Source organism: Rothia sp. HMSC061E04, from assembly GCF_001813685.1.
GTDB lineage: Bacteria > Actinomycetota > Actinomycetes > Actinomycetales > Micrococcaceae > Rothia > Rothia mucilaginosa.
In genome coordinates, this window is sequence record NZ_KV813705.1 from 116,775 (window position 1) to 232,117 (window position 115,343).

Annotated in this window: 82 protein-coding genes and 4 tRNA genes (2 of these 86 cut by a window edge); 27 read left to right on the forward strand and 59 right to left on the reverse strand. The window is 60.6% G+C overall.

From position 1 onward, the window contains the following. The 4 genes from HMPREF2927_RS06340 to HMPREF2927_RS06355 form a co-directional block, all read right to left on the reverse strand. Nucleotides 1–993: the 5' portion of an NADP-dependent oxidoreductase gene (locus HMPREF2927_RS06340; RefSeq protein ID WP_070686527.1), read on the reverse strand. Its footprint begins 15 nt before the window's first position; only the first 993 of its 1,008 coding nucleotides appear in the window; it begins with the start codon at nucleotides 991–993; the stop codon falls past the left edge of the window. A gap of 211 nt (nucleotides 994–1,204) precedes the next feature. Further along, nucleotides 1,205–2,815, reverse strand: coding sequence for an LPXTG cell wall anchor domain-containing protein (locus tag HMPREF2927_RS06345; protein ID WP_070686529.1), 1,611 nt, complete (start codon nucleotides 2,813–2,815; stop codon nucleotides 1,205–1,207). A gap of 484 nt (nucleotides 2,816–3,299) precedes the next feature. Next, nucleotides 3,300–4,100, reverse strand: a complete 801-nt coding sequence (locus tag HMPREF2927_RS06350) for an SDR family oxidoreductase (RefSeq protein ID WP_070686531.1) — start codon at nucleotides 4,098–4,100, stop codon at nucleotides 3,300–3,302. 126 nt (nucleotides 4,101–4,226) lie between these two features. Then, a complete protein-coding gene (locus HMPREF2927_RS06355; protein ID WP_070686533.1) occupies nucleotides 4,227–4,541 on the reverse strand; it encodes a penicillin-binding protein in 315 nt (104 codons plus the stop codon). Between the two features lie 205 nt (nucleotides 4,542–4,746). On the opposite strand from HMPREF2927_RS06355, the gene HMPREF2927_RS06360 reads away from it, so the two are divergent. From HMPREF2927_RS06360 to HMPREF2927_RS06375, 4 genes are all read left to right on the forward strand, one after another. Continuing rightward, complete coding sequence (locus HMPREF2927_RS06360) at nucleotides 4,747–5,061, forward strand: hypothetical protein (protein WP_070686535.1); 315 nt, start codon at nucleotides 4,747–4,749, stop codon at nucleotides 5,059–5,061. 19 nt (nucleotides 5,062–5,080) lie between these two features. After that, nucleotides 5,081–7,813 (forward strand): valine--tRNA ligase, encoded by a 2,733-nt coding sequence (valS, locus tag HMPREF2927_RS06365; RefSeq protein ID WP_070686537.1) that lies wholly within the window; start codon nucleotides 5,081–5,083, stop codon nucleotides 7,811–7,813. A gap of 701 nt (nucleotides 7,814–8,514) precedes the next feature. Further along, complete coding sequence (locus HMPREF2927_RS06370; protein ID WP_049337995.1) at nucleotides 8,515–8,745, forward strand: hypothetical protein; 231 nt, start codon at nucleotides 8,515–8,517, stop codon at nucleotides 8,743–8,745. A 184-nt stretch (nucleotides 8,746–8,929) separates the two neighbouring features. Next, on the forward strand, nucleotides 8,930–10,528 hold the full coding sequence (locus HMPREF2927_RS06375) for an LssY C-terminal domain-containing protein (protein ID WP_070686539.1): 1,599 nt from the start codon (nucleotides 8,930–8,932) through the stop codon (nucleotides 10,526–10,528). A 140-nt stretch (nucleotides 10,529–10,668) separates the two neighbouring features. Here the strand turns inward: HMPREF2927_RS06375 and HMPREF2927_RS06380 are convergent, their stop codons facing one another. The 9 genes from HMPREF2927_RS06380 to HMPREF2927_RS06420 all read right to left on the reverse strand — a co-directional run bounded on the left by HMPREF2927_RS06380 (nucleotide 10,669) and on the right by HMPREF2927_RS06420 (nucleotide 18,554). Beyond that, a complete protein-coding gene (locus HMPREF2927_RS06380) occupies nucleotides 10,669–11,310 on the reverse strand; it encodes a DsbA family oxidoreductase (RefSeq protein ID WP_070686541.1) in 642 nt (213 codons plus the stop codon). Between the two features lie 192 nt (nucleotides 11,311–11,502). Then, a complete protein-coding gene (gene clpX / locus HMPREF2927_RS06385) occupies nucleotides 11,503–12,870 on the reverse strand; it encodes an ATP-dependent Clp protease ATP-binding subunit ClpX (protein WP_070686543.1) in 1,368 nt (455 codons plus the stop codon). A gap of 442 nt (nucleotides 12,871–13,312) precedes the next feature. Further along, nucleotides 13,313–14,002 (reverse strand): ATP-dependent Clp protease proteolytic subunit, encoded by a 690-nt coding sequence (locus HMPREF2927_RS06390; protein WP_012903382.1) that lies wholly within the window; start codon nucleotides 14,000–14,002, stop codon nucleotides 13,313–13,315. 5 nt (nucleotides 14,003–14,007) lie between these two features. Further along, a complete protein-coding gene (locus tag HMPREF2927_RS06395) occupies nucleotides 14,008–14,661 on the reverse strand; it encodes an ATP-dependent Clp protease proteolytic subunit (protein ID WP_005505718.1) in 654 nt (217 codons plus the stop codon). Between the two features lie 305 nt (nucleotides 14,662–14,966). After that, the gene (gene tig / locus HMPREF2927_RS06400; RefSeq protein WP_070686545.1) at nucleotides 14,967–16,268 is read right to left on the reverse strand and encodes a trigger factor; all 1,302 of its coding nucleotides are present in this window, start codon (nucleotides 16,266–16,268) and stop codon (nucleotides 14,967–14,969) included. A gap of 107 nt (nucleotides 16,269–16,375) precedes the next feature. Beyond that, nucleotides 16,376–16,450, reverse strand: a tRNA-Pro gene (locus HMPREF2927_RS06405). Between the two features lie 480 nt (nucleotides 16,451–16,930). Then, nucleotides 16,931–17,001, reverse strand: a tRNA-Gly gene (locus HMPREF2927_RS06410). A gap of 73 nt (nucleotides 17,002–17,074) precedes the next feature. Beyond that, complete coding sequence (locus tag HMPREF2927_RS06415) at nucleotides 17,075–17,959, reverse strand: Fpg/Nei family DNA glycosylase (RefSeq protein WP_070686547.1); 885 nt, start codon at nucleotides 17,957–17,959, stop codon at nucleotides 17,075–17,077. Between the two features lie 103 nt (nucleotides 17,960–18,062). Next, nucleotides 18,063–18,554, reverse strand: a complete 492-nt coding sequence (locus tag HMPREF2927_RS06420) for a ribose-5-phosphate isomerase (RefSeq protein ID WP_070686549.1) — start codon at nucleotides 18,552–18,554, stop codon at nucleotides 18,063–18,065. Nucleotides 18,555–18,931: 377 nt separating this feature from the next. Here HMPREF2927_RS06420 and pepN point away from each other — a divergent pair, with 377 nt between their 5' ends. Further along, entirely contained in the window at nucleotides 18,932–21,481 is a 2,550-nt protein-coding gene (gene pepN, locus HMPREF2927_RS06425; RefSeq protein ID WP_070686551.1) for an aminopeptidase N, read from the forward strand. A 289-nt stretch (nucleotides 21,482–21,770) separates the two neighbouring features. Next, complete coding sequence (locus tag HMPREF2927_RS06430) at nucleotides 21,771–22,928, forward strand: SGNH/GDSL hydrolase family protein (protein WP_246827376.1); 1,158 nt, start codon at nucleotides 21,771–21,773, stop codon at nucleotides 22,926–22,928. Nucleotides 22,929–23,071: 143 nt separating this feature from the next. On the opposite strand, the gene HMPREF2927_RS06435 is transcribed toward HMPREF2927_RS06430, so the two are convergent. Then, on the reverse strand, nucleotides 23,072–23,677 hold the full coding sequence (locus HMPREF2927_RS06435; protein ID WP_005508133.1) for a phosphatase domain-containing protein: 606 nt from the start codon (nucleotides 23,675–23,677) through the stop codon (nucleotides 23,072–23,074). Nucleotides 23,678–23,954: 277 nt separating this feature from the next. After that, nucleotides 23,955–24,803 (reverse strand): DUF8185 domain-containing protein, encoded by an 849-nt coding sequence (locus tag HMPREF2927_RS06440; protein WP_070686555.1) that lies wholly within the window; start codon nucleotides 24,801–24,803, stop codon nucleotides 23,955–23,957. Nucleotides 24,804–25,009: 206 nt separating this feature from the next. Between HMPREF2927_RS06440 and HMPREF2927_RS06445 the strand changes: the two genes are divergently transcribed. Beyond that, on the forward strand, nucleotides 25,010–25,918 hold the full coding sequence (locus HMPREF2927_RS06445) for an acyl-CoA thioesterase (RefSeq protein ID WP_049345634.1): 909 nt from the start codon (nucleotides 25,010–25,012) through the stop codon (nucleotides 25,916–25,918). A 106-nt stretch (nucleotides 25,919–26,024) separates the two neighbouring features. On the opposite strand, the gene HMPREF2927_RS06450 is transcribed toward HMPREF2927_RS06445, so the two are convergent. The 3 genes from HMPREF2927_RS06450 to HMPREF2927_RS06460 all read right to left on the reverse strand — a co-directional run bounded on the left by HMPREF2927_RS06450 (nucleotide 26,025) and on the right by HMPREF2927_RS06460 (nucleotide 29,253). Beyond that, entirely contained in the window at nucleotides 26,025–26,600 is a 576-nt protein-coding gene (locus HMPREF2927_RS06450) for an HdeD family acid-resistance protein (protein WP_135007788.1), read from the reverse strand. A gap of 290 nt (nucleotides 26,601–26,890) precedes the next feature. Beyond that, nucleotides 26,891–28,570 (reverse strand): energy-dependent translational throttle protein EttA, encoded by a 1,680-nt coding sequence (gene ettA, locus HMPREF2927_RS06455; RefSeq protein ID WP_070599850.1) that lies wholly within the window; start codon nucleotides 28,568–28,570, stop codon nucleotides 26,891–26,893. 77 nt (nucleotides 28,571–28,647) lie between these two features. Beyond that, complete coding sequence (locus HMPREF2927_RS06460) at nucleotides 28,648–29,253, reverse strand: CGNR zinc finger domain-containing protein (protein WP_070686557.1); 606 nt, start codon at nucleotides 29,251–29,253, stop codon at nucleotides 28,648–28,650. A gap of 90 nt (nucleotides 29,254–29,343) precedes the next feature. On the opposite strand from HMPREF2927_RS06460, the gene HMPREF2927_RS06465 reads away from it, so the two are divergent. Further along, nucleotides 29,344–30,096 carry an MBL fold metallo-hydrolase gene (locus HMPREF2927_RS06465; RefSeq protein ID WP_070686558.1) on the forward strand — a complete coding sequence of 251 codons (753 nt, stop codon included), beginning with the start codon at nucleotides 29,344–29,346 and terminating at the stop codon, nucleotides 30,094–30,096. A 127-nt stretch (nucleotides 30,097–30,223) separates the two neighbouring features. Beyond that, entirely contained in the window at nucleotides 30,224–30,640 is a 417-nt protein-coding gene (locus tag HMPREF2927_RS06470; protein ID WP_070686559.1) for an MmcQ/YjbR family DNA-binding protein, read from the forward strand. Between the two features lie 701 nt (nucleotides 30,641–31,341). Here HMPREF2927_RS06470 and HMPREF2927_RS06475 read toward each other — a convergent pair. The 8 genes from HMPREF2927_RS06475 to ffh form a co-directional block, all read right to left on the reverse strand. Further along, nucleotides 31,342–31,629, reverse strand: coding sequence for an antibiotic biosynthesis monooxygenase family protein (locus tag HMPREF2927_RS06475; protein WP_012903365.1), 288 nt, complete (start codon nucleotides 31,627–31,629; stop codon nucleotides 31,342–31,344). A gap of 209 nt (nucleotides 31,630–31,838) precedes the next feature. Next, nucleotides 31,839–32,750: a tRNA (guanosine(37)-N1)-methyltransferase TrmD gene (gene trmD / locus HMPREF2927_RS06480; RefSeq protein WP_070686560.1), complete on the reverse strand. Its 912-nt coding sequence runs from the start codon at nucleotides 32,748–32,750 to the stop codon at nucleotides 31,839–31,841. 3 nt (nucleotides 32,751–32,753) lie between these two features. Continuing rightward, entirely contained in the window at nucleotides 32,754–33,416 is a 663-nt protein-coding gene (rimM, locus tag HMPREF2927_RS06485) for a ribosome maturation factor RimM (protein ID WP_005505693.1), read from the reverse strand. A gap of 181 nt (nucleotides 33,417–33,597) precedes the next feature. Beyond that, nucleotides 33,598–33,843, reverse strand: coding sequence for an RNA-binding protein (locus tag HMPREF2927_RS06490; RefSeq protein WP_012903360.1), 246 nt, complete (start codon nucleotides 33,841–33,843; stop codon nucleotides 33,598–33,600). A 2-nt stretch (nucleotides 33,844–33,845) separates the two neighbouring features. Further along, nucleotides 33,846–34,268, reverse strand: a complete 423-nt coding sequence (gene rpsP, locus HMPREF2927_RS06495; protein WP_005505689.1) for a 30S ribosomal protein S16 — start codon at nucleotides 34,266–34,268, stop codon at nucleotides 33,846–33,848. A gap of 259 nt (nucleotides 34,269–34,527) precedes the next feature. Further along, complete coding sequence (locus HMPREF2927_RS06500) at nucleotides 34,528–35,013, reverse strand: NUDIX domain-containing protein (RefSeq protein ID WP_070686562.1); 486 nt, start codon at nucleotides 35,011–35,013, stop codon at nucleotides 34,528–34,530. Between the two features lie 12 nt (nucleotides 35,014–35,025). Further along, nucleotides 35,026–37,842, reverse strand: coding sequence for a hypothetical protein (locus HMPREF2927_RS06505; protein ID WP_070686564.1), 2,817 nt, complete (start codon nucleotides 37,840–37,842; stop codon nucleotides 35,026–35,028). 115 nt (nucleotides 37,843–37,957) lie between these two features. Continuing rightward, nucleotides 37,958–39,535 (reverse strand): signal recognition particle protein, encoded by a 1,578-nt coding sequence (gene ffh, locus HMPREF2927_RS06510; RefSeq protein WP_070634727.1) that lies wholly within the window; start codon nucleotides 39,533–39,535, stop codon nucleotides 37,958–37,960. 346 nt (nucleotides 39,536–39,881) lie between these two features. Between ffh and HMPREF2927_RS06515 the strand changes: the two genes are divergently transcribed. Then, nucleotides 39,882–39,964 (forward strand) — tRNA-Leu (locus HMPREF2927_RS06515). A gap of 218 nt (nucleotides 39,965–40,182) precedes the next feature. Here the strand turns inward: HMPREF2927_RS06515 and pyk are convergent. Then, the gene (pyk, locus tag HMPREF2927_RS06520; RefSeq protein WP_070686566.1) at nucleotides 40,183–41,646 is read right to left on the reverse strand and encodes a pyruvate kinase; all 1,464 of its coding nucleotides are present in this window, start codon (nucleotides 41,644–41,646) and stop codon (nucleotides 40,183–40,185) included. A gap of 521 nt (nucleotides 41,647–42,167) precedes the next feature. On the opposite strand from pyk, the gene HMPREF2927_RS06525 reads away from it, so the two are divergent. From HMPREF2927_RS06525 to HMPREF2927_RS09290, 3 genes are all read left to right on the forward strand, one after another. Further along, nucleotides 42,168–42,740, forward strand: a complete 573-nt coding sequence (locus HMPREF2927_RS06525; RefSeq protein ID WP_049327782.1) for a flavodoxin domain-containing protein — start codon at nucleotides 42,168–42,170, stop codon at nucleotides 42,738–42,740. A 731-nt stretch (nucleotides 42,741–43,471) separates the two neighbouring features. After that, nucleotides 43,472–44,446, forward strand: coding sequence for a GH25 family lysozyme (locus HMPREF2927_RS09285; RefSeq protein ID WP_246827377.1), 975 nt, complete (start codon nucleotides 43,472–43,474; stop codon nucleotides 44,444–44,446). 127 nt (nucleotides 44,447–44,573) lie between these two features. Next, the gene (locus HMPREF2927_RS09290; protein ID WP_233992324.1) at nucleotides 44,574–44,993 is read left to right on the forward strand and encodes an LGFP repeat-containing protein; all 420 of its coding nucleotides are present in this window, start codon (nucleotides 44,574–44,576) and stop codon (nucleotides 44,991–44,993) included. 907 nt (nucleotides 44,994–45,900) lie between these two features. On the opposite strand, the gene adhP is transcribed toward HMPREF2927_RS09290, so the two are convergent. The 6 genes from adhP to HMPREF2927_RS06560 form a co-directional block, all read right to left on the reverse strand. Next, a complete protein-coding gene (gene adhP, locus HMPREF2927_RS06535) occupies nucleotides 45,901–46,941 on the reverse strand; it encodes an alcohol dehydrogenase AdhP (protein WP_083311214.1) in 1,041 nt (346 codons plus the stop codon). A 422-nt stretch (nucleotides 46,942–47,363) separates the two neighbouring features. Further along, nucleotides 47,364–48,764 carry a phosphoenolpyruvate synthase gene (locus HMPREF2927_RS06540; RefSeq protein ID WP_070686568.1) on the reverse strand — a complete coding sequence of 467 codons (1,401 nt, stop codon included), beginning with the start codon at nucleotides 48,762–48,764 and terminating at the stop codon, nucleotides 47,364–47,366. A 505-nt stretch (nucleotides 48,765–49,269) separates the two neighbouring features. Next, on the reverse strand, nucleotides 49,270–50,274 hold the full coding sequence (lgt, locus tag HMPREF2927_RS06545; RefSeq protein ID WP_070686570.1) for a prolipoprotein diacylglyceryl transferase: 1,005 nt from the start codon (nucleotides 50,272–50,274) through the stop codon (nucleotides 49,270–49,272). Further along, complete coding sequence (gene trpA / locus HMPREF2927_RS06550; protein ID WP_070686573.1) at nucleotides 50,274–51,128, reverse strand: tryptophan synthase subunit alpha; 855 nt, start codon at nucleotides 51,126–51,128, stop codon at nucleotides 50,274–50,276. Before trpA ends, lgt begins: the two co-directional genes overlap by 1 nt. Continuing rightward, the gene (trpB, locus tag HMPREF2927_RS06555; protein ID WP_049337950.1) at nucleotides 51,128–52,462 is read right to left on the reverse strand and encodes a tryptophan synthase subunit beta; all 1,335 of its coding nucleotides are present in this window, start codon (nucleotides 52,460–52,462) and stop codon (nucleotides 51,128–51,130) included. The genes trpA and trpB overlap by 1 nt, the downstream gene beginning before the upstream one ends. Before the next feature lie 322 nt (nucleotides 52,463–52,784). Next, nucleotides 52,785–56,084 carry a chromosome segregation SMC family protein gene (locus HMPREF2927_RS06560; RefSeq protein WP_083311221.1) on the reverse strand — a complete coding sequence of 1,100 codons (3,300 nt, stop codon included), beginning with the start codon at nucleotides 56,082–56,084 and terminating at the stop codon, nucleotides 52,785–52,787. A gap of 324 nt (nucleotides 56,085–56,408) precedes the next feature. Here HMPREF2927_RS06560 and HMPREF2927_RS06565 point away from each other — a divergent pair, with 324 nt between their 5' ends. From HMPREF2927_RS06565 to HMPREF2927_RS06575, 3 genes are all read left to right on the forward strand, one after another. Beyond that, the gene (locus HMPREF2927_RS06565) at nucleotides 56,409–57,461 is read left to right on the forward strand and encodes a 3-oxoacyl-ACP synthase III (RefSeq protein ID WP_070686577.1); all 1,053 of its coding nucleotides are present in this window, start codon (nucleotides 56,409–56,411) and stop codon (nucleotides 57,459–57,461) included. Nucleotides 57,462–57,546: 85 nt separating this feature from the next. Continuing rightward, the gene (locus HMPREF2927_RS06570) at nucleotides 57,547–60,561 is read left to right on the forward strand and encodes an alpha/beta fold hydrolase (RefSeq protein ID WP_070686579.1); all 3,015 of its coding nucleotides are present in this window, start codon (nucleotides 57,547–57,549) and stop codon (nucleotides 60,559–60,561) included. A 33-nt stretch (nucleotides 60,562–60,594) separates the two neighbouring features. After that, complete coding sequence (locus HMPREF2927_RS06575) at nucleotides 60,595–61,851, forward strand: NAD-dependent epimerase/dehydratase family protein (RefSeq protein WP_070686581.1); 1,257 nt, start codon at nucleotides 60,595–60,597, stop codon at nucleotides 61,849–61,851. A 148-nt stretch (nucleotides 61,852–61,999) separates the two neighbouring features. Here the strand turns inward: HMPREF2927_RS06575 and mutM are convergent, their stop codons facing one another. The 14 genes from mutM to murA form a co-directional block, all read right to left on the reverse strand. Next, nucleotides 62,000–63,049 carry a bifunctional DNA-formamidopyrimidine glycosylase/DNA-(apurinic or apyrimidinic site) lyase gene (mutM, locus tag HMPREF2927_RS06580; RefSeq protein WP_070686583.1) on the reverse strand — a complete coding sequence of 350 codons (1,050 nt, stop codon included), beginning with the start codon at nucleotides 63,047–63,049 and terminating at the stop codon, nucleotides 62,000–62,002. A gap of 75 nt (nucleotides 63,050–63,124) precedes the next feature. Then, on the reverse strand, nucleotides 63,125–63,814 hold the full coding sequence (gene rnc, locus HMPREF2927_RS06585) for a ribonuclease III (protein WP_070686585.1): 690 nt from the start codon (nucleotides 63,812–63,814) through the stop codon (nucleotides 63,125–63,127). Nucleotides 63,815–63,830: 16 nt separating this feature from the next. Beyond that, complete coding sequence (gene rpmF / locus HMPREF2927_RS06590) at nucleotides 63,831–64,034, reverse strand: 50S ribosomal protein L32 (RefSeq protein WP_005505656.1); 204 nt, start codon at nucleotides 64,032–64,034, stop codon at nucleotides 63,831–63,833. A 30-nt stretch (nucleotides 64,035–64,064) separates the two neighbouring features. Continuing rightward, entirely contained in the window at nucleotides 64,065–64,673 is a 609-nt protein-coding gene (locus HMPREF2927_RS06595) for a YceD family protein (RefSeq protein ID WP_012903341.1), read from the reverse strand. A 240-nt stretch (nucleotides 64,674–64,913) separates the two neighbouring features. Beyond that, on the reverse strand, nucleotides 64,914–65,390 hold the full coding sequence (gene coaD / locus HMPREF2927_RS06600; protein WP_070686587.1) for a pantetheine-phosphate adenylyltransferase: 477 nt from the start codon (nucleotides 65,388–65,390) through the stop codon (nucleotides 64,914–64,916). A 106-nt stretch (nucleotides 65,391–65,496) separates the two neighbouring features. Continuing rightward, entirely contained in the window at nucleotides 65,497–66,126 is a 630-nt protein-coding gene (gene rsmD, locus HMPREF2927_RS06605; RefSeq protein ID WP_070686588.1) for a 16S rRNA (guanine(966)-N(2))-methyltransferase RsmD, read from the reverse strand. Nucleotides 66,127–66,237: 111 nt separating this feature from the next. Then, entirely contained in the window at nucleotides 66,238–69,996 is a 3,759-nt protein-coding gene (locus HMPREF2927_RS08935) for an ATP-dependent DNA helicase RecG (RefSeq protein WP_083311217.1), read from the reverse strand. After that, entirely contained in the window at nucleotides 69,993–71,348 is a 1,356-nt protein-coding gene (locus HMPREF2927_RS06615; protein WP_070686591.1) for a DAK2 domain-containing protein, read from the reverse strand. Before HMPREF2927_RS06615 ends, HMPREF2927_RS08935 begins: the two co-directional genes overlap by 4 nt. 278 nt (nucleotides 71,349–71,626) lie before the next feature. Further along, on the reverse strand, nucleotides 71,627–72,982 hold the full coding sequence (locus tag HMPREF2927_RS06620; RefSeq protein WP_070686593.1) for a thiamine-phosphate kinase: 1,356 nt from the start codon (nucleotides 72,980–72,982) through the stop codon (nucleotides 71,627–71,629). Between the two features lie 78 nt (nucleotides 72,983–73,060). After that, on the reverse strand, nucleotides 73,061–74,620 hold the full coding sequence (locus HMPREF2927_RS06625) for a hypothetical protein (RefSeq protein WP_070686595.1): 1,560 nt from the start codon (nucleotides 74,618–74,620) through the stop codon (nucleotides 73,061–73,063). 522 nt (nucleotides 74,621–75,142) lie between these two features. Then, nucleotides 75,143–76,261: a D-alanine--D-alanine ligase family protein gene (locus HMPREF2927_RS06630; RefSeq protein WP_070686598.1), complete on the reverse strand. Its 1,119-nt coding sequence runs from the start codon at nucleotides 76,259–76,261 to the stop codon at nucleotides 75,143–75,145. Between the two features lie 227 nt (nucleotides 76,262–76,488). Further along, complete coding sequence (locus HMPREF2927_RS06635; protein ID WP_070686600.1) at nucleotides 76,489–77,607, reverse strand: NAD(P)H-dependent glycerol-3-phosphate dehydrogenase; 1,119 nt, start codon at nucleotides 77,605–77,607, stop codon at nucleotides 76,489–76,491. Between the two features lie 103 nt (nucleotides 77,608–77,710). Beyond that, nucleotides 77,711–78,568 (reverse strand): lysophospholipid acyltransferase family protein, encoded by an 858-nt coding sequence (locus HMPREF2927_RS06640; protein WP_070686602.1) that lies wholly within the window; start codon nucleotides 78,566–78,568, stop codon nucleotides 77,711–77,713. Continuing rightward, complete coding sequence (gene murA / locus HMPREF2927_RS06645) at nucleotides 78,568–80,001, reverse strand: UDP-N-acetylglucosamine 1-carboxyvinyltransferase (protein ID WP_070686604.1); 1,434 nt, start codon at nucleotides 79,999–80,001, stop codon at nucleotides 78,568–78,570. Before murA ends, HMPREF2927_RS06640 begins: the two co-directional genes overlap by 1 nt. Before the next feature lie 697 nt (nucleotides 80,002–80,698). On the opposite strand from murA, the gene HMPREF2927_RS06650 reads away from it, so the two are divergent. Continuing rightward, complete coding sequence (locus tag HMPREF2927_RS06650; RefSeq protein ID WP_070686606.1) at nucleotides 80,699–82,147, forward strand: transcriptional initiation protein Tat; 1,449 nt, start codon at nucleotides 80,699–80,701, stop codon at nucleotides 82,145–82,147. A 159-nt stretch (nucleotides 82,148–82,306) separates the two neighbouring features. Here HMPREF2927_RS06650 and leuD read toward each other — a convergent pair whose 3' ends face one another. Both leuD and leuC read right to left on the reverse strand, forming a co-directional pair. Next, the gene (leuD, locus tag HMPREF2927_RS06655) at nucleotides 82,307–82,900 is read right to left on the reverse strand and encodes a 3-isopropylmalate dehydratase small subunit (RefSeq protein WP_005505627.1); all 594 of its coding nucleotides are present in this window, start codon (nucleotides 82,898–82,900) and stop codon (nucleotides 82,307–82,309) included. A gap of 26 nt (nucleotides 82,901–82,926) precedes the next feature. Next, on the reverse strand, nucleotides 82,927–84,369 hold the full coding sequence (gene leuC / locus HMPREF2927_RS06660; RefSeq protein WP_070686608.1) for a 3-isopropylmalate dehydratase large subunit: 1,443 nt from the start codon (nucleotides 84,367–84,369) through the stop codon (nucleotides 82,927–82,929). 411 nt (nucleotides 84,370–84,780) lie between these two features. Here leuC and HMPREF2927_RS06665 point away from each other — a divergent pair, with 411 nt between their 5' ends. Continuing rightward, the gene (locus tag HMPREF2927_RS06665) at nucleotides 84,781–85,668 is read left to right on the forward strand and encodes an IclR family transcriptional regulator (protein WP_371441156.1); all 888 of its coding nucleotides are present in this window, start codon (nucleotides 84,781–84,783) and stop codon (nucleotides 85,666–85,668) included. A 112-nt stretch (nucleotides 85,669–85,780) separates the two neighbouring features. Here the strand turns inward: HMPREF2927_RS06665 and HMPREF2927_RS06670 are convergent, their stop codons facing one another. Continuing rightward, on the reverse strand, nucleotides 85,781–87,661 hold the full coding sequence (locus HMPREF2927_RS06670; RefSeq protein ID WP_070686610.1) for a GTPase: 1,881 nt from the start codon (nucleotides 87,659–87,661) through the stop codon (nucleotides 85,781–85,783). A 48-nt stretch (nucleotides 87,662–87,709) separates the two neighbouring features. After that, the gene (locus tag HMPREF2927_RS06675; RefSeq protein ID WP_070686612.1) at nucleotides 87,710–89,671 is read right to left on the reverse strand and encodes a dynamin family protein; all 1,962 of its coding nucleotides are present in this window, start codon (nucleotides 89,669–89,671) and stop codon (nucleotides 87,710–87,712) included. Between the two features lie 640 nt (nucleotides 89,672–90,311). Between HMPREF2927_RS06675 and HMPREF2927_RS06680 the strand changes: the two genes are divergently transcribed. The 7 genes from HMPREF2927_RS06680 (at nucleotide 90,312) to epsC (ending at nucleotide 97,921) form a co-directional block, all read left to right on the forward strand. Continuing rightward, on the forward strand, nucleotides 90,312–91,133 hold the full coding sequence (locus tag HMPREF2927_RS06680; RefSeq protein ID WP_246827379.1) for a DUF6318 family protein: 822 nt from the start codon (nucleotides 90,312–90,314) through the stop codon (nucleotides 91,131–91,133). 268 nt (nucleotides 91,134–91,401) lie between these two features. Then, nucleotides 91,402–92,574, forward strand: coding sequence for a DUF6318 family protein (locus HMPREF2927_RS06685; RefSeq protein ID WP_070686616.1), 1,173 nt, complete (start codon nucleotides 91,402–91,404; stop codon nucleotides 92,572–92,574). Nucleotides 92,575–92,858: 284 nt separating this feature from the next. Then, nucleotides 92,859–93,716, forward strand: a complete 858-nt coding sequence (locus HMPREF2927_RS06690) for a DUF6318 family protein (protein ID WP_070686617.1) — start codon at nucleotides 92,859–92,861, stop codon at nucleotides 93,714–93,716. Between the two features lie 106 nt (nucleotides 93,717–93,822). Beyond that, complete coding sequence (locus tag HMPREF2927_RS06695) at nucleotides 93,823–94,761, forward strand: DUF6318 family protein (RefSeq protein WP_070686618.1); 939 nt, start codon at nucleotides 93,823–93,825, stop codon at nucleotides 94,759–94,761. Nucleotides 94,762–94,878: 117 nt separating this feature from the next. Next, a complete protein-coding gene (locus HMPREF2927_RS06700) occupies nucleotides 94,879–95,655 on the forward strand; it encodes a DUF6318 family protein (protein WP_070686619.1) in 777 nt (258 codons plus the stop codon). A 401-nt stretch (nucleotides 95,656–96,056) separates the two neighbouring features. After that, entirely contained in the window at nucleotides 96,057–96,992 is a 936-nt protein-coding gene (gene cysK / locus HMPREF2927_RS06705; protein ID WP_070686621.1) for a cysteine synthase A, read from the forward strand. A gap of 344 nt (nucleotides 96,993–97,336) precedes the next feature. Further along, entirely contained in the window at nucleotides 97,337–97,921 is a 585-nt protein-coding gene (gene epsC / locus HMPREF2927_RS06710) for a serine O-acetyltransferase EpsC (protein WP_005507433.1), read from the forward strand. Nucleotides 97,922–98,141: 220 nt separating this feature from the next. Here the strand turns inward: epsC and gndA are convergent, their stop codons facing one another. Next, on the reverse strand, nucleotides 98,142–99,614 hold the full coding sequence (gene gndA, locus HMPREF2927_RS06715; protein WP_070686623.1) for an NADP-dependent phosphogluconate dehydrogenase: 1,473 nt from the start codon (nucleotides 99,612–99,614) through the stop codon (nucleotides 98,142–98,144). Nucleotides 99,615–99,798: 184 nt separating this feature from the next. Then, nucleotides 99,799–99,871 (reverse strand) — tRNA-Val (locus HMPREF2927_RS06720). 480 nt (nucleotides 99,872–100,351) lie between these two features. Here HMPREF2927_RS06720 and aceE point away from each other — a divergent pair. Beyond that, nucleotides 100,352–103,084, forward strand: a complete 2,733-nt coding sequence (aceE, locus tag HMPREF2927_RS06725; protein WP_070686624.1) for a pyruvate dehydrogenase (acetyl-transferring), homodimeric type — start codon at nucleotides 100,352–100,354, stop codon at nucleotides 103,082–103,084. A 612-nt stretch (nucleotides 103,085–103,696) separates the two neighbouring features. Then, nucleotides 103,697–104,566, forward strand: a complete 870-nt coding sequence (locus HMPREF2927_RS06730) for a hypothetical protein (RefSeq protein ID WP_070686626.1) — start codon at nucleotides 103,697–103,699, stop codon at nucleotides 104,564–104,566. Between the two features lie 73 nt (nucleotides 104,567–104,639). Here the strand turns inward: HMPREF2927_RS06730 and HMPREF2927_RS06735 are convergent, their stop codons facing one another. The 6 genes from HMPREF2927_RS06735 to HMPREF2927_RS06760 all read right to left on the reverse strand — a co-directional run. After that, on the reverse strand, nucleotides 104,640–109,013 hold the full coding sequence (locus tag HMPREF2927_RS06735) for a non-ribosomal peptide synthetase (RefSeq protein ID WP_210399827.1): 4,374 nt from the start codon (nucleotides 109,011–109,013) through the stop codon (nucleotides 104,640–104,642). Nucleotides 109,014–109,255: 242 nt separating this feature from the next. After that, complete coding sequence (locus HMPREF2927_RS06740; protein ID WP_005507422.1) at nucleotides 109,256–109,483, reverse strand: phosphopantetheine-binding protein; 228 nt, start codon at nucleotides 109,481–109,483, stop codon at nucleotides 109,256–109,258. Between the two features lie 66 nt (nucleotides 109,484–109,549). Beyond that, entirely contained in the window at nucleotides 109,550–111,250 is a 1,701-nt protein-coding gene (locus tag HMPREF2927_RS06745) for a (2,3-dihydroxybenzoyl)adenylate synthase (protein WP_070686627.1), read from the reverse strand. 252 nt (nucleotides 111,251–111,502) lie between these two features. Beyond that, nucleotides 111,503–112,921, reverse strand: a complete 1,419-nt coding sequence (locus HMPREF2927_RS06750) for an enterochelin esterase domain-containing protein (protein ID WP_070686628.1) — start codon at nucleotides 112,919–112,921, stop codon at nucleotides 111,503–111,505. Between the two features lie 532 nt (nucleotides 112,922–113,453). After that, nucleotides 113,454–114,296, reverse strand: a complete 843-nt coding sequence (locus HMPREF2927_RS06755) for an ABC transporter ATP-binding protein (RefSeq protein ID WP_049327746.1) — start codon at nucleotides 114,294–114,296, stop codon at nucleotides 113,454–113,456. Next, nucleotides 114,296–115,343 carry the 3' portion of a FecCD family ABC transporter permease gene (locus tag HMPREF2927_RS06760; RefSeq protein WP_070686630.1) on the reverse strand. Its footprint extends 53 nt past the window's final position, so 1,048 of the gene's 1,101 nt are visible here — the last part of the coding sequence; the start codon falls outside the window, past its right edge — the gene reads right to left on this strand; the stop codon is at nucleotides 114,296–114,298. Before HMPREF2927_RS06760 ends, HMPREF2927_RS06755 begins: the two co-directional genes overlap by 1 nt.

The following is a 115,343-nucleotide window of genomic DNA, read 5'->3' on the forward strand; positions in this document are numbered from 1 at the left end:
ACGAACGACTCTCTTGCCACGCGTATGGCCAGCCTTCAAATCGCGGTAGGCTGCACGGACATCCTCAATCGTGAACCCGTACACGCGATCCAGCCGAATTGACACTTTTCCCTCGGTAACCAGCTCGGCTAGGGCTTCAAAATCCCCGTGTTTCGAGTGGCGGGGGCCCGTAAACTGCGCTCCCCTAATCATGACCTTGGGCGAGGGAACGAGAGTTCCAATGTCTTTACCCTTCAGACCCAGCGAGAATGCCAAGCTGACGTAGTCGCCACCATAGCAGTCCAGGAACTTCGTCACGCGGCCCTCAGCAGCCTTGAGCACACGCTCCCTAACGCCCTCACCGTAGGCAACCGGAACAGCACCCAGTGACCTAACAAATTCGGCATTCGCAGCCCCCGCGATTCCGACGACCCGTGCGCCACGAGCCACCGCATACTGCACAGCGGTGGACCCAATTCCGCCCGAGGCTGCAGAAATGGCCACAGTATCGCCCGCGCCCACGCCAATATGGCGGAAGGCGCCTCCCACAGTCAAGGCCGCGACACCCATTGCAGCGGCATGGTCAAAATCAATAGAGGCGGGCTTAAGCGCAATATCACCGGTATTCACGCAAATTTCCGTAGCTAGAGACCCCCTCTTGGTACCCAGACCGGGGGCACTAACAATGGTTCCGAAGACCTCGTCACCCACATGGTAACCCGATACGCCGGGCCCCACCTCGAGCACCGTGCCGGAGAAATCACGCCCTACTCCACGAGGGAACTGCGATTTCTTTGATTCAAACCAACGGCGGGGGTTCCTGATTTTCATGACGCGCGAGAGCATCCTGAGCTGCGGAGCGCCCTCAAAGATCTTATAGTCCACAGGGTTCAGGCCGACCGCATGCACCGCAATCTTTACCTGCCCCTCTTCGGGGTTCTCCCCCGGTACGTTCGCGAGCTTCAGATTCTCCACGGGCCCAAAGCAGTCATACTGCACCGCCTGCACGCTCATCGTTTCTCGTTCCTTTATTCCCGATTCGGGACTCCAAAACTCACAGGCTCAGGAAACCCGCAACAAACAAATCTGCACCGGCTTGTCCAAGTATCGCGATTGTTACGTTCCGCAAAATACCGCCTAAACGCCCTCGCGGTCTCCTAGGAATATTTTATTCCCAAGGAGACCGCGAGGGCGTTTCATAAGACTCTATACGAAAGGATAAACCTTAGAGGCTGCGGCGGCGCAGGAGCATCAGTGCGGCACCAGCAATCAGAGCTGCGGCGCCAACGCCTGCAATACCTGTAACACCCTCAGCACCGGTGTTAGCCAGCTGCGGCTTCGAGGAAGCCGAAGAAGAGGTCGAAGTCGAACCCTTGGTGCCGGAGAAGCCTACGGTGTGGCCCTTGGAGCTAGAGGAGGTAGCAGCAGATGCGTTGCCAACCTTAGCCTTGGGTGCCTGAGAAGAAGGTACGCGGGTCTCGCTCACCACAACCGAGCCATCTTCGCGCATCTCAGCGGTGAAGACACTGGTGGTGCCGTCGCCATTATCGCGAACGGTGGTGTTGTCACCCTCGGTAGCTGCCGGCAGGGTGGGCGCCGGGTGGTCCGCATCGCTCACAACAGCAGTGGTTACTGCTACCTGGTGTACCAGACCATTGGGGTCGCTGGTTGCCACCATTGCGTAGGCGTAACCGGGCTGCAGGCGCTCGGACAGGATGCTGACCTTCGCACGGAAGGTACCCTCCATGATTTCAGAAGCAGGCACATCGTAGGTTGCCAGAGCCTCGCCGGTGATGTTGCCGTCAGCATCCAGGCGGTAGATGTTAATCTGAACGCCCTGAGCAACAGACTCGTGGGTGAAGCCGGAGCCGTTGAAGGTCAGAACGTTGTACTGGTCGTTCGGATCCAGGGAAGCATCCTCGGTGGTGAGGGTTGCGTTCTCGGGTGCCGCGGGAGCCTCGGGTGCAGGGCTCTCTTCCTTCGGAGCTTCCGGTGCCGGGGTTAAGGGAGCGGGAGTCTCATCCTCGGGCGCCGGGGTCACGGGGGCAGGAGTCTCATCCTCGGGGACCTCCGGTGTGGGGGTAGCGCTCTCAGTAACCTTGAAGGAGGAGATAGCTACGAGCCTCTGATCGGGCTGACCCTGCGGGTTGCTTACAGCAGCCAGTGCGTAGGATGCGCCTGCGGGCAGCTTGCTTGCCTCAACAGTGAAGGCGGTCTTGAAGGAGCCGTCCTGAATCTGGTCTGCAGACACGGAGACGGTTGCGATAGCCTCGCCGGTGACCTGCTTGTTTGCATCCAGTGCGTAGATGCTGACCTGAACGCCGGGGCCAACCTTCTCGCCGTAGAAGCCGGTAGCAACAACACTCACGGTGTTGAACTGTGCATCACCGGGGAAGTGAGCGTTCTCAATAACGACGGAGGGGTCAGCCTGCTTTGCCTCGGGGGCCGGGGTTGCCGGAGTGGTGGGCTCGGGGGTTGCCGGAGCAGTGGGGTCAGGAGTCTCTGCCTTGGGAGCCTCGGTAGCGTCTGCCTTAGGAGCTTCAGCCTTAGGAGCCTCGGTTGCCTCAGCCTTAGGAGCCTCAGTAGCTTCAGCCTTGGGTGCTTCGGTTGCCTCAGCCTTGGGTGCTTCGGTCTTAGGAGCCTCAGCCTTGGGGGTCTCGGTTGCATTGCCACCAGGCAGGGAAGAAGTCTGAGAAGATGCCTTCTGATCAACAACCTGCTGCTGCTGATTGGCGGGTGCTTCTGCCGCAAAGGTTGCCGGGATTGCTGCCACAGAACCAGCGGTAAAAGCTGCCGCAGCTGCGATCTTGTAAACGCGACGGGTAGTCTTCGACATTTTTCCTCGATCTCTGAATTATCGGTGGTGAACCTACGCGGTGCGCCTCCGTCTTTGGGGGGGGGGCGCAGATTCACATATGGGTGTGCTGCTAAAAGGCTAACACCCGACTCTGAGTCTTCTACCCTCTTTAAGCAAGAGTAATGAAATCGTTATAAAACCACCCCTCAAGTTGAGAGTTAACACAGACCAATTGTGGTGTTTTTCGGTCATGTACTGACATATGAACGCCGGTAACCCTACATTTTGATTGCATTTGAGGAAAATATGATACTTTCCATGGATAATTTCACCCCAGCTATTTCACCATGGTGAACCTTAAAGTCTCACGTACCACTTTATGGTTCCATCAAGTACTCCTTGACACCTCTCCCCCGCCCATTCCCACCCCACATGACACCCGGACCCAAGCTCCACACAAGCCACAGATCTCCCGGGCACACCAGCAAAAAGCCTCGCATCAGCGAACGCAAGAGCACAAAGCTTAGCCCTCCTTGCGAATCACCTTAAACTGGCTCGGCTGTGCCACCGGGCGAATCGTAATGCGGTCAAGGTTCACGTGGTGCGGAACGTTCAGAGCAAAAGTCACCGTCTGCGCAACATCCTCGGCAGTCAAAGGCTTCTCAACTCCGGCATAAACACGGTCAGCCGCCTCTTTAGAACCCAGACGGTTCAGGGAGAACTCTTCGGTGTGCACCATGCCCGGGCAAATCTCAATCACGCGCACATTATGCTCTGCCTCTTCCAGGCGCAACGCCTCCGTCAGGCCGCGAGCGCCGAACTTCGCCGCATTGTACCCGGCACCGCCCTCGTAGCCGTGTTCCGCGGCGGTAGAGGTCAGGTTCAGGATTGTGCCGTGACCGTTCAGTCGCAGCGCCTCCGCGAAGGCGCGCACCATGTGCAGAATGCCGAGCACGTTCATCTGGTACATCTTCAGGTAGTCGACCGTCTTACCCTCCGCAACCTTATCCACGCCAATAGCGCCACCGGCAATATTAACCAGGGCGTCAATGGTGCCCTGCTCCTCGAGAATCTGCTCGGCAACGAAGCGCACGGAATGCTCGTCAGTCACGTCGCAGGTCACCGGGTGTGCACCCGTCTCTGCGTAGAGGGTGTAGAGGCGGTCAGTGCGGCGAGCCAGAGCATAGACGGTCCAGCCGCTTGCCACCAGATGCTGTACGGTGGCTCGACCAATACCGCTGGATGCGCCGGTCACCACGGCAACTTTACCAACACCGGCGTTGGGCAGGAAAGGAGATGCGGGGATGTGGGTGTTCTCAGTCATACTTTAATCCTAGTAGAGTGATGCCCGCGGGTGCTCTGTTCGAACAGACTCGCGGGCATATATTTTGAAATTTTCGATAGTGAGATAGATGCCGGTACCACAACCGCCCGGCGCTCTGTCAGGCTACTACTTGCGGCGGCGAGGCAGACCCCAACGGCTCCTTCCGCCGTCACGGAAACCGAGGCGGTGCTCAAAATACACGGGCGAGCTACTACCGGTCCTGATGGTGTCCGGAGGAACCGTACCCTCACGCGCCGACAACAGGTAAAGAACCGCGGCGCCGGGCATGAACACAAGCAGGGGCAGCACGAACCGCATGCGCGCCTCGCCGTAGCCGCTGCGCACCGTCAAATGCCAGAGGCACAACGCCACCAGCGTCAGGTGCAGTATCAGCAGAACGGTTTCAGGCGTACCCAAACCAAAAATACTCAGAGAACTCATTGGCAGCTCCTCAAAGGTCGTGTATCTTCAGTCTACGCCGCACCCGCTTTGCTGAGAAGGATTCGGGGGCTGTTGATACTGCAGATTTTCGCGCCTACACTGCTGGTAATCGAGAGCGGCATATTAGGGGGCTCTCTCCCCATTTCCGTTTTTCACTGAGCTCACCGCTGAATCGCCGATTACTCCTCATATTGGGAACCTCCACATGACAGCAATACCGCACCAGCGCATCACCGCGCTACACGAGCAGCGCCAAGCGCTCCAACAGAGGGCGCACGGCATCCGTGCCGCCACCGGAACCCCCTACAGTTCTGAGGTTCACCTGCTGCTCGGGCAGAGCTACCTCGACCCCGCCAGCTGGCAGGAACTCACCTCCTCCAGCGGGGTACGCGCCGCAGCACGCAAGGCACAATTTGCGCGCCGGTACCGGCACCTCCTGGCGCGTCTAGAAGCCGCCATTGAGCAGTACGAACAGGCAAGCACAGCGCAAAATTCCCCTGGAGCTGAGAGAATGCCGTGAATATGAGAAAATAGCCGTTATGGCTGAAAACATTTTGGGCTCAGACTCGCCCGTACAGATTAACGTTCCCGACCGCCCCGCCCTCGAAGGCCTCGAAGAGAAGCTCTCGCAGCGCTGGGCCGACGAGAAGACCTACGCATTCGATGAGAACACCACTCGCGAACAGGTCTACTCTATTGACACCCCGCCGCCGACCGCATCCGGCTCCCTGCACGTGGGTCACATGTTCTCCTACACCCAGACCGACGTCATTGCACGCTACCAGCGCATGACCGGCAAGAACGTGTTCTACCCCCTCGGCTGGGATGACAACGGCCTGCCCACCGAACGCCGCGTTCAGAACTACTACGGCGTTCTCTGCGACCCCTCCGTGGCAGACAACGATTCCTTCCGTGACCTGATCACTTGGAAGGCAGACGGCACCCCCAAGCCCGACCGTAGCCAGGCAAAGTGGCCGCGTATCTCCCGCAACAACTTCATTGAACTCTGTGAAGAGCTCGCGGTTGAAGACGAGAAGGTCTTCGAAAACCTCTTCACCACCCTGGGTCTGTCCGTTGACTGGTCGCGCACCTACCGCACCATCGACGCGCACTCCCGCAAGGTCTCCCAGCTCGCCTTCCTGAAGGACCTGGCAGCAGGCAACGCCTACATGGCTGAAGCACCGACCATGTGGGACGTCACCTTCCGCACCGCAGTGGCACAGGCTGAGCTGGAAGACAAGGAACGCCCCGGCGCGTACCACCGCATCAGCTTCCACCGCCCCAACGGCGAGAAGGTCTGGATTGAGACCACCCGCCCCGAGCTGCTGCCCTCCTGTGTAGCCCTCGTGGCGCACCCGGACGACGAGCGTTACAAGCCGCTGTTCGGCACCACCGTCACCTCCCCGCTGTTCGGCGTTGAGGTCGAGATCAAGGCGCACCCGCTGGCACAGCCCGACAAGGGTGCCGGTATCGCCATGATCTGTACCTTCGGTGACACCACCGACGTCACCTGGTGGCGTGAACTACAGCTGGACACCCGCGCCCTCATCGGTCGCGACGGCCGTTTCTCCCGCGAAACCCCCGAGTGGATTACCTCCGCCGAGGGTCGCGAGCGCTACGAGCGCATGGCAGGCACCACCGTCTTCACCGCGCAGAAGACCGTCGTGGAGATGCTGGTTGAAGCTGGCGAAATGGACGGCGACCCCAAGCCGATTACCCACCCCGTGAAGTTCTACGAGAAGGGCGACAAGCCCCTCGAAATCGTTGCTTCCCGCCAGTGGTACATCCGCAACGGTGGCCGTGACGCTGCACGCCGCGAGAAGCTCATCGAGCGCGGCCGTGAGATGAACTGGTACCCCTCTTTCATGCGTAGCCGCTACGAGAACTGGGTTGAGGGCCTGAACGGCGACTGGCTGATTTCTCGCCAGCGTTTCTTCGGCGTTCCCTTCCCCGTCTGGTACCCGCTGGACGCTGAGGGTGAGCCGGATTACGAGAACCCGATTCTGCCAGCCGAAGAGATGCTGCCGGTTGACCCCGCATCTCAGGCTGCTCCCGGTTACACCGAGGATCAGCGCGGCGTAGCGGGCGGTTTCATCGCTGACCCGGACGTTCTGGACACCTGGGCTACCTCCTCCCTGACCCCGCAGATTGCGACCGGTTGGGGTGTGAACCCGGACCTGCACGCGAAGACCTTCCCCATGGATCTGCGCCCGCAGGGTCACGACATTATCCGCACCTGGCTGTTCTCCACCGCTGTTCGCGCGGAGACCCTGGCTTCCTCCGTGCCGTGGTACAACACCGCGCTCTCCGGCTGGATTCTCGACCCGGACCGCAAGAAGATGTCCAAGTCTAAGGGCAACGTTGTGGTCCCCAACGAGGTGCTGGAGAAGTACGGTTCGGACGCTGTGCGCTACTGGGCTGCTTCCGCTCGTCTGGGCGCTGACACCGCCTACGACGAAGGCCAGATGAAGATTGGCCGCCGCCTTGCCATCAAGTTGCTGAACGCATCCAAGTTCGTGCTGAACCTGGGCGCTACCGAGAAGTCCGTCATCACTTCTCAGGCTCAGGGTCGCGTGCTGATCAACGCTCTGGACCGTTCCCTGCTGGCTCGCCTGGCGTACCTGATTGAGGAAGCAACTGCCGCATTCGAGAAGTACGAGTACGCTCGTGCCCTGCAGATTTGCGAGAGCTTCTTCTGGTCCTTCACCGACGACTTCGTTGAGCTGATTAAGGACCGTGCGTACGGTGCTCGCGGCGAGGAGGAGCAGGCTTCTGTTCTGGCTGCACTGGCAACCACCCTGGATGCTCTGCTGCGCCTGTTCGCGCCCTTCCTGCCGTTCGTGACCGAAGAGATTTGGTCCTGGTGGCGTGCAGGTAGTGTGCACCGCGCCGAGTGGCCGCAGGCACTGCCCATTCTGGAGGGTACCCTGCTGGCTGAGTACTCTGCACAGAACCCGACTGCTGGCATTTCTGCTCAGTGGGTCCTGGCGGACGCTGACCCGGCTCAGATTGAGTCGCTGAAGCAGATCCTGCCGGATGTTGCTGAGGCTCTGGGTGGCCTGCGTAAGGCTAAGAGCGACGCGAAGGTTAAGCAGCGCACCGAGGTTGAGTCCGCAACTATTGCGGCTCCCCAGGCTCAGCTGGACCGCATCGCTGCTGGCATGGCTGATCTGAAGGCTGCCGGTAACGCTCGTGAGCTGTCCCTGGTGGCGGCTGAGGGCGAGCTGGAGGTTCGCGATGTTGTGCTCGTTGTGGAAGAAGCAGCTGAGTAATCGCGTCTTAGCGTTTATCGCTTGATTGTATGACGCCACTTTGGTGTTGGTAACGGGGCGGTACCGATTGACGGTACCGCCCCGTTTTCTGTGCCTGCTGTTCGTTGTAGCTCGCCGGGTGTGAGACCCCGGCGTCTGACCTCTACGGCTCTGACTATAGGCTTTGTCCAAGCTACGCCCGTGGATGTCTGCTCCAGCTCTCTGAGAATCTTTATCAGCGATTCCCCCCACAATGTGGGTTTTAGCTTGCTGGCATGTGGGTATTCTGCAAGATTTCCAACCCATTTTTTCATTCATCAATGTGCAAAGAACATAATCAACCTTATGAGATTGACTGTTGCTTTATGTATGATTGTTGATGCGAGGGTTTTACCATCAGGAACAACCCTCTACTCAGCTTCAGCAACAGACAAATCACCGGTACGAGTAACGACATACCCCGACCAACCGCACGACAGTAAACCACCCGTCAGACGCAGCGATGCGTCCTGACTCTGACCCGTGCCAAAGTAGGCACACCCATAATTACTATGAATTCACACTCTTCATCTTCCGGATTACCGCAAGAGCCTCAGGCGAGGCAGAGCTCAACCCCGAGCACACCGCCAGGAGCGCAAACCAACATTTCCCCCAATCAACTTCAGCACTATCATACGAGCCTGAACGAGTACATCAGCCAGGCACGTGAACATGCCCAGGCGTTGCGTGCCAGCTACACCAACGAAGTGTATGAACTCTGGCTTCAGCATATTTCCACCAGCGCCGCCACCGATGAGGCGAGCATCGCCTCCGGTTCGTTGACCGCTCAGCAGCTTGAGGAGCTGACCCGCAAGTGGGTGCGCCTCATGCGTGAAAGCCGCGATATGCAGCACCACGAAAGCTCTATCGCCGCCGCACGTGCCGCGGTTGAGGCTAAGCGCCTCCCCGAGTAGGGTCACCTTATATTCTCTTTCACGCGGCAACACCAGCACTTTCACGTTGGTACCGCGTTTTTCTGCGGCGGGGCAATCGAGCCAAGCGATTAAGCCCTGCCCGGAATGCATACTTCACACGACCTGCCCCTTGCTATAGTTATGGATATTCAAAAACCCTAACTATGTTGCAGAAAGGGCGGGAATGTCCCACCAAAAACGCGTCCTGCGGCCTATACGTAGCGATGTCGCTCCCCCAGTTACCTCACCACCGGTCTACCGTGGTGATATTGACGCGCGCGGCGCGGCGCAAGACCTCGTCCCGCGTAGCTTGTGGGTCGATTTCTGGGACACTATTTTCTTCATCTTCGCCGGCGTCGCGGCCCTCGTGCTGACCTTCATGATTCTGGCGAATACGGTCGGCCACTCTTTTTGGGGTTTCCCCATCGCCTTCATTTTCTGGGCGGTCACCGCATACCTGACGCTACCGCGTTTTCACGCCATCATGACCCGCATCTACGTGCCCGACTACTTTATTGGGCGCACCCGCACCCCGGACGGTCTGCTCGGCGACCCAGTCAATATCGGTCTGATTGGTACCGAGGAGCAGATTCACCAGGTCATGCAGGACGCCGGCTGGACCCGCGCTGACGACGTCACCCTCGTCTCCTCCTGGAAGATTATTCTCTCCACCATCACCCGCCGTTCCTACGCGGAGGCGCCCGTCTCCCCGCTGAAAATTTTTGGCAAGACGCAGGCTTTCGCCTATCAGAAGGAAGTGGACGGCAACCCCGAGAAACGCCACCACGTACGCTTCTGGAAAACCCCGGACGGCTGGTTGCTGCCGGGCGGTCACCAGGTGGATTGGTTGGCGGCGGGCACGTACGACTCCGGTGTGGGTTTCAGCTTCTTCACCCTGCAGGTCACGCACCGCATTGACGCCGAAACCGACTTTGAACGTGACTACATTGTGGAGTCCATTCAGTACGCTCACCCGGAAACTCACGTTGAGATTCTGCACGATTTTTCCTCCGGTTACCACGCCCGTAACGGCGGCGGCGACGCGATCCGCACGGACGGCGCGCTCCCGGTCATCGTGCTGAACAACGAGGGCCTGGAGCCGCAGGAGCAGGAAGAAATTCACCTCTCCAGCGCGCACGACCTGGCGTACCGCATGCCGCTGAGCCTGCTGGTCGGTTCGGGTATGCTCATCGCCGTGACCCTCGCAGACATTATCAACAGCGTCATTCTGGCGCTTAACCGCCCGGCGATGCGCGCCAAGCTACTGGAGGAAGGCTCCGGCAATGACCTTGAGTTGCTGAACCTCTTCGATCAGGTGGATAGCAACATGCTGTTGACCGTTACCAGTACGGTGCTAATTGGTTTCGTGGCGATTTATTCGGTGGTGCACCTGTTCCTGCTGTGGAGCACGCTGCGCGGCTCGTCGAAGGCTCGCCGCCTGGCTCTACTGTTGACGGCTCTGAACTTCGCGGCGATTACCGGCGGCGTGCTGTGGGGGCACCAGTCCCTGCCACTGTCCACGATTTTCTTCCAGCTGGGCGTTGCGGTCTTCGCAATGCTGGCGTTCACCTCGGACGCAGCGGTTCAGTACACGGCAACCCGCACCTTCCATATGCGTGATACGAAGATCGTGCAGCGCGCAACGCACCCGAAGGTTCTCAAGCACAGGGCTCAGCGCAAGGCAAAGAAAGCACAGAAGGCGCAGGCCCAGAAAGCGCAGAAGGCCCACAATGCGCAGAAGGCACGCAAAGCTACCTCTGCAAGTAGCGCTCACCGCGCGTAGATTGCACGTTTCAGCGCAACATAGTGAATAGAAAAGTACCGCCCGGTCAGTACATGACCGGGCGGTACTTTTTTGCTCTGAACCCGCAGACTCTACAGAGCCTGCGCACATTGCAGGAATCTCAGCACATTGCAGGGTTCTTAGGCTTCGCCGTCCTCACCGTGGAAAATCGGGCCCACGTTACGGGGGCGCTTGAGCTCAAAGAAGCCGGGGTAGGAAGCCAGCGCCAGGGCGCCGTCAAAGAGCTTACCAGCCTCTTCACCGGCGGGGCTCGGGGAGATGACAGGGCCGAAGAAAGCGGTGCCGTTAATGGAAATCAGCGGAACACCCACATCGGTGCCGCCCACGGTCTCCAGTGCCAGGTCCAGGGAGGCGCGCATCTGCTCATCGTACTGATCGGTGAAGGCGACATCCGCCAGCGCTGCGGGCAGGTTGACCTCCTCCAGCGCCTTGACGATTGCGTCACGGTAGAAATCAGCCTTGTTGTCGTTGTGGTGAATCTGCTCACCCAGAGCGTCGTAGAGGGGCTTGATGACCTCGTTGCCGTGCAGCTCACGCACAGCGGTAATGAGGCGGGTCGGCGCCCAGGACTGGTCCATCATTGCCTGGTAGTCGGCGGGCAGGTCGCGGCCCTGGTTGTGCATGGACAGGGAGAAGGGGCGCCAGGTCACCTCAACGTTGCGGACCTTCTGCACCTCACCAATCCAGCGGGAGGTAATCCAGCACCAGGGGCAAATCGGGTCGAACCAAAAATCAACCTGTGCGGGTGCGTTCTCAGCCATGAGTGTTCCTCTCTCATACGGTTGCGCCAGCCGCTACTATGAGCCGGCGCTTATTCTTCGGTACACGCTCTTCAGCACATGCTCTTCAGGACACATGCCAACGAGAGCGGTACCTGCTAGTGAGCCGTCACCCCGTATAACCGGGGCGACGGCTTCTTTATTCCCCTAGCCTTATCGGCTGGAAGTATTCGGTTATGCCGCCTGACGGTCCGTTTCCTTCACGGAGGCGGCCTTCGCCTCCTCCGTCACGGTGCGAGTGGTCTCGGCTTCAGGATCGGGCGCCTGCAGCACGTAGCGGGGTTCCGTGCCGTTGAGCACGGTGTCCTCACCAATGACGATGGACACCACGTCGGTGCGGTCCGGGATGTCGAACATAATCGGCTGCAGAATCTGCTCCATCATGGAGCGCAGGCCGCGGGCGCCGGTACCGCGTTCGGCGGCGAGGCGCGCAATAGCCGCGACTGCTGCGTCGTCGATGATGAGTTCCACGCCGTCCAGGGCGAAGAGGTGACGGTACTGCTTGAGCAGCGCGTTCTTCGGTTCGGTCAGCACGCGAGCCAGCTCTTCTTCGTTGAGCTCGCTCAGGGTCGAGATGACCGGCAGGCGGCCAATCAGCTCGGGGATGATGCCGTAGTGCGCCAGGTCCTCGGGCATGATCTGGTCGAGCGGGTTCTTCACGGAACCGCCCAGTTCGGCACCGAAACCGATACCGCCGGCACCCACGCGGGCCGCGATGCGGTCGTCAATATTGTCGAAGGCACCAGCCACGATGAAGAGAATGTTCGAGGTATCAATCTCAATGTTCGCGTGTGCCGGGTGCTTGCGGCCGCCCTCCGGGGGTACAGTCGCCACGGTGCCCTCAATAATCTTCAGCAGAGCCTGCTGCACGCCCTCACCGGACACATCGCGGGTGATGGAGAGGTTCTCGCCACCCTTACGGGCGATCTTGTCGATCTCATCAATGTAGATGATGCCGCGCTGCGCCTTGGCAATATCGCCGTCAGCGGCGTTGATGAGGCGCAGCAGAATGTTCTCCACGTCGTCACCCACGTAGCCCGCCTCGGTGAGGGTGGTTGCGTCGACCAGGGCGAAGGGCACATCCAGCTTCTTCGCCAGGGTTGCCGCCAGGTAGGTTTTACCGCAACCGGTCGGGCCGAGCATCAGAATATTCGACTTACCCAGCTCCACCTGCTCCCCCGCGGTCGCCGAAAGAATGCGGGAGGTCAACACCGGGTTATCAATATCGTGGATGCGCTTGTAGTGGTTGTACACCGCCACCGCCAGGGTGTGCTTCGCCGCGTCCTGACCGATGACGTAGTCGTTGAGGTAGCTGTAAATTTCGCGCGGAGTAGCCAACTGAGATGCAGGCGCCGCCGCGGGGGCTTTCACCTTCAGACGCTCTTCAGCGAGGATCTCTTCGCACAGCTCCACGCATTCATCGCAGATGGAAACGTTCGGGCCGAGCACAATCTTGAAAACCTGCGCGCGAGTCTTCTTGCAGAAGGAGCATCGCATGCTGGCGTTGGGCTGTTCGGGAGGCACAATGATGTCTGTGGCCACGAAGATTCCCTTTCGATCGGCGTGGTGAAATCGGTGCAGAAGGGTCAGTGACCTGATGTCTGCGGTGATTTCTCAGGAGGGGCACCGGTGGGTGGTGGGTGCCGTGGTTTGAGTGAGAAACCGGTATGAAATACTCGAATTTTCTCCCTCTCTAAGGCTACCGGAGTTCACCCCGGAACCAAGAATTACGCACCGCAAATGAACGGACTTACCGGGCATATGACAAAGCGCGTCTTTTATGACGGCGGCGGGGCTGATACTCCGGCAAGAAAGCGCAGGTCAACACCAGATATCAGCTTGTCTCGCCGCCCCCACCTGGCGGGCACAAATCAGCGGGCACAAAAAGGCGGCACCGTACCGCGCACCAGCCCGAAGGCTCGCACACGGAGCGATGCCGCCCCTCCCCCGAAAAACGCTCCGGGGTATTCCTCAAAACTAAAGTTTAGGTGTGGGAAATAGCGGTGTTGGTCGCAGGCTTACGCAGCTTACGAGACTCCAGCACCTTATCGACCAGGCCGTACTCCAGGGCAGCAGCCGCAGTCAGAATGTTGTCACGCTCAATGGAGCGGTCAACTTCCTCGTAGGTCTTGCCCGAGTGCAGTGCCAAGGTCTGTGCAGTCCACTCACGCATACGCATAACCTCGTTCGCGTGAATCTCAATGTCAGAAGCCTGACCGCCCTGCTGGCCGCTCAGTGCGGGCTGGTGAATCAGCACGCGAGCGTTCGGCAGTGCCAGACGCTTGCCGGGGGTACCTGCAGCCAGCAGAACCGCCGCCGCGGATGCCGCCTGGCCCAGGCACACGGTCTGGATCTCGGGGCGGATGAACTGCATGGTGTCGTAGATAGCGGTCATCGCGGTGAAGGAACCGCCGGGCGAGTTAATGTACAGGGTGATGTCACGCTCGGGGTCCTGCGCCTCCAGAACCAGCAGCTGAGCCATGATGTCGTCAGCGGATGCGTCGTCCACCTGGGTGCCCAGGAAGATAATGCGGTCCTCGAACAGCTTTGCGTACGGGTCCTGACGCTTGTAACCGTAGGGGGTGCGCTCCTCGAAGCTGGGGAGCACGTAGCGGTTACTCGGCATAGCCGGCGCCGAGGTGGTGATATCGTTCGGCAGGTAGTTCATGTGCATCTCCCTTATGCGTTCTTCGATTCGGGCAGCTTACCGGCGGTGGTGGCAATGTGGTCGAAGAAGCCGTATTCCAGGCCTTCTTCCGCATTGAACCAGTTGTCGCGGTCGTTATCCTTCAGGATGGTTTCGAGGCTCTTACCGGTGCGCTCAGCGGTGATCTCTGCCAGGCGCTTCTTCATGTCCAGAATCAGCTCAGCCTGGGTGCGGATATCCGATGCGGTACCGCCAATACCGCCGAGGGGCTGGTGCATGAGGATGCGGGCGTTCGGGGTTGCGTAGCGCTTGCCGATAGTGCCTGCGGTGAGCAGGAACTGACCCATGGATGCTGCCATGCCGGTCACCACGGTCACCACGTCGTTCGGGATGAGCTGCATGGTGTCGTAGATGGCCATGCCGGCGGTGACGGAGCCGCCGGGAGAGTTGATGTACAGGTAGATGTCTGCCTCGGGGTCTTCAGCCGAGAGCAGCAGCATCTGGGAGCAGATGAGGTTGGCGTTGGAGTCGCGCACCTCGGAGCCGAGCCAGATAATGCGCTCCTTCAGGAGGCTGTTGTAGACGTAATCTTCCTGGGCACCAACGATGGGGGTTGCCATAGACGGCGCGGGCGCCACGCCGGCTGCCTGGGAGGCGCCGATGGGCAGAGGCATGTAGCTGGACATTCTTCCTCTTCTTCTCTAATGGGTCTTCGCTGCGTCTTTGCGCGATTTACGCGCCGGAGCGCACGCGAAAAGTTTCGTTGCTACTACCTTACCGATAGTTGCTCTCCCCCGCTTCCCTTCGGGTTGTTCGTTCGCCAGGGGGTGAAGCAGAGGCGAAAACTCGGGGGCGGAATAGATTGGGGGTGAAAAGAGCCTCAGCGGGCACCCAACCAGTAATTCGGTGGATGCCCGCTGAGGCTACACGTTTCAAGCAATCAGCTCACGCCCTCTAGCGGGGTGGCTTTTTGCAGACCGTGGCGGGGGATTTAGGCAGCTGCCTCTTCGCCCTCGCCCAGGTACTTGGACAGGTCAACAACGTTGCCCTTGGTGTCCTTGACCACTGCGGTCTTCAGCACTGCTGCGAGAGCCTTGGAGCGGCGAACCTCGCCGACCAGTGCGCCTGCCTGGCCGGAGCCGTCCAGCATCTGTGCGAACTGGTTGGGGTCCATGCCGTACTGGGAGCTCATGGTGATGATGTAGTTGATCATCTCAGCCTGGTCAACGGTCACTTCTTCCTTGTCCGCAACAGCGTCGAGAACCATCTCGTTCTTGAATGCGGTCTCGGTGTTCTCGCGAACCTCGGCGCGGTGCTCCTCGGTGTCGTGGCCTGCTTCAGCGTTGGGGTTGTTGAAGTGCTGCTCGAGCTGGTCCTCGATAACCTTCTCGGGGACGGGGATCTCAACGAGCTCAATGAGCTTTGCGAGGACCTTGTCGCGTGCCTGGGTGCCCTGCTCGGCAACCTTAGCTTCTGCAACCTGCTTCTTGATGTCTTCCTTCAGCTCGTCGATAGTGTCGAACTCGGAAGCCAGCTGTGCGAACTCGTCGTCAGCTGCGGGCAGCTCGCGCTCCTTGACTGCGGAGAGCTTGACCTTGATGACTGCCTGCTCGCCTGCGTGCTCGCCACCGGAGAGCTTGGTCTCGAAGGTTGCATCCTCGCCAGCGGACAGGCCGGTCAGAGCCTCGTCGATGCCGTCGAGCATGGTGCCGGAACCGATCTGGTAGGACAGGTCGTTTGCTGCGTCTACCTGCTCGCCGTCGATTTCTGCGGCGATGTCGATGGTCACGAAGTCCTTGTCAGCTGCGGGGCGCTCAACGGTCTTCAGGGTGCCGAAGCGCTCACGCAGAGCGTCCAGTGCCTGGACCTCGTCCTCAGCGGTGACCTCTACCTCGTCAACCTCAACCTCGAGACCCTCGTAGTTAGGCAGCTCGATTTCGGGGCGAACGGTGACGGTGATGGTCAGCTTGACGTCTGCCTCACGGTTATCGGTGGAGGGCTGGGACTGAACGTCCAGCTCGGGCTGTGCCAGGGGGGAGAGTTCGTTCTCGCCCAGTGCCTGTGCGTAGTAGTCGTTCAGAGCGTCGTTCAGGGATGCCTCGACGATGTAGTCGAAGCCCGCACGCTGCTCGATGAGCTGCTTGGGCAGCTTACCCTTGCGGAAGCCGGGAACGCTGATCTGACCCGAGAGGTTCTTGTAGGTGCGGTCCAGGTAGGGCTTGAATTCTGCGAAGGGAACCTCGACCTCAATCTTTGCGAGGGTCGGGTTGAGCTTCTCGACGGCGGTCTTCACGTCCGTGATCTCCTCATATAGTTTCGGTGCGGCACGAATCGTGTGTGCCGCGGTTGCTTAGTGGAAAGAGCGCCACGACCTTGTAGCGTCGCGGCAACCGTTTCACGTCGGGGCGACAGGATTCGAACCTGCGATCTCCTGCTCCCAAAGCAGGCGCGTTAGCCAAGCTACGCCACGCCCCGTGAAACCGACCGTGTTGCGCATTTGCGTGTTTAACACAGTCAGTGCCCTAGTTTACCTGTTTTCCCGCTAAATGCCCAACACAGCGGCTCGTGCACGGTTTATTTCCACTGAGCGCGTACTCCCCCCTGTCTCCCTTGGTTTTGTGGGGTGTTTTGTGTGGATGCGCGGTGAGGGGATGACGAGCTGGAGGGCGAAAATCCCGAGCGCGCGAGGGATTGTATTTTCGCCCGTAAGCGATTCCCGGCAACCTTAAGCGGGATTTGTGGAGGGGATGACGAGCTGGAGCGTGCGGATTCCGAGCGCGCGAGGGATTGCATTTTCGCCCGGAAGCGATTCCCTCGAGCCTTGGGTGGGATTTGTGGAGGGGATGACGAGCTGGAGTCTAAAAGTTTCGAAAGCTTTCGGAACTTTTAGACGTAAGCGATTCCCGGAATCCCCGAGCACAAAAATCCCCCCGACAACGTCGGGGGGATTGTGCGAGGGGATGACGGGAATCGAACCCGCGTAATCAGTTTGGAAGACTGAGGCTTTACCATTAAGCTACATCCCCGGAATGGAACTTGACTATAGTAGCGAGGTTCCATCTGGGCTGTCAAATATACGGGTGGTTTTTAGACCTGTTTTTAGACCTGGCAGCCGGGGCACCAGTAGAGTTTGCGGCCTGCGATTTCTTCCATGCGGATGGTGGTTCCGCAGCGGCGGCAGGGCTCGCCGTGATGCATGTACACATAGTTGGCGTGGTCGGGCCACGCTTCGGTTTCGGGCACGCCGGGGCGGTCTTCAGGCTCGGTGGTGATGATGCGCCCCACGCGCACGCCGATGACCAGCAGGTGCTTATTGTCTTCCCAGAGTCGCTCCAGCTCCTCGTCGCTGAGGCTCTTGCCGGGGCGTAGCGGGTCAATTGCCTGGCGGTACAGCGATTCGGCGCGGAAGATATTACCCACACCGGAGATTGCCGCCTGGTCCATCAGAATCACACCAATCGGGCGGGAGCTCTTGCGTGCCGCGCGGTAGAACTGTTCGGGGTCGGCATCCGGGTTGAGCGGGTCGGGGCCGAGCTTGGAGCGGACGGTGCGCACCTCCTCCGGCGTGAGGGTGCGGCAGATAGTCGGGCCCACCAGATCCGCCCAGCCGTGCTCCGAAACAATACGGCAACGCACCGTACTCTTCGGTTCGGGAGGACCGGCGTAAGGTTCCCCCTCCCCCGCGGCGTATTCTTTTTCGCCGATCTTGCGGGGCGCACCAATGCTCGAAGCACCCGTGAACGTCTCGTCCCCGCCGAAACTCCAGTTACCGTAAATACCCAGGTGCACGTTCAGGGTCAGGTCGTTCTCGAAGGTCACGAACAGGTGCTTACCGTGCGCGTATGCACCGGTGATGGTGTGCCCGTCCAGCAGGGCGGCACCCTCAGCGTAGCGGCCCTGCGGGGAGGAAACCTGCACGTGCTCGCCGGTGAAGACGTCGCTAATCTGGCGGGCGATACGGTGGATGGAGTGGCCTTCGGGCACGGGTTCTCCTCGAAAACTTGCTGGTTAGAAATAGCGTGGATTATATGGGGTGCAGAAATAACTGAGGCGTATAGCCTGCACTATACGCCTCAGATTTTAGAGCTTAGGCAGCGTCAATCTGCTTGCCGGCAATGTCGCCGGTCTGCTCGTACTCAGCCAGCTGACCGATACGGCGTGCGTGACGCTCTTCGTTGGTCCAGGGGGTAGCCAGGAAGACCTTGATGATTTCCAGTGCTTCTTCCTTGGTGTGCTGGCGGCCGCCCACAGCAACGACCTGTGCGTTGTTGTGCTCGCGAGCCAGTGCCGCGGTGTCATGGTTCCATGCCAGAGCCGCACGGATACCCTCAACCTTGTTCGCAGCCATCTGTTCGCCGTTGCCGCTACCGCCGAGCACGATACCCAGGGAGTCCAGGCCGCCCTCGCGGTCGCGCTTCACGCCAAGGGCTGCGTTAATACAGAACGAGGGGTAGTCATCCAGCGGGTCGTAGTCGGCGGGGCCATGATCAATCATTTCGTAGCCCGCAGCGGTGAGGGACTCGATCAGATAGTGGCTCAGTTCGAGGCCAGCGTGGTCGGTTGCGATGTGTACGCGCATGGGTACTCTCCTGGTGATTTTGTCTTGGTGTGACGTGCGAATGTGTGTTCGTGGGAGACGCCGGTTCTCAGTTCTGAGCACCGTTGCTAGAGTGCGCCGCGCATCCATCAGGTGGGATGCGCTTCCCCGTTTAGGTTTTTTCTGTCTTAACTGTATCGAATTCGCGTTGGTTCGGGTAATGGGATGCCTTCTAGACCCCCGCCTATGCGGTAGACTGTGGGATATGGCACTTTGAGTGTCCCGATTCACCGCGCCTGAGTTTCAAAACCTCCAGCACTACGTATGCAGCGTCGCAGGAGCCGCACCTCGGGAACCAGCGCACCATGACAGGGCGTGTCAACACGGCACGCTATTCACATCTAAGGAGAGGGAGCTGTATGCCCGGCCTGAACCTAACCCGCAATGAGGCAATCGAACGCGCATCCATTCTTAAGCGCGTGCACTCGTACCGTATTGAACTTGACCTTCCGAAGGACAAAGACGTCTTCTCCTCGAAGGTTGAAATCCGCTTCGATGCTCAGGAAGGTGCCTCCACCTTCATTGACGCCATCACCTCCTCGGTCAAGTCCATTAACCTCAACGGCGAAGAGCTGAGCACCGACCTGGCGGACGGCGAGCGCATCCAGCTGCCGAACCTGGCGGCTGAGAACACCCTGGTCATTGACGCAGAGATGTTCTACACCAACACCGGTGAGGGTCTGCACCGTTTCGTAGACCCCGCCGACGGCGAAGTGTACCTGTACTCCCAGTTTGAGGTGCCGGACTCCCGCCGTGTGTTCCCCGTCTTCGAGCAGCCCGACCTGAAGGCTGAATTCGAGTTTATTGTGCGCGTTCCCTCGCACTGGGTGGTTGTGTCTAACCAGCCCGAGGTGAAGGTTGAGGAGAAGGAGTGCGGTTGCGGCCGTGCGAAGACTTGGTTCTTCAAGCCGACCCCGCGCATGTCTTCGTACATTACCGCGATTGTGGCTGGCCCCTACGAGAAAGTCACCAGCGAGCTGACCAACTCTGAGGATCGCGTGATTCCGCTGGGCGTGTACGCCCGTAAGTCCCTCATGCCGTTCGTGGATGCTGAGGACATGTTTGAGCTGACCCGTCAGGGCTTCGAGTTCTACGAGGAGCAGTTCAAGACCCCGTACCCGTTCGAGAAATACGATCAGCTGTTCGTGCCCGAGTTCAACGCCGGTGCGATGGAGAACGCTGGCTGCGTGACCTACCTGGAGACTTACGTCTTCCGTTCCAAGGTTGCGGAGGCTCTGCGTGAGCGCCGCGCTATCACCGTTCTGCACGAGCTGGCTCACATGTGGTTCGGCGACCTGGTCACCATGAAGTGGTGGAACGACCTGTGGCTGAATGAGTCTTTCGCTGAGTTCATGTCGACCCTGGCTGCTGCGGAGAATACCCGCTACGCGAAGGAGGCGTGGGCTACCTTCGCCGCGTCGGAGAAGACCTGGGCGTACCGTCAGGATCAGCTGTCTTCGACTCACCCCATTGTGGCTGAGATTCGTGACCTTGCCGATGTTCAGGTGAACTTCGACGGCATTACGTACGCGAAGGGCGCTTCGGTGCTGCGTCAGATGGTGGCGTGGGTTGGCCAGGAGAACTTCATGGCTGCTCTGAAGGTGTACTTCGATAAGCACAGCTGGGGCAACACCGTTCTGGACGACCTGCTGGTTGAGCTGGAGCGCACCTCCGGCCGTGACGTGCGTGCGTGGAGCGCTAAGTGGCTTGAGACCGCTGGCGTGAACACTCTCGCCGTTGAGGTTGAGAATGACGAGGCGGGCAACATTTCGAACCTGGGTATCCGCCAGTCCTACGCTGAGGGCTTCGAGACCCTGCGCCCGCACCGTGCAGTAATTGGTTTCTACAACCTGGTGGACGGCAAGCTGACCCGCACCGACCGCATCGAGCTGGATATTGACGGCGAGCTGACCGTGGTTGAGGAGGCTCTCGGCAAGAAGCGCCCCGACCTGCTGCTGCTGAACGATGAGGACCTGGCGTACGCTAAGATTCGCCTGGACGAGCGTTCCATCGAGACCGCTATCAAGCACCTGGGCGACATTGATTCGTCCGTGGCTCGCGGCGTGGTCTGGGGTTCGCTCTGGGATACCGTGCGTGACGCTCAGATGCCGGCACGTAAGTACGTTGACCTGGTGCTGAACAACATCGGTAAGGAGACCAACTCCACCGCTCTACGCACCCAGATCAACAACCTGTCCGCTACCCTGCACTCCTTCGTGGCTCCTGAGGCTCGCGAGGAGACCCGCCACCGTGCCGCTGACCGTCTCTGGGAGCTGGCATGCGTTGCAGAGCCCGACTCGGATGCTCAGCTGCAGCTGCTGCAGGCGTTCATCAACCAGACCCGCACCGAGGAGCAGTACGACAATGTGCAGCGCCTCTTCGAGGGTGAGCTGACCCTTGAGGGCCTGGACATTGACGCCGACCTGCGTTGGAACCTGGTGTGCCGCCTGGCTACCGGTGGCCGTTTCTCCGCCGAGCAGATTGCTGCGGAGCTGGAGAACGACAACACCGCGAACGGTCAGCAGTACGCCGCTCAGGCATACGCATCGATTCCGACTGCGGAGGCTAAGGCTGAGTACTGGAACAAGATCATGGTGACCGGCGAGCTGTCGAACATGATTCAGCGTTACGCTATTTCCGGTTTCAAGTCCGGCAAGCCCGAGCTGATTGCCCAGTACGATGAGCCGTACTTCGAGCAGATTGAGGGTATTTGGCGTTCGCGTTCGCACGAGATTTCCATGCAGATTATTGGTGGCATGTACCCGAGCGAGCCGACTGCTGAGCTGCTGGAGCGTACCGAGGCGTACCTGGCTTCTCTGCCTGAGGATGCTGCGGCTCTGTACCGTCAGATTGCGGAGGCACGCGACGGCGTGGCTCGTGCGCTGAAGGTTCAGGCGGCTGACATTTAACAATGCTTGTGAGCTGAGGCGGGTTCGCCACCTGCTCTCATAGGTTTTTACTCATGGGTTTTTATTCGTCCCCTTCTACCCCGAGATTCGGGGTGGGAGGGGACGTTTCTATATGGGGGTTTATGCCGGTTCTATTTTGAGTTGTGCCCCAAGTTGCACACCGGTTTGCATACAGGTTTGCACACCGAATCTAATTCTTGTCACTGCGGTGCATATTTTTTGTTATTTTCATTTGAATATCCATCAAAAGCTCTCAACTTGGGGTTGCGCCTATCGTATACTGTTGTGCATGCCTTCTATCAAGTCTCCTATCGCGAAAGTTTCTCTGACCGGTGCAATCCTTGCTGTGGTTGCTGCCGGTTCCTTTGGCGTGTACTCCGCAGGAGGCTTCACCGCGCCCGGTAGCACCGCCGCTACCGCTGTTACGGGCGCCGAACCTACCCAGTCGGCGCAGGAAAACCCCAGCGAGTCCCCCTCCCCCGAGCCGACTCCGGAACCGACCACCCCGGCACAGAAGATGGAACGCACCGCGCAGAACGCCTTCGGCAAGGAGGGCGCACAGGCAACCGGTGAGATTCAGGCGCCGTTCTCCACCTCCGCTGATGCCGCCGACATGCTGGTTCAGCAGTTCAAGGGTGGCGTGGTCATGTACACCCCCAAGTACGGTCCGGTTGCGGTGGAATCCGGCGTCTACGAGCACTGGTGGAAGCAGCGCGGGTACAGCGACTTTGCCGGTTGGGAGGGTCTGCCGGTGAGCTGGCGATCCAAGAAGGGCGTTCTGTACACCAAGTTCGAGAAGGCTGAACTCTACTGGGATAAGGCAAACGGTCTGCCGCGTAACACCAACGTTCTGGGCGCTAAGGATGCCCTGGTGATTGGTGACTCACAGGTGACCGCAACCTCCTGGGTTGGTTTGGGTCTGAAGCAAGCAGGTTTCGTCCCGTACCTGTTCCGTTGCGGCGGCATCGGTTTTGTGACCGCCCGCGAGGGTGTGTGCCCCTCCTACTATCAGGGCGTGATGGGTGGCCGTTGGGCTCTGCCGAGCGGTAACCCCGGCGTGATTTACCTGGACGCTTCCGGCAATGACATTTACATTCACGAGGATGAGACGAAGGCTCGCGAGCACGTGAACGCTCACCAGACTCAGGTCATTGAGCAGCTGCGACGCATGTACCCGTCGTCGAAGATCGTGTTCGGTGGCGTGGTGTCGATGAACGAGGATGCGGCGACGGATAAGCAGGTGGCGCATAAGCGTCACGTGGCAAACGAGGTGGCAAGGCAGGGTGCCCGCGAGACCGGCGTGCTGTTCATGGACACCGCAGATTGGCAGACCATTTACCTGACTGAGGGTGACATGGCTGATGGCGTGCATCTGAAGGAGAAGGCGCACCATAAGCTGGCGGGCCCCTTTGCGACTCGTCTGCGTGAACTGCTCGGCACCGCGTAAACTAACTGTGTAATCAGCCGAGTACATCAGCTTCGATCAACGCATATAGCATTAGAATGAGGCGCCGGGAGGATTGAATCCTTCCGGCGCCTCATTCGTTTGAGTGGGTTACCCACCGCAGCTCTCAAGTTGGTGTGCGGGTTTTATGCCGCGACGTTTGCCTGGCGTTCCTTCGCCTCGGCCTTCTGGTGTGCGAGCACGCCCTCCGCAAGGCGACGCTTCTGACGCTCACGAGCGGCTTCCTTCTCACGCTGCTCGGCAGCCCAGGCGACCGGGTCAATGTCGATCGACTCGTAGTGCCATTCGCCAATGTAGTCGCGAATCGGGGCGACCCAGGTGACGGGAATGCCGCGGCGCAGGTACACCTCGTGGTCGGTGTCTTCAAAAGCGTGGATAATGCGGTTGCCGTCAGCAATCAGGGACTCAATGACGGAGTCCTTCCAAGCGGGGCTGTTGGAGCCGTCGTTGCCGGGCTTAGCGAACACGTGCTTGGGTTCCAGACCTGCGCGGGCGATGAACTGGTTCAATTCCTTCATGTAGGTGCCATCGCGGCCGGTAATTACTACGACCTCTGCGCCGGTGTCTGCCGCGATTTCGCGAACACGGTCGGCAATTTCAACATTGACCGTGGCGTTGCGGATGGCCTTGAAGAATCGGCGGTTGCTTGCGAAGAAACCGGTCAGGTACTTGTCCATCTGATCTCGGTTGCTGGCAAGGGTACCGTCAATGTCGACTGCAATCAGATCCATATAGGTCTCACTTTCGATCCGTACGGGAAGAATGCGCCTGGTGAGGGCGCGGCGGAAGAGTTCCCGTGCGGTGTGGCTGGTAATCGGTGTGTCAAAGACGCCCCGGTGAAAGGGCGTAGTCTCTCTAGAATACCCTATTTTCGTAAAGTAATGCCTTATCGAAAGTCATTATTACAAATCCCCCGATGATGTCATGAGACGCAAAAATAGCTGGCGGCGCAGGTCAGAACCCGTACCGCCAGCTGAGAAAGATCTAGCAAAGCCTAGAGAGGGGGGGTTAGAGTAGCGAACCGGAACCGCGGCGCACCAGCACCATACCGGCGGGCGCCACAATGCGCAGCCACTCCTCCGAACCTACATGCGCAGCGAAGAGCGGCAGATCGCCCGTGAAGCCTTCCGGGATGAAACCGAACACGCGCAGGGCGAATGCCGCGCCGGTCGGTACAAGCACGGTATCGAACTCAGGTAGGTACTCCAGCACCATATCGGAGGACCAAATACGCGAGCGCACCGTGGAAAGCACAGCAGCGCCGGGGTTCTCGGGCAGGGCGCGTTCTACCGCCTCCAGACCTTCTGCGGTGGCGCGGTGGAACTCTTCAACCGGGACGGTACCAACCTCGTACCAGCCGCTGAGCGGGGCTGACTTGCCAGCCCAGCTAGCGTTAACGGTCACCGGCGGCATGAACAGCACCAGCTGCGGGTTCTCTTCGTTACCCTGTTCTTCTGCCTGCTTCTGCAGACGCGCCAGACGGTCCAGCAACGCCTGCGCCTGCACGGTCATGTCCAGGGTCGAGTCAGCCAGCAGGTGCAGGGCACGCAGACCCATAATGACCGGGGTGTCCGAGGAGGCGTCCTCCGGCTCCAGGGAGCAGGCGAACACCGCCACCACGCGGCCGCGCGCAGTCAGGCGGATAGCGGCGTCCGGGTTCACCGCCAGGGCGCGAGAAATGTAGGTGGCAAGGTCCTTGACCGCTGCGGCACCCTGCGCTCCGCCGGGCAGAATCAGGTAGGGCTCCTCCACGCCTTCGTGGGGGTTGTACTTGAGCTCGATGGGTGCGGGCGCGTTGTTCTGGTCGGGAGCGTTGTCCTGTGCGGTATCAGGGGTAGTTTCAGACGGCGTAGTCATTTCTGCTCCTTTTCGGCGTTAGCCTGCCCGGTGGCAAGTTGGTGGGTGATATATGCGATGGTGTGTGAAATAGATGTTCCGGATCGATAATCCGGGTCAATATTTCCTAGTCAATGTTCCGAATCAACCTGTCGTGGTTGTCTCAGAGTATGCTCTCCCACTCTACGCCAGAAACCGGTTCATTGAAAACGTGCGAGAATAAAACCATGACCAAGCCCACTGTGACCCAAAACCTCATGCGGATGCTGGACCTCTCCCCTGTGGAGGCGGCGCCCGCCTCCTTCGGTAGTGATGAAGTGTCCACCGGTGTGACGCTCACCCGCGAACAGCCGCGTACTTTCGGTGGTCAGGTTCTTGCCCAGTCGATTATTGCCGCCGACCGCACGGTGGAGGGCAAGGACATCCACTCGATTCACGCCTACTTTCTGCGTCCCGGCGATATTGAGCGTGAACTGTTCTTCGCCACTCAGCGCCTGAATGATAGCCGTTCCTTCTCGACCCGCCGCGTGCAGGTGTTCCAGGATGAGGCGCCCATGTTCTCGGCGATTATGTCTTTTCAGTCCGATAGCCGCGGCCCGGAGCACACCGCAGTGACCATGCCGGAGGTGCCGGACCCCGAATCATTGCCGATGGTCAGCGACTACCTGGGTCAGCTCCCCCACCCCATTGCACAGGCGGTCTCGTGGGAACGTCCGATTGATATGCGACACGTGGACGCGCCCCTGTACACTCAGGCGGATGCCTCCTCGACACAGCCGCGTGCCTGTGTGTGGTTCAAGACCTTTGACCGCCTGGTGCGTGCTGATGGTTCTGAGGCATCGGAGGCGGAGCACCGCGCCGCTATCGCCTATGCTTCGGATTATCTGCCGCTGGAGCCGGCTCTGCGCCGTCACGGCAAGTTCTGGCTGGAGCCGGGCCTCAAGAGCGCCTCGCTGGATCACGCGATGTGGTTCCACCGTTCGGCGCGTGCCGATGAGTGGCTGCTGTACGTGCTGGATTCCCCGAGCGCGCAGGGTGGCAGGATGCTCGCGCAGGGTTCGATTTTCAATCGTTCCGGTGAGCTGGTGGCGACTGTGGCGCAGGAAATGATGTTCCGCCTGCCGGAATACCGCTAAAGTTCCGATACAAACGTTAGAGCATACAGAAAGACCGTGTGAGGTGGTTGTCTCACACGGTCTTTCTTATGTTCTAGTGTACGGTCTAGAAGCCGTTTGGAAGCTCTTATTTAGCTTCGCCGTCAATCACACCGTCCGGGGAAATGTGCACGGTGCTCTTGGTGCGGCGGGAAACAAAGAAGTCACCCACGAATACCAGACCGGTCACCAGAAGACCCAGTGCTGCCATCCATACTGCCGCCACGCCGTAGATTATCGGGAACAGCACCACGAGCAAGCCCAGAATAAGGGTACCAATAGCAGAGAGCTGCAGGTGGCGTCCGGCGGCGTAGCTCAGGTATTTCACGCCCTGGGCAGTCATCAGACGAATCAGCGCCCACATAATCATCCACGTACCCACAATGGTCGGGATGAAGGTTGCCTGTGCACCCACCGAGGCAGTCAGCAGAATCAGGCCAGCCACCACGGTCAAGATGCCGTCAACCAGGTCCCAGCCGGTACGTGCCTGCTTTGGCGTGCCGAAGTAACGTACCAGTTCAAACACGCCACCAAGCCACACCGAAATGGAGAACACATAACCCAGAACTACCAGCGGAATAGCGGGATTGGCGAACATGTAGATTGCCGCTGCAATCAGCAACAGACCGGTAACCAAGGACATCCAGTTATATTTTGAAAGCATAATGCTCTTCTCTTCGTAATCACATGTGTCAGTTGTACTTACGCACATACCCATTATAAACCGTAAATATGAAGTCCGCCACGATATATCGGTCGCCACTGAGCGAACTATTTCTACCGGCGAACACGCGACCCTCCCCTCGCCAGCACATACAGCAGCCAACGCGCGCAGCATCCAGTACACACAGCGCGTACGGCATCCAGCGCATATGGCATCTAGCGGGCACAGCAAAGCCCCGCCTCCCCACGCTTCAACAGTGCAGGAGGCGGGGCTCGCTACCGAACTAAACCCTATCGGGTCAGCTTGCGGTGCACCACGCGGTGCGGCTTGGCGGCCTCGGGGCCGAGGCGCTCAATCTTGTTCTTCTCGTAGGACTCGAAGTTACCCTCGAACCAGTACCACTGATCCGGGTTCTCGTCGGTGCCCTCCCACGCCAGGATATGGGTTGCCACGCGGTCCAGGAACCAACGGTCGTGAGAGACGACCACGGCGCAGCCGGGGAATTCCAGCAGCGCATTTTCCAGGGATGCGAGGGTCTCAACGTCCAGGTCGTTAGTGGGCTCATCGAGCAGCAGCAGGTTACCACCCTGCTTGAGGGTCAGCGCCAGGTTCAGGCGGTTGCGCTCACCACCGGAGAGCACACCCGCCTTCTTCTGCTGGTCCGGGCCCTTGAAGCCGAACGCGGAAACGTACGCACGCGAAGGCATTTCAACGTTGCCGACCTGGATGTAGTCCAGACCGTCAGAGACGACCTCCCAGAGGCTCTTCTCCGGGTCGATGTTCGCGCGGTTCTGGTCAACGTACGAGATCTTCACGGTCTCGCCGACCTTCAGCTCGCCGCCGTCGAGGGGCTCCAGGCCAACGATGGTCTTGAACAGGGTGGACTTACCCACACCGTTCGGACCAATCACACCCACAATGCCGTTACGGGGCAGGGAGAAGGACAGACCGTTAATCAGGGAACGGCCGTCGAAGCCCTTCTGCAGGTTCTCAGCCTCAATAACGACGTTACCCAGGCGGGGTCCCGGAGGAATCTGAATCTCTTCGAAGTCAAGCTTGCGGGTCTTCTCAGCCTCCGCAGCCATCTCCTCGTAGCGTGCCAGACGAGCCTTCGACTTAGCCTGGCGGCCCTTAGCGTTGGAGCGGACCCAGTCCAGTTCCTCGCTCAGGCGCTTAGCGAGCTTAGCGTCCTTCTTGCCCTGAACTTCGAGGCGGGCGCGCTTCTTCTCCAGGTAGGTGGAGTAGTTACCCTCGTAGGGGTACAGGTTACCGCGGTCAACCTCGGCGATCCATTCTGCCACGTGGTCGAGGAAGTAGCGGTCGTGGGTAATCGCGATGACGGCACCCTCGTAGGACTGCAGGTGCTGCTCCAGCCAGAGCACGGACTCTGCGTCCAGGTGGTTAGTGGGCTCGTCGAGCAGCAGCAGGTCAGGCTTCTGCAGCAGCAGCTTGCACAGTGCCACGCGGCGGCGCTCACCACCGGAGAGGTGGGTGACGGGCATGTCAGCGGGCGGGCAGCGCAGCGCTTCCATTGCCTGCTCCAGCTGGGAGTCCAGGTCCCATGCGTTAGCGGCGTCGATAGCTTCCTGCAGCTGACCCATTTCTTCCATGAGGGCATCGAAGTCAGCGTCAGGCTCAGCCATGAGGGCGGAGATTTCGTTGAAGCGATCCAGCTTGGACTTGATTTCGCCCACGCCTTCTTCAACGTTGCCCAGAACGGTCTTCTCTTCGTTCAGCGGCGGCTCCTGCATGAGGATACCCACGGTGTAGCCTGCGGTCAGGCGTGCCTCACCGTTGGAGGGCTGGTCAAGGCCAGCCATGATCTTCAGGATGGTCGACTTACCCGCACCGTTCGGACCAACCATACCGATCTTGGCGCCGGGGAAGAACGACATCGTCACGTCGTTAAGGATGACCTTGTCGCCCACAGTCTTGCGGGCCTTGATCATCTGATAAATAAATTCAGCCATAGTTACCTATTTTAGCGTGATTCTGCGGCGCGCTGACGACTTAGTCAGATATTCCCCATCTTCAGCATGCACGATTTTTAGTCACCTTCAGCCTGCGCGCGTTTACGTTCATAGGAGCGGGCGGCTCGGATACGGTCACCACAACGCACGCTGCACCATCTACGTCGCGCATGGGTTCGTAACATGATGCGGTCGCAGTCGGGTGCTTCGCATTCAGAGAGTTTATCTGCTTCTTCGCCAGTCAGTAATGTGATGGCATCATAAGCGATGCGAGCGATGGCGTAATCCACCTCTTGGGTGAGGGGCTCTTCAACTCGCCGCGTGTACCGCCGGTTTTCTGCATCCCACGCTAGAGCGTTCATGGTGAGCGCTTCATGTGCCGTCTTGTTAACGGCATGAAGCGCACCCGGGTAGGGAGGGCGCTGATTTAGGTACGCGTCAAACAGTTCTTTGATGACGTATCGAAAGCTGATGAATCTGCTGGCGCAATAGGCTTGTAGCTCATACGAGTTATTCACGATGTGGTGTTCGTGCGCCCATTCAGTGGCTGTTTCTGGGGTTCTGAGCAAATCGCATTGTTCGCCACCGGGTGTTATATAGAGCGTATTTGCTAACGCTATGCAGGGGTGTTCTTGGCTTCCGGGTGCAGCAGGAAGGTGGGCGGTTCGGTGAGATTTTTCCATACTTCTCATGGTATCACTTGTATTTTTCCGTGAATATACCTATTGTTAATCACGGCAAAAACATAATTTATCCATGAGAGGAACACTTTTATGCCTACGATTAACGTCATCACCGGCCCCACCGTCCTGATTGAATACGCGGGTTTGCGCTTCCTGACCGACCCCACCTTTGATGCCCCTCAGGACTACGACATGGGCATTACCGTTCTCAAGAAGACTGCCGGCGCCCCCATCACCCCCGAATCGGTTCTCCCCATCGACGCAGTCCTGCTCTCGCATGACACCCACCCCGACAACCTCGACACTAGCGGCCGCGCCCTCCTCCCCAAGGTCGGCCACGTCATCACTACCGAAGACGGCGAAAAGAACCTTCAGGCAGAAGGCCTCACTAATGTCATCGGACTGGCTCCCTGGAATACTTTCATCGTGGCAAAGGGATCCACTGAAGTTACCGTCACCGCAATGCCTGCACTCCACGGCCCGAACATCCCCGAAATTCAGGAGAAGGCCGGTCCCGTTATTGGTTTCCTCCTGCAGGCTGCAGGAGAACCGACTGTTTACATTTCTGGCGATAACTCCGAACTTCACGTTGTAGAGGAAATCGCTCAGCGCATTGCTCCCGTTGATGACGCTATCCTTTTTGCGGGTGCTGCACACCCCATCGGACCCGAATTCGACATGACCATGACCGCCGAGAATACCGCAAAGGCGGCAAAGCTTCTGGGCGCCCAGCGGGTGTACATTGCTCACACTGATTCCTGGGGCCACCTGGGTGAAGACTTGCAGGATACGGTTCAGGCTTTTACCCGCGAGGGAATTAACCACAAGCTCATGAATAAGTAGAGCGCTAAAAATTTCTGGGGTGTATGCGAACCATTGCATACGCCCCAGTTGTTGTATCAACACCTTAGACGTCAGCGCCATAGAGTCCATCAACAGAACCCATCAATGACCAGATAAACTCGAAGCTATGAGTACAAACCCCTCCCCCAAACTTCTGGCCCCCGAGGACCTCGAACGCACCGTTGACCGCCTCGCGCTCGCCATGCCGCTGGCGACGCGCGATCAGCCGTTCGGGCCCGAGCACACGGTGTACCGAGTGGGCGGCAAGATCTTCGCCATGTACACGGAGGGCATCGGCTACCCCATCGTGAACCTCAAAACCGACCCGGAAGAATCCGAGGTGTTGCAGCGCATCTACCCGAGCATCATTCCGGCATGGCATATGAATAAGCGGCACTGGATTTCCGTGGGCGCCGGCGAAGGAATCACCGAGCGGGTGCTAGAGGAGTTGGTCGAGGATGCGTACCTACGCGTCATGTACTCGCTACCCAAGGCGAAGCGACCCATCGAGTTCCGCGAGCGCCCGGTACCCGAAAAGCACTAGGTAGAAAAGTCCTAGGCCGAAAAGCACTAGGGTCTGAAGGAATCTTTTAAACAGCGGAGCGGGCGAGCACCGGTCCGGACCACCGGCTTGCTCACCCGCTTTGCAAAGCACATTCCTATCCGCGATTGGGAGGGTCATCAACCACGATGAACGCTCGAACCACCAAGCTCCATCCCATATATTGCGGGGTTCCGTACCATGCACCACTTGTGTGAATACGTGATAGTTGAGTCGGCGCCCTTGCCAGACCTTCCTATGCAGAGGAGGCGCTCACATGGGTGCACTGAATATTTCCCTTGAGTGACTCAGCTACGTCATGCGATGTAGCTGAGAGGGGATCGCTGTCTTCGCCCGAACTACCGGCACGGACGAATGTGTGCTCTCGAGAATAATAATAGCCTTTTTGCATCACGGTGTCACTTTCGGGTTGAGGTATTCCACCTGTTCCTATTGAGCGTATTTCAGGTGTTTTATAGCACCGAACCCACATATCCAATCACAGCGAATACCTGCGGATTTTAAGCCCCGAAAAATCAAGGAGGGGCCGCCCTAAACCCTCCTTATATCGCCTCCACATGGGCTAATACCTACTTAAAGCAATATTCAGAAAAGTCAGCGCGACCCCTCACTATATGAGATAAATTCTTCATCTCACATGGGCTTCAACCGTAAATCCGGTCAGACGCAGACAAACACAAATGTTAGTCGTCGAATTCCACCTTCTCGAAGCTCATGGTGCCATCAGCGTGCGAGACAACAGTGTTCGGGTCACGCTCACGACGAGCCGCCGCGTACGCATCGTGGCTTGCCTCATCAACCCAGCGGGTCACCACAAAGTAGTCGCCGCCCTCATCCAGGGGGCGCCACAGCTCAAAACCCTCAAAGCCGGGGAAAGAGTCAGCAATGTGGCGGGCAGCAGCGAAGCGCTTCTCCAGCTCAGCCTGGTTGTCGCCAACGACAGCAAGACGGTGAACCTTAACAACGGACATGTGTCCTCCTTCTGTTGAGTACGTGCTTTCAACGATGAAAGCGTATTACCACCTCGCACCACCTATAGGTAGGCTATGTTCTTAGCGAGGTTACCCTCAGAATAACGGTTTGCAGGCACAAAAAATAGGGGTCAGCGCCAACTAACAGTTATATGACGCTAACCCCCATTCAGAGGATTACGAGGCGCTCGCGAGCGCCTATTCGAGGCCTAGGAATTTGCCTCGGGCTGGGCGGTATCGGCAGGAGTTGCGGGGCTCTTCTTCGCCTTCTTCTGAGCCGCCTTCGCCGGGTTCGCAAAATGCACCCCGCGCTCAGCCAAGAAGCGGCGGTCCTTCTTATCCCACTGCTCCACCGGGTACGCCTCCAACAGGTCGGGGCGGCGCTCCAGGGTGCGCTCAATCTGACGGTCACGACGCCAACGTGCAATCGCACCGTGATTACCCGACAGCAGCACCTCCGGCACCTCACGGTCACGCCACACGGCGGGCTTCGTGTACACCGGATACTCCAGCAGACCGCCCGTATGCGACTCCTCTTCCAGGGAGGCGGGGTTACCCATCGCGCCGGGAATCAGGCGGGTGATCGCCTCAATCATTGCCATGACCGCGACCTCACCGCCGTAGAGCACGTAGTCGCCCAGGGACACGGGCATCACGCGGAAGCTCTCCTGCGCCCAGTCCAGCACGCGCTCGTCGATGCCTTCGTAGCGTGCCGGGGCGAAGACAATATGCTTCTCCTCCGCCAGCTCGTACGCCATCGCCTGATCAAAAACGGCACCCGCAGGGGACGGGACAATCAGCAGCGGACGGGTATCAGCGGCGGGTTCGGCAGCGAGACCAGTCCCCTCAGACTTGGCACCCTCAGTGGAATCTTCGGAAGCGTTCAGCGGGGAGGCGGCAAGCACCTCATCCAGCGCCAAACCCCACGGCTCCGCCTTCATCACCATGCCCGCGCCACCGCCGTACGGAGTGTCATCCACCGTGCGGTGACGGTCAAACGTGTATTCACGCAAATCATGCAGGTGCAGATCCACCAGACCCTTCTCGCGTGCCTTACCCAGCAGGGACAGCTTCAGCGGCTCCAGGTACTCGGGGAAAATCGTGACCACATCGTAGCGCACAGACTACTCCCCCGCCTGCTCGGTCGCCTGCGCAGAATCCTGCTCAGCATCCTCGACCAGGTCAATCAGACCCGCCGGAGGAGTCAACAGCACAAAGCCGGGCTCATCCTCGGTCGAGGGAACCACCTCGGGCACAATCTCCTCAACAAACGGAATCATGATCTCTTCACCCGCACCGGATGCAAGGCGCGGCGAACGAGCCAGCTTAATCAGCAGCAAATCCTGAACCGGCATGGTCTGCAGACCGGTCACCTTGCCCAGCGGCTTGCCAACAGCCGGGTTATCCACGGGGCTCTCACCCTCGGGCACGTCAGCGAGCAGGTACACGGGCAGGTTCACGAGCTCCTGCTCGTAGAAGCCCTCTTCATCGCCCTCATCCTCGGGCACCTCGTAGACCAGGCGGCTACCGCGCAGCTCCTCAGCCTGGTTGCGGGTGGTCACCTCATCAAAACGGACCACCAGAATCTTCTTGTTCCAGCGGGCACCGGCAACCGTCAGCTCACCGGTAGGCGCCACCGAAGCGGCAGCAGAGCCGGGCTTAAAATTCTCGATACCGAGCACCTCACCGCGGGCAAAACGCTCCTGCGGGGCATCAGTAAAGAGCTGAACCGTCACCTCACCACGAATACCGTGAGGCTTACCGATACGAGCCACCACAACCTGCATAATTTTCCTCCGCTGGATACAAGCTAAAAACCTACGCCGTGCACGTGCACGGCTCCCACTATTCTACCGGGCACTTAGGACGGGCGCATTCTGCCGCCCGCACTACCACCGGGACCCGGGTACGCGAAAGCCCCCGCCTTCCGGAAAAACTCCGGGAGCGGGGGCTTCAAGCGTTTACGAGCTAGCGTCGCTTTTTGTCGGTGTCGATAATGTCGATACGCATCGGCTCGCCATCAGAAATAGCCTCCATCACCAGACGGATGCTCTTGGCGGTACGACCAGACCTGCCGATAACTCGGCCCAGGTCATCCGGATGCACGCGAACCTCAAGGGTTTCACGGTGACGCTGAGTGCGCAGGCGCACCTTCACGTCCTCCGGACGATCGACAATCCCTCGAACCAGGTGTTCGAGTGCGTCAGCCAACATAATTACTCAGCTGCTTCCTCAGCCTCAGCCTCGGGTGCTGCTTCCTCAGCAGCCTCTTCAGCCTTCTCAGCCTTGGGGGTGATAGCCTCGGGCAGGATCACGGAACCCTTTTCGGGAACAACGAACTCAGCCTTAGCCTCGACGGGCAGAACCTTGGACTCTGCCTTCTCGCCCTTGAATGCAGCCCAGTCGCCCGAGAGCTTCAGCAGAGCCAGAACCTGCTCGGTCGGCTGTGCGCCGACGGAGAGCCAGTACTGAGCACGCTCAGAGTTGATCTCGATACGCGAGGGGTGCTCGGTCGGGTGGTAAATACCAATCTCTTCGATGGTCTTACCGTCGCGCTTGACGCGCGAATCAGCAATCACGACGCGGTAACGAGGATCGCGGATCTTACCCATACGCTTGAGACGAATCTTAACAGCCACTTTAGTGGTTACTCCTGTTTCATAATTTGGTGCGAGGCACACGGTTCAGCACCCGTGGGGCGGGCCATTCACGGCGCCTCTATGGACACAACGGCACGCGAAGAGAGGGGTCGCGCGTCGCCGGGTACTCAGCTAGGGTATCAGAGCCCAAGATTTTAAGCTAGCGACACGGAAAAATAATTGCCACAGGCACCGAACATCACTTTTAAACAGCGTTCTGTGCCCGGTAGCTCCCTGCGAAACCGCTCTGTAGCCGCCGCTAGTCGAGGTTGCTCATCTCCAGAGTCTCCCCCGTCTCCAGGGCGCGGTAGCACTCACGCAGACGCTCCACCATCGACGGGCGCACATAACCCTCCAGGTTCTCCGGAGCCACCCACTCGTAGGTCACCAGCTCGGCATCCTGCAGGGCAATCTTCGTATCCGCCGCAATCACGCCGCCGTCGTACATGTAGTAGGTCGAATCACCCCACACACCCAGCGACAGGCCGTGGAAAATCAGCAGCACGCGACCCAGCTTCAGGTCCAGGCCCAGCTCCTCCACAATCTCACGCTCGCAACCGGGCTTGGGGGCCTCGCCCGCCTCCACGGTACCGCCGGGAAGAATCCAGCCGTCCTTATAGTTCGGCTTCACCAGCAGCATCTCGCCGCGCTCATTACGAATCAGCGCGCCCGCCGCCAAACGGCGCGTAGGCAGGGTGGCGATAAAAGCCTTCAGCTCTTCATCGCTCAGATAGGAATCCTTCATGGCTTCTTTCCTTTAGCGGTCGGTTTTCTTCGCAGCGCGCTGCCTGATGCTACGCACTATACCCAGGGCACGCTCACGCAGTCCAGAGGGTGCCTGCTCCATGGACGGGGCGGCATCCTCCACCGTGCGGTAGTTGCCCTCACGTAGGTCATCAATGAGAGTGCGCTTGGTCGAGGGCTGCTCACCGGTGGTATCCCCCGGATGCACCAGCTCAGCATCCGCAACCGGGCGGGCATGCTTCTTCAACTGGGTCTGCTCGAAAGAACGCAGAACCGTCGGAATCAGAGCCGACTCGACCGTAGCGTTCAGCGCAAAGAGCGCGGCAGCCACCGAGAACTTACGGCTCGCCTTACCCTGCGCGCGGCGGCGGCGCGCCACATTCGCCAAGGTCAGGGCAATAGCGCTCTGAGCCGTCACATCCGCGCCCAGGACAAGACCCACGCGGCGGGTCTTCGCACGAATCTGCTCCGGGGTCAGGCGCTTGCGGCGCGAACGAGGCGCGGGGCCCTGAGTGGATGAACTCTGCGGTGCGGGGCCCTGGGATGCCGGTGCCTGATGCTCGGTATTCTGCGATGCGTTCGGCGCAGGTTCGTCGCCCGCCGCGGCATCAGATTGTGCACCCTCAGCCGAGGTCGCCTCAGCCTGCGATGCGGAAGACTGGCTGGAGTACGGTGCGAGGGCAGCCCTCAAATGGGCAAGAACAGCTTCTTCTTCCTCCGGGGTGAAATTCCTGCCCCCCGTAGGCTGCGCATCGTCCTTCTCGAAATCGCGGTCCTGCTCATAGGGACCCTCGAAGTCATCAAACGCCTCGGCGTCCAGGAAGTCTTCTTCCTCATCAAGAGCGTCTTCCGGGAAAGACATATGAGTGTACTCGAAAGGAATATGGCCTTCGCTAATGGCGTCCATCCACTCGGCGAGGGTCACGCGGCGGCCGGTCGCAACCAGTCGGTAGCTACGCTCCATGGGCGAGGGGAAGTTACCCGGGTAGGGCTCAATCTCCTCGTCATCTTCGAAGGAATCGTCCTCTACGGGGGTGCTCTCGGAGAAAGTAGCCTCGGCAGCGGAGTCATCCAGCGGGAAGGTAACGTCCAGTGCTTCAGAAGTCTGCGCTTCATCAGCAGGTTCAGCCGCAGGCTGCGCGAAGCCCTCATCCTCATTGCCGAAGATGCGCGCCGTGCTAATCGACGCCACATCAAAACCGGTGGTCGGCACCAGCGCCAGCTCCGTGGGAACATCCAGCAGCTGCAGCACCGACTCCAACGCCAGGGTATTGCTCGTATCGCGCAGGTACGCATTCAGGCGGCGACCGGCAATGGAGTCAGCCTCCACACCAAACATCGCCATGACATTAGCGATGCCCTGCTCGATTTCATCCTCATCAGAACCGAAAATCTTCGAACCCGAAAGCTCCGGGGCGCTACCGGGAAGCTCCGACAGCAGATCCTCCAACACGCCGCCAAAACGTGCAACTTCCTCACGGCTGAGGGCACGGTTCAGGCGCTTAGGCACACGCTGCCAGGTGAACTCCTCCACGAGATTCTCGTAGGGTTCACCGAACGCTTCCAGGTACCACTCCTCATCCGAGTAGGGCTCGCGGGCGGGCTCCTCATAGACCACCAGATGCTGCTGGTTCGCGTTGCCCTCAGCAATCAGGGCGTTGCAGTTCAGCAGGCCCAGCAGCGCCATCAAATCCACCGGGTCGGCAGAAATGAGGGTCCACTCCCCCGCCGGCGCGGCAACAACCTGCCGAGTACCGGCAGAAAGGTACGCCAAAAGAAGCCCCGTAATCATGTCAATGGGCAGGTCAACGAGCATGGCGGCATCGCCGTCCACCAGGAACTCCAACTCACCCTGACCACCGGGCAGCTCCTCCCACACGGTCGCCTCCCCCTCAAGGGCGGCACCGGTAACCGGCAGCTGATCCACCAGCTGCGCCACATAATCCTCAACGGGGGTACCCACGTGCAGGTGGCCGTCAGCGACCTCCAGCACGTTCATGTAGCCCTCATCATCCACGGCGCACAGCACGTAGAGCTGCACCTGATGCTCACCCATCTCGTAAGCAATCAGCTCCGGGGAGGCGGCAGTCGCCTCAATGAGGGCGGCAATCAGCTCCTCATCGGTGGTGGAACGAGCCATGATGCGGCGGCGCTGAATCTTCTCCTCCAGCTCCATGGTCTGCTCGATGCGCTCATTGCGCTGCTTCTCGGCGGTGCGCTCCTCATCCTGCGCGCGCAGGTACTCGGGGCTATCCGACTCGCCGGTTCCGGCGGGTGCGGGGGCATCGTCCCACATGCCGGTGAGCTTATCGACGGTCCACTCTTCGCTCTCCAGGGCGGCGGCGAGGCGGTCAACCTTCGTGCGGTCGTTCCAGGCGCGCTGCGTATCGGAGTCTTCCGCCTTCACCTCATCGTGCATGCTGCGGGCCTCACGAATCAGGTTCAGAATGGTTGCGGCAACGTCGTCAACGGCGGGGTCGTCGCTCTCACTGGAGTAGACGAGGTCGCCCGCCAGTTCGGCGGAGTGCTCCCCGTACTCGAGGGCGATACGCGCCCAGACGGGGGTGTACCCGGGAAGGATGTTCGAATCATTGTCGAAGCCGTCCGCAAAGTCGCCCGAAAGCTCCTCTTCACGAACCTCTGCGGGAGCATCAGAGAAGCCCAGCGAGCCCTCCTCAGTTACAGACTCAATTGTAGACTCGCCTGCAGATTCGCCGGCAGGGTCCTCTACAGAATCATCAGCGAAGGCGCGCTGAGACCACGGCGTGACCTGCTCATTCAGCTGATCATCCGCGTTCTCTCGATCCCAATTCTGCTCGTTCTGAGCCATTGATACCTTCCCTTCACACCCATTCATGCACCCAAACCGGGCACCATACCGGTACGGGTGCGCCCCGTCACCACGTGCGCACCCGTACCACCCCTTACGGGGCTCATATTTGCTCTTACTGCAGGAACTTCTCGAAGCCCTTCGGCAGGTTCATGCTGGACAGATCCATCTCCTGGTTCTGAGCCTGCTGACCGAATGCAGCACCGGCGCGAGCCTGCTGCGCCTTAGCTGCTGCCGCCTCCTGCGCCGCACGCTTCTGCGGGTTGCCGGAGCGAGCCTTCTTCTTCTTGTTGCTTTTCGCGTTCTTACGAGCGCCACCCGCCGCAGCCGCCATACCGGGCATCTGCATACCGCCGGGCATGCCGGGCATCTTGCCCGAAGCGAGCTTCTTCATCATCTTCTGAGCCTGAGCGAAACGCTCCATCAGCTGGTTCACCTCAGACACGGTCACACCAGCACCCTTAGCGATACGGGCACGGCGAGAACCGTTAATGATGCGCGGAGCCACACGCTCGTGCGGGGTCATGGAGCGAACAATTGCCTCTACGCGGTCAATCTCGCGCTCGTCAAAAGCCTCAAGCTGCTGACGCATCTGAGCCGCACCGGGCATCATCATGAGCAGCTTCTTCATGGAACCAAGCTTACGAATCTGCTGCATCTGAGCCAGGAAGTCCTCAAAAGTGAAGTCTTCCTGATCGATGAATTTCTTCGCCATGCGGTCGGCTTCAGCCTTATCCCACTGAGCCTCAGCCTGCTCAATCAGAGTCAGGATGTCACCCATATCCAGGATGCGGCTTGCCATACGGTCCGGGTGGAACTGCTCAAAGTCAGTGACGTTCTCACCGGTGGACGCAAACATAATCGGCTTGCCGGTCACCGAAGCCACCGACAGAGCCGCACCACCGCGGGCATCACCATCAAGCTTAGACAGGACCACACCGGTGAAGTCCACACCCTCGTTGAATGCGTTAGCGGTGTTCACGGCGTCCTGACCAATCATCGCATCAATGACGAACAGAACTTCGTGCGGCTCAATGGCGTCACGAATATTGCGTGCCTGCTGCATGAGCTCAGCGTCAACACCCAGACGACCCGCGGTATCGACAATCACTACGTCGTGTAGCTTAGCGCGAGCCTCAGCCACACCGTCACGTGCCACCTGCACGGGATCGCCGGTGGGGACGTCAAACTCGCTGGTCACACCGGGGTGCGGCGCGTACACGGGCACGCCCGCACGCTCACCGACGACCTTCAGCTGGGTCACCGCGTTGGGGCGCTGCAGGTCGGATGCAATCAGCATCGGGGTGTGCCCCTGGCCCTTCAGCCAGTGAGCCAGCTTGCCCGCCAGGGTGGTCTTACCGGCACCCTGCAGACCCGCCAGCATGATGATGGTCGGGCCGCTCTTCGCCATGTTGATGCGGCGGGTCGAACCGCCGAGGATGCTCACCAGCTCCTCGTTCACGATCTTGACGATCTGCTGGGAGGGGTTCAGCGCCTCGGAAACTTCCGCACCAAGAGCGCGTTCCTTCACGTGGGCGGTAAATTCGCGGACCACGGGGACGGCGACGTCAGCGTCGAGCAGGGCGCGGCGGATTTCGCGGACGGTTGCATCAATGTCTGCCTCGGAGAGGCGGCCCTTGCCGCGCAGGTTCTTAAAAGTTGCCGTCAAGCGGTCGGAGAGAGAATTGAACACGAGCCGTGATCACTTTCTTAACGTTGAGGTGGCCCCCAGCCGCGAAGGCGAACGGGGATGGTTAGTCAGTCTTTAAGGATACAGGATGCGCGCTTTCTCCCCCGCCTCCATCTGTGGATAAATGGTGCCGGTTCACCCTGAGCTCAGGATTTACACTCAACGTCCCTCCCACACCCCTCAGCAAATGCGCGGCAGGTGCCAGACTTACCCCCTCATAGAGGCGCAACAGAAACCCTCAGCAGATGTTCCGCACCCCGCCTCAGCCTGCTCAACACGTCAGATAGATTAGATTTTCTAGACAGCCTGGGTTAGAATTCTAAAGGTGTTACGCACGAATGCGTGATACGCCCGAGTGGCGGAATTGGCAGACGCGCCTGACTCAAAATCAGGTTCTTCGGAGTGTGGGTTCGAGTCCCACCTCGGGCACCAACGCAAAAGCGGCGGGAAAGTTTCAAACTTTCCCGCCGCTTTTCTGTATCCGCTTCTGTACCCCTGTACCCCACCCGCGCATCAGATGGGACAACTACACCAACACACAAAACCGCCGCCCGGCCGTGAGAATTCACGACCGGGCGGCGGTTCTATATACCTAGCGTACAGGCTGAGGATTACCCTCAGCTACGCATCGAAAAAGATTGGTGAGCGGCTTAGCGCTTGACCTCGTTCTCCTCGTAAGGACGCAGAGTCTCACGCTCGCCCTCAGCACCGTAGACGCGGTGTACCTGGACCATGTTGGTGGTACCTGCGCGGCCTGCGGGAGCGCCGGCAGCAACGACGACCAGGTCGCCAGCTTCTGCCAGACCGTTCTTCAGCAGGTACTCGTCCACGAACTGGAACAGACCTTCCTGATCGGTGATCATCTCAACCTGCTCAGCGTCAACGCCCCACAGCATGGACAGGAAGGAGCGAACCTTCGGGCTGGTGGTGAACGCGACAATCGGGGTCTCGGGGCGCAGACGTGCCAGACGACGTGCAGAGTCACCGGACTGGGTGAAAGTAACGATGAGCTTTGCGTCCAGCTGGTCAGCGATGTTCACTGCTGCGCGGGTAATTGCACCACCGCGGGTGCGGGGCTTGCGGTCCAGCTCGGGCACGCGGTACAGGCCGCCCTTTTCGGTGTCCTTGACGATCTCGGCCATAGCCTGCAGGGTCAGAATCGGGTACTTACCGACAGAGGTCTCACCGGAGAGCATTACTGCGTCTGCACCGTCGAGGATTGCGTTAGCGCAGTCAGAAACCTCTGCACGGGTGGGGACGGGGTTGTCGGTCATGGACTCGAGCACCTGGGTTGCCACGATGACGGGCTTTGCCCAACGGCGTGCCATGTCGATTGCCTTCTTCTGAACGAGGGGAACCTCGGAGAAGGGTAGCTCAACACCGAGGTCACCACGAGCGACCATGATGCCGTCGAACTTGTCGATGATGTCTTGCAGGTTCTCAACTGCCTGGGGCTTCTCAATCTTGGCGATGACGGGTACGCGGATACCCTCTTCGTCCATGATCTTGTGGACGGGCTCAACGTCTGCACCGGTACGGACGAAGGAGAGTGCAATGATGTCTGCACCCATCTTCAGTGCGAAGCGCAGGTCGTTTGCGTCCTTCTCGGTCAGTGCGGGCAGAGAGACCGCAGCGCCGGGCAGGTTGATGCCCTTGTTGTTGGAGATGGGGCCGCCCACGATGACGCGGGTGCGAACGCGGGTGGGAGTTACCTCAATAGCTTCGAGGCGGATCTTGCCATCGTCGAGCAGGAGCTTGTCGCCGAGCTTTACGTCGCCGGGCAGGCCCTTGTAGGTGGTGCCACAGATTTCTGCGGTACCTTCAATGTCTTCGGAGGTGATGGTGAAGTCTGCGCCGGGCTCAAGGTATTCCTTGCCGTTTGCGAAACGCTCGAGGCGAATCTTGGGGCCCTGCAGGTCGGCGAGGATAGCAACGTCCTTACCGAGCTTTGCAGACTGGTCACGGATGGTGTCGTAGCGTGCCTGGTGCTCGGCGTGGTCACCGTGGCTCATGTTCAGACGGGCGACGTTCAGGCCAGCCTTGATTGCCTCGGAGATCTTCTCGGGGGACTCGATTGCCGGACCGATGGTTGCAACGATTTTTGCGCGCCTCATGTACCTAACCTTTGTGTGTTGTTTCATGTGGCCCCTGAGGGCTCACACTGATTTTCCGGGGAAGACTAACGTCAAATTCCCAATTATTCCCACGCGTTCTAACAGGTAACCACATGCCGGATGCGTGGGACTCTTTCTCAATTATAGGGGTTTTGCGCCCTCTTGGGTATGTTTCTCCCAACTCTTTCCACCGAAGAAATTGTGTTTCACGTCGCATTTTGAATGTCACCCCCCTCCATCGAACACACCACAGAAAGCCGGTTTTCACCCCCACCACCTCCGCCTCTCCCAGAAAGTAAATTAGGGTACTTTTTACCCATAGATAGCCAGCACTGCACAATATTTAGTCGCACTCGAGAACGTTCGAGCATATTTCAAAAACATAGAGACACTCAGAGTGGGCTATGAGAAGATAGATAGGGCATCCAAAAGCTGGGCGATTTCACATTTTCGCGCGCCTAGCCTATATTGGAACCCATAATTAGTATTTGAAATGCGAAATATATCTGGAAGGTTCACAGATGACTACTCGCGTGCTGATTATCTTCGGCTCCACCTACGGCTACACCGAACAGTACGCCACCTGGCTGGCAGAAGATCTGCGTGCACTCCCGCAGGCCCCCGAGGTTGAGACTGTCCCCGCCTCCAAGGTCACCCCCGAGCAGGCTGAGGCATTCGACGCTTTCGTCATTGCCGGCAGCGACTACGGTGGATTCCTCAACGGTGCACCGGCACTTCGCAAGAAGATCCTGCCGATTATTGCGCCCAAGAAGAACCGCACCGCGTTCTTCACCGTCTCCTTCACCGGTGAATACTCCAAGAAGCTGCTGGACAAGGCTGTCGCCAAGAGCTACACCCCCGAACTGACCGAAGGTCGCCCCGTCTACCACCTGCGTGGCGGCATCGACTTCGACAAGATTTCGCTGGCTCACAAGACTGCCCTGAAGGGCCCGGTGCGCGCATGGCTCATGGCGAACCCGCACCCGAACGAGGGTATTCAGCAGATGCTCGAATGCTACAAGACCGGTAAGGCTGAGTACATCGATCGCGAGACCCTCAAGCCGCTGGTCGAGGACATCGCCAAGTTCCTCTAAGTCCTTCGGGAAACACAAGCTTTCACCTCTTCCCACCCGTCTCTTTCAGCCGGACATCAGAACCTGAAAGAGCGGGCGGGAAGAGCCGAGATAAACGTGCCAACAGGCACCATATACGTGGTCGATGACTCTTCATCTCTCCTGCATCGACCATGCAACTCCGGGTGCCGGTGCGAGGCCGCGCCAAATACAGTACCCGGAACATGAGGGGTGGGTCTTTGTGTGTGCGGCCCACCCCTTTCCTTATGTCCGCAAGCCAAAGCCCCGGCAGCGTAGCCTCCGACAGAGCAGTCCACAGAGTGAAATTCACAATGCCCCGGCGTGTCGCGCACCTAAAATTTTTTGCAAAAAATTGAGCCCATAAATGCACCGACAAGCCGCAAAACCAAACAGGTCCCCCAAAGACCCCAAATTACTGTGCACTCCGTGAAAATGATGCCGCCAGGATGACGCCCCAAAGCATTGCGCACAGCGGTGCAGGTACCGTAGGCTGATAGCTGTGTCAGCCGCTTGACATACCCGGCAACCGACACACATCACTTCAACTACCCCACATATTCACTCGTGCCAGAAGCCCCCACACAGGGCCGCATCGACACATCCACCTCTCAAACACAGGCAAAAATCAATAAAGAAACTCCAGACTGCCGCGCGCTCCGCGGCAGCCCGCTCCATCATGGCGTCCGCAGTCACCCTGGTCGCCGCGTCCCTCACCTCCGTTCCCGCTGCATTTGCCGCTCCCACCGCGAGCGCAGCCGCAGAGGTCAACCAACCCCAACGCATCCTACGAGGAGCTCAGCTACGCTCCCGCTCCGGATGCGTCCCTGGTCGAACGTTCCAACCCCGCCATGGGTGCGGGCGAGCGCGAACAACTGGGCACCGCGAACGCACGAACCGGTGCCACCTCCCCCGCTTCTACCGCAACTCTGAGCGGTATTTCCGCAACCCAAAGCTCGGCACAGGGTCTGGCGGCTGGTCAGGGTCTGGCATCCGGTCAAGCACTGGCGCAGGGCCGCTCCTCCTGGACTCCCTCCGGCGGCACCCTCGGTATGGATGTCTCCTCGCACCAGCAGAACGTTGACTGGGTGAGTGCCTACGCCGCAGGTTCCCGCTTCGCCTACGTGAAGGCAACCGAGGGCACCTACTACACCAACCCCTACTTCGCTCAGCAGTACAACGGCTCGCCGCAGTTCGGCACTCTGCCGCTGCACCTGGCAAGCTACTCGACCGTGGTCGGTGCAATTCCGGCGGGTTGGAGCGGCTACGACATTTGGCAGTTCACCGACTCCGGCCCGTTCGTGGGTGACTCGAATTTCTTCCCCGGCACCGTGAACGATCTGAAGGTTCTGGCAAAGAATCCCAACGCAGTGCACCGCAACTGGGCGAACGGTCAGGACCGCGTAGTTGAGGAGCGTGCGTTAGAAGACCGCGCCGCTCAGGATCCTAACCTGGTGACCACCGCGACCGGCTCCATTGATATTCGCACCGGCATTGGCAACTTCTGGAATAAGAACCGCGCCTTCTACGGCAACCCGATTGGCACCGAGTACTCCCTGGGGCAACGGCGTGTACGCCCAGAAGTTCACCAACAACAAGACCATCTACTGGACGAACTCGCACGGTTCGCGCTGGCTGGTCACCAACGGTGCCCTGGATCAGAAGTTCCGCTCGGATGTGGCTCGTTTCCGCGGCCTTGCCACCAATGAGGAGTCCCGCTCCGACACTATGGCGGTGTCCTTCGCTAACGGTGAGGGTGCCTACTGATCTGCCGCTACCGGCACCCACATTATCAACGAGCGCGGCGCATTCTACGCAGCCTGGCGCAAGGCGGGTATGAAGGGCGCTCCCACAACCGATGAGCAGAACCTGGGTAACGGCATCATCAAGCAGGAGTTCTCGGGTAGCACCACCTACGTGTGGTCCGCGCAGACCGGCGCCCACCGCCTGCACACCGGTGGCGCGTTCTACCACCGTTTCATGCAGCACCGCGGCACCTGGGGTGCTCCGGTGACCGACGAGACTAGCACCTCCATGGGTGCTCAGGTTCAGTTCGCCTCGGGCAAGGTACTGCTCTGGTCGGATGCGTACGGCGCCTATGAGACGAACGCTAACGACTCGATCTTCAAGCACTGGGCGCAGAACACCGCCCGTTACGGTGCGGCACGCGGCGACGAGTCCTATGTGAACGGCGTGTACTACATGGACTTTGAGCGCGGCACGATCCGCTGGACCGCGCAGCGTGGAATCTACTAAACAGCGCGGCAGCTACTAAACGGCGTGTAATCTAATTAACGATAAAACGCGCATATAAACGCATATAAAAACGAGGGGCACCTGGCAGAGGTGCCCCTCTTTCTTTCGCTACAGGTCGTATCTTTTGAACAACACAAAAATCAAGATGTGCTCTGTAGCGGGTGGGCTACCGAGTGAGTAGAGAACCCGGCTATGTTACCCGTGCAGGCAGGTAAATTTATGTCGAGGCGGTGCGCCGCCGCGAAGCGTTAGTGCGGAATCGTCCAAGAATTTCGGATTAGTGAGACCTCTTCCGAAGGTGTCTAGAGGGGCGCCTGACCGGAAGTAAGGACTCAACGGTGAATAACAGCACGGTACGAAGATGCTGAAATTCATCCGGGTATAACGTTCCGGGAGAAGGAATCGACATCTAGGAGGGCCTAAACCTTCACACGTTACATCCCGATACATCAAGGGTATGTGCAGGGACGTTCGAAACTATCTCTTCGGAAAATATTATGCTTCAACTATTAGTTGAATGTTTACAATGTAAGTATGCATTTTAAGGTCTATAGAGTCAAATAAGGTGGATCTATTGAACTAATTTGGTGGGAATTTTGAGATATTTCCTTGGATATTTCAAAAATAAATTCCTAGATTTATTACGTTTAGGTGTGTCACACTCACAGAGATTTTCAGATCTTTACGATAACGGCTCTCAAAAACCCGGCACTAAACATCTAGTTAGAAACGCTAGTTAAAAACACTAGGACGCACCCCCGCGTCGTATGCACAGCAGAAAGAGTACCCCTACTCCCCCCCACCACATGGGATGCGCCCTAGGCGTTATAACCATCGAAACTACCGGCAGGACCCCAGCCGAGTGAGATCTTGAAGCCCTACCGGGGGCCTCGAATCATCCGCCAGCTTAGAGGCTGGCGAAGTCCAGAACCATACGGCCGGTAATCTTACCTGCCGCCATTTCCTCGAAGACAGCCGGTGCCTCGTCAACCTCACGAAGCTGAACCACCGGAACCACGATACCGTCAGCACCGAACTGGAACGCCTCCGCCAGATCCTGACGGGTGCCCACCAGGGAGCCCACCACGCGGATGCCATCCAGAATAATCTTCACAATGGACAGCTCCATCATCTCCGAGGGCAGACCAACAGCCACCACGGAACCGCCCGCACGAACCGACTCAACAGCCTGGTTGAATGCAACCTTCGATACCGCGGTCACCACAGCAGCGTGAGCGCCACCGCCGGTCAGCTCGCGAATAAGAGCCGGAACGTCCTCAACCTCACGACCGTTGATGACGTGGTCAGCGCCGGTCTCACGAGCCAGAGCCAGCTTGTCGTCGTTAATGTCAACAGCGATAACCTTGGCGCCAAAAACCTTCTTAGCGTACTGAACAGCCAGGTTACCCAGACCACCAGCACCGTAAGCAACCAGCCACTCACCGGGGCGAACCAGCGACTCCTTGATCGCCTTGTAGGTGGTCACACCAGCGCAGGTAATGGAGCTTGCCTGTGCCGGGTCAAGGCCCTCGGGAACCTTCACGGCGTAATCAGCGGTCACCAGGGTGTACTCGCTCATGCCGCCATCAACCGAGTAGCCTGCGTTCTTCACCGAACGGCACAGGGTCTCACGGCCCGAGGTGCAGTACTCACAGTGGCCGCAGCCCTCGAAGAACCAAGCCACCGACACTCGGTCGCCTTCCTTCAGGGACTCAACACCCTCACCGACCTTGACGACACGACCGATGCCCTCGTGGCCCAGAATACGACCCGGAACCTCGCCAAAATCACCGGAAGCCACGTGCAGGTCAGTGTGGCACACGCCGGAGTACTCAATCTTCACGAGCGCCTGGCCGTGACCGACAGCCGGAACGGGAACCTCACGGACAACAACCGAACCGTCAACCTTCTCAGGGACAACAACAGCCTTCATGGTTTCCTTGCACATGACCTAAACTCCTTAGTTATTGGTGGCCGTGCTCAAGCCGCAATCTGCAATCTGCGCTGTGCAACCTAGCGGGGTGAGCGCGCGTTTTCTTTACATTTCCACCGTAAAATGATGAGCCGCCAATCTAAAGGACCTTCCCCGAATATGACAGAGGGGTTAGATAGAGGCGTTCTCACGAGCAAGGATGATCTTTCGATAAGGTCTATTCCGACCAATGCGCTAAACCGCCAAAGGTTGATATGACGCTATGACGAAACAACACAGAAGATGAGAATGCCTCCCAAAAAAGCGGTTTGGGAGGCACTCAGAAAAAATTTAAATATTAAGTTTGAGGCGCATACCACCCTAAAGAAAGGGTTCAATCTACACCTATACGATTCCTACAGGCACATAGGAACTCTTAGCCGATGAGATTTAGCTGCCTAGAAGCAGAAAGCAACCTCAATATAGCCAGCGCCGCGCTCACCCGGACCATTCGGAGCGTTCAACGCCCACCCCAGATCCATGATGCGCACCGTAGAATCCATGAACGTACCGCCGCCAGCGCCACCGCCAGCCAGCTGCACCGAACCCACCGCATAGCGGGCACGAGCCGAATCGTTATTCCACTTCTGCGACACCACACGAGCCGAAACGCTCAACGCAGCACCGGAGCCGCCGCCGCCATAACCGGCGCCACCGCCTCCAGAAACCACCGACTGGTAGCCGTTAAACAGCTCGCCAGCATTCGACGGGCGGTTATCAGCACCCTCCGGAGTCTGATCCCACTGGTACGAATAGCTCGCCACACCATCAGCGCCCTTCGCGCGGAAACCGCTCGCACCCGCCGCACCGGCAGTCGCAGTGCTCACCAGCTTCTGGGTGGAGGTGCTCGAAAAACCAATCACCGGACCATCAGCAGTCGGCGGGTTCAGCTTCTCACCGCCAGCACCGCCCACACCACCGGCAGCACCCGAACCCGGGTTCACCGTCAGAATCGGCTCAGACTGCGCCTCATACGAGGTGAAACCAACAAAACCGGGCGAACCGTCGCCGTCACCCGAACCAGCGCCACCACCGGTGCTGAACTGGTGCTCGCCACCGGAGCTATCAAGCGAATAGTGCGCGGTCGGGCGCACAGCACCCGCATTCGCGGGGTTCGGCAGAACCGTCGCATACGACGCCAGAACGCCAGCACCGCCGCCGCCACCGGCAACAATCATCGGCACGCCATCCACCTCAATAGCGGACGAACCACCGCCGGACGCCGAATACAGCACGGCACTCATGCCACCGCGACTGGTCACACCGCCAGAAATGCGGGTCAAATCATTGATCGCAGAAACAACATTCGCGGGAACCGGCGAAGAAGCCTTCGAGGAGCCGCCCACACCGTAGCCGTCGCCGCCCTCAGCGGGCTTCAGCTCACCATTACCGATACCGCCCGAACCGGCAGTCAAAGTAATAGTCTGGCCGCCGCGCACAGCCATAGAACCCTCCACCATGGCACCGGAACCGGCATCAGCCACAGTGTAGTTCGTGCCGCCAGCACCGCCCACAGCGGTAAAACGCATACGCTTAGCACCCGCAGGAACCGTCAGCACGGCAACCTTCTTCACGCCGTCACCGGCAGTGACCATCGTCGAATCCTCGTAAGGTCCGGTGCACTCGCCTTCCTCATCAGAAGCCGCATACGCCGGAATCACCGAAGAAGCCACAACAACCGGGGCAGCCCACGCCGCACCAGCCACCAGGCGGCGGCGAGACAGGGCGGAATTCAGGGGGCGAGAAGAAACAGACTGCTCAGTCTCGGAAGAATCAGCCTGGAAAGAAAAAGAGCTCACAATAAGTCCTGTGTTTCTGGAAGAGTGTTTGAGCCAAAACAAGGGGTGCCTCGCGCACATCCCGCCGGAATACGGCGTAAGAAATGATGCGTAAACTGAACCGGGTGAGTTAGTCCGGTCAGCACGGGTGCGCACCCGAGTGATTTGAGTCGGTGAATACGGTCATGCGGCAGCCTCGCAGAAGCCGCCCGTGAACACCCAACGCACAGGAAAATCAGCAGAAAAAACCCACCACGCAAAATGCGCAGGATGAATCAGCCGCTTGAAAGAAGTCCAGAAGTTGAGTGGACACAACCTAATCATTATGCCTTCTCTCCCGCCTAAATCCATAACATTCGCCGCTATCTGCAGGGCGTGGCGCAAAGATGACGGCATCAAGCCAGGAGGCGGTGCACCCGTACGTGAGCGCAGCTACAGGTGAGGCACAGCTACAGGTACAGCAAACCCGCCGTGCGGAGTGCGCCTCCACACGGCGGGTTCAACCAAGATGAAATTTAGACGAAAGCTAGGAGCCCTTCGTCGAAGACTCAGGAGAGTCAGAATCCTCGGCGGGCTCTGCCTTCTCGGGTGCCTTCTCCCCAGCGTCCTCTGCGGACTCATCTGCGGCAGGCTTCGGAGCGAACTCCGCAGGAGCCGGCTCAATACCCGCAGCAGCCTTCGCCGCAGCACGACGACCAGCCACCACAAAACCAGCAGCACCCAGCAGAACCAGCAGCAGAGCAGTCCACACGTGAATACGAACGCCCCAGAGCATCTCCGACGTATCAATACGCAAGAACATCTCAATGAAGAGGCGACCCACACCGTAGTAGAACACGTACAGCCACAGAGTCTGACCCAGCTTCAGCACGCCCTTACGGCCCAGCCACAGCAGCAACGCCACACCCAGCAGGTTCCACAGCGACTCGTACAAGAACGTCGGATGGAACAGCGTACCCGCCGGATACTGCGACGGGAAATTACCGCTCGACGCGCTAATCTCCAAGCCCCACGGCAGAGTCGTCGGTTTGCCGAACAGCTCCTGGTTGAACCAGTTACCCCAGCGGCCAAACGCCTGAGCCAGCAGAATACCCGGCGCTACCGCATCTGCAAAAGCCGGGAAATTCATCCCGTAGCGGCGGCAACCGTACCAGGCGCCCAACGCACCAACCGACACGGCACCCATAATGCCGATACCGCCCTCCCAAATCTTCAGGAAAGCCCACGGATCAGCAACATTCGGACCGAAATAGCTACCCGGGTCAGTAATCAGCACGTGGTAGGCGCGGGCACCAATAATGCCCGCCGGAATAGCCCACATCGCCACGTCAAAAACGCGTTCAGGGGTACCACCCGCCGCCTTCCAACGGCGAGCGCCCAGCCACAAGCACACCGCCATGCCCGCAAGAATACACAGGGCATAGAAATGCACACGGAACGGGCCCAGCTGCAGGTACGAAATGTTCGGGGAGGGAATCGAAGCCAGCACGTTAGCTACCGGCACGCTCGCCAGCGACAGCACATCAGACATTAGCCTTCACGCCCCGCCAGCTCACGGGTCAGCTTAGCCACCGCCTCAACACCGCCAGAAGCCAAAGCCTTCACCAGCGCGGTACCGACAATCACACCATCCGCATAAGCGCCAATCTCCTCAACGTGAGCACGGGTCGAAACACCCAGACCCACGCACGCACGAGGCGCACCGGCAGCCTTAATGTCCGCAACCAGGGTGCGAGCCGCCTCCGACACGGAGGTGCGGGCACCGGTCACGCCCATCACCGACACAGCGTACACGAAGCCGCTCGACGCCTTCGCAATAGTCGCCAGACGCTCCGGCGACGAAGACAGAGCAGCCAAGAAAATACGATCCAGACCGTACTCGTCAGAAGCCTCAAACCACGACGATGCCTCATCAGGCACCAGGTCCGGGGTAATCATGCCCGCGCCGCCGGTAGCCGCCAAATCACGCGCAAAATTCTTCACACCGTACGCCAGAACCGGGTTCCAGTACGTCATCACGACAACCACTGCGTCAGTCGCCTCGGTAATACGGCGGACCGCCTCAAACAGCTGAGGAAGCTTGAAACCGTTCTCCAACGCCACGCCGGTAGCCTTCTGAATCACCGGACCATCCATGACCGGATCAGAATAAGGCACGCCCAGCTCAATAATGTCCGCGCCGTTATTGCCCAGAGCAATCGCTGCGTCAATCGACTCATCCAGAGTCGGGAAGCCCACCGGCAGGTAGCCGATCAGCGCCGCACGGCCCTGCTTCTCGCACTCAGCCAGACGAGCCGCCAGAGGCGACTGCGCATTCGGAGCGGGGAAAGAACCATCCAGCACCGTAAAAGGTGCCGCCTGAGAAATAGCGTCCTGGTAGCTCATTACTTAGCCTCACTTTCAGCCTGTGCGTTCTGTGCAGCGGATGCGGCAGCTTCCTTATTACCGGTCATCAGGGTCGAGGACGGAATCGCCTTACCCAGGCCGAACCACTTCAGCGCGGTCTCCATGTCCTTATCACCGCGGCCCGACAGGCACACAATCATGGTCTTCTCGCGTGCCGCCTCCGGGTCCTCAGCAGCCCAACGCTGGCACACGCGCAACGCGCCCGCCAGAGCGTGCGAGGACTCAATCGCCGGGATAATGCCCTCGGTGCGGCAGAGCAGACGCAGAGCGTCCATCGCCTCGGTGTCAGTCACCGGCTCATAGGTCACGCGACCAATATCGGACAGGTAGGAGTGCTCAGGACCCACACCCGGGTAATCCAGACCAGCAGAAATCGAGTGGGACTCAATGGTCTGGCCGTCCTCATCCTGCATCAGGTAGGTCATCGCGCCGTGCAGCATGCCCGGGCGGCCCAGAGTAATGGTCGCCGCGTGACGGCCGGTCTCCACGCCGTCGCCGCCAGCCTCAAAACCGTAAATCTCAACCGACGCATCGTCCAAGAACGCGTGGAACAGACCAATCGCGTTCGAACCGCCACCCACACAGGCGGCAATACCATCGGGCAGGCGGCCAGTCTCAGCCAGAATCTGCTCGCGCGCCTCCGAACCAATAGCGTCGTGGAAGAAACGCACCATCGCCGGGAACGGGTGCGCACCCGCAGCGGTACCCAGCAGGTAGTGGGTGTTCTCAACGTTCGCAACCCAGTCGCGCAGCGCCTCATTAATGGCGTCCTTGAGGGTGCGGGAACCGTTCTGAACCGCAATCACCTTCGCGCCCAGCAGCTGCATACGAGCCACGTTCAGCGACTGACGCTCAGTGTCTTCCTCACCCATGTAGACCACGCACTCCATGCCGAAGAGCGCAGCCGCGGTCGCAGTCGCAACACCGTGCTGACCCGCACCGGTCTCAGCAATCAGACGGGTCTTGCCCATACGCTTAGCCAGCAGAGCCTGACCAATCACGTTATTAATCTTGTGGCTACCCGTGTGGTTCAGGTCCTCACGCTTGAGGAACACACGCGCACCAGCATGCTCAGAGAACTTCGGAACCTCAGTCAGCAGCGACGGACGGTTCGAATACTCGGCAGAAAGACGCTGGAACTCGGCAATGAACTCGGGGTCGTTCTTCGCCTCGTTGAAGGTTGCCTCCAGCTCATCCATGGCGGCAATCAGCGACTCGGGCATCCACCGCCCGCCGTACTCACCAAAATAGGGACCGGGGGCATTCTTCAACGACTCGCCGTTGAGGAAAGCATCTGCCAGGTTCTCGCTCATCACTATTCCTTCCCTGGATGGTTGCCGCCGGATGCGCACCGCGGGTAGGGCGGGGCATCAGGCCTGATCACAGCGAAACACCACGCCAACCGCGAATAGGTGGGCGGTGTTCGCACATATCCCCCTATAGTACCCGGGCGCAGGCGGTGACCTGTACCCCGGAGTGCACATGACCATTCCTAGGACATGTGACGTTCGCCGGGGTGGGTGCGCCCGCGGGTATGGGCGGCTCGCATGGGGAGGTTTAAACGCTGGGAATGTGCGGCGAGGCAGGGTCGCGCAGGTTGAGGGGCGCACCGCAGGGTCTGGCAAGCGCGGCGGGCTACAGCAGCTCGCGCAACTCCTCCATCTGCTGAGAAAGCACCGTCGACACGCCACCGCGCATCGACACCCCGTACAGGGTCTCCGCAATCTGCATCGTGCGCTTCTGATGCGTAATCACAATCAGCTGCGAACGCTCCCCCAACTCACCAATCACCTGCAACAGGCGCGAGAGGTTGCGGTCATCCAGCGCCGCCTCAACCTCATCGAGGGCGTAGAACGGCGAAGGGCGAGACATATAAATCGCAATCAACAGCGCCAGCGAAGCGAGCGAACGCTCACCGCCGGACAGCAACGACAGGCGCTTAACCTTCTTACCCGCCGGGCGCGCGTGAATCTCCACACCCGAGTTCAACGGATCGGACGGGTCGTCCAGCTCCAGGTGGCCCTCGCCTCCCGGGAACAGGGTCTCAAAGATACGGCGGTAGTGGGTGTTAATGTCCTCCATCGCGGCGGTGAACACCTCCGCAATGTGGCTGCTGACCTCGTCCATGACCGTGTTCAGGTCGCGGCGGGTCGCCTTCAAGTCCTCAATCTGCTGGTTCAGGTAGGCGTGGCGTTCGGACAGCGCCTCGTACTCCTCCAGCGCCAGCGGGTTAATGGCGCCCAGCGCCTCCAGTTCGGCACGGGTTGCCTTGAGGCGAGTGCGCACGCTCTCGGTGGAGGCTTCGGTAGTCTCTGATGCCGTTTCGATAGCAGTATTCTCGGAAGCGGCGTTTTCGGAAGCCTCCTCTGCGGGCACGTCAACCGGCAGCTGCTCGGAGTACTCCTCCTCCAGCTGCTCCAGGGTCAAACCGGTCACCAGGCGGGCACGCTCAGCCAGCGCCTGCACGCGCTCCTGCACGCGCGCCGCCTCCGTCTGGGTGCGGGCTAGCAGGGTCAGCGCCGCCGCGTGCGCCGCCTGCAAATCCTGCACCTCATCATTGGTGCTGGTCAGGCCATCCTGGGCGTTCTTCAAAGCGGTGTTCAGCTCGTGTAGCTGCTGCTCACGCTCGCTCACCTGCTCGGCAAGCACCTCGCCCAGACGCTGGGCGCGGCGCTCAATTGTCGCCGCGGGAGCCTGCTCCCCCGTGCCCGCAAGGTAGAAATCCTCGCGGGTGCGCGCCGATTCGTAGGCGGTGCGTGCTTCGGCTACGGATTCTTCCGCGGCGGTGAGGCGCTCGTTCAGGCGGGCGCGCTCATTCTGAATATTCTGCGCGGAGGCTTCCAGGGACTCCGCCTGGGCGCGGGCGCGGGCATGCTCGGCGCTCGCCACGCCCGCCGCCTTTGCAGCCTCGCGTTCTGCTTCGACCGCCGATTCTGCCGCGGTCTGAGCCTGCTGAACGGCATGTTCGGCTTCGTCCAGTTCGGCGCGGGTGCGGGTCACGACCTGGGCTGCGGCGCGGTATGCGGCGGCAAGTTCCAGGGGGCTGGCGCCCTCAGCCGGGTAGAGCAGGCTGTAGCGGGTGTGCTCGGTGCCTGCGGGGTCAAAAATACGCCACATAGTGCGCTGACCTGCGAGGGGATTCTCTGCGAGCAGGTGCAGGGCTTGCTCTGCGGAGGCGGCATCCGGCGCGAACAGCACACCCGCCAGGCGCTCACCCAGTGCCGCGGTGACGCGCGCCAGGGCGTGCTCGTCGATGCCGGCGAGCGCGGCGGCGTCCTCGCTGAGCGGTTCAATCATCTCGGTTGCGGGGCGGATACCCAGCTCGCGCAGCTCGGCGGCACAGGATTCGGGCAGGGTGGTTTCAGGCAGTTCTGTTGAAAGTTCCTTCGCGGCAGATTCGCTGCTTTCATCACCCTTATCACCGCGCAGCTGCGATACCTCGGCGCCCTCAACCGGCACGCTCAACGCCGCGGTCGCCAGCAAGGTCAGCGCAGCAGACGCCGCACGCGCGTACTCGGGGTCAATCTGCACGGCATCCAGCACACGCAGCAGGCTCGCGCCCTCGCTCGAAGAATCCATGAGCTCGCCGGTCTCGGGGTCGAACACCGCCTCGGCAGATTCAGTGTCCAGTTCGGCGGGTGCTTCACCCAGGCTCTGGCCCAGCGCCTCACGCAGGGTTGCGGCACGCTCAGCCGCCGCCGCGTAGGCGCGGGTCGCCTCCACCGCAGCGGTGCGGGCGGCATCCAGCTGGGCCTGCGCGCGGGCACGAGACTGCGCCGCCTCACCCGAGGCGCGCTCAGTCTGCGCCACCTCGGACGCCGCCTTCTCAACGTTCTTCAGCGCCGCATCGTAGCGCTCCTCAAAGCTGGCGTAGCTTTCCACCGCGCGCTCTGCCTCTTCGCGGCGTTCCTCCAGCAGTTCCAGGGCGCGTTCGTATCCGGCGCGGGCGGCGGCGGTCGCCTCGGTCAGCTCCACACGGTAGGTGCGCACGCGCTCGGCGGCGATGGACTGCACGGTGCGCACGCGCGCGGCGGACTCGCGCAGGGTCGACACAGCCTTCTGGCAGGCGGTGACCTCGGTGTTCAGGCGATTCTGCTCCTGCTGATGCTTCGCGGACGCTGCACGCGCCGCCTCCAGCTGTTCTTTCAGGGTTTCGGCGCGGCGGGTGCCTTCCGCCTCGGAGGCGAGAGCCTGCGCCTGCTCAGCCTGCAGAACACCTAGCTGACGGATCAAAAGCACCGCCTCCAGCTGGCGGATGCGCGCCTGCAGCTGGCGTGCAGTCGCGGCGGATTCTGCCTGCTCGCTCAGCGGCAGCAGCTGCGAATCCAGCTCGGCAACCAGGTCGCTCAGGCGGGTAACGTTCGTTGCCACAGACTCCAGCTTGCGGCTGGTCTTCTCCTGGCGGCGGCGGTACTTGACCACGCCCGCCGCCTGCTCGATCATGTCGCGGCGCTGCTGCGCGGTGGCGTGCAGGACCGCATCCAGCTGACCCTGGCCGACGAGCACGTGCATCTGCTGACCCAGACCCGCCTCCGAGAGCAGGTCCTGAATGTCGGCAAGGCGCGCCGGGGAGCCGTTAATCTCGTACTCGCTGCCGCCGGAACGGAACATGGTGCGCGAAATCTGCACCCGATCAGCAGGAATGCTGAGGATGCCGTCAGAATTATCGAAAGTCAGGGTGACCTTGGCGCGGCCCAGGGGCGCACGCTGGGCGCCGTCGCCCGAACCAGCCTCGCCGGAGCCCGCGAAGATAACGTCCTTCATGCTGCCTCCGCGCAGGCTCTTAGCGCCCTGCTCGCCCATAACCCAGGCGAGCGCATCCAGCACATTGGACTTGCCGGAGCCGTTGGGTCCGACCACCGCGTTAATGCCGGGGGTGAACTCAAAAGTGGTGGCGGAGGCGAAAGACTTGAACCCGCGCAGGGTCAGCGACATCAGGTGCACAAGGGGCCTTTCTGCAGAAGAACTGGTGTGTGCCGGGCACGTTCTGTGGTGCGTGGCGGCATCCCTCTAGTGTACGCGGTGCGGCGGGCGGGCGGCGTGAACGTGCACGGGGGGAGGAGGGTTCAAAGTTCCTCATTGTGCATCATCTTACGCGCGGGGTGAACGGGCGCGTTCATATTGGGTCTACGGATACGGGTTCGCCCGGTCGGTGCGGTAGATTGGAATGAGCATCACGAATTCTGCGGGGCCGCTGTTCGCATCCCCGCGTTTTTCTATGTATCCCACTGACCTCTATTTTCAAGGGCCACACCATTGATGAATGCATCCGCCGATAAGGTCGGCACGAACTCTGACATTCGCCACGCTAATGCAGCTCTGCTGTCTATTACCCATGAGCTGCCTCCGGAGGTCGTCACGAGCGACTACTTCGATGAGCAGCTGGCCCAAACCTACAAGCGTCTGCGCATGCCGAAGGGCCTGCTGGAGCGTCTAGCCGGTATTAGCACTCGCCGCGGTTGGGCTGAGGGCCATACCTTCGAGGACGGCGTTGTTGCCGCAGCCGAGAAGGCTATCGAGCAGGCGGGTATTGACCGTTCCCAGATTGGCCTGCTGATTAACGCTTCGGTGACTCGCGATAACTTTGAGCCCGCCGTTTCGGTGGGTGTGCATGACCGCCTGGATTTGCCTCGTCACGCCCTGAACTTCGATATTACGAATGCCTGCCTGGGCTTTGTGAACGCGATGACTGTCGCCTCCACCATGATTGATGCGGGCGCTATCGACTACGCCCTGATTGTCGCTGGCGAGGACCCCTCCCCGTGGCACCGTACCGCGGTGCGCATCCTGAACAACCCCGATTCGACCCGCGAGGATGTGCTGGCTCAGTTCGCGACCCTGACCCTCGGTTCGGGTGCGGCGGCGGCTGTGATTGGTCGCGCTGACCGCCACCCGGAGGGCCACCGCATCGTCGGTTCGGTGTCCCGCGCGGGCACTGAGCACCGTAACCTGTGCATCGGTGGCGAGGCGGATCAGGGCATGAACACTGACGCCGAGGGCCTGCTCAAGCACGGCCTGGAGCTGGTGGCGCAGGCGTGGGAGCAGGCGCATCAGGACGGCTGGGAGTGGAACGATATGACCTCCTACGTGACCCATCAGATTTCTAACGCCCACACGAACGCCATTATCGAGGCGGTCGGTATTGAGCGTGAGCGCATCCCCTTGACCTTCCCGAAGTGGGGCAATGTGGCTGCGGCGGCTCTGCCGATGACTCTCGCCGAGTGCGCGCCGACCTACACGGAGGGCGACCGTATTCTGTGCATGGGTGTGGGTTCTGGCCTGAACACTGCCCTGCTTGAGATTCAGTGGTAACCCGGTAGCCAGCAACCTTTAACCGGTAACCCGTTAGCTTTTGCGGTAGACATTCACCGATTCGATCCGGAAGGATTCCCCCAGCATGCGCCATTTGAACTTCCCTAAGGCTCAGCCCCCGTATAACCCGGAGGAATGGGCGGGCGTGAACCCGCGCTACTCCCACCTTCTGGAGGTGCCCACCTCCGCCCCCATTGAGCAGCGGGCGCAGCAGGCTGGCGCGCGCCGCTGGCACTACCTGGATAACCTTCCGGTGCTGGTCGAGCAGGGTTTGGAGCCGATTGGCACGATTCTGTGCGTGCACGGTAACCCGACTTGGTCGTACCTGTGGCGTACCGTGCTGGATGCGGGCGTGAATGAGCGCGCCCCGTGGCGTGTGGTTGCGGTTGACCAGATTGATATGGGTTATTCGGAGCGCACCCACCTGGATTTGGAGGGTGAGCGCCGCTCCCTGACCGACCGTATCGCTGACCTGGGTGATTTCACGAAGGCACTCGGCCTGGATGAGACCGATAAGCCGCTCGTGACTCTCGCCCATGACTGGGGTGGGCTGGTGTCCTTTGGGTGGGCGCTGGAGCATCGTGAGATTCTTTCGGGCGTGATGCTGACGAACACCGCGGTCTACCATGACGGCATTGAAAATATCCCTGCCGCCCTGCGCCTGGCGTTGGGTGTGCACGAGTGGGGTACTCACGATTCGACCGCGTTTATTGATGTGACCTTGGGTTTGGCTCAGAATGAGGGCCGCCTGCCCGCGCCGGGTTCTGCCGGTGCCGGGGCGCTTGATGGTGCCCTGCCGCAGCCGGTGGGTCAGCAGCCCAAGCGCCTGTACCCGAGCCCTCTGAACGAGGCGATTTACCGTACGTACCGTGCGCCGTACGCTCATTCGGCGTGGCGTGAGGGTGTGCGTAATTTTGTGGGCGATATTCCGACCGGCACCGACATTCCTTCCTATACGCCGATGCAGCGTATTGCCGAGCAGATCCGTGACCTGGACGTGCCCGCGTTCTTCCAGTGGGGCACGAAGGACCCGGTGTTCCAGCGCCGCTACCTGTTCGACCTGATGGAGCGCATGCCGCAGGCGAAGGTGCACCGCTACGAGAAGGCCTCGCACCTGGTCATTGAGGATTACGACATTGCCTCCCCCATGATTTCGTGGCTTGCACAGACTTTCGGCACACTGGAGGATGGTGTGCTGGTTCCGGCGCGTAATGCGGAGGCGGAGCATCGTGCCGCCCGCGCGCGCCGCCACGGCCTGACTACCGGCGAGGGCACTGCCGCGGAGGGTACTGAAGGCGCTGAGGGCGCTGTTCCTGCGGCGTTCCGCCCCATGCTCACTGCCCTGGCTGAACGCGCCAACGACGCCTCCACCGCCGTGGTGGATATGGACCCCAAGGGTGACGGCACCTCCGTTTCTGTGACCCTGACCTGGGCTGAGCTGAACCAGCAGGTCAACGCCGCCGCGACCCGTCTGCACGCCCTGGGTGTGCGTCCGGGCGACCGTGTGAACCTGATGGTGCCTCCGGGTGCCCGCCTGACCACCCTGATTTACGCCTGCATGAAGCTGGGCGCGGTCATTGTGGTGGCTGATACCGGTCTGGGTATTCCGGGTCTGACTCGCGCGTTGAAGGGCGCTAACCCGAGATTCCTGGTGGGTATTCCCGCCGCGCTCAGTGCCGCCCGTACCCTGCTGTGGCCGGGTGTGCGTATTTCTGTGGAGCCGCTGGGTTCGGTGCAGGAGAAGCTGTTGGGTGTTGCCGGTTCGGTGTTTACCGCGCCCGCCGCTGACGGTACTCCGGGTGCGCCGGTACCCACCCCGACCGTGGTGGAGTTCCCCTCCCCCGTGCCGGATGCTGATGCGGCGGTGCTGTACACCTCCGGTTCGACCGGCCCGGCTAAGGGTGTGGTGTACACGCAGCGTCAGCTGGCGGGTATGCGCGACGCCATTGCGAACACGTACGGTTTTGCGCCCGGTAGCGGCCTGGTAGCTGGCTTCGCGCCGTTTGCGCTGTTGGGCCCGGCGCTGGGTGCTACCAGCGTGACCCCGACGATGGATGTGACCCGCCCGAAGACTCTGACGGCTTCGGCATTGGCATCAGCTGCGGCGGCTATTGATGCGTCGGTCGTGTTTGCTTCCCCCGCCGCCCTGGTGAATGTGGTGGCGACCGCCGATGAGCTGAACGCTGAGCAGCGTGCGGCGTTGGCTAAGGTTCAGACCGTGCTGAGTGCTGGCGCGCCGATTCCCGTACCGTTGCTGGAGGCGCTCTCCGCCCTGGTGCCGAACGCCTCCCTGCACACCCCGTACGGCATGACCGAGGGTCTGCCGGTGACCGATGTGTCTTTCGAGATGATTCGCCAGGCAATTGCTGAGGGCACCCCGAATGCTGCCGGTGAGGTGCTTGACCCGTTCGCCCGTGACGGCGTGTGTGTTGGTTTCGCGGTGTACGGTGCGGCGGTGGCTATTGCGCCGCTGCTGCAGGACGGTTCGGTGGCGGATGAGCTGACCCATGAGCCGGGTGTAACCGGTGAGATTCTGGTGTCTGCACCGCATGTGAAGGACCGCTACGACACCCTGTGGGTGACTGAGGAGCAGTCCATTAGCACTCCGGGTTGGCATCATACCGGTGACGTCGGACACCTGGACACTTCGGGTCGCCTGTGGGTTGAGGGTCGCCTCGCGCACGTGCTACTGACTTCGCAGGGCGTGCTGACCCCGGTTGCGGCTGAGCAGTCCGCCGAGTCGCTGCCCGAGGTTCGCCGCGCCGCCCTGGTGGCGGTGGGCCCTGCAGGTACTGCGGCACCGGTGCTGGTCATTGAGGCATCCGCGAATACTGCTGCGTTGGAGGCGCGCCAGTCAGCATCGGGTCTCAAGCGTGCCCTGCTCGATCGCGTACCCGGCGCGCGCCGCTTCCCCATTGCGGAGGGTGTGGCACCCTTCGAGCTCTCGCAGCTGGTGCGTCAGAAGGTTGCCGATGATACCGGCGTGGAGCTTGCCGCGGTGCTGGTGGTGCACGAGCATCCGACCGATATTCGCCATAATTCGAAGATTGACCGCCCCGCTCTGGGTGAGTGGGCGTCGAAGGTCCTTGCGGGGGCGTAAGCGCCTGCCGGATCCCTATGCCTAAGGAGTATGATGTCCCCTCATTCTTCGCGTGAGTCCTCTTCCCACGAGCCCGCACCCCGCTTGTCTGTGTCCCACCTGTCTGGGCACCGCCTGTCGACTGCGCATGCGGTGACCTCCCCGACGGCGCGGTTCCGCAAGCCGGCGCAGCCGCTGGCGGCACGCTACACCGACCCCGCCCCGCGTTCGCTGCGCCCGGTTGAGGAGCCCGATTTCGCGCCGCGTATTGGCGAGCGCATCCTCTTTACCGGTGCGAGCGGCCTACTGGGTCGTGAGAGCGTGCTGGCGTTGCTGCGTGCCGGCTATGATGTGCGCGTTTTTCAGCGTGGTGATTCGGGTATTGCGGCGCTTCTGCCCGATTCGATTCACCCGCGTTTTGAGCAGGTGCGCGGCGATATTACGAACGCGCAGGCTGTGGATCTGGCGATGACCGGTGTGAACGGCGTGGTGCATGCCGCGGCGAAGGTTTCGGTCAGCGGCGAGTGGGCTGACTATGAGCGCATCAACATTGAGGGCACCCGCACCCTGCTGCAGGCGGCGCTGAACCATTCGGTGGGTTCATTCCTGTACATTTCCTCGCCGTCGGTGGCTCATGCCGGTGCGGCGATTGTGGGTGACGGTGCCGGCGTGGCGTCCCCGGAGCATGCGCGCGGTAACTATGCGCGTTCGAAGGCTGCCGCTGAGCTTCTGGCGCTGGAGGCGAACGGCACTGCTCTGCCCGGTGGCGGAGTTTTGCGCGTGGGTGCGTTGCGTCCCCACCTGATGTGGGGTCCGGGCGATACCCAGCTGGTCGAGCGTATTCTGGAGCGTTCCGCCGCGGGCCGTCTGCCGCTGCTCTCTGGCGGTACGGGCCTGATTGACACGCTCTACATTGATAACGCCGCGGATGCCGTGGTGCGCGGCTATCAGCGCCTCGACGCTTTTGCGGGCCGGGCGCTGGTGGTGACGAACGGTCAGCCGCGCACTATCGCTGAGCTACTGGGCGGTTTCTGTGAGGCGGTGGGCGTTCCCGCCCCGCGTTTCTCGGTTCCGGCGAAGGTTGCGGCTCTGGCAGGTAAGGTCATTGAGCGCGTGTGGGAGCGTCTGCCGAAGAACGTGACTGCCGGTGATGAGCCGCCGATGACGGAGTTCCTCGCCGAGCAGCTGTCGACCGCACACTGGTTTGATCAGCGCCGCACCCGTGAGCTTCTGCAGTGGGAGCCCGCCGTGTCGATTGAGGAAGGTTACGAGCGTCTGGGCTTGTTCTACGGGGACAGGTACAGCCGCTAAGCGCTTCTTGTCGGGGTGGCTTTCGGGTTGACTCCCTCGCCCCCCGGTATATACAATTGAGGTTTAAACGAATGACGGCGTAGCTACATCCCCCATCTGGGAGGAACGTAGCTACGCCGTCATTCGCATATCTAGCGTGAGCCTTTATCTAGCGAGAACGTGGCGCCCGCTGGCAGTGCGGGCAACGATAGGACGAACGGTTCTGGAACGGTTCGCGCACCATCAGGGAGGTGCGGCCCGCCTCCGCGCAACGGTGGCAGGGCTCCCCGGCACGACCGTAAGCGTTCAGCGAGCGCTCAAAGTAGCCAGACTCGCCCAGCACGTTCACGTACAGGGCGTCGAAGCTCGTGCCGCCAGCCGCCAGGGACTCGTGCAGCACCTGGGTGACCGCCTCCAGCAGTTCGCGGGTTTGAGCGGCGCTAAGGGTGCGTGCGGGCTTCGCGTAGTGCAACCGCGCACGCCACAGCGCCTCGTCGGCGTAGATATTGCCCACGCCGGAGATTACTGACTGGTCCAGCAACACCTTCTTAATGCCGCTGGAGGTGCGCAGGAACTTGCGGCGCACCGCCGCGGGGTCGAAGAACTCGTCCAGCGGGTCGCGGGCAATGTGCTTGACCGCTTCCGGCACGAGAAAACGCTCCGGCACTTCACCCGCCGCAGCTTCATTCGCTGCAACCGCCGCGGGTACGTCCGGTACCAGCGGGCTGAGGAACATGCCGCCGAAGATGCGCTGATCTACAAAAAGCAAGCGCTGCCCGGTGCATGCCCGGTTGGTGCTCGCCGCACCGCCGGTGGCTCCCGCCGGTCCTAGCTCGAGCGCCACGCGCAGATGCCGCGGCTGCTCATCAAAGGCCGCACGCGCCTGCAAATCATTACCTGAGTCACTGCCTGATTCGCTGCCCAAATCTCCGCCCGGCTCATCGCGCACGAGCAGCTGACCGCTCATACCCAGATGCACCACGAGCGCCTCCTCGGCAAGCGTGCCGTCCGCCTCGCTCAGGGTCAGCCACAGGTACTTGCCGCGGCGGTAGGCACCGCGCAGCGCCCTGCCGGTCAGTGCCGCCTCAAAGTGGGCGGGACCGGGCAGGTACCTGCGCAGCGAACGGGCATCGACCACGCGCACCGCCCGCACGGGCCGACCCAACGAATGGTCGGCTAGACCTGCGCGAACGGTTTCCACCTCGGGTAGTTCGGGCATGGTTCCCTCCAATCAGCGGGGCTGCAGAATCAAGAGCCCGCAGAGCTAACAGACCTGCAGGATGATTGAAAGAGCCTAAACCAGAACGCGGTACGCCTGCTCAGCGGCAAGGCGCTCCGCCTCCTTCTTGCTCGGACCCACACCGGTACCGGCCTGCTGGTTCGCCACAATAGCGACCGCAGTGTACACGCGCGCGTGGTCGGGGCCCTCGCCGGTCACCTCGTAGCGCACGTCTCCCCAACCGCGGGCGGTGGCGAGGTTCAGCAGCTCGGTCTTCCAGTCACGTCCAGAGTTCAGGACCTTCTCATCGTCGAGCAGCGGCGCAATCAGGCGCAGAACCAGGTCACGAGCCGCCTCGCGACCGCACTCCAGGTAGGTCAGGCCAAAAATCGCTTCCATGGTGTCGGCAAGGATCGAGTCCTTATCGGCGCCGCCGGTGTGAATCTCGCCCTTACCGAGCAGGATGTACCTGCCCAGATCCAGATCGCGTGCCACCTTCGCCAACGCCACCGTAGACACCACCACGTGGTGCAGCTTCACGAGCTCACCCTCGGGCAGGTCGGGGTAGCGTCGGTACACTTCTTCAGCGATCGCCAGGGAAAGCACCGAATCGCCCAGGAACTCCAGGCGCTCATTATGCTCCGCCCCGGGGTTCTCGAAGGCGTAGGAGCGGTGGGTTAGGGATAGCAAAAACGTCTCGGCGTCGATATCGACTCCGAGACGTTTACGCAACTCCCTAGTATCAACACTAGGAAATTCAGTCATAAGGATTCACCGCTTCTTAGGCGTCTGCAACCTTACGGCCCTTGTACTCCAGGAACAGGGCGTTGCCTGCAGCGTCGGTTACAACCTTTGCCTGGTGGGGCAGGCTGTAGGTCACGCGACCGTTTTCAACGGTCTTAACCAGCTGGGGCACGGATGCCTTCCACTGGGAACGGCGTGCGCGGGTGTTAGCGCGGGACATCTTGCGCTTGGGAACAGCCACAGCTATCTCACAATCTCTAGTAACAACAATTTAGTTTTCGGTATCTGCACCGAGCAGGCCCTGTAGGGCCGACCAGCGCGGATCCAACACCTCGTGATGATGCCCGGGGTCATCCTCCAGGCGCGCACCGCAATCGGCGCACAGACCCTGGCAGGTGTCCCTACAAACAGGCTGGAACGGCAGTTGAAGGATTACTGCGTCCCGCAGAGCCGGTTCAAGGTCGATGGAATCATCCTCAACGGCGTACTGCTCATCTACTTCGTCTTCGGGGCCGCCAGCCGGGGCCTTCTCAAAGACGAAAAGCTCTTGAATATTGGCCGACATCTCGTAATCAATCGGATCCAAGCAGAGGCTACACTCGCCGTGTACATCCACAACGACGGAGCCGGTAACTAGGATACCATCAACAACAGACTCCATACGAATATCGAGGTCAATATCCGAACCCTCTTCCACGCCGATGAGCGTGTTACCCAGGTCTGCCGGTGCGGGCAGAACCTCAGTGAGAGTTTCCATGGTGCCGGGGCGGTGAATCAGGTTAGTGACTGATACAACCAGCGGCGATGCGTCTGCACGTGAAATGGCGTTTCTCCTTACGAAATGTATAAACCAAAGTCCCATTTTAGGGGTCATTCGCACCGTTAATCAAGATTAAGCGCCTTTTAAATCTCTTTAAGTGGCGCTCACCTCTTAAATATCCCCTTAAGGAGGCACCGCGCGGCGCTTAATCGGTCGGTCAGGGGTACTACGGGACTACTACTGGAAGGGTTTAATCGCCCGGTCGGCGGTGCGAGTTATTCTGCCGGGCCCTGCCGGTGGGCATGTCGGGCGTGTTGGATGGGTGCGCATCCGGGTTGCCCGGGTTGCTTAGGCGTTTTTCTAGGCGCTCTTCAGGGCGCGGGCGACCGCCTCCGGCACGAAGGGAGTCACGTCACCACCCAGCGACGCCACCTCACGAATAATCGTGGACGACACCGCACCATAGCGGTCCTCACCCGCCAAGAACACCGTCTCAACCTGCGCCAGGTGGCGGTTCATGCTCGCCATCGGAGCCTCATAGCTGTAGTCCGTCGCCGAACGCAGACCCTTCACCAGCACCTTCGCGCCACGCTCTGCCGCGTACTCGGCAAGCAGCACACCCGGCGGAATCGGCTCCACGCTCACGCCCTCAATGCCGAGCTCCTCCAGAGACTCACGCACCAGCTGCACACGCTCCTCCAGAGAGAAACGGTACTTCTTGGAACTATTGTGCGCCACGCCCACGATCACCTCGTCAAAGAGCTGAGCGGCGCGGGCAATGATTTCCAGGTGGCCGTGGTGCACGGGGTCAAAAGATCCGGGGCAGAGGGCAATCATGGCGGTCCCTTCACTAATAAATATCAGATGTTGGAATGAATAGAAGCGGGCGAATTTAGGATGCGGATTAGTGGCATGCGGACGAGCGCAGGCTGAGGCGGCAAGATTAGGCGGCGAGCTCTTCAGCGTCCTCGCCGGATTCGTCGCCCGCCTGCTCCTCCACCTCGTCAGGCTCCACATAGTAGAGAACCGTCTCGCCGTGCTGACGGGTCGAAAAACAGTACAGGCCCTCGCCCCACACAGGCTCCGGGTCGCGCGAAGAACGCTCCACCACGACCACGGCACCCTCGGCAAGCTTGGGGGTGAGCGCCTCCAGCAGCTCGCTGACCTGCTCATTCGGCATGGCGTAGGGCGGGTCAACAAACACCAGGTCCCACGGACCGGAGACGGACTTCACGTAGGTCAGCGCCTGAGACTGTTGCACGCGCGCTGCAGAACCGGTAGCGCTACGGCCCATCGCTTTCTCCACCGCGGCAACGTTCTTGCGAATCACCGCAACAGCCTTCGGGTAGGTGTCCAGCAGAGTCACGGAGGCCGCACCGCGCGAGAGCGCCTCGCAACCGAGTGCACCCGAACCGCCAAAGGCGTCCAGCACGCGGGCGCCACGAATAATGTCGTAGCTCTCCAGCTTGGAGAAGAGGGATTCCTTCACCCGGTCGGTGGTGGGGCGAGTATTATCCCCCGGAACCGAAACAAGGCGAACGCCTCCGGCGGCACCGGAAATAATACGGCTCATAGGGTCTCTCCTCTTAATCTAGTGCGGTGTGTTGAAATCACGGTTTCAGTCGGTGGTGGGCAAGGCAGATTGGTGGGCAGGACTGGCAGAGCGTTCTGCCCCGTTGGGCGCTTATCCCCTGCCGAGGAACGCCTCACGGTCAGCGTCCAGGGCACGGTCAATCGTACGCGCCAAAGACGGATGCTTAGCCAGAGTCGGGTCCTTCTCCACCACCGAGCGGGCATCCTCGCGGGCACGCTCAATAATGTCAGCATCGGCGAGCGCCCGCAAGAAGCGCAGGGTGCTCTTCGAGCCCGATTGTGCAGCACCCAGAATATCACCCTCACGGCGCTGCGCCAGGTCGATGCGGGAGAGCTCAAAGCCGTCCGTGGTAGAGGCGACCGCATCCAGGCGCTCCCGGGACACGCCGCCCTCTTCCTGGCGGGTAACCAGCAGGCAGGTGCCCGCGTAGCCGCCTCGGCCCACACGACCGCGCAGCTGGTGCAGACCCGAGATGCCGAAGCGGTCGGCGTCCATGATGATCATGAGCGTGGCGTTCGGGACGTTCACGCCCACCTCAATGACGGTGGTGCTGATGAGCAGGTCAATTTCACCGCGCTCGAAAGCGGTCATGACGGCGGTCTTCTCCGCCGGGTCCATACGGCCGTGCAGGGTGCCGATACGCACGCCGACGAGGGCGTCCTCAGCGCTCAGGTAGGAATACATTGAGGCGACCGAGGTCAGCTGAACCTTGCCGTCACTGCTCGCATTACCGCCCTGACCGAAATAGCCCTGGGCTGAGTTGCCTGCGCCCGCACCGTTCAGGCTGGATGCGCCAAAGAATGCGGCGCCTTCCTCCAGGCTGTCGCCGTCCTCCCCGATTTTGGGTACGACAACATACACCTGGTGGCCCGCATCGATTTCTTCGCGGGCGCGCCTCCACAGCCGGGACGCCCAGGCGGGCTTCTCGGCAAGGGGCACCACGTGCGTTGAGATTTTCTGGCGGCCGACGGGCAGGGTGTCGAGCACGGACACATCCAGGTCACCGAACACGGTCATCGCGACGGTACGCGGAATGGGCGTTGCGGTCATGACCAGGCGGTGCGGCAGGGCGCCGTCGGTGCCGCGCAGGCCGTCGCGCTGCTCCACGCCGAAACGGTGTTGCTCATCCACGACGACCAGACCCAAATCGTGGAAGCTCACCTCATCGGAAAGCAGGGCGTGGGTGCCAATCACAATCTGGGCGGTGCCGTCGGCGAGTTCCTGCAGTACCTTGCGCTTGGCGCGGGTGCCCATGGAGGCGGTCAGCAGGCGCACGCGCACACGGCGGGGTTCATCCCCGCTCCTCGAGGGAGTTTCCTCGGCAGAAGCGTCAGCTGAATCGTCAGAGTCTTCGGGCGCCGCCATATCCCCCAGGATGTCCAGCACCGAACGCAAATGCTGCTCGGCAAGCACCTCGGTCGGGGCGAGCATCGCGGACTGGCCACCCGCATCGGCAACCTGCAGCATGGCGCGCAGAGCCACCACGGTCTTACCGGAACCCACATCACCTTGCAGCAGGCGGTTCATGGGCGATTCACTCGACAAATCGGCTGCAATCTCAGCGCCCACCTTCTGCTGCCCTTCGGTCAGCTCGTAGGGCAGAACCTCAAGCAGCCGATCGGCGAGGCCGCCCTCCACGGCGGGGCGCGGCTGGGTCAGGTCCGCGGCACGCACCGAATGCAGGCGGGCGAGAGCGCTCTGCAGCACGAACGCCTCGCGGTAACGCATCTGTGCCTGCGCGGCACGCCAGGTGTCCTCCGAGTCGGGGGTGTGCAGGGCGCGGTACGTCCACTCCAGCGAGGGCACCTTGCGGGCGCGACGAATCGTGTAGGGCACCGGGTCTTCGAGTTCTTTGAGCGGCACCTTTTCGAGCAGCTGCGCCATGTAGCCGCTAATGCGGTCGGTGGGCAGCTTCACGGGGGCGCGGTAGACGGGCACGGGGGCGGTGGCGGCGTCGGTGACGTCCGCGCCGGAGGCGTCCTTCGAGAGCAGGGCGTAGTGCGGGTTGGTGAGGGTGTATTCGCCGCGGTAGATGCCGACCCTGCCGGAGAACATCATGGTTTCACCCTCGCGGATTTCGCGGGCGGCGGTCCAGGCGTTGAAGAAGGAAAGCTTCATCTGCGAGCCGATGAGCTCACCGGGGTTCGTCATGCTGGGCGCGGGCACGCCAAAGAGGCCTCCCTGCGCGAAACTATCCTGCGCGAACGAATCTTGACCGTAGCTGTCTGCGTAGCCGCTGTAGGAGGCGGGCTGCGCTCCCCTGCCCTGTGCAGGGTTCTGAGCGGCGAGATTCTGGGCGCGGGGAATCTGGGCGGCTGGGTTCTGCGTGGAGTTAGCGAGCGCGTTAATGCGCGGGTTGTGCATCCCGGTTGCCTGCCAGTTCTGCGCGGGCGCACCGGATACGATGGATGTGCTGGATGCGCCGGGGCGGTTAGCGCGCCCGTGCACCACGGATACAGGACCGTCAGCACCGAGGTCAGCGGCACCAAAACCGGCAGCCCCAAAACCTGCAGGTGCATCCTGCCCGGTGGCGTCGGAGAGCCTGTCGGTGATGGTCACTTCCGTGATTTTGCCGCGGCGCGCCGCCATAGTTCGGGTGCTCACGTGTACCACGCGGGCAATGATGGTGACGTCCTGACCCTCAACGAGTTCGGCGAAGGAGCTGAGCTCACCGCGCGGCAGGTATTTGCGCGGGAAGTATTCGAGCATCTCCCCGACGGTGTGCAGGTCCAGGTGCGTGGAGATTGCCTTGGCGGTGGACGCGGGCAGGTACTTTTTGAGCGGCGCATTTTCGATGCGGTCTTCGGAGGCGTAGCGCGCCAGGGCACGGCTCTTAGCCTCCGCGGCGGCTGATGCGGGCTTCTCAGCCGCAACCTTCGCAGTAGTTGCCTTCTTTGCGGAAGCTTTCGTCGGCGTGGTTTTCTGCGTAGCGTTTTTCGGCGCGGGGGTTTTCTGCGTAGCGGTCTTGGAGTCAGCTACCCTCTTCACCGAGGATTCGGATTCGGTTGCTTTCTTTGCGGGAGCAGTCTTCTTCGCTACAACCTTTTTAGGTGCAGTCTTTTTGGGTGCGGGCTTTTCAGCTTCCGCCTCGGGCTCGATCTTCTTCGGCGCATTCTTCTTCGGCGCAGGCTTCTGCTCGCCCTCTTCGCTTGCCTTCGTTGCCTTTTGCGGGCGCGCCGAAATATCCCGCGCGGCAGTTTCGCTCTCCTGCGGGCTCGGTTTGTTCTGAGTTAGTTCCTTCTGAGCAAGTGCCTTCTGAGTCGGCTTCTTCTGGGCTAGCTTCTTCCGGGCGGGTGCTTTCCGGGCAGGTTCCCCCGGCAGATGTGATTCCGACTGAGGAGATTCTGGCAGATGTGCTTCCGGCTGAGTAGCTTGCCGTGCCGCCAACGCAATATCGACCAGCTCGTAGAGAGCGTCGTCGGTCATGGTGTGCGCGGCGGGACCCAGCGAATGTTTGAGCGTCTTGAGCGCCTTACGATAAGGGGCGCTGGCACGCTGTGCCGCGCGTTCGCTCAGCTCGGCGCGGCTCACCTCGCCTCGGGCGTAGGCAGCAAGATCGCGCACGGTCAGCTCGGCGGTGGTGCGGAGCTGTTCATCGCTCAGTAGCGGTGCATCCTTTTTCCGCGGCTGGGCACGGGTCACAGAACCGGCTCGGGTCGCGGAATCAGCATGGGTCACAGAACCAGCGCGGGTAGGATCCACAACCGTTGAATCTACGGGCTCACCCTGCGCTGCCTCAGCTTTCGCAGGCTTAGTATTTGTCGGCTTAGCTTTGGCGGGAGCAGGCTCGGGAAGCCCCAGGTCCAGGGCTTCCTGCTGCGGGTTCACGGAACGTCGGGCGGGGCTCATGCGCCGCCCTCCGCACCGCACGCGTGGTCGGCGTGGTGACCGTCCGTCAGGGAGGAAATACGCTCATCCGACCACTGACCGTAGCCCATAATCAGCTTGCGGGCGGGGTCGATTTCGGGAACGTGCACGTGCAACGCCCAGAGTCCAGCCGCCATGTCCAGGGGCGTAATGAGCAGGCTGTCGCCCATGGCTTCAAGTTCGGGGCGTAGCTGCGCCAGGGCGAGGGGCTCGCAGGTCAGCGTACCCATGATCTCCCAGCCGCTCTGCCCCGCGTGTTCTGCGTGCCCACCTTCTGCGTGCTCGGCAAGTTCAGAGCCCGCCTGTTCAGAACCCACTCGTGCCGCCGAACCGGCTATAGAAGTCACACCGGCAGAGGGAGCACGCAGCATGGACTCCACCTGCGCCTCGCTCAGAGTTGCGCCCTCCCAGCGCGGGTTGGAGTGCACCACGGCAAGGTAGAAGCCGAGCGCGCCGGCATCCACGAAACCGGCAAGCTCGGGCGAGGGCGGGAATTGTGCGGTACGTTCCAGGGCGGCACGCATCAGCGCACGTCGACGCTCTTTCAGCGTCTCGTCAGTGGCTTCTGCGTCCTGCGATGCATCATAGTGTGCATCCAGGCGGGCGAGCTCCACCATGACCGACAACATCGTGGAGGGCACCATCTGCTCCCCCACGCTGGCTCGAATACGCTCAGCCGCGAACGCCATCGCGCGCGCCTCCGCGTGGGCGTACTCCAGCTTCACTTCGCGATGCTTCGGCTGGGAACCGCCAGCCAGCACACGCTCGTAGTCTGTCTCCAGGGCACGCACGAGCGGCAGCTCATCGGCTGCGTCGCCGAGCTCCCGAGCGAGGTTTCCGGGCAGGAACCAGTAACTACGCACCACCTCCAGCGTCCAAGCGCAAAGCAGGGTACCCGAGTTGCCGCGTGCTACGCGGGATGCGCGCATAATCGCGTGCTCGTAGATTCCGCCCAGCTGAATCCACAGGTGGGCGAGGGTTTCCTCTTCGGAGGCGCCCGCCGCCTCGGGCACGCAGGCACCCTCTCCGCCGGGAATTTCGCCAGCGGGAAGAACCTCACTAGGCAGAACCTTACGGGGCAGAGCCTCACTGGGCAGAACCTGTTCCATGCCTCGCTCAAACTCTTCGGTCAGGGTCAGCAGGGTATGGGCGATATTGGAGCCGGTGTCCTTATCGGGCACGGGGAACCCATTGAGTTCGTTGAGCGCCTCGCGGTAGCGTTCGATGGTGGTGCGGGCGGCGGTGGACCACGCTACGCCGAAGCGGTAGGCGCGCACGCAGGCGCGGCGGTAAATCTCGCGTTCTTCGGTGCGCTGGTTCTGTTCTGCGTTCACGCTACCCTCCTCGTCGGTTTCGTCGGTTTTGTCAGTTTCGCTCGGTTCTCGGCTGATTTCTCAACTAGTTCTCGGCTGAGTTTGTGGCTAGTTCCCGACTGATTTCCCGGTGCCCGCGGTACGGGCGGAATCCAACCTATTTCGTACTTCTATTCTAGGTAATTTCGGTTAAATGTACGGTATTGCCCGTCGTCTATCCCGCGGGATGAAAGCCCAGAGGACGAAAGCACGGACTAAACATACAAACCGCACGCGCCTCGCGGCACTCGGTGGAACTCCTACGCGGAAGCCCCGTAGTGTTCCCAGCCCATGCCGTCCAGGGAACGGCCGTCCATCACGACCGCCGCGCCGGTCACCGCATTGTGGCGGCGCTCGGCACCGTAGAGTTCGGCGCTCAGACCTCGCTCCGGGGCGTCCGCAACGCAGGTGCCCAGGGGCACAAACTCTTCGGGCACCTCACCGGGGAAGGTCGCCAGCAGGCCGTGGTCCTCTCCGCCAACCAGCACGAAGGTGCGCGCCAGGGATGCGGGGCTCTCCCCCGCCTCGTTGCGCTCACCAATCGCCAGCAGCAGGCGCGCCAACGGTAGTAGCGGCTCGGCGAACGCATCCACGACGGCACGGTCGAGACGCATCTGCACCCCGGAGGCGGCGGCAAGTCGCCCGGCGTCCTTGACGAGCCCGTCGGAAAGATCCAGCATAGAGCTTGCCTGATGCTGGCGCGCCACCTCACCGGCGGGGATGAGGCTGACCGGGTGGTGCTGCGACGCGACGGCGCGCTCGCAGACCGCAATCATGTGCGCGGCATCTTCCGGGGTGAGGGTGCGGACAAGCTCGATGAGCCCCTCGGGAAGAGCAACAGCCGATCCCTCGCCCTGCTTTTCAATCTGCTTCTGAGCCCACGCCTGTCCCACCGCATCCAGCGCCGCTTCGACTTCCTGGCCTGCGGCGATGGCACGCAACAGTGCCGTGGCGGGCAGGGAGAGCCGGTTGAGCAGCAGGCGCAGACCGGCATCAGACCACGCGGTACGTCCCGCCAGGGCGATAGTGTCGCCGGGGCGTGCGCCGGAGCGCAGCACGGCGCGATTCGTGTAGCCGAGGGCTGTGACAGTCACAGACATTTCGGTGGAGTCGCCAATATCGCCACCGCCAATCACACATCCGGTGGCTCCGCAGACGTTGATTCCGTCCACAATGCCGTGGGCGAAGCCGTCAATCCAGCCGTAAGGAGTGCTACCAGGCAAGCTCAAGGAGATAAAAAGGCTCACCGGGCGTGCACCCATGGCGGCAACGTCGGCAAGGTTCTGGGTCGCGGCTTTGCGCCCCACATCGTAACCGCTGCTGCGGGCAGGTTCCAGAATGAACTCACCGGCCTCACCCACCCGTGCAATACCGCCGGGCCACAGGTTCATGAAGTCCTGGTTCTCAACGAGAGTGTCGGTGGTGACCACGGTACGCTGACCGGGCGCGGGCGCGGCGAGGACGGCACAGTCGTCACCGGGACCCACATCAAGGGGTTCAAAGTGCCCCGCCTGGCGTGCCGTAGCGGCGACCTGCTCGTTGTGGGCGTTGATAATCGGCATGAAAGCGCGCAGAACGCGGGACTCTCCTAGCTTTGAGAGAGGTGTCTCTCGCATGGGGTTGTCCCGCGTTTCGCTAAAAGTCTGAGGATTCACATCCTCTATTATCGCGTATTCTTACGCGTTATGTTCGCCTTATGCTCCGCGGCTAAAGTAGCGGATTGCCAGAGCAATCAGCACCAGAGCGATGAGCGAGAAGAGAATCAGCGGTGCAATGCCGGAAAGTCCGGAATCATCCGCGTCCGCATTTTTCACGGTCTGCTCCTGGGCGGCGTTCGCGCCGTCAGCCTTTGCAACGCTCTTTGCGGAGCGGCTGGCGCTAGCCGAGGCGGAGGAGCTGGGCGACTTCGAAGCCGATGCCGAGTTTGAGGAGTTCGAGGGGCTTGCCATCTGGGAGCGGTCCTCATCGGTCTTATTGCGCGAGAGGTATCCAGCAACCCAGTCTGCCGCACCAGGGATGGAGTCATTCGAGCCGTTAGCTGCGATTCGTCCGAGGGTGGTGCCCCCAGAGCGCAACGGATCATTCTCGTCGTTACCAAGCCTGCCATTCGGTGCCTTGGTACTCGATGAAGAACTTGAAAATCCCGAAGAGGATCTTGAAGTTTCAGAGGAGTCGCCCGGTCGCGGAATCTCAATGGAGATAATGACATCTTCCCCAGAGATTTTCTGACGGTTGTTGGGGGTGGTCACTGGGTTGTTCGCCGGAGGAATCGGAGCAACAGGTTCGGTCTCAATCGGGGTAACCGATTTGGAGTCCGAGCTGTCCTTGTTATCCTCTACCGGAGCTACGGGAGCTACCGGAATCACGGGGATGACCGCATCCTTGGTCGGCTCGTTAGTCGGCTCCTGCTTAGCTTCCTTGGAGGGCTCCTGAGTCGGATCCTGAACCGGGGCCGGAACGACCGGAACCTGAGAAGGATCCTGGGTGGGTGCCTCAGTCGGTTCCTGAGTCGGCTCGGGAGTAGGTTCAGGAGTGGGCTCTACCGTAGGCTCAGGAGTTGCATCCTTGGTGGGTTCTGCGGTGGGCTCCACAGTAGGCGCTACGGTCGGCTCCGGAGTGGGAGCAACAGTAGGTTCTGCCGTCGGCTGGACCGTAGGCTCCGCAGTGGGAGCAACAGTAGGTTCTGCCGTCGGCTGGACCGTAGGCTCCGCAGTCGGAGCTACAGTCGGCTCAACCGTCGGAGTTGCGGTAGGAGCAACACTCGGTTCGGCACTTGCGCTAGGAGCTACAGTCGGCGTAGCGGTAGGCTCAGCGGTCGCATCCTTAGAAGCCTCTACGCTAGGACTCGCAGAAGCGGAAGGCTCGGCAGTGGGCTGCGCGGTAGCGTTCGGGGTAGGAGTCGCATCCGGGCTGGGCGTAGCACTCGCGGAAGGCTCGGCGCTAGCGGTGGGCTGAGCGCTCGAAGAAGCGCTAGGCTGAGCGATGGGCTCTGCCCGCGCGTTGTCAGTCTTATTGTCCCCCTGAGCGGTGGGCCATGCGCTCACGGTTGCGAGCGTGGGTACTGCCGTCTGAGAGGAAGATGCCGCGTTAGCGGTGGGGTCTAGGGCTTGTTCTGCGGCGTCAACAGGGTTTGACGGAAGCTGTGACGCCGCCTCCTGCACACCTTGAGCAAATAAGGCTACGTATGGACTTCCGGAAGCAACCAGTGCTGTCGCCAGACTCGCAGAGACCACCTTACGGTTTCGTTTTCCCAAAGGTTGTCCTTGACTTTCTAATACATTGTGAGTGAATAGATATCCGGTCATTAGGTGAACCGGAGATGCCTTCATCTATTCTACCGAATCAGCTTTTTCTTCATTACCCATTTTAGCGCTTTCCTAGCGAGCTTTGAGATTCACCAAGTGCAAGAACCATCTATCGAATCTTTTCATTATCCAGAAGCATCATTTTATGCACTTGTGAGCAGAATTCCATTTCTCCTTATCAGTGCCGCTTTAGAACTTACGCTCCCCCATTCGAGTAGCTCCAAGGTGGGTATAAGTGATTTTTTCATGAATTAAAACAAACGATTCTCATCAGCATATATACTGGAAATACGTACCAATTCACCGCTTTCCTCGGCAACCGACTTGCCAGCCGCGCAAGAAAACCCCGGTACAGACTCTCAAGAATCCGCACCGAGGCGCCTTGCGGCAGGGGCGTTCCCCCACCGTTAAATATTCATATGCTAAGCGTCACCTAAAGAACTTAGTCCGCTCGTTAAGCACTCTCTAAAACTAGCGCAGACCCAGGGGGCGTTCCATCGCCAGGGTCAGCAGCTCGCTAATCAAATCAGTGTAAGAGATACCGGTGTTCTCCCACATGGTCTTGTACATCGAAATCGGGGTGAAGCCGGGCATGGTGTTCACCTCGTTGATGACCAGGCGGCCGTCCTCAGTGTAGAAGAAGTCCGCACGAGACAGACCCTCACCATCCAGCGCCAGGAACGCCTTCACGGCCAGCTCACGCAGGCGCTCCTGCACATCCTGCGGCAGGTTTGCCGGGCACACGGTCACAGCGGAAGACTCAGAAACGTACTTCGCCTCGAAGTCGTAGAAGCCGTGGTCCTGGTCCACAACCTCAATCTCGCCGGGGTAGGATGCGCGGGGCATCTCGCCGTGGTGGCCATCGAGCACAGCGCACTCGATTTCGCGGCCCACAATACCTGCCTCAATAATGATCTTCGGGTCGTGGCGGCGTGCCTCTTCAATCGCGGGCACGAGCTCCTCCACCGAATCCACCTTGGTAATACCGAAGGAAGAACCTGCGCGAGTCGGCTTCACGAACAGGGGGAAGCCCAGCTTCAGCACGCGCTCCAGAATCTGCTCGCGGTCCTCGTGCTCCCACTCGCGGTTGGTGACAACCTCGTAGGGGCCGACCTCCAGGCCAGCGGACTCGAAAGCAACCTTCATGAAGTGCTTATCCATGCCCACAGCGGATGCGGTCACACCGCAACCCACATAGTGCAGGTCAGCCATTTCCAGTAGACCCTGCACGGTGCCGTCCTCACCGAAGGGGCCGTGTAGCAGCGGGAACACAACGTCCACCGGTGCGGTGCGGGTAACGATACCCTCAGCATCCACCAGGGTCAAGCGGGAATCACCAGTACCCATCGGCAGGAACACCTGCTGGGTACCCTCGGGGAACTCTGCGGTACCGCGAGTGCCAGCGGTCAGCTCGGCAAGCTGCTGCTCATCGGTCAGGTACCAGCGGCCGTCACGGGTAATGCCGATAGTGATGACCTCGTAGGCGGTGCGGTCGATGGCACCCAGCACGCCAGCGGCGGTAATGAGCGAAATGGGGTGCTCGGAGGAGCGGCCACCGCACAGCAGGGCGACGGTCTTCTTCTCGGTCATATATTTCTCCTAGTCAATGTTCCCCTACCCTCAGGTCCGGAAGGTAGAACGGCAATGCGTCAATAATCCTAACGCATGAATACCGTCGCGGTCACTAATGCGTTTCTCGCGCACCGGTCTTCCGCAACGGTATCAGTCCTCGGATGTCTACGTTCATTCTTCTTCTAGCATGTCCTGGCACACACCATTAATCAAGTGGTTACCAGCACACCAGAAAGCTTCAAAACCTAGTGGCTCTCATGCTTGAGGCGGCGACCCAGCAGCTGAGGCGCCAACTCCTCAATGCCAATACGGCCCGAAAGCACAGCCACCACAGCCTCAACAATGGGCATCTCCACGCCGTGACGACGAGCCAACTCAGCCACCACCGGCGCCGACTTAATCGACTCAGCGGTCTGGCTCATGTGCTCGTGCAGGCGGTCAGGGGTAATACCCTGAGCCAGCAGACGGCCCGCCGTGTGGTTACGAGACAGCGGCGAAGAGCAGGTCGCAATCAAGTCGCCCATACCGGCAAGACCGCTCATCGTCGCAGCCTCGCCGCCCAACGCCACCGCCAGGCGGGTAATCTCCGCCAGACCGCGAGTCATGATGGACGCCTTCGAGTTATCGCCGTAATTGCGGCCCTCGCAAATACCCACACAAAGCGCAATCACGTTCTTCACCAGGCCGCCAATTTCGGTACCCACCACATCCGTGTTGGTGTACGGGCGGAAGTACGCGCACGCAATCGCGTGAGCAACAGACTCAGCCACCGGCAGGGTACGAGCCGCAACCACGGAGGCGGTAGGCTCCTCCCCCATGATTTCCTTCGCCAGGTTCGGGCCCGAGAGCACGCACACGCGGTGCGGAATATGGCCGATCGCGCGCAGATCAGCACCACGCAGAGCCAAGGACTCTTCCAGCTCCTCGGTAATGACCTGCGACATGCGCTGACCCGTGCCGGTCTCCAGGCCCTTCGCCAAAGAAACCAGCATGGCGTTCGGCTCAATATAGCGGGCGAAGCTCTGCAACTGCGAACGCAGAACCTGCGCGGGCAAGGCAAGAACCACAATATCGGCGCCGGTCAGCGCCGCGGGGGCATCCGCCGTGAAGTGCATGTTATCCGGCAGCTTCATTCCCGGAAAATAGCGGGCATTCTCGCGGGTGTGCTCGCACTCAGCCATCACCTGCTCATCACGACCGATGAGGGTCACGCGAGTGTCCTCACCACGCTCACGGGCAGCATCCGCCGCGATCTTAGCGAAAGCGGTGCCCCAGCTACCGGCGCCGAGCACCGCAATAGACTGTACGGTTGCCGGAGGGGTAAATTCAGGGCTTGCTGCGGGGGTGCGTCTAAAGAAGGTCACGAAAACACCAGCCTCTCTTCCTTGTGAGGTCCTTGGGTGAGCTACCGCTAGGTGCCCGATCGGACACCTATCGGTAGCTCTCATATGATTCCCAGCTGGGATGCTACTTTTCGTCCGGTTCACCGAGTGCGCCACCGACCGGACCCGAAGGGGCTCCGGGGGCTTCACGACGCTTAGCGCGCGGATTCCAACGACCCTCGGGGGCCTTCTCGCCGCGGATTTTCTCCAGCTCGGCGGTAATAGCATCCAGCATGGCGTCGGTGACCACGCCCAGTTCGGTGCGGGTGTGCTTAGCATCCGGGCTGGCATCCTCAACGAGGGAGGCAATATCCAATGCCTTGCCAACCTTCACGCGGACGGTCTTGCGCGGGAACAGCGAAATCTTACGCTTCTCCTTATTGCGGCCGTCCTCGCCGAGCTCATCCACGTAACCGAGAATCTGCTCGTCCCCCCAGTGCGCCACCGGGAAGACGGGCGCGCCGGTCGCAAGAGCCAGACGAGCCGCACCGGTACGCGCCTGCATGGGCCACAGCTGCGGATCGTGGGTGGTGGTGCCCTCCGGGAAAATCACGACAGCACCGCCAGCCTCAACAATCTTGCGGGCGGTGATCAGGGACTTACGCGCATCCACCGAACCACGAACCACGGGAATATGCGCGAGCTTACGCATAATGTAGCCGAACACGGGAGCGCGGAACAGCGAATCCTTCGCCAAGAAGCGCGGCAGGGCGCCCTCAACGAAAGCAGGGAAAGCCACGGTCACCGGGTCAAGCTCGGTGGTGTGGTTAGCCACGATAATGTACCCGCCGCTCTTAGGCAGGTTCTCACGGCCGGTAATCTCAACGCGCGCGATGAGCTTGTACAGCCCGCGCGCAGCGTTACCGAGCACCTTGTACAGAGCATCACCGGAGGCGGTGGGCTCAATCTCAGGCAGAGCCTGCTTTCCCTGCTGTCCGCTCATTAACCCTGAACCTCGACTTCCTCGGGCTCAACAACGACGATTGCAGCATCAGGCTTGGGAGCCTTCGACGCCTTGCGTGCCAGCACCTCAAAGTTGGCACCCAGGCCCTTGAGCTTCTCCTCGAAGTTCTCGTAGCCGCGAGCGATCAGCTCAACACCGCTCACGTGAGAGGTGCCCTTAGCAGCCAGCGCAGCAATGATGTGGGAGAAGCCGCCGCGCAGATCCGGAACCTCAATATCAGCGCCGGTCAGCGGGGTGGGGCCAGAAATAATAGCGGAGTGGCCGTAGCCCTTACCCTCAAAACGGCAGGGTGCTCCGCCCACGCAATCGCGCATAACAACGATATCTGCGCCCATCTGCTTCAGGGCGTTGGTGAAGCCGAAACGCTCCTCGTACACGGTCTCGTGCAGGATGGACGCGCCCTTAGCCTGGGTCAGCGCCACCACGAGGGGCTGCTGCCAGTCGGTCATGAAGCCGGGGTGCACGTTGGTCTCAAAAACGATGGGCTTCAGCTCTGCACCGGGGATACGCTGAGCCGGGTGGGTGAAGCGAATACCATCAGCGGTCACCTCGTACAGGCCGCCCATCTTGCGGAACTGGTTCAGGAACGCAGTCATATCCTTCTGAGCTGCACCGCGAACGAAAATGTCGCCGCCGGTAGCCAGAGCCGCGGAAGCCCAAGAAGCGGACTCGTTACGGTCGGGCAGGGACGCGTGATCGTAACCGGTCAGCTCGTCCACACCCTCAATGACGATGGTGCGGTCCTCATTGATGAAGATGATTGCGCCCATCTTCTGCAGAACAGCGATCAGGTCAATAATTTCGGGCTCAATCGCAGCGTTGCGCAGGACGGTCTTACCCTTAGCGCGCACACCGGTGAGCAGAACCTGCTCGGTAGCGCCCACGGAGGGGTAGTTCAGCACAATCTCTGCACCCTTCAGGCCCTCTTCGGGAACAATCAGGGTGGTGCCGGTTTCGTCGTCCTTCTCAACGACTGCGCCGAACTTGCGCAGTGCAGACATGTGGTAGTCGATGGGGCGGTCACCGATCTTGCAACCACCCAGGTTAGGGATGCGTGCGGTACCGAGGGTGTGCAGCAACGGGCCCACCATCAGAATCGGGATGCGGGAATTACCACCGAAGAGCTGAATCTCCTCTGCGTTCTTTGCAGCGGTGGTTGCATCCTGTGCGGGGTTGAGGGTCAGAACACCAGCTTCGCGGTCGTAGTCAACCTTTGCGCCGTGCAGCTCCACGAGGGTGGTAACGATTTCGACATCGCTCAGGTCAGGGACGTTACGCAGGGTCGAGGGGGTCGAACCGTGCAGTGCTGCGACCATCGCCTTGGGCACCAGGTTCTTGGCGCCTCGAACGTGGACCTCACCAACGAGCGGAGTGCCACCTTCAATGCGAAGCTTGCTGATGTTCTCAGTCATTAAAAATCCTTTGTGGAGTCGGCTGGTTTAGGCCGAACTTTAACTTTAACAGTGTGCTGATGCGCCGTGTTCTCATACGTGCCGCACCCTGTCGGTAGCAGGGTGAAACGGGCGCATATATTCATCATTATTCTAAGCCCTGTGTAAAGGTGCTCCAAACAACGAAGAAGCTTCGGAAAGGCCGACCAGGATTTTGCTCTGCCGTGTATATGAAAAACCGACCTGAACCCTTCAGATTCAGCGCCGAAAAACAAAAAGATACACCAATATTCACACTAATGCAAACATTTTTTGGATTCTTCACCAAAATTAGATGTTAGTTTCATTTTTTAACATCCGAATTTGCACTTGAGGGCAATATCTCCCCTACAATAGCGTGCACACTCGTGCCCGCTGAGCGATGCCTCCACTCTCAAGGAGAAACCAACCAGCTCTACACTGCAGCACTGGCGCCAACACCGCCTTTGTAACCACGCAGTATAGAGCCCCACGGGAAGGCACGGGGCGTGCATTCACTGCATAAACCTTTGCGATGGTGCCCAACCAAAACGGTTTAGCTTCCTGATTCACTTCAACTTCAAAAAATTCATCTCAACATCACCGTTAAATATTCGAAAGTCAATTAGAAACCAGGGCACATCGCAACCAACCACAGGTCACTTCGCGGCTGCATCCGCGAACTACCGGAGGGCCCAATATGACACATCACAACACTGCATCAGCCATTTCACGCCGTCGCCTCGTACAGGGTGCGGCATGGAGTACCCCCGTTATCCTCTCCAGCGCCACCGTCCCTGCATGGGCGGCAAGCGGCGAGCTCACCTGTTCCCTCGCCCTCACCCTCAAGCCGACCGCAACCGGCTTCGACGACAAAGCTGGTGCATACACCGAATGGCTCGTTCCTGAAGGCGTTGGTCGAGTACGATTCGACCTCATGGGAGGTGCCGGCGGTGCCGCATCTTCCTTCACCCCCAGCTACCTGATCAATGTCACGAACGCATGCCTGGCTGGCGGCGGTGCCGGCGCACATCTCAGCGGCGTTCTGACGGTCAAGTCCGGAGATATCCTTCGCGTCTGGGCGGGTAACGGCGGCGTCGGCTCCAGGGCCGGCGCGCAGCCCGCATTCGGCGGCGAAGGCTACGCAGCCGGTGGTGACTCCACCGGTTCCAGCACCGCAACCGGCAGCGCGCAGGTAGTGGGCACCAGTAGCGGCTACGTCTACGGCGCTTCCGGCGGCGGCTCCTCCGCTGTGGAGCTGGTCCGTGACGGTGCAATCACCGTCGTGGCTGTTGCGGGTGCAGGTGGCGGCGGCGCCCAACTGGGCACCCTCACCACCCACCAGCACGTCTTCAACGCACAGCCCAAGGATCAGCTGAACCCGGCACTGCGCGTGGCACTGGACGGCCGTGACGTATCCACCACTGCAGGCGGCAGCGCAGGCGGTGACTTGGGCACCGATAACACCGGTCAGGGCGGCATGCTCATGGCGAGCCCCTACCAGGATTTTAAGCCCCTGGAAGAGGAGGACAAGCCCTTAGATATGCGTTTCATGGTCACCGGCGGTACCGCTGGTCGCTCCGGCGCACCCGGCACCCTCGGTGAGGCACTGGCCGGCATCCTCGATGAGAACAACGAGCTGAACCTCCAGCCAATGTCCGACCCCTGGTTCGAATCGTACAGCTTCCCGCGCTACTACCTCTACGGGGGTGACTCCGTGCATGAGGGCGAAAAGGGTACCGGCGGTGCGGACGCAACCGGATCCTACCGCGGTAAGGGCGGCTCGGGCGGCCTGCTCTCCCACACCCACGGCAGGCTCTCCCTCGCTTCCGTAGCATCCGGTGGTGGCGCCGGCTACGGCGGCGGCGGCGCAGGTCTGAACATCTGGACTATCGGCGCGTACTACGAGAGCGTTTTCGGCCGTCAGATGCAGTTCGAAAGCGAAGGCAACATCTACTCGATCAGCTCCCTGAGCAGTGGCGGCGGTGCAGGGGGTAGCTACATTAACCACGAGGTGGTTTCTGACTTCGCTCTTGCCACCGCGCAGAACGCGAACCCGACCGCAGGTGTGCGCTCCCCCGGTTCGGCGGCATTGTACAGCTGTACCGAGAACGCAACCTTGGAAACCCCTATCACTGAGGGCGACTAAGCTCTAGGCATTGAATAAATACGCCTCCCCGGAAGCTGATGCTCCGGGAAGGCCCTTTTATCTGCGTGCCAAGATTTTGGCTACAGACAAGCTTGAAGGCGGCGGCTGATTCAGTCGCCGCCTTCAAGCTTTATACCTCTAGGTTTTAGAGCTCTCGGCTTAGAGTTCCTGAGTGCGGGGCATCCAGGAGGGGCGCTTCGCCTCGTACGCCTCAATAGCCTCGAGGTTCTGCAGGGTCAGACCGATATCGTCCAGGCCCTCCATGAGGCGCCAACGCACGTAGTCGTCAATTTCGAAGGGAACAACCAGCGCGCCGACGGTCACGGTCTTGGACTCCAGGTCAACGGTGATTTCGGTGCCGGGCTCGTGCTCCAGCGCCTTCCAGATCAGCTCGATATCGTCCTGTGCAACCTGTGCGGTGACCAGGCCCTGCTTACCGGAGTTGCCGCGGAAAATATCGGCAAAACGAGCAGAGATAACGACCTTGAAACCGTAGTCGCGCAGCGCCCACACGGCGTGCTCACGGGAAGAACCGGTACCGAAGTCCGGGCCCGCGACCAGCACGCTACCGTGCTTGTAGGGCTCCTGGTTCAGGATGAATTCGGGGTCCTTACGCCAGTTAGCGAAGAGGGCGTCGTCGAAGCCGGTCTTGGTCACTCGCTTGAGGTAGACGGCGGGGATGATCTGGTCGGTGTCAACATTCGAAGAACGCAGCGGCACGCCAATGCCGGTGTGCTTAATAATGGGTTCCATAATGGCTCCTTAGCTATAGCGGCGTGCTAGGCCACGACGTCGGACGGGGCGGACAGGGTACCGCGCACAGCGGTTGCGGCGGCAACCACCGGGGAGACCAGATGGGTGCGGCCACCCTTGCCCTGGCGGCCCTCAAAGTTACGGTTCGAGGTGGAGGCGCAACGCTCACCGGGTGCCAGCTGGTCGGGGTTCATGCCCAGGCACATGGAGCAGCCGGCGAAGCGCCAGTCGGCACCGAACTCCTTGAAGACCTTGTCCAGGCCTTCTGCTTCTGCCTGCGCGCGGACCTTCTGGGAGCCGGGCACGACCATCATGCGTACGTTCTCGGCGATGGCGCGGCCACGCACGATGTCCGCCGCGGCGCGCAGGTCCTCGATGCGGGAGTTGGTGCAGGAGCCCAGGAAGACGACGTCCACGGGGATTTCCTTCATGGGGGTGCCCGCATCCAAGCCCATGTATTCGAGGGCGCGTTCTGCTGCGACCTTGTCGTTCTCGTCCTCGAAGTCATCCGGGGAGGGAACGGCGTGGCTCAGCGGAATACCCTGACCGGGGTTGGTGCCCCAGGTGACGAAGGGTTCGAGCTCGTCAGCGTTGATGAAGATTTCCTTGTCGAAAACGGCGCCTTCGTCGGTGGGAAGGGTCTTCCAGTACTCGACTGCCTTGTCCCACTCTTCACCCTTGGGCGCGTGCTGGCGACCCTTGATGTACTCGAAGGTGATCTCGTCGGGGGCGACCATGCCGGCGCGTGCGCCCGCCTCGATGGACATGTTGCACATGGTCATGCGGCCCTCCATAGAGAGGGAGCGGATTGCGGAACCGCGGTATTCGAGCACGTAGCCCTGACCGCCGCCGGTACCAATCTGCGCGATGACAGCGAGGATGATGTCCTTTGCGGTCACGCCGGGCTTGAGGGTGCCTTCAACGTTGATTGCCATGGTCTTGAAGCGTGCCAGGGGCAGGGTCTGGGTTGCCATGACGTGCTCCACCTCGGAGGTGCCGATACCGAACGCGAGAGCGCCGAACGCACCGTGGGTGGAGGTGTGGGAGTCACCGCAGACGATGGTCATGCCGGGCATGGTCAGACCCAGCTGCGGGCCGACCACGTGCACGATGCCCTGTTCCTCGTCACCGAGGGAGTGGATGCGCACGCCGAATTCCTTGGCGTTGCGGCGCAGGGTCTCGATCTGGGTACGGCTGGTCAGGTCGGCGATGGTGCCGAAGATGTTGTCGGTGGGGGTGTTGTGATCCTCGGTGGCGATGGTCAGGTCGAGGCGGCGCAGGGGGCGGTTCTCGATGCGCAGGCCTTCGAATGCCTGGGGGGAGGTCACTTCGTGCAGTAGCTGCAGGTCGATGTAGAGCAGGTCGGGCTTGCCGTTTTCACCGGGGACGACGACGTGTGCGTCCCAGACTTTTTCTGCCAGGGTGCGCGGACGGGTGCCCGCGGTGGTTGCGTTCTGTTCGCTAGTCATGCTTTCTCCTGCTTGATGCGTTCCTACGGTGGATGCGTTCGGTGTGGTGCGTACCGCAAGTTTGCAGAGTTGAGGGGCGGATTATGTACCCTATGGGACCCTCAAATCGGCATTTCCCTGCGGCGTGTCGCATATTTTTTCACAGATTCTTAGCCTGTGAGACGGCCTAGAAACACCCCGAACTAGCGAGTGTTTTTATGTGGGTTTACTCTATGACTCCAGGGTAATTTTGCGGGATTGCACGCATTTTCCTACGGCTTTTTCGCACATTTTCACCCGTAAACCCACATAAACACTTATTATGAAAAATTCATAATTTATCCCGTAGGGGGTGATTCCATCTTCAGCTCTGCACCCCAAAGAGTCCACGAAGTCCGGGGTATCTTTCATATTCTGAGATAGAATATAAGAATGACTCCTTCCGCCTCACGTTTTAACGCACACGGAATGCGTCACCCCAACGCATCCACACACCACAACGCACCGATTGTCGATCCCGTCAAGCCGCCCGAACACATGGCCGCCGACGAGCAGATGGTAGAGGTACACTCCCACGGCTCCTCCGGCGTTGGCGTACTCGACAAGGCGACCCTCATCCTTGACTGCCTCGAGGCAGGCCCGGTATCCCTGGGCGACCTCGTCAAGGCAACCGGTCTGGCACGCCCCACCGCGCACCGCCTCGCCGTGGCGCTGGCTCACCACCGCCTCGTAGCCCGCGACGTGCAGGGACGCTTCATGCTCGGACCCCGCCTGACCGAACTCGCATCTGCCACCATTTCCGATGAGCTCATCACCGTGGCAGACCCGATTCTGCAGAAGCTCAGCCTCGAAGCTGACGAGTCCACCCAGCTGTACCGCCGCCAGGGCGACTGGCGTGTATGCGCGGCAACCGCGGCACGCCCCTCCGGCATGCACGAATCCATCCCGGTCGGTACCCAGCTGTCCATGCAGGCTGGTTCCGCCGCCCAGGTTCTACTGGCTTGGGAAGACCAGAACCGCATTGTTGAAGGCCTGCGCGACGCCCACTTCAGCGCCGCCATGCTCGCGGCTGTGCGCCGCATCGGTTGGGCGCAGTCCGTGGGTGAGCGCGAGCGCGGTACCGCCTCGGTGTCCGCTCCGGTGCGCGCTCCCGGTGGCAAGGTGATTGCGGCTGTGTCCATCTCGGGTCCGATGGATCGTATGACCCGCCAGCCGAACCGCAACTACCCTGAGATGGTCGTCAAGGCTGCTCAGGCGATTACTGACGGTTTGCGTGAGCTCTCTGCCTCTCACTCGGCATCGGATGCTGAGGAAAGTTAAGGCTCTGTTATAGATAGTTTTAATGACAAGAATCCCTCCCCGCCTCGATTGAGGTGGGGAGGGATTCTTTTGTGCGCTCTCAGCCTGATGCGGCTTCTCAGATACTAGTTCGCTAAATGTCCAGCGCCTTGCGGTAGGAGGTGAGGCGCTTAGCTTCCAGCTGTACCGGGGCGACCACGCAGGACTGCACCGCCTTCTCCACGCCGGTCTGCAGGCGACCCCGCAGCTTACGTGAGTAGTAGCGTGAGCCCATGGCGGTAAGTAGCCTGCCCACACCCGCCGAGGCGATACCAAGCAGGATACCCAGCAGCAGAAGCAGGGTTGGCAGGGGCACCGGGGAGCCTTCGGGGGTCGGGGCGGGCGGCAGTTGAATCTGCAGGTACGCCATGCCGGAGATGAGGGTCAGCCAGCCGACGCCTACCAGGGCGCTCAGTAGCGCGATCCACTGCAGGGCATTGAAGATGACCCAGGGGGCGCGGATGCGGCCCAGACCGTAGTCGATGCGCACCATATCGCGTTCGAGCAGTTCGGGAAGCTCCGCCTCGCGGGAGAGGGCGGCTTCCTTCATGCTGCGCTTCCACGGTTCGTCGATGCGGGCCGCCATCTGCTTGCTGTATTGGCGCACGGCGTTTGCCATGCGTGCCTTCTGCGCGGCGCTCAGCGGAGGTAGTGAGGATGCCACCAGCTCGGGTGCGTTCTCGCTATCGGAACCGAGCATACCCGCGGACTTCTCAGCCTTAGACATGCTCTTCGTTTCCTCTTGCTGCCCCAGGTGTAGGCGGCGCAGGGGGTCAGCTTTCAGGCGGCTCATCCAGCGGGTTAGGATCCAGCCGGTGTGCTGACCCGCGGCGCGACGGTAGGAGGCGGTTGCCGCCTGCAAAACCTGCTCTGCCTGGCTGGAGGTGTAGCATGCCTTCACGAGCTTCTGTTCCGCTTCGAGGGCGTAGGCTCCGGCGAGCACGGTCCCTTCTCCCCCGGCGTAGGTGCGCAGTTGGGAGGCGGTGGCGTGCAGCTGCGCGTCGGTTCGCTGCAGGGACAGGCTCTTGGCGGCGGCTACCTGGGCGAGCAGGTCGCGGAGCACGTCCACGCCCTCACCGGTTCGTGCGGAGACGGCGATGGGTGCGGCGAGCAGGTGCGATTCGGTGCCCTCAGCCTGGAGCAGACGGGTGAGGGATGCGAGCACGGCGGGCACCTCGGCGGGTGCGAGTTTATCCGCCTGGTTGAGCACGCAGAGTGCCTGCGCGCCGGAGGCGGCAAGCGGCACCATGAAGTCGCGGTGGATGACGGCGTCGGCGTATTTTTGGGGGTCGACAACCCAGACGAGTACGTCCACGTAGCGCATCATGCGGGCGGCGAGGTCGCGGTTGGCGGTGGTGACAGAGTCGAAGTCGGGCATGTCCAGCAGGATGAGGCCGCCGGTGCGGGTGCGCATTTCGCCGCGTCCACCGACGGCTCGGCGGATGCGGTTGAAGAGTCCGGGCGCCGGTTCGGTGACGGTATTGGGTGCAGCCACTCCCCCGGTTGCCTTATTACCCTCGGTTGCCTCTCCTTCGGCGGCGAGCGCCTGAGTTTGCGGGTAGACGCGCTTGTCGATACCGAGCCAGTCAAGTAGCTCTTCGCTGCCTTCTGCTTCCCAGATTGCCGCCTGCACGGTGGAGGTGGTCGGGCGTGTGGGCGCGGAGAGGGCAATGTTCTGCCCGGCGATGGCGTTGAAGAGCGTGGATTTGCCGCTGCCGGTCGCGCCGAAGAAGCCGATGACGGTGTGTTCGGTGGAGAGTTCGCGGCGCTGGCTGAGGCGTTCGAGGGTTTCGGCGGCGTCGAGCAGCACAGTTTCGGGGACTCGTCCTTCACCGTAGCTGATGGCGTCCTTCAGGGATGCGACGGAGCGCGCGAAGGGCGAGGTTGCCACGGCGGGGGTGGCGCCTCGCTCGGTATGGCGCTCAGCGGCTTTGTTCTCGAGTGTGTTCTCGAGTTTCTTCTCGGGAGTAGTCATAGTGCGTTTTTCTTCGTCTGTGGTGCGGGGGTGCCTGTCCGGAGTGGTTTAGCGGGCAACCGTGCCGTTAGTGTGGGCTGCGGCTTGGCGCTGTGTGGTTTGACTCTGGGCGCTCATTTCTGCGGCGATTGCCTGCACCTGCTCGGCGGCGCGGTGAATGTCCTCGGCGTCAGCCTGCGGGTCGGTTTCTTCCAGTACGGCGGTGAAGGGCTGAGCGTGCTCGGTGAGCAGATCCGCCATGCGTTCGAGCAGGTCGGTGCGGGCGCGGGTTGCCATGCGGCGCACCGCGTCTTCACCGAAGATGGACTCGAGCAGCTTGGTGCCGACCACGCCGCTACCGCCGGCAATACCCGCCTCAATACCGGTGATGCCGCCGGTGAGGCTGAACGCGGCGACCATGAGCATCACGGCGGCGGCGTTCACGCCCAAGGAGAGGAAGCGGGCACGTTTGCGCTTGTCGGCACCTTCTTCGCGGATCATTTCGAGGACGGAACCCTGCCAGAGGCGAATCTGCTCGGCAACGGCTGCGGAGAAGATGTCCTCGGCGGACTGCACTTCACTCTTCGCCTCGTCACCCTTCGCTTCGTTGCCCTTCGCCTCACCGTTTATGCCTGCGTTCTGTTCGGGTGCGGCGGAGGCAGTCTGCGGCGCAACAGAAACAGCCTGCGGCGCATCAAGGCGCGCCAGCAGGGAGCGTCCGGCGCGGCTGGCACGCCAGCGGGTGCGGGTGTTTTCGGAGGCGCGGGCGGCCGCATCCAGCACGACGGCGTGGATGCCGCTTTCGAGGGCGTCTTCTACCTTCTGGGCGGCGGCCGGCTGGCCTCGCAGGGCAGAGCCGACGCGGTCGCGCAGGCGGCCGATGGTGCTGTCGAGGGAGCGGAAGAAGTCGCCGGTTCCTACGAAGTCGTGCCAGCGCGAGAGCACTTCGCCGCGTAGCAGCGAGCCGTCGGAGAGCGCGCCGTCGATGGTGGTCAGTGCGTCCTCGTATTCTTCGGCGGCGATGGTGGCAAGCGACTGGTGTGCCACCTGCTGGCGTGCCTGTTCGGCGGCGAGCACCTGCAGGTTCCCGGCGAGGGTTTCGACGGCACCGGCGAGGGTCTGCCGGGCGATGGCGGCGCGGGCGGGTGCGTCGGCGCCGAGTTCGCGAATCCACAGGGTCAGCGGGGCGAGGCTGACGGGGGCGAGCATGCCGCTTTCGTCACGCGGCTGTTCGGTGACGGTGTGAATCAGTACGGCGTGGATTCCGGCTTCGTCGAGCATGCGTCGCAGGTCGTTTTCGATGGCTTCTTCGTCGCCTTCGGGCACGCGGTTGAGCACCACAGCGATGGCGATGGAGCGTGCGGCTGCTTCGTGGAGCAGTTCCCAGGGCACGGCGTCGGCGTAGCGGTTGGCGGTGGTGACGAAGAGCCACAGGTCTGCGGCGGAGAGCAGTTCCTTGGCGAGGGTGCGGTTTTCCTCGGAGACGGAGTCGATATCGGGTGCGTCGATGAGTGCGATGCCCTGCGGTAGCGCCGAGGTAGTAATAGGAATGAGGGCGCGCGCAATCTTCGGGTCGAGGCCGGGTAGTGCCTGCGATCCGGCGTTCATGCCGGAGGTGCGGGTGCGCGGCAGGGTGGGCAGGAAGCGTTCGGGTGATAGCGCCGCTTCATCTTCTGCGCGGTGCAGGAGTACGGGGTGGCGGGTGGTGGGTCGAATCGCGCCTGACTGGGTGAGCGGTTCGCCGAGCAGGGTGTTGACGAGGGTGGATTTGCCGGCGCCGGTGGAGCCTCCGACCACGATGGTGAGGGGGTTGTCGACGCTGGCGCTGCGCGGCAGGATGTAGTCATCGAGTTGGCGTGCCATGGCGGCGAGTAGGGTGCGCGCGGTGGCGGTGCCGTGCTCGGCGGTGCCGTCGTGGGCGACGGTGTAGGGGGTGCCGGGGGTTTCGTCGGCTTCTACGTCGAGCGGAAGGGGGATTCGAGTGAGCAGTTCGCGAGCTGCTTTGAGCTGCGCATAGTCGGTGGTAGTCACAGCGCTATTGTCCCATAGGGTGCACCTGCTTCATGCCATGTGTGGGCGTTGCGGTGGGCGCGTTACGGCTACGGGTTGTTTGGGGGCTCATATTGAGGTGTTTTTGATAGGTGTTTGGACAACCTGAAGAGGTTGAGATACTACTTGCAAACATGGTGCAACAACTCCAATTTATGATTTATTCACAAGAAGAACAGGTGAGAAAATCCTTGATTTTCCGCAGGAAATCAGCACATTTCAATGCGGTTATCCGGAACACATTGGTACGTTTTATAACCCACATAAAACGGGCAAATATTAAGATTTGATAACTTTTTACCTTTAAGCGCAGATATGGTCATTGCGGGCCTGAAAGTACGCTTAGAATCATTGAGCACGACAACCAGGCAGGTCATAACCCACACCGAATCCTCAGGAGGCTTCTGACCTGCCCTTTCTATCGCATCCGTACTCACTGCGGTATGCCACCCCCCATCGGGAACGCTCGCCGACCCCTCACACAACTGCAATCAACTGCCGTTGAGGTTCACTGCATCCGAGCTACCCGTTACTGCCTGCCCGTCTTTACTCTTGCGAAAGGTTGCGTATGTTCGGTTCGCTGTCACGTCGCCATCTTCTTGCTCTTTCTTCCGGAGCAGCGTTGAGTGCACTCACAAGCGCCTGCAGTCCCAGCGCAGTTTCTCGCCCTCAACCACTCGCTAACCCTTCCCCTGCTAAGGCTGATTCTCAGAGCCCCCAGACCAAATCTGCAACCACCACGCGTAGCATTACGCACACCGAGCCCCTGCCCGCATCGGCTCTGGATGGTCGCGGACCGGCTCTTCTGCCGGATCAGTTCTTTGAGCGTTCCGGGAATTTCTCGAACGGCACCCTGATCCATCGAGCCGTCAATGTCCCCCGCCCCACCATACCCCCGGAAGCTAAAGAGCGCACCGTCGAGGGCCTGCACGCCTTCCTGCAGTACTGGGGTGCGGCGCAGAACTATATGCTCCTCACCGGCGATACCGATCCTTTCATGGGTCTGCCCGGCCAGGAGCACTTTAGTCAGATGGCGCAGATGTACCGCGATATCTACCGCTACAACATCGGCTGGCTGGTCTCTAAGAACAACCACCCCATGTGCATTAACCTGAGCTCCCCGCAGCCGGTGCCCGCTACCGAGCAGGACGTCTACTGCTGGAAGGCAACCCTGAAGGTGGACGAGAACGCGTTCCTGTTCAATCATGAGACCTGTCAGCGTGAGCAGCTCACCGGCATCTACGGCAGCAATCAGAAGGCGGATGCGTACGTCTACTTTGGTGAAGAGGGCTGGCAGATGCTGGAGGATCCAAAGTCTTCCCCGAGTACTACCGCTACCCCTGCGGCTACCGCTGAACCGTCCGCGAATATTCCGAGTGCGCACCCGACCCCGAATGAGAGCACCTCTTCTAAGGCGACTCGTTATATTCGAGGCTCAGCCTAAAGCTTCTTTACATCCGTGCCTCAAAGAACCCGTCATATTGGGTGATATGAGGCACGGATGAGGGCTTTTATTTGTGTGCCACGCGTGAAATCTATAGGCTAGGGCTAGATGAGGTCCGCCCATTTTCGCCTCAATACGCGTCTACCCGCCCTGCGGGTGACTGCTTCGCGCCCTCCTGTAGGGGCGTGATGTTAGGCTGAGAATTGGAGCGTGAGCTCTTCACTTATCACCGATACTTCCGCATCACAGCACATTCAAGGGGATCACTATGATTCACAGCCGCCGCCACTTTATTGCGCTTACGGGCACCGCCGCCCTGGGTGCGATGCTTGCCGCTTGCGGTTCCAAAAAGACTGAGGAGGCGACTGCCTCCCCCACTGCTTCCGCTTCGATTGCGGGTGCCTACGACAATCTGTCGGGCGAGCTGAAGTGGACTAAGTACATTGCGGGCAACGGTGCGGCCCCGATGAGCAGCACCGACCCGGAAACCGGTCAGGTGTACACGATTGAGCCGACTGCCGGCCCGGCAAGCGTTGATTCTAAGGCGAGTGCCGTGCCCATCCCGATTGAGGATGAGAGCATGTACGACAAGAACGCCCGCGGTCTGCGCGCCACTTTCGCGTATTTTGCGGCGGCGGTGAACTATGCCCGCATGACCGGTGACCCCGGTCCTGCTCTGCAGGTGGTTCAGGCTCAGAACTCTACCAACCGTGCGGCGCTGGAGAAGCTGCGTGTGTTCTACGCGACCGGCACGAACTGGCTGGTGGGCGGCGAGTGGACGTTCCGTCTGACCGATAAGCAGCCGACGACCCGCGGCACTAAGTATGCGTGGGCGTGCACCGTAACTCAGGCGCACGGTATGCAGGTTGAGAAGGCGACTAATACGACCAAGCCTCTGGAAGACACTGAGGCACAGGAGATTAAGGCTCTCTACGCTGAGTACGATGAGGAGGCGAAACGCTGGGTCGTCATCTCGCCTCAGCAGTACGATCCCGCGTTGACCCCGAAGCCGACGCAGACTCCGCGTGCGCATCCTTCCTCGACCTATACCCCGACGGTGACTGATGACAGCACCGTGGCGGCTAATGCTGGCGCGAACGCCGGTGCGAATACTTCGGGTAACGGCGCGGCTCAGGGCACTGCTCAGAATGGTGCCGCGCAGAACGGTGGTGCGCAGGCTCCTGCCGCCCAGAACGGTTCCCGTCAGTACACTGGATCCCAGAATGGTGGTGTCGGTCAGGGTTCTGCTGGTCAGGGTGGCGCGGTTCAGGCTCCTCAGCCTGCCGCTACCCAGGCGCCTGCGGCTCCCGCGCAGACTGTGGCGACTCAGCCTGCCGCTACGACGGCTCAGCCGAGTGTAGCTCCCGGTGCTCCTGAGCCCGGTGCCGCTCAGAATGGTGCCGCCGGTGCAGATGCTGCTCCCGCCGGGGGCGCCCAGTAGCCCCTCCCCTATAGACAATCCCTATAAACAACCCCTATAGACGTTGAACGCGTCCTCTCCTTCACTGTGCCCTGTACCCCCTCGGTGTACTGGTGCCGCTGCTTGCGGTAAGTTCGCTGATGGGCGGCATATCACGCTCGTTTGAGCGCTGGTACGCACGGGTGTGAAGGCGGGGGCGCGTTATACTTAGGACTGTCTCTAAGGGATATCCGCGTGTGATATCCGCTCGTCGAGGCGCACTCTCACTCGTCTCTCACCTGAGATTCTCACTCGAAAGGTACTCCGTGGCGCTTTTCTCTTTGACCTCTGGGCTTTCTGATAGTTCCGCTACCGGCATCAGCCGCCGTTCTGCTCTGCGTTACGCCGGTGCAGGCGTTGCAGGCGTGTCGTTGAGCGCCCTACTGGTTGCGTGCGGTGGTTCTTCGTCCACCAGTGAGGACGCTGATGCGGATACCCCTCAGATTTCCCCTTCGGCTTCTTCGCGTACTGATTTTAGCGGCGAGGTAACCTTCGATAACTACGAGAAGAAGGGCACTTTCGTTCCGGCGACCGAGTCTGCACCCGCTCAGAACGTGCCGTTCCCTAAGCGCCCGGCGAGCGCTTCGGAGAACTCGGTGCAGGGTCTGTACGATTCGATTGCGTTCGTGTATGCGGCGATTAACTACCTGGTGCTGACCGGTGATGCGGCTCCGCTGCGTGAGTCGAAGGCTGATGAGAAGTTCGTTGCTTCGTTCTCTTCGTTTATGGATGAGTCGAATGAGAGCTCGCAGAATCGTGATTGGTTTGTGTCGCCGAAGGTGACCATGTCTGCGTTCACTGCGGTTCCTGCGCTGGTGAAGAAGAGCGTGCAGTGGACCTTTGATCTGGTGATTGATTTGGGTCCGACCGTGGTGATTGACGGTGCTCCTGCGGAGATGTCTGAGAAGGTGCGCCGTACTGAGCGCGGTCTGGTGATTACCGGTGTGCGCCACGATAATGACTGGACTTTGACTATTCAGGATGAGTACGAGGCTCAGGCATCGGCTCAGCCGCAGAATGGCGGCGCTAATGGTGGTGCCAGCGGTGGTGCCGCTAACGATGGTAATGCTGGCAATTCCGGTAACTCCGGTAATGGCGGCAATTCTAATGGTGACAACCTTTAAGCCCTCAGATGGATGAGGCATCATGCCCTAACTCGCACTCGGGTTAGGGCATGATCTGTTTTACTCTGGTAGTAACGAGCTTTCCTGGATTCAAGGTTTTTCTCTTATGTCTTCTTTTTCTCAGTCTTCTTTCTCTCGCCGCTCCCTGTTGCGCCTGGGTGTGGGCGTTTCTGCTGTTGCCGGTTCTGCGGCGCTGTTGAGCGCTTGCGGTTCGGGCGGATCTAGCCAGCAGTCGGGTTCTCAGGGTGGTAGCCTGAACGGTTCGAAGTCGAGTGCTAACCCGAACGGGTACAGCGATGATGGTCAGAACTATTCGGGTCTGGTGGAGTACACCCACTATGAGAGTGCGGTGAATTATGAGCAGGGCACGGTGGATCATCCGCCGCGTAATGCTCCGAAGCCGAAGGTGACTGATGCTCTGTCGGCGAATACGGTGACGGGTTTTCATGAGGCGATTGCTTATTTTGCGGCGGCTATGGATTATCTGGTGAAGACCGGTAGCACGGATGCGTTCTCGACCGGTATTCAGCTGTCGTCGAAGACTCGCTCGGAGGTGGATGCTCTGTCGGCTTCTATTCTTGCGGGTGTGGAGAAGGGTTCCTGGTATGTGAATCCGTCGGCTTCCTATGCTCTGGCAAGCGCTCAGCCGTCCATTATGAGTGATGGCAATCTACTGTTTAAGGGCAAGTACACTCTGGACTTCGGTGCGGAGGCGGTGGCTGAGGGCAAGATCCAGCCGGTGGTCGCCTCCGCGAGCGCTTCTGCTGAGCCTACTGAGCCTTCTGAGGATGCGCTGGTGTCTGATGCGGCGTCCCCGAGTGCTTCTGCTACTGCAGCGGGTCCGGCTTCTCAGGTGACGGTTCAGGAGTGTGATTTCCGCGGCCGCTACCACGCTGATTCTAAGATGTGGGAGCTGAGCATGGCGTACGGTGCCACTGTTCAGGGCGGTGTTTCCTCCGCGAGCGCGACAGCATCTGGTTCGGCTTCTGCGCCCTCTTCTGCCGCCGCTTCTGCTGAGGCGTCCGCTACCTCCGCGGCGTCATAGTTCGTCATAACGCTTTTATCTGTGAGGCGCTTCTCACGCTTCGTCCACTCGACTCTGTATCCTGTTGGGTTTGCGGCTAAACTGGTTGCAATCACCGACTGACTGAAAGGTATCACTATGTCCGAGAACCTGACCCGCCGCGCGGCGCTGGGTGTACTGGGCGTCAGCTCCATGGCTTTGCTGGCGGCTTGTGGCTCTAAGGCTACTTCTGAGGCGTCTGCTTCCGCTTCTGGCTCTGAGAGCGCTTCTACTGCAGCTTCTGAGTCTGCTACCGCCTCGTCCTCTACTTCTGCATCGGCGTCTGCTTCCTCGTCCGCTTCTGCGTCGGCTTCGGCTACTGCGACGAACTCTCCGCTGCCTAACGACAATAAGGATTACAGCGGCGTAGCGAAGCTGGAGAAGATGGAGGATCACGGCGAGTACCAGCCGGGTAACGCTGAGCACCCTCCGCAGAACGTACCGTCCCCGATTGTTCCGGAGGCTATGCACCAGAACTCGGTGGCTGGCTTTGCGGCGGCTCTGGCGTACTTCGGTGCGGCATTTGAGTACCTGCTGCGTACCGGCGATATGCACTACATGAACGAGGTCAGCACCGACCAGGAGACCCTGGCGGCGATGAAGAAGTACGCGGACTCCACCAAGGCAGGTATTGATGAGAAGAAGACCTGGTACGTGAACCCGACCGCTACTTTGACCATTGGCACCAAGCAGCCGGTTCTGGCGCAGGGTGCGTACAACTGGACCGTGACTCTGAACGTGGACCTGGGTGAGAAGCTGTTCAAGGACGGCAAGGAGCAGACCGTGGCGGCTGATAAGCGTCAGGTGAAGATGTTCGGTGAGGCTGTTGGCCGCTACCTGAACAACAAGTGGGACCTTCACATGGACATCAACTAGTCCTCTGAGACTGGTTTTCTCCCCCGCTTTTGCGTCTTTTCCATCTCAGGATGCAGTTTTTTACTGTTTTTCCATTGATGGCAATAAAATTTGTGGCTCCAGCTTGCGGTGAACGGAGTTCATCACTACTCTTATATACAGAGGTTGTCTTTTGGGCTACATAATGTTTCTAGAGAGCGCCGCACATTCATCGTCCTTTGTCGAGAAAGGGTTTGTGCGGCGCTTTTCTGTACCCTCTTTCTGAACCTCGTTCCTTGAGGTTTTTCTCTGGCATTATTACGAACTGTGACAGCAGGCTTACCCCCGCGTCCTGTGCGTAGTAGAGTTGCCACGTAACCGATTATTCATTGCGGAGACCCCGTCGCGGCTGGCCTCCCCCCAAGCTCATGAAGGAGCACCCCATGGCAAAGATTCTCAACAGCATTGTTGAAGCAACCGGCCAGACCCCCCTGGTTAAGCTGAACCGACTGGACGAGGGCCTTCCCGGTAACGTAGCGGTCAAGCTTGAGTTCTACAATCCCGCAGGTTCGGTCAAGGACCGTATCGGTCGCGCCATCATTGACGCTGCTGAGAAGTCGGGTGCGCTGAAGCCCGGCGGCACCATTGTTGAGGGTACTTCCGGCAACACCGGTATTGCGCTGGCTATGGTGGGTGCTGCTCGCGGTTACCGCGTCATCCTGACCATGCCGGAGACCATGTCTGCTGAGCGTCGCGTGCTGCTGCGCGCTTACGGTGCTCAGATTGTGCTGACCCCCGGTACCGAGGGTATGCGCGGCGCTGTGGAGAAGGCTAAGGAAATCGTTGCGACCACCGAGAACGCTATCCTGGCGTCTCAGTTCTCCAACGAGGCGAACCCCACCATTCACTACAACACCACCGGCCCCGAGATTTGGGAAGCAACCGACGGTAAGGTCGACATTTTCGTGGCGGGTATTGGCACCGGCGGTACCATCTCCGGTACCGGTAAGTACCTGAAGGAGCAGAACCCGAACGTGAAGGTTGTTGCGGTTGAGCCGAAGGACTCCCCGCTGCTCTCCGAGGGTCGCGTTGGCCCCCACAAGATTCAGGGCCTGGGCGCTAACTTTGTTCCCGACACCCTGAACCGCGGCATCTACGATTCGGTGACTCCGGTCAGCGCTGAGGACGCTATGCGCACCTCCCGCCTGCTGGCTACCCAGGAAGGTATTCTGGGCGGTATTTCTTCCGGTGCGGCTGTGTGGGCTGCTCTGGAGGAGGCTAAGAAGTCTGAGAACAAGGACAAGCTGATTGTGGCTATCGTTCCCGACTTCGGTGAGCGTTACATCTCTACCGCTCTGTACGAGGATATCCGCGGCTAATTGAGCTTCTGAGCCCCCGCCGTTATCGGGAGGCGTCAGGTTTATAGCGCTACGCCCCGTCTGCCGGTTGCATACACGGCAGGCGGGGCGTTTCTATGCCCCCTGCGAAATTAGAGACTCTGCGAACTGTACGGCGAGGAGCTGAACTGTTCCACCGCTCCCCTGTGGGTCCCGGGCTGTTCTTTTCTGCCGTCCCACGTGCATCCGCCGCGGTTGAGTAGTGATACGGGCGGGTGCGTCCATCATGTTGCTGATTGCGGTGGGAATAGCCGAAAGGGCCCCGTTGTTGGTACCTTTGGAAAGGTCGCATACACACAGCACGACCGATGAAGGAAAGGGAACCCATGAGTTTTATTGCGCGTCTGCGTGAAGATATTGAGAACGTCCGCCAGCACGATCCTGCTGCGCGCGGCGCTGTCGAGATTGCGCTGAACTATTCGGGTATGCACGCCATTTGGGTTCACCGTCTGACCCATAAGCTTTGGCAGAAGGATGAGACGAAGGCTCTGGCTCGTACTCTTTCGCAGTTTGCTCGTTTTCTGACCGGTGTGGAGATTCACCCCGGCGCGACCATTGGCCGCCGTTTCTTCATTGATCATGGCATGGGCATTGTCATTGGTGAGACCGCTGAGGTTGGTGACGACGTGATGCTGTACCACGGCGTGACCCTGGGCGGTCGCTCCCTGGAGAAGGTGAAGCGTCACCCCACCATTGGTGACCGTGTGACCATTGGCGCAGGTGCTAAGGTGCTGGGTCCGGTGGTTATTGGTGCCGATAGCGCTATTGGCGCGAACGCTGTGGTCGTCAACGATCATCCGGCGGATTCGATTATTACCGGCATTCCGGCGAAGCACCGCCCGCGTACCCCGGAGAAGAAGAAGCCGCTGGTGGACGCTGTGGAGTATATTGACCCCGCCATGTGGATTTAGGCTTGGCAATCGTTTTGAGGCGGTAGAGGTGCATCTGACGGCTCCTCACTAGGCTTCTAGGCTCTGCTCTGGCCTTCTCCCCCTGCTATGCCCCCTCAAGATACCCCTGAGATACCTCTGAGGCATCTCGGGGCACCCCATCAAGACATAACGAAAGCCCGCCTTCGACCGGATTCTCATCCAGCCGAAGGCGGGCTTTGACGTATTCAGCTACGTGAGCTTAGTGAACGTGAATATCCGCTGCGTTCACCTCGGAACGGTCGCCGCTCCACATGGTGTGGAAGGCACCCTCTTCGTCAATACGACCGTAAGTGTGTGCACCGAAGAAGTCACGCTGACCCTGAATCAGGGATGCGGGCAGGCGGTCGCGGCGCAGGCCGTCGTAGTAGGACAGTGCGGATGCGAACACCGGCACGGGGATGCCCAGTGCGGTTGCCTTAGCCACCACGCGACGCCAGGAAGGAACGAGCTCCTCCATGAGGTTCTTGAAGGCGGGTGCCAGCAGCATGTTCGCGGGTGCTTCGCCTGCGTAGGCAGCCATGATGTCGCCCAGCAGCTCGGCGCGGATGATGCAGCCTGCACGCCACAGCGATGCGATGGTGTCCAGCTTCAGGTCCCAACCGTATTCCTTGCCTGCGCGGGTGAGCAGGTCCATGCCCTGTGCGTACGCAACGAGCTTGGATGCGAAGAGTGCGCGGCGCACATCCTCAACGAACTCGGGGTCGCCTGCACCGATGCCGGTGGTTGCGATCAGACCTGCGGGCAGTTCGCGCTGTGCCTGCTCGCGCTGCTCACGCTCGGAGGAGGAGAGGGCGCGTGCGAACACGGACTCTGCGATAGCGGAGACGGGGGAACCAAGGTCCAGGCCAGCCTTAGCGGTCCACAGGCCGGTACCCTTCTGACCCGCTGCGTCAACGATAACGTCGACCAGGGGCTTGCCGGTCTTTGCGTCTACCTGTGCGAGCACCTCTGCGGTGATTTCGATCAGGTAGGAGCTCAGGTCGGTCTTGTTCCAGGTCTTGAAGATCTCTGCCTGCTCGGCGGGCTCAATGCCTGCCACGGAGCGGAGAATGTCGTATGCCTCGCCGATAACCTGCATATCGGCGTACTCGATACCGTTGTGGACCATCTTCACGAAGTGGCCCGCACCGTCGGTGGAAATCCATGCGCAGCAGGGTGCACCGTCCTGGGGTGCCTTCGCTGCAATCTTCTCGAGCATGGGGCCCAGGTGCTTGTAGGACTCTGCGGAGCCGCCGGGCATCATGGAGGGGCCCCAGAGAGCGCCCTCTTCGCCGCCGGAGACGCCAACGCCCACGAAGTGCAGGCCCTTTTCAGCCAGGGCGTGCTCGCGACGGATGGTGTCGGGGAAGTGGGAGTTACCGCCGTCAATAATGATGTCGCCCTCATCGAGCATGGGGGTGAGCTGCTCGATAACAGCGTCGACGGGTGCGCCCGCCTTGACCATAATCAGGATGCGGCGGGGAGACTCGAGGGAGTCAACGAGTTCCTGCAGGGACTCGGTACGGATGAAGTCGCCGTCTGCGCCGTGCTCAGCCAGCAGTGCGTCGGTCTTCTCTACGGAACGGTTGTGCAGTGCCACGGTGTAGCCGTTACGTGCCAGGTTGCGGGCGAGGTTTGCGCCCATGACAGCAAGGCCGGTGACACCAATCTGTGCCTTCTTGTTTTCAGTCATGTATATAAGGATACGCGCTTAGGGCAGGCTATATATAGGTGGACTGCAGTTTTATGCTTGGAGGAATCACAGTTCCGGCTGGATTATCTTCGTGAGCTTCCCGCCGGGCTCCCTCGCGGCGGGTAGTGGGTAAAGAAAACTGGGTAAACAAAACCCCGGCACCTTGCGGTACCGGGGTAATCGGTGGGTCCTACCGGGATCGAACCGATGACATCCACGGTGTAAACGTGGCGCTCTACCAGCTGAGCTAAAGACCCGTAGTTCTCACTGTTTCGTTTTCGTTCCAGTGGCGAACACAAGAAAAAACTATACGGACTTCTGGTGCGACATGCAAATCCATAACATGTGTTATATGTCTCAATATTTTTTTCATTTTCCCACCGCACCCCACACTAAGCCACAACAAGTCATGTTGGACCATTACCTTTTAGGCAGGTCATACCCCTTCATTCCGCGCCATTCCGCCAACCCCGTCATTCCGCGCCATTTAGGTGCAAAAAAACTCTAACTAGTACTTTTGATGCACATATTTCCCACCCAGATAGTCACAATGCGAAACCCACATCACAAAAACCCTCATTTGAGACCAAGAGAGGCACCTTTAGGTCTAAGATAGTAGAGATAAGAAGCGATGTGGGTCTTACAGACCTATAGCGCTTAAACACAAAGATTGTTCGACAACGCAACATCGCGGGGCGGGCGATCTCACAACCGCACAGAAGAGAGGTTGGATTAGTTTGGCTAACGTACCGAACGAGCACTCCCTGAGCACCCTTCTTGATGGCCTGAAGGACATCGACGTAGAAGAGACCCAGGAATGGGCTGAGTCCCTCGAGGACCTTATCAAGACTCACGGCACCGAGCGTGCAGAGTACATCCTTCGCGCGCTGCTCAAGGAGGCTGGCGAGAAGGGCGTAAAGGTCCCCACTCTGGTCAAGACCGACTACATCAACACCATCCCCGCAGACCAGCAGCCCGAGTACCCCGGCGATGAGGAACTCGAGCGCCAGTACCGCGCATGGATCCGTTGGAACGCAGCAATTATGGTTCAGCGTGCCCAGAAGAAGGGCATCGGCGTTGGCGGTCACATCTCCACCTTCGCAGGTGTGGCTGACATCTACGAAATGGGCCAGAACCACTTCTTCCGCGGCCGTAACCACCCCGGTGGCGGTGACCAGGTCTTCTTCCAGGGTCACTCCTCCCCCGGTGTCTACTCCCGCGCATTCGTTGAGGGCGTCCTGAGCGAAGACCAGATGGACGGCTTCCGTCAGGAGAAGACCAAGGGCGTAGACGGTATTCCTTCGTACCCGCACCCCCGCTGCATGCCCGAGTTCTGGCAGTTCCCGACCGTTTCCATGGGTCTGGGCCCCCTGAACGCAATCCACCAGGCATCCTTCAACAAGTACCTGCACAACCACAAGATCAAGGACACCTCCGAGCAGCACGTCTGGGCATTCCTGGGCGACGGCGAAATGGACGAGCCCGAGTCGCGTGGTGCACTGCAGCTGGCTGCAAACGAGCACCTGGACAACCTGACCTTCGTCGTCAACTGCAACCTGCAGCGTCTGGACGGTCCCGTTCGCGGTAACGGCAAGATTGTTCAGGAGCTCGAGGCATTCTTCCGCGGCGCAGGCTGGCACGTCATCAAGGTCCTGTGGGGCTCCGACTACGACGAGCTGCTCAAGAAGGACAAGAGCGGCAAGCTCATCCAGCTGATGAACGAAACCCTCGACGGTGACTACCAGACCTTCCGCGGTGAAGACGGCGGCTACATCCGCGAGCACTTCTTCGGCAAGTACCCTGAGACCAAGGAACTGGTTGCAGACCTGACCGACGAGCAGATCTTCAACCTGCGCCTGGGTGGCCACGACGACAAGAAGCTCTATGCAGCCTTCAAGGAAGCTATGGAGACCAAGGGCAAGCCCACCGTCATCCTGGCACAGTCCATTAAGGGTGCGGAGCTCGGCCCGTTCTTCGAGGCACGTAACTCCACCCACCAGATCAAGAAGTTCACCATGGAAGCACTGAAGGGCTTCCGTGACCACCTGAACATTCCCATCTCCGACGAGGAGCTGGAGAAGGATCTGTACAACCCGCCGTACTACCTGCCCGAGGCAAACCACCCGGCACTGCAGTACATGCACGCACGCCGTAAGGAACTCGGCGGTTACATCCCCGGCCGCGCAAACACCCAGCCTGAGATTATCCTGCCCGAGTCCAAGGTCTACGCACAGACCAAGAAGGGCTCCGGCAAGCAGACCACTGCTACCACCATGGCGTTCGTCCGCCTGATGAAGGACCTCATGCGCGTGAAGGGCTTCGGTCACCGTATCGCTCCCATCACCCCCGATGAGGCACGTACCTTCGGTATGGACTCCTTCTTCCCCTCGGCTAAGCTGTACAACCCCAACGGCCAGAACTACGTGCCCGTTGACCACCAGCTCATGCTCACCTACACCGAGTCCCCCGAGGGCCAGATTGTTCACGTGGGTATTAACGAGGCAGGCGCAACCGCTGCATTCATCGCTCTGGGTTCGTCCTACGACACCCACGGCGAGCCGATGATTCCGATTTACATCTTCTACTCGATGTTCGGCTTCCAGCGCACCGGCGACTCCTTCTGGGCTGCTGCCGACCAGCTGTGCCGCGGCTTCGTCATCGGTGCAACCGCAGGTCGTACCACCCTGTCCGGTGAGGGTCTGCAGCACGCTGACGGTCACTCCCCGATTCTGGCGTCCACGAACCCGGCGTTCAAGATCTACGATCCGGCATACGGCTACGAGATTGCTCACATCGTGGAGCGCGGTATCGAGCAGATGTACGGCACCAAGGACGAAGACCACAACGTCATGTACTACCTGACCGTGTACAACGAGCCGATTCACCAGCCTGCTGAGCCGGCAAACGTTGACGTTGAGGGCATCATCAAGGGTATCCACAAGATCAGCGAGTCCCCGCTGACCTCCGGCCCCAAGGCACAGCTGCTGGCATCCGGCGTTGCTGTTCCGTGGGCTGAGAAGGCTCAGCAGCTGCTGGCTGAGGACTGGGGCGTCTCCGCAGACGTCTGGTCTGTCACCTCGTGGACCGAGCTGCGCCGCGACGGCATTGCCGCTGAGGAAGAGGCTCTGCTGAACCCGAACCAGCCCGCTCGCGTTCCTTACGTGACCCAGAAGCTGGCTGGCGCTGCTGGCCCGATCGTCGCGACCACCGACTTCGCTTCGGAGGTTCCCGACCAGATCCGCCAGTTCGTTCCGAACGACTTCGCAACCCTGGGTGCTGACGGCTTCGGCTTCGCAGACACCCGCCCGGGTGCACGTCGCTTCTTCCACATCGATGCAGAGTCGGTTGTTGTCCGTACCCTGCAGATGCTGGCAAAGCGCGGCGAGGTTGCAGCAGACGTTCCCGCGAAGGCATTCGCTAAGTACGACCTGCTGAACGTGAACGCTAACTCCGAGCTGGAGCAGCACTAAGCATTTAGCGGTAGAACCTCGGCTCTGCGTTAGACGCTAAACGATGCCCCCGGCTGGTGATTCATCAACCGGGGGCATTCGTGTTTTAACTGTGAAGGGGTGCAGGATACCCGAGCTGATTCCTGTCGATATGCTCGTTGACTATGCGTTTCTTACGTAATAAATCAGACGTGACCGGAGTTTTGATTGCCTGGTGCGTCTAGCCGGTGGTAGGCTTTAACCACCCTTCAACTATGATATTCGCCATAGTATCGGTGGATATTTTAGGGTGCCCGACCAGCAGGGGGCACGGCTCACTCATCTATGAGTATTTGCCCTCCATAACTCATAGGGGTTCATGATGAAGCTCTAGAATACTCTCCCAGCAGTAACGACGCTGCAGAAACACCCTTGTGCATGGTCTGCCATAGCGTCTTGGCCTTTCGCTATGGGTGCACTCCCAAGCTAGCAGGCACTCCCCCGAGATTCTGCTTATCGCTCTGGGATTCACATAGATTCCAGATTCTCTCGACACCCATATTCACCGGGTCATATGCTTTGCAACAATCAGCAAAATACAGCCCCGCTTTCTTTACTGTCACATATTCTTTATCCAATTACGGAGGGAGAATCATGAACCTCAAGAAATTCTTTCAGCCCGCAATGGCTATAACGTTTGCATTCACGCTAGCCTGCACATCCTGTTCTACAGGCCCGCAACTAGAACGTGATGAAACGGCCCAAGCAACTCTAGACTATAAAAACAACCGAATCATTACTCCACTCGAAGAATACAATGACATTTTCGATGAAAATTCCCAGTATTACGGTCGAGCCTTGGAAATTCTCAGGCAGCGCTGTTTCGCAAAACACGGCCAATCCTACGAAATATATATCCCGGATGTAGAAGACAGGAAATTCGTTTCATCCGGTCGCGAGTTTGGCCTCTGGAACCCCGAATACGCCGCCAAATATGGACACTACAAGCGATTCGGGAATGCACCATCATCCGGGGGATATGACACAAAAATCATGGAACAGTGCATGCCTGAAATCTTAGCCACGTTGAAAGAGATTGCCGGCATCAGCCTCGAAGAGCAAAGTGGCCTCAGAGAAGCCTATCGTCGAATCCACGGCGAATCCTATGCAGCTGCCATGAATCATCCCGAATGGAAAAAATACCGTGAAGCATGGTGGAAATGCCTATCGGATAAAGGTCTAACGCCACGAAAAGGCGACGAAGAATGGGGTACAAAAGAACTATCAAATGCAACCCGCGCTAGCGGTGATAATAATGCCCCTGCATCGGAAGAAGAAATTCGACTCAGCGTCATTGAAGCACAATGCAGTAAAGATACAGGAATGGCTCAAGGTCTTGCCAACCTCGTAGCCTCATATCAAAAACCGCTCATTCGAGATAATGAAACAAAACTAGAAGAACAGCGACGGCAGCTATCAGAAGTTTATCTCCGATATAAAGAGTGGGTTCTCAAAAACCAATAAATATAATGTCCCCGATTGATGAATCATCAATCGGGGACCTTCTATTTATTAATTACTCGACAAATAGAGAGGGCTAATCGGCGAAGTGGCCGGTCACCTCCGCCAGACGCGTCGGATTCACCAGGTCAGGGTGCGTACCCTCCAGCAGCACCGAACGGAACGACGACGCATGCGCCGACCAACCCTCCGCATCCAAATACGGCTGATCCTCATGCGGCACACCCACCAGCAACACATCACCATCAAAGAACGCCTGCTCAGCACCACGCATCAACGCCGCCGAAGCACGCATACTACCCAAGCACACGCCCAACTTCTCCTCCGGTAGGTAACCCATCGCCGAACCCGCCCGCTGCAAACGCTCCAACGTACCCGGCAAATCAAGCCGCTCATCAGCGGCAGGCTCCGGCAAACCGCCCATACGTAACAGCGCACGGAAGCTCTCCTGCTCATCCGGCGCAGGCACGCCCTGCCACTGCTCCGAAGGATACGCATCCAACAGGATGACGCGCTCAACCCGCGCACCCGCAGCCTGCGCCAGGGCCGCCACCTGCACCGCGGCAGTACCGCCCACAGACCAGCCCATCAACGCAAAACGACGCGGCAGCGAACGCTCCGCCAGGGTCTTCTCAATCAGCTTCAGGTAGCCCTCAGCCAGCTCCTGCAGGCTCGACGCAAACCCGGCATTCGGGTCAGAGAACGCCTCAGCCTGCACAGCATACACACCCTGCTGAGCCGGAAGATGCGAGAGGTACCCCGCATAGCACCAGCCCAAACCACCCGCAGGCGGCAGGATAAACAGCGGCGCGGGGGCCTCGGTAGTATCGGGGACAACGGGCTGCTCACGCTGAGTCACAACGTGTTCGCGCTGAGTCAAAATGTGCTCACGCAGCGGCAGAACCGGCGCGAACTCCGCACCCTCGCCACGCTCACCCGCAATGGACGCCGCCAAAGCCTGCACGGTCGGATGCGCAAACAGCGCACCAATGCTCACGCTCAGGCCCAGCTGCTCCTCAACCGCGGCAATCACCTCAAGAGCCGCCAACGAATGACCGCCCGAGGCAAAGAAATCCTCATCCACGCCGAAACGTTCACGACCCAGCACACCGGCAATAATCGAGCACAGCTGCTGCTCCAGCAGACCGTGCGGGCCCTCAGCATCAGAAGTCTGAGGGGTCAGGTCCAGGGACGCCAACAGCTTGCGATCCGCCTTACCGGAGGGGCTCACCGGCAGAGCAGGCAGGGTATGCCACAGGGTAGGAACCATGTAGTCCGGCAGAACCTGCGCACAATGCTCGCGTGCCGCCTCCACCAGCTGCTCGGCACGCTCAGCGGGCACGTCGCCGACCTCCAGCACAGCCGCCAGGGCAGGCTCACGCAGGCCGCGGTACAGCAGAGCCACCGAAGCACTCACGCCCTCAACCGCGGCAAGAGCCATCTCAATATCGCCCAGCTCCAGGCGCTGACCACGCACCTTAATCTGATAATCCGTGCGGCCGCGGTAACCAATGACGGCGCGACCATCGGGAAGAATTTCCCAGCACGCCAAATCGCCCGTACGGTACAGGCGCTGACTCTCACCGTTCAGCAGCGCGAGCGCACCGGCAGGAGCCTGCTCCACGAAAGCCGCCGCGGTTCCCTGCGGGTTGTTCTTGTAGCCGCGCGCCAGCTGCACACCCGACAGGTGCAGTTCACCCGTCACGCCCACCGGCACGGGGTGGCCGGTCGGGTCAAGAATCAGGGTGCCGGTGTTCCAGACCGGCTCGCCAATGGGCACGCTCTCGCGCTGCGGGTCGGTGGAGGTCTCCCAGAAGGTCACGTCCACCGCCGCCTCGGTCGGGCCGTACAGGTTCAGCGGGTACACGCCCAGAACCTCGCCCGCAGCCTGCACCTGGTCCTTCTGCAGAGCCTCACCCGAGCAGACCACATAGCGCAGGGGCTGCTCTCGATCCTGGCCGAAGCCAGCATCAGCCAGGATGCGGCGTGCCGCCGGCGAAGAGGTCAGCGCCGACAGCATGGTCGGCACAAAGTGCACCGCCGTGACGGACTGCTCGGCAATCACGCGCGCCAGGTAGGCGGGGTCACGGTGCCCCTCCGGGGCGGCAATGACCACGGCGGCACGCTCAGCGAGAGGCCAGTACAGCTCCCACACGTGCACGTCAAAGGAGATGGGGGTCTTGTGCAGAACGCGGTCGCCCTCCCCCACCGGAATCTGGTGCTGCTGCCAGCGCAGGCGGTTATCAATCGCGCGGTGGCTGATGGCAACGCCCTTAGGCCTGCCCGTGGAGCCGGAGGTGAAGAGCACGTAAGCGTCCTCGTCCAGGCCGGTTTTGACGCCCGGAAGCTCCTCGGCGGCGGGTGCCTGTACAGGTTCCTCGATGCTCAGCTGCGGTAGGATGTGCTGGGGCAGGTTTGCGTGACGCGCAGGCTCCTGCGGGTTCAGCTCTTCCGCGCTCAGCGGATGCAGACCGGGGCCGTGCAGCAGTAGGGAACATTCGGCGTCCTCCATCATCACGCCCACACGCTCGGCGGGCAGATCCGGAAGCACCGGAACGTAGGTGGCGCCAGCGTACAGCAGGGCGTACAGCGTCACGTACTGCTCGGCGCCGCGGTGCACACGCAGACCCACCGCGTCGGAAGAGCGAACGCCCCAGTCCAGCAGCTGCGCGGCAAGCGCGCGGGCGCGCTCGTCCAGTTCGGCGTAGGTGAGGGCGCGGTCAAAAGCGTAGGCGTGCTCCGACTCGGGGGTGAGCACCTCACCGGGCGCGGGGGCAGAATCCAGCACGGCGAGCGCCTGCGGATGCGCCGCCACCGCGTCACGGAAGCGGCCCAGCAGGGTCTTGTACTCCATCGGGTGGTCGGTAAGCGCCGGGGCGGTCAGCTTGCGCAGGGTCGCAAGCTCCGCCTCGGTCGCCAAGCCGAGGTTGTTCAGGGAAGCACCCTCACGCTGCGCCTCCGCCGCGTATGCGGGTAGCCACTCGCTCAGGCGGGCGGCGTGACGTTCCAGCTCCTCAGCGGTGTAGAGCGCCGGGTTCATGTCAATCTCGCAGGAGATGCTGTTGCCGCGGCCGGGCATACCGCGCAGGGTGAAGGTCGCGTCAGCAACGGGACCGGCAGAGATATTGTGGATGCGCGCAGTCGGCACCGGTTGTACGGTTCCGGACTCGTCCTTAGAGGGCGCCGCCAGCGGCAGCACCGCGTCAAAGGGCACCACGTTAATCTGCGCGCCAAACAGCCTGGACTGGGCGTTACGCGCGGTACGCTCGAGGTCTTCTTGACGAGCCAGCGGATGCTCTGCGTTGCGGGCGTACTGTTCCTTCACCGAGTGCAGGGACTCCGCGATGGGGCCGGTCGCCGCAACCTGCACTGGCAGCACGTTCACCGCGGTACAGCCGGTCTGCGCGCTCGCCGTACCCAGGGCGCGGGTCGCCTCCGGCAGGGTGCGGGCGAACATGCGGTTCATCTGCGGCACACCGAACGAAGCCTGCGGGTAGCCGCCCACACGCGCCAGGTACGAGCCGACGGCGGCGGTCGCCAGCACGGGCCAGGAGACGGCGTGCTGCTTTGCCGCATCCAGCAGGGCCTGCTGGGTGGGCACATCAATGCTGAACGCCAGGCGCACAGACTGCGCCGACGGGGAGGCGGTACGACCCGCCTGGGAGGTGTCTTCCTGTTCCAGGGCGCCGCTCGCTTCCCAGAAGGCGACGTCTTCGTCACGGGCGGTAGAGGCGGCATCGTCGGCGTCGAGCAGCTGCTGCAGGCTCAAGCGGCGGGTTGCCGGAACCGGCTGACCGGCGGATAGGGCGCGGTATATCGCCGCCACGCGGGAGAGGCCGTTGAACGCGGCGAACCCGTCGGCAACCACATGGGAGAAGGAATGGTACACCCAGAGGAACCCGCCGTAACGCGCCACTGCGCTGCGCACGGTCACGCCCTCATCGGTGGCGAGGGGCTGGGTGAGTAGGCGCTGTGCCCAGGCGCTTACCGGCGCGGGCAAATCAGAGTCAGGCAGGTCAGAGGTGTTCTCCTCCCCCGCCTCTGCGGTGCCGCTCAGCTCGCGCTCCTCCAGTTCGCCATCATCCAGCTCGCCCTCATCCACGAGCAGGTCAATGCCCGCGAGGAACGCCTCAAGCGGCAGAATCTGCTGGGAGGCGGCACCATCGGCAATGCGGGTGCGCACGCGGAAGCCCTCGTTCTCGCGGTAGAGCTGTTCAAAAGCCTCACGCAGCAGAGCGAGGTCGGTGTCCGCGGGGCATTGCAGAACCTCCGCGGTGTTGTAGCAGGGGTTCTTCGGGTCAATCGCGGCGGCAAAATAGATGCCGCGCGCGTTAGTGGTCAGCGGCAGCCAGGGGCTGTCAGCGCTGTGCTGTGCGGAGGGGGTCGCGGCGGTGCGAAGGTCGGAAGCAGTCCCGAAGCTAGCGGGTGCGGTAGTATCAGCTACGCCCATGGTGGCCTCTCAAAGGTCTGGATTAGGGGTCTGGATTAGGGATGATATGCGGTATGTTAAAGGTAGGTGTGAAAGGTAGGCTACTGCCCCGCCGCTTCACGCTGGCAGAAGTGCGCAGACAAGGGCAAACACAGCTACACAACACGGCGTAAAACCGGCGCACAGAAAAACGAGGCGAGTAGCAAACACCCCGGGCGCCCGTCTGCATTCGCGGCAGGCGGGCACTCGGGGTGCGGTAACGCTTAGCCCAGGCGGGAAGCGATGAACTCCACGGTCGGGTTCTCCACCAGCTCGGTAAACTCAATCACGGCGCCCTCAGCGGCAAGGTCGTCGAGCAGGGCGAATGCGCCCATAGAATCCATGCCCAGGGAGAACAGGTCGGTGGTCGGCTCGTCAAAAGCGGTCTGCAGGGAGTCGGGCTCGACGATGTACTTCTCCATGATGGGGCGCAGGGTCTCAAATGCGGACATTTTTCTCCTCAATAGGGGTAGGAATAAGGGCGTACGGTTTAGCCGAAAATGATCAGCTCAAAGGGTTTAGCCGAAAATTTCGGCAAGCTTGGCGCGCAGCTCGCGGCGAGAAATCTTACCCACGTTCGTGGTGGGCAGCTCCTGCAGAACCTGCACGCGCTCCGGGATCTTGAAGTCGGCGAGCTTCTTCGAGGTGAAGAACTCGTGCATCGTGCGGCGCGGGTTTTCGCCCAGGTCGACGCCTTCTTGCGGCACAATGACCAGGCCCACGCGCTCGCCCACAGTCTCGTCCGGGATACCCAGAACCACGGCGTCAAAAACGTCGGGGTGGGTCAGCGCCAGCTCTTCGATTTCGTCCACGGCGATCTTCTCGCCGTTGCGGTTAATCTGGTCCTTCGCGCGTCCGGTCACCTCAAGGTACTTGCCTGCGACCAGTCGCACAATGTCGCCGGTGCGGTAGAAGCCGTCCTCGGTGAAGCCGTAGCGGTTCGCGTTCTCCTCCAGGTAGTAGCCGCGAATCGTGTAGGGGCCGCGGGTAAGCAGGTGGCCGCTCTCGCCGCGCTTAACCGGCTGGTCCTGATCATCAACAATCAGGATTTCATCGTCGGGGCTAATCGGGTAACCCTGAGTCCTCAGGCGCAGCTCAATCGGGTCGGTCGAGCGGGTGTAGTTCACCAGACCCTCAGCCATGCCGAACACCTGCTGAACGGTGCAGCCGAGCACCGACTCAATCTTGCCTGCAACCGCCGGGGCTAGCTTCGAACCGCCCACCTGCAGGTTCTGCAGGGACGGCAGGGACACGCCGCGCTTCTCCGCGGAGGCGACCCACGCCTGAGCCAGCGGCGGCACCAGCGCGGAGGTGGTCACACCCTCCATCTCAATGAGGTGGAACGCAGTCTGCGGGGACGGATCCGCTGCAAACACCAGCTTGCCGGAGGCGCACATGACGCCCAGAATACCGGGCGAGCTCATCGTGAAGTTGTGCGCGGCGGGCAGCACTACGAGCATGGTCGTGTTGTTGTTCAGCTTGCAGATATCGACCGAGCCGCGCACCGAGTACAGGTAGGCGGCGTGGGTGCGAGGAATCAGCTTCGAAATGCCGGTCGTACCGCCGGAGAGCTGCAGGAACGCCACCTGCTCGCTCGCACGCAGGTTCTCGGTGTTCTGAATGACACCGGGCACGAACTCTTCAGCGAGCTCCTCTTCGGTCAGCGGGGTCAGCGACTCCGCAACGTCAATAGCAACCGGCGGCTCCAGGGAGTTCTTGCGCAGCTCGGCGGCAACGTCCTCGTGCAGGGCGGTGAAATCTGCGCCGGGGGTCACCGAAGAGAACACGTGCGCCGCAGCGTCGGTGCGGGTCGCAAAGTGCACGAGCTCGGTGGTGCGGTGCTGCGGCAGGCAGAACACCGGCAGCGCAGCCGCCCAGAAAATACCCAGCAGGTACACCAGGTACTCGGCGGTGTTACCCAGCTGCAGCAGCACACGGTCACCGGGCTGCACGCCAGCCTGAACGAGGCGCGCCGCAGCGGCACGACCTGCCGCCTCCAGCTCACCGTAGGAGAGGCGAATCTGCTGGGGCTTGCCATCCTCATCGAGCTGCGCGTGCGAGAGCGCCACCAGCGCAGGGAAGTGCGGCTTCGCGCGGCATGCATCCAGCAGGAACTCGGGGATAGTCTGGTCGATCCAGTAGCCGGCTTCTCGGTACTTCGCGGCAAAAGACTCGGGGATGAGCGGCGTGGGGGCCAGGGGGCTACGTTCTACGGTCATCTTCTCTCGATTTCTGTGTCGTTTGCGGTTTCTATAGCGCTCACGTGCTGCGTGCGTTCGCAGCGTGATGCCATCTCGTCAATGAGGGCGGGTGCGCAACCTACGCCGGGTACCCTTCGGTACCCCTCGCGGCGCGGTAGTGTTGTGCTTCTCTGAGGCTGTACCTCTCTAGGATACGGGCGCGGCGGTGTTTACCCTAACGGAAACCCCGCACGCCCACCATGCGGGGCATGCTCTACCCGTACAGGATCCCTAGACGACCTCTTGCAGGTCCTCCGCAGAGCCCCGCTCAGTGCGTTCAATCTCCCGGCTGGCTGCAATAATACGTTCCAGGGCCGGCACAATCGCACCGCGCCAGCATGCATAATCGTGACCGCCGTTGAAGGTCGTGCAACGTGCTCTCTCCAGGCCAAGCTTTTCCAGACGTGCCTTCAGCTCGCGGTGAGGAGGCACCAGAACCCACTCCTGCTCCCCCACCTCAATCTCAAGGTACAGGTGGCGCAGACGGTCAATCTCGCCAGCCGCCTCCAGCTCGTCCAGGCGGTCCATGACCTGCGGCTGCCACAGCGACGAAGACTGTGCGATCGCGCCGCCAAACGCCTCCGGGCGGCTCAGCACCGCCAGCAGGGAGGACAGCCCGCCCAGCGACTGACCGTTAATCACAATGTTCTGCGGCGCGGTCTTAATGCCGTGCACCACCTCCAGGTGCGGGAACGCAATCTCCACTAGGTAGTCGGCAATCGGGTTGTCACCGTTCAGTTCCTTCCAGCGGTGCTCACGACCGCCAGAGTGCAGGAAGAACACGTGCATCGCCGGAATACGGCCCGCCTCGTAGGCGCGGTTGAGGGTCTGCTCCATGCCCTGGCTGAACCACATCTCACCGTCGAACTGGATAAACAGCGGCGCATCCGGGGCGGGGTCACCCACACGGCCGAGCACGTACTGGTGACCGTCAGAGGTCTGCATCCACTCGGGGGCGGGCAGCGCGTCAATCTCTTCCTGAGTCAGGATGAACTCCTGCACCGGCGCGTACTCAAGCTGCACCACACCCATGCAACGACCGATGCGGTTGCACACGGTCTCGGGGTTCAGCGGGTCACCCTCACCGGAGTCCAGGGCGGCACGCAGGCGCACCTGGTCGTCATCGCCCAGCCAGGCGGGGCGCTCGCCGGGCAGCGCCGGCAAGAAGTTGTAGGAGGCACGCCAGGTGGTTTCCATCTGTATGCTCAGCTGCCACCAGCCAGTGCCCTCGATGCGGGCCATGAGGGAACGGTCGAGGTTCTTCTCATCGGTCAGGCGGTTGATGAACATGAGCACCTGCTCCGCCTGCTCGTTGTGGTACAGGAAGGTAACGATGCGCTCGTTCTCACTGATGCTGCCGTCTTCGCGGTGCACCGGCTCGATAATGGGGGTGCCTTCGGAGACGATCTCAACGATGCGGGCGTTCAGCTCTTCGGGGCTGACCGCCTCGGCGATGAGGGCGCTGATGAGGGGACTGTCCACGCGCGGTGCCGGTACGGGGCGCGGGATCTTGGGAGGGGCCGGGCGCACGGTCGGCGCAACGGTACGCGGCTGCGCCGAAGTAGCCTGTTCAGAAGTGTTCTGGGCAGAAGTATTCTGTGCAGAAATACTCTGCGCGGGAACGGTCGCGGTGGGTTCGTGCTCGCCCAACGGTTCCTCCTTGGTCTGTGGAAACACTCAATCGGTGAGAATCGGTGAGGAGGCGCATTATCGTTAGTTAGCCTCTACTACCTCACTCTATGGTATCCCTTACCCAAACTCCAGCCAAAGGGAAAAGCGAAAGAACCACAACATGACATTCATGACAGCGAGCGCGGGCTCCTAAAACCCAAGCGCAAGCCGCCACAACCCCACCTAAGACCAACCCAGCCCAGCCCCACCTAAGACCAGCCCAGCCCAGAAGTTAAAAGAGATGAGGCACCGAGACCGTGCATCAAACCTTCAAACAGTGAAGGTCTCATGCGGCAGTCTCGGTGCCTCATCTACGGGTTCCCAAAATGGAACCTACCCAGTGCTCGGAGCCGTTCATGCGTCAAAGACGGGCGAGCACCGGGTAGGCGCCCTACGCGCAGGGGATCCTGGGTCCCTCAGATCCTAACGTTCGCTACTCGGCGCAATGCCGAGCTTTTCCACCCGTACTGAGACGGTTGGCGCTAACTCCCACGCGGCTTAGGGGCGAAAACTATTCGCTTTCGCGGGCCGCCGAAATAGCGTCAGCGGCAATATGAATTGTTTGGTTCTCCTTCGGAATAACCAAAGGGGTGCCAGTGCATGGATCAGGAATAATAACCGATTGCAGGTCAAAAACTTCCTGGATAAGTTCCGGTGTAATTATCGCACGCGGATCGCCCTGAGCGATAATCCGGCCCTGCTTCATTAACACAACATGAGTAGCATACCTGAAAGCAAGGTTCAGGTCATGCAACACCACGGCTACCGTTCGCCCTTCGGAATGCAATTTCTTCGTCAGGTTCAGCACCTCGATCTGGTGCGTGATGTCCAGGTAGGTGGTCGGCTCATCGAGCAGAATCAGCGGGGTCTGCTGCGCCAGGGTCATGGCAATCCACACGCGCTGACGCTGACCGCCGGACAGCGCCTCAATGGGGCGTTCCGCAAGTTCCAGCACGTTCGCCGCCTGCATCGCCTCCACGCAGGCGCGCTCGTCCTCATCAGACCAGGAACGCAGCAGCGACTGGTGCGGGTAGCGGCCGCGCGCCACCACATCTGCCACGGTCACGCCGCTAGGCGCCTCCGGGGTCTGCGGCAGCATCGCCAGGATCTTGGCGATGGCGCGGGACTTCATCTGCGGCAGCGGGGTGCCGTCCAGGCGAACCTCACCCTGCTTGAGCGGGTTCACGCGGGCAAGAGCCTTCAGGGTGGTCGACTTACCGCAGGCGTTCGGGCCCAAGATAACGGTCAGCTCCCCCTCCGGCACCTGAAAATCTACCCCGTTGAGCACCGTATGCTCACCGTAGGCAACCACCATGTTCTCGCCTTCAAGGCGGGTCGTCACACTAGTGTTCACTAGCTCTTCTTCCTTTCGAGGTAAATCAGGTAAATCAGGTACAGGCCGCCAATCGCGCCGGTCACCACACCCACCTGAATGATGCGTCCGGGAACAGCGAATCGGCCAATCAGGTCAGAGCCGAGCACCATGAGCGCACCCATAAGTGCCGCGGAGGTGAAGCCCACCCCGCCACTACGAGACAGGGTCTTCGCGATGTGCGGTGCCGCCAGGGCGACAAAGGCAATCGGGCCGGTCGTCGCGGTCGCCAGCGAAACCAGAAGCACACCGATAAACAGAGCCGCCACACGGTACGCATTCACGCTCACACCCAAACCGGATGCCACCTGGTCACCAAAACGAATCGCGCCCAGCGGGCGGACCAGCATCAGCAGCAGCGGAGTCACCACGAGCAACAGACCCATCAGCGCGTAGGTGCGCTCCCACGTGATGTCATTGAGCGAACCGGCAAGCCAGGACGCCGCGGTCTGCGCCTGAGTCAGCGAAGCACGCACCACCAGCAACGCATTGAACGCCGCCAGGGTCGAACCCACACCAATACCGACCAGCACCAGACGGAAGCCATGCAGGCCCGTGCGGCGCGTCAACAGCCACACCAGCACCGAAGTCGCCAAGCCACCAACCACAGCGCCCAGAGCAACCTCAACGGGACCGGAATTGAAGACAATAATCTGCAACAGCGCACCGGTCGCGGCACCATTCGTGAAGCCGATAATATCCGGCGAACCCAGGGCATTACCCGAAATCACCTGGAAAATCGCACCCGACAGACCAAGCGCCGCACCCACCAGAAGCGCCGCCACAATACGCGCCGCACGCTGCTGAGCGAAAGTCACAGCAATCTGCTTACCCTCACCCATCAACGCCGGAATGACCTTCTCCGGGGCGAGCTTATAATCACCCTGCAACATGCCCCAAAACGCCAGCGCCGCAATCAGCACCACCAACGCCACATTCAGGATCAGCACACGCCACGGCACCTGAGCACTCACAGGGCCGCGCACCGTCAGCACCGGGCGGCCGCCCAAATCACGGCCGCGACGACGC

Excerpts from the sequence above, each read along its gene's own strand:
- HMPREF2927_RS06345 (WP_070686529.1), bottom strand. The coding sequence starts at position 2,815 with ATGTCGAAGACTACCCGTCGCGTTTACAAGATCGCAGCTGCGGCAGCT.
- HMPREF2927_RS06350 (WP_070686531.1), bottom strand. The coding sequence starts at position 4,100 with ATGACTGAGAACACCCACATCCCCGCATCTCCTTTCCTGCCCAACGCC.
- HMPREF2927_RS06355 (WP_070686533.1), bottom strand. The coding sequence starts at position 4,541 with ATGAGTTCTCTGAGTATTTTTGGTTTGGGTACGCCTGAAACCGTTCTG.
- HMPREF2927_RS06360 (WP_070686535.1), top strand. The coding sequence starts at position 4,747 with ATGACAGCAATACCGCACCAGCGCATCACCGCGCTACACGAGCAGCGC.
- valS (WP_070686537.1), top strand. The coding sequence starts at position 5,081 with ATGGCTGAAAACATTTTGGGCTCAGACTCGCCCGTACAGATTAACGTT.
- HMPREF2927_RS06375 (WP_070686539.1), top strand. The coding sequence starts at position 8,930 with ATGTCCCACCAAAAACGCGTCCTGCGGCCTATACGTAGCGATGTCGCT.
- HMPREF2927_RS06380 (WP_070686541.1), bottom strand. The coding sequence starts at position 11,310 with ATGGCTGAGAACGCACCCGCACAGGTTGATTTTTGGTTCGACCCGATT.
- HMPREF2927_RS06390 (WP_012903382.1), bottom strand. The coding sequence starts at position 14,002 with ATGCACATGAACTACCTGCCGAACGATATCACCACCTCGGCGCCGGCT.
- HMPREF2927_RS06395 (WP_005505718.1), bottom strand. The coding sequence starts at position 14,661 with ATGTCCAGCTACATGCCTCTGCCCATCGGCGCCTCCCAGGCAGCCGGC.
- HMPREF2927_RS06420 (WP_070686549.1), bottom strand. The coding sequence starts at position 18,554 with ATGCGCGTACACATCGCAACCGACCACGCTGGCCTCGAACTGAGCCAC.
- pepN (WP_070686551.1), top strand. The coding sequence starts at position 18,932 with ATGCCCGGCCTGAACCTAACCCGCAATGAGGCAATCGAACGCGCATCC.
- HMPREF2927_RS06430 (WP_246827376.1), top strand. The coding sequence starts at position 21,771 with ATGCCTTCTATCAAGTCTCCTATCGCGAAAGTTTCTCTGACCGGTGCA.
- HMPREF2927_RS06435 (WP_005508133.1), bottom strand. The coding sequence starts at position 23,677 with ATGGATCTGATTGCAGTCGACATTGACGGTACCCTTGCCAGCAACCGA.
- HMPREF2927_RS06440 (WP_070686555.1), bottom strand. The coding sequence starts at position 24,803 with ATGACTACGCCGTCTGAAACTACCCCTGATACCGCACAGGACAACGCT.
- HMPREF2927_RS06445 (WP_049345634.1), top strand. The coding sequence starts at position 25,010 with ATGACCAAGCCCACTGTGACCCAAAACCTCATGCGGATGCTGGACCTC.
- HMPREF2927_RS06450 (WP_135007788.1), bottom strand. The coding sequence starts at position 26,600 with ATGCTTTCAAAATATAACTGGATGTCCTTGGTTACCGGTCTGTTGCTG.
- ettA (WP_070599850.1), bottom strand. The coding sequence starts at position 28,570 with ATGGCTGAATTTATTTATCAGATGATCAAGGCCCGCAAGACTGTGGGC.
- HMPREF2927_RS06460 (WP_070686557.1), bottom strand. The coding sequence starts at position 29,253 with ATGGAAAAATCTCACCGAACCGCCCACCTTCCTGCTGCACCCGGAAGC.
- HMPREF2927_RS06465 (WP_070686558.1), top strand. The coding sequence starts at position 29,344 with ATGCCTACGATTAACGTCATCACCGGCCCCACCGTCCTGATTGAATAC.
- HMPREF2927_RS06470 (WP_070686559.1), top strand. The coding sequence starts at position 30,224 with ATGAGTACAAACCCCTCCCCCAAACTTCTGGCCCCCGAGGACCTCGAA.
- HMPREF2927_RS06475 (WP_012903365.1), bottom strand. The coding sequence starts at position 31,629 with ATGTCCGTTGTTAAGGTTCACCGTCTTGCTGTCGTTGGCGACAACCAG.
- rimM (WP_005505693.1), bottom strand. The coding sequence starts at position 33,416 with ATGCAGGTTGTGGTGGCTCGTATCGGTAAGCCTCACGGTATTCGTGGT.
- HMPREF2927_RS06490 (WP_012903360.1), bottom strand. The coding sequence starts at position 33,843 with ATGTTGGCTGACGCACTCGAACACCTGGTTCGAGGGATTGTCGATCGT.
- HMPREF2927_RS06500 (WP_070686562.1), bottom strand. The coding sequence starts at position 35,013 with ATGAAGGATTCCTATCTGAGCGATGAAGAGCTGAAGGCTTTTATCGCC.
- HMPREF2927_RS06505 (WP_070686564.1), bottom strand. The coding sequence starts at position 37,842 with ATGGCTCAGAACGAGCAGAATTGGGATCGAGAGAACGCGGATGATCAG.
- pyk (WP_070686566.1), bottom strand. The coding sequence starts at position 41,646 with ATGAGGCGCGCAAAAATCGTTGCAACCATCGGTCCGGCAATCGAGTCC.
- HMPREF2927_RS06525 (WP_049327782.1), top strand. The coding sequence starts at position 42,168 with ATGACTACTCGCGTGCTGATTATCTTCGGCTCCACCTACGGCTACACC.
- HMPREF2927_RS09290 (WP_233992324.1), top strand. The coding sequence starts at position 44,574 with ATGAAGGGCGCTCCCACAACCGATGAGCAGAACCTGGGTAACGGCATC.
- adhP (WP_083311214.1), bottom strand. The coding sequence starts at position 46,941 with ATGTGCAAGGAAACCATGAAGGCTGTTGTTGTCCCTGAGAAGGTTGAC.
- lgt (WP_070686570.1), bottom strand. The coding sequence starts at position 50,274 with ATGTCTGATGTGCTGTCGCTGGCGAGCGTGCCGGTAGCTAACGTGCTG.
- trpA (WP_070686573.1), bottom strand. The coding sequence starts at position 51,128 with ATGAGCTACCAGGACGCTATTTCTCAGGCGGCACCTTTTACGGTGCTG.
- trpB (WP_049337950.1), bottom strand. The coding sequence starts at position 52,462 with ATGAGCGAGAACCTGGCAGATGCTTTCCTCAACGGCGAGTCGTTGAAG.
- HMPREF2927_RS06560 (WP_083311221.1), bottom strand. The coding sequence starts at position 56,084 with ATGTCGCTGACCCTGCGCGGGTTCAAGTCTTTCGCCTCCGCCACCACT.
- HMPREF2927_RS06565 (WP_070686577.1), top strand. The coding sequence starts at position 56,409 with ATGAATGCATCCGCCGATAAGGTCGGCACGAACTCTGACATTCGCCAC.
- HMPREF2927_RS06570 (WP_070686579.1), top strand. The coding sequence starts at position 57,547 with ATGCGCCATTTGAACTTCCCTAAGGCTCAGCCCCCGTATAACCCGGAG.
- HMPREF2927_RS06575 (WP_070686581.1), top strand. The coding sequence starts at position 60,595 with ATGTCCCCTCATTCTTCGCGTGAGTCCTCTTCCCACGAGCCCGCACCC.
- mutM (WP_070686583.1), bottom strand. The coding sequence starts at position 63,049 with ATGCCCGAACTACCCGAGGTGGAAACCGTTCGCGCAGGTCTAGCCGAC.
- rnc (WP_070686585.1), bottom strand. The coding sequence starts at position 63,814 with ATGACTGAATTTCCTAGTGTTGATACTAGGGAGTTGCGTAAACGTCTC.
- coaD (WP_070686587.1), bottom strand. The coding sequence starts at position 65,390 with ATGATTGCCCTCTGCCCCGGATCTTTTGACCCCGTGCACCACGGCCAC.
- rsmD (WP_070686588.1), bottom strand. The coding sequence starts at position 66,126 with ATGAGCCGTATTATTTCCGGTGCCGCCGGAGGCGTTCGCCTTGTTTCG.
- HMPREF2927_RS08935 (WP_083311217.1), bottom strand. The coding sequence starts at position 69,996 with ATGAGCCCCGCCCGACGTTCCGTGAACCCGCAGCAGGAAGCCCTGGAC.
- HMPREF2927_RS06620 (WP_070686593.1), bottom strand. The coding sequence starts at position 72,982 with ATGCGAGAGACACCTCTCTCAAAGCTAGGAGAGTCCCGCGTTCTGCGC.
- HMPREF2927_RS06630 (WP_070686598.1), bottom strand. The coding sequence starts at position 76,261 with ATGACCGAGAAGAAGACCGTCGCCCTGCTGTGCGGTGGCCGCTCCTCC.
- HMPREF2927_RS06640 (WP_070686602.1), bottom strand. The coding sequence starts at position 78,568 with ATGAGCGGACAGCAGGGAAAGCAGGCTCTGCCTGAGATTGAGCCCACC.
- murA (WP_070686604.1), bottom strand. The coding sequence starts at position 80,001 with ATGACTGAGAACATCAGCAAGCTTCGCATTGAAGGTGGCACTCCGCTC.
- HMPREF2927_RS06650 (WP_070686606.1), top strand. The coding sequence starts at position 80,699 with ATGACACATCACAACACTGCATCAGCCATTTCACGCCGTCGCCTCGTA.
- leuD (WP_005505627.1), bottom strand. The coding sequence starts at position 82,900 with ATGGAACCCATTATTAAGCACACCGGCATTGGCGTGCCGCTGCGTTCT.
- leuC (WP_070686608.1), bottom strand. The coding sequence starts at position 84,369 with ATGACTAGCGAACAGAACGCAACCACCGCGGGCACCCGTCCGCGCACC.
- HMPREF2927_RS06665 (WP_371441156.1), top strand. The coding sequence starts at position 84,781 with ATGACTCCTTCCGCCTCACGTTTTAACGCACACGGAATGCGTCACCCC.
- HMPREF2927_RS06670 (WP_070686610.1), bottom strand. The coding sequence starts at position 87,661 with ATGACTACTCCCGAGAAGAAACTCGAGAACACACTCGAGAACAAAGCC.
- HMPREF2927_RS06685 (WP_070686616.1), top strand. The coding sequence starts at position 91,402 with ATGATTCACAGCCGCCGCCACTTTATTGCGCTTACGGGCACCGCCGCC.
- HMPREF2927_RS06695 (WP_070686618.1), top strand. The coding sequence starts at position 93,823 with ATGTCTTCTTTTTCTCAGTCTTCTTTCTCTCGCCGCTCCCTGTTGCGC.
- HMPREF2927_RS06700 (WP_070686619.1), top strand. The coding sequence starts at position 94,879 with ATGTCCGAGAACCTGACCCGCCGCGCGGCGCTGGGTGTACTGGGCGTC.
- cysK (WP_070686621.1), top strand. The coding sequence starts at position 96,057 with ATGGCAAAGATTCTCAACAGCATTGTTGAAGCAACCGGCCAGACCCCC.
- epsC (WP_005507433.1), top strand. The coding sequence starts at position 97,337 with ATGAGTTTTATTGCGCGTCTGCGTGAAGATATTGAGAACGTCCGCCAG.
- gndA (WP_070686623.1), bottom strand. The coding sequence starts at position 99,614 with ATGACTGAAAACAAGAAGGCACAGATTGGTGTCACCGGCCTTGCTGTC.
- HMPREF2927_RS06730 (WP_070686626.1), top strand. The coding sequence starts at position 103,697 with ATGAACCTCAAGAAATTCTTTCAGCCCGCAATGGCTATAACGTTTGCA.
- HMPREF2927_RS06735 (WP_210399827.1), bottom strand. The coding sequence starts at position 109,013 with ATGGGCGTAGCTGATACTACCGCACCCGCTAGCTTCGGGACTGCTTCC.
- HMPREF2927_RS06740 (WP_005507422.1), bottom strand. The coding sequence starts at position 109,483 with ATGTCCGCATTTGAGACCCTGCGCCCCATCATGGAGAAGTACATCGTC.
- HMPREF2927_RS06745 (WP_070686627.1), bottom strand. The coding sequence starts at position 111,250 with ATGACCGTAGAACGTAGCCCCCTGGCCCCCACGCCGCTCATCCCCGAG.